Consider the following 115,343-nt stretch of genomic DNA (forward strand, 5'->3'; position numbering starts at 1 on the left):
GTTTTTTAAAGGAAATATCGTTCGATCAATTATTGGGGGCACAATTTATTTAGTGATTTGCCTATATATGGCAACTTGGCTAGCGCCAGTTATTACTGATGTATTCCATTTGGCTAACTATGATGTGGGCACTGCGGGCATTGTCACAGTTATTTTATGTGGTTTATGGCCAGTCACCTTATTTGTGTTGTTATTAAACTATCTTGGTTATATCGGATTGATAGGTTTAGCACTAGTGATTTTATGCTTGCTAATTTATATCAATAAAATCAAAAAAATCGAAATGTACTAAAAGGAACATGATTATGAAAAAATTACTTATTATGTGTGGTGCAGGGCATGCAACATCAACTATTGCTGTTAGTAAAGTGACTAAATGGCTAAATGATGAAAAATTAACAGAAAGTGTCAAAATCTATCAATCAAAAATAGCCGATGAGTTAAATAAAATAGACACATATGATGTAGTTATTAGCACTACCATCGTACCAGAATCAATTAAGGGTAAAGTTATAAATGGTTTAGCTTTGTTGACTGGCGTTGGTTTAAACGAATTTTTTGCTGAACTAAAAAAGCGTTTAGCCATCTAGCATTATCAAATTAAATAAGGTGTATAAAACCAAGCCCCATTTACATTGCTATTTAGCCCAACGGCAAACGAGTAAATGGGGGCATATAAATAAGGAATAATACCAATATGAACATTTATCACCACGCCATAAAAATTGAAACGGTATCTGGCCGGCACTCTTATCATGATATTACTAATGAATTAAACCAGTTTATTGCACAATCAAATATCCAAAATGGTCAACTCACCATCGCTACAACGCATACGACATGTTCACTTTTTTTTGATGAATGTATGCACGACACCAATTTTTTTGGTGATGAATATTTGCATGTTGATATTAATAATGTGTTAGAGCAGATTGTTCCTAAAATGACTAGCGAAAATCAATACAATAGTCCTGGACCAAAGCATATTGAGTTTGGTTTAAGCCTAAATGATCCCAATTATCCTGCTGAAAAATGGGTAATGCTTAATACCGATGCTCATATCAAATCATCGCTATTTGGTAGTTTTTCATTAGTATTAATCATCAAAGATGGCAAGCCACTTATGGGCGAACTAGGGCGAATTTATTTTGTTGACTGGGATGCATTACGAGAACGAATCCGTAATGTTAATTTTATGTTGATGGGCTGCTAATAAAGGTGATAACTATGATTTTGTCTCCATCATTGTTTAATTCAGATCTTTATTTGATCAAAGAAACGTTAAATACGCTTGAATCACTAGGCATCACACAGTTACATATTGATGTAATGGATAATCACTATGTCCCAAATTTAGGTTTTAATGCTGGTTTTGTATCAAATTTGAAATCGCATACCCATTTTATTTTAGATTGCCACCTAATGATTGAAAAACCTGAATTATCAATTTTTGATTTTATTGAAGCTAAACCCGATATTATCACTTTTCACTTTGAAGCAACGGTTCATCATTCGTTTATCATCAATAAAATAAAAAACAATAATATAAAAGTCGGTCTGGCAATCAACCCAAGCACACCGGTTGAACACATTAAAATGCTATTGCCACTTGTTGATCTTGTCCTTGTTATGACCGTTAATCCCGGACAAAAAAACGAAACCTTTTTGCCTTTCACATTACAAAAAATTGAACAACTGAGCTTAGAACGGCAAAAAGGCAATCATCATTATGATATTCAAGTCGACGGAAATATTACTGATAAAACCCTATCACTATGCGTAAAAGCTGGGGCTAATAATATTGTTTCGGGTGGGTTTATCTTTAAAAATAATGATATTGCAAACAATATTGAAAAATTAAAAGTGGCAACTAATTAAGGAAAGTGCAATGAGTATAAAAACAATATTAAGTAATATATTAACTGAAATAGCGGCACAAATAGACACAATCAACGAAGTGCAATTACACGAATTTAAAAATGCGATTATTAGTGCAAACCATCTATTTTTAGCGGGAACAGGGCGTTCGGGATTAATGATAAGTGCGTTTGCCAATCGGTTAATGCATTTAGGTTTAAAGGTCAGCTTAATTACCGAAATTAGTAAACCCAAAGCCAATAAAGGTGATTTGCTGATTTTAGGCTCTAATTCAGGCGAAACCAAAAGCTTAATTGCCTATGCACAGCAGGCAAAAGACTTGGGTGTCAAAGTCATATTATTCACAACAAACGGTACTTCGACCTTGGCAAAATTAGCCGATAATATGGTTATTATTCCCATAAAAGTTGATAAGTTAAACCAACCAATGGGTAGCACATTTGAGCAACTCTCATTACTGACTTATGACAGTCTTATTTATAGTTTAATGGAAAGCTTACAACAGACCCCAGAGGTAATGAAGTGTCGACATGCGAATATTGAGTGATTTTTTTTGCACTTTAAATGTCAATAAAAAATTGAATAAAATCAATACCTTTTCTGACCGATTATTATTGCCTTTTTGTTGTTGGTTTTTGGGCGTTTTTGAATGTGATAGGTTGAACATCATAAATTATTACGCCCAAATATTAAGTGATTTAGCTACCTTTTAATAACGTTGCAATTTCGTTAATATCGTTTGGCGTTGTTTGACAGCAGCCACCAATTAATGTTGCGCCTAGTTTTAACCAGATGGGTAATTGGTTTGTAAAGGTGCAATTGTGGTGATGATTTTTGTGCCATTGTTTGGTGGTTGGATCGTATTGTTCACCAGAGTTGGGATAGACAATCAGCGGTTTTTGCGTAAGTTTTTGTAACGATTCTAACGCTGCAGTGACATTTTCTAGCGCAATGCAGTTAACACCAATACTAACTACTTGTTGACAGTGATTAAGATGCTCAATGACCAAAGATAATGGGGTGCCATCGCTAAGATGATTGGGATCTTTTAATGTTAGCGAAAACCAGCTTGTTACAGTTGGAAATTTTTCGAGAAGCTTTGTGAGTGCTTTGATCTCAGCAAAAGAGGGCAGTGTTTCGCAAGCCAGCAGATCGACTTCTGCGTCAACCAATGCTTTGATGCGGTTATAGTGAAAATCGATAAATTCTGATTCAGAAAGTTGATAATCACCAGTATATTCTGAACCATTTGCAAGATAAGCACCATAAGGACCAACTGAACCAGCAATTAGTAGTGTTTTATTTTGTTTTGTTTCATCTAGGTATTGACTCTTTGCTTGCTTGGCAAGCTCGACGCTGGTTTTTATTAGCTTGATGGATTGCTCTAGTGTAATCCCTTTTTTAGCAAACCCCAATGGTGTAGCTTGATAGCTAGCGGTAATCGCACAATCAGCACCAGCTTTAAAATAGTCATAATGGACTTGGCGGATCAGTTCTGGTCTTTCGATTAACACTTTTGCTGACCATAAACTGTCGTTAAGATCACAGCCACGACGTTGTAACTCGCTGGCTAGTGCACCATCAATAATGATGTGCTTTTTTTGCTTTAACAGTGCACTCATTGGATTGTTATTTTTCATTTTTTGCCACTCTCTTTTGATGGGCTTGGGTAAAGTGGTGGGCAATAAAGCAGACAACCACAAAAGGAATGCCACAATAAAGTGCAATACGTTGTTCTGGATCGAATGCTAGTCCAATACAAGCAATTAAACATAAAATAAAGCCTAAAATAGGTACAAGTGGGTAAAATGGGGCTTTATATTTTAGATTGTTTTGCTCCTCACGAGTTAAACTTTTTCTAAAAAAGAAGTGTGAAGCGCAAATACTTAGCCAAACGGCCACCACGGCAAATCCTGAAATAGCTGTCAAGGCAACAAAAACCGTGTTAGGCGCAATAATGCTTGTGAGTAATGCCAATAAGCCACCTAACATACTGATGGAAATAGCAAAGGCTGGAACGCCTGTCTGATTAAGTTTACTGAAGCATTTGGGTAATGTACCTTGGTTGGAAAGCGACCACAACATGCGTCCAGAAGCATAAAGTCCCGAATTTGCAGCTGACAAAATGGCGGTTAAAATTACAAAATTAAGACAATCGGCAGCATAAGGTAAGCCGATATTTTCAAAAACGGTAACAAAGGGACTTTCGATAACGCCAGCTTGATCCATTGGCAATAAGGCTGCTAAGACAAAAACGGTGCCAATAAAGAAGATGATAAGTCTTAGAATTGTGGTTTTTATTGCTAACGGAATGGTCTTTTCTGGCTCTTTTGTTTCACCAGCGGCAATACCAATAAGTTCCGTGCCTGAAAAGGCAAAATTAACCGATACCATCGTCATAATAATCGGGGTAATGCCATTCGGGAACCAACCATTATCGGTAATATTGTGTAAAAAGGGCGCAGGGATGTCATTTTTCATAGGGACAAAGCCAAAAATAGCCGCAGCACCAGCAATAATAAAGATAATAATGGTGATTACTTTGATAATCGAAAACCAAAATTCACTCTCAGCAAAAAATTGTGCGGTAACGATGTTTAATGCCAAAATCACGGTACAGAAAGCAGAACACCAGACCCAAATAGGTGTATTTGGAAACCAATGCTTCATACAAAATCCTGCTGCGGTAATGCTTGAGCCGAGTGCGACAGTCCATGTTAACCAATATAACCAAGCAACAGTATAACCCGTTGCAGGGCTAATGAACCGCGAGGCATAAGTATGAAAGGCACCTGTTTCTGGTATGGCGACAGCGAGTTCTCCAAGGCATAACATGACTAGGTAGACCACTAATGCACCAATTAGATATGCGATAATTGTGCCAATTGCACCTGCGGTAGCAATAATGTAGCCAGTGTTAAAAAAGAGACCCGTACCAATAACGCCACCAAGTGATAGCATAATAAGATGCCGAGTTTTCATGGTGCGTTTGAATTGGTTTTTGTTTGATGAGATTGATTGTTGTGTATTCATAAGGCGTTTTGTTCTATTCATTGTTATTATGTTTAAATTAATATACCACCAATAAATGAGTGGGCTGCTTTTTTGTTAATTGTTATTAATTATCTCCAAAAACTTTTTGTAAAAAATCCTGTATTGGTAATATTTGTCCATTTAATGTTGCTTCTTGTTTATCTTTGGCATAATCCACCTCAGAATAGACCCCTTCAATGTTATTTTTTTCAAAGGTAAATAGTGGGATTTTGATAAAATTATTTTCCGCTATTGATGATTTTATTGATAAATTTTCTTTTTCAATTTGTTCAGGTGTTAATGCTTCTTCATTTGGGGTTTTGAGCTGTGCTGAGAAATAAGCCAATACGTTAAATGGTGCATCGACGTTTAGTTTAAGGCTATCAATATTGTTAATGTTGATTATAAAACGTTCCAGTCTTGAGCGTATTCCTGATAAAGCTACAAAAGCATTGGCATTAACTTCACCTATGGTGTTTTTAAAATGGAATTTATTTAGTGAAATTTGGGAATTTAATGATGTTTGTTTGTCATCAAAGTCGGTGTAATCAAAATTATTAGATAGCATTGTGACAGGAATATTTTGGTAACTAAGATCTAAACTAACACTGCCTACATTTGGCAAACCGAGTAATACCGATTCTGCATCGGCTTTTAATAAGCCATCAACAGTATTGTTTGTTGGGTTGAAGATGTTTTCTTGATCGACCATTAAGTTGTTAATGATGATCTTTTGATCATCTGGAACGGGTTCTGAAGAGGTATTAAATTCAAGTGTCATTTTTCCCATTTCGGTATGATGATTTGGGATTATAACACCAGTTTTATGAAGGATATCGCCTTGATATTTTAGATTATCAAAAGTAATTCGCGGTTCGATATAGTGATTGTGAGAGCCTAATGCAATCTTATCGGCATTGATATTATAATGTATTCCTGTTTTGTCTGAATTTGGGTAGGCTGATAAATTAAATTTCTGTAGGGTGACTTGTGGTTTTGAGAAATTTTTATAGTTTTTATAAATGAATTTATCTATATTCACTTGGGCATGTAAATCGGAAAGATGTTTATTGACTTCAATATTAATATCACCATCAGACACCTCTAAGGAGCCATCAATAAAACTCAAAATCTCAGAATTATTATTGGAATCTGAATCAACAAGATTAAGCGCTTTGTTGGCTAATTTTATGGTGAGATTTTCTTGGTAGCTCATACCGAGCTTAGCTGTAATAAATGGTTGATTACCAGCTAGTTGCCAAAGTTCTGGCGATAGTGCTTCGCTCATTGCATATTCTATCCATGCCATCTGTGGAGTGAATTTCCCTTCTGAAAGGGCAATGATTGGGAATGGGCCATGGTGGATGGTGATATCGTCATTAAAAAGTGTTTTTGTGTCTTCAATAAGCCAACTAAAATTCTTTGGAATTACCTTTACAGTAAGGTGTAGGTTGGTTGAAAAGATAGATTGTTGATAATCGCTATATTCAATTACAATGCTAAATTCATCTTGGTCGTTGTCAATTTTTTGTGTAATTTGTTCTATTTTTTTGTCAATGTTGTTTTTGATTACGTTCCCTGTATACCAAGACGAGCCAACGTATCCTAATATTGCAATAATGCCTATAGCGATTACACTTTTTTTCATTGTTTCTTCTCTTTTTTATTGGGTATTATTTTAGTAATTTTAATTGATTTGCAGTTTATAGGCGATAATTTTTTGATTATTTTAGTTTCTTTAAGGGTAATAAGTCGGTTTTTATCAATTTATTTTTTTTGAAAAGGGCAGCTGAATAATATCCGCCAGTATGACTGGCGGATCAGATTAGTTAGATAAGTTGACTGATTAGTTATAAATTGTCTAAGAATTCTTCTTTTGACATTGTTTTACCATTCACTTCAACTTCGTCACTATCTTTAGCTAAGTTCACGTCTAAATAAAAGCCATCAGTTTTACCATTGCTTAACATTAAAAAGCTGGATTTAGATTTAAGTAAGTTAGCCGCCAATTGTATCATTTGATTGGCTTTTGTGATTTGTTGTGGTGTTACGTTATTATCGTTAGGGTTTTCTATTTGTGCTGATATATGCGCTAATGCGTCAAATGGTGCTTCGAGCTTGAATTTTATCGCATTAATATTTTCGTAAGGGTCTTGAACAAGAGACATCTCATATATATCAAATACATCTAACATTAAGTTAATATTAATATCACCTGCAGGCGTGTGCCAATTGAATTTATTGAGTGAAAATTTGATATTCTGTTTGGGATTGATATCGTTTAAATTCATATCATTCATATCATTCATATCAAATAGGTTACTGGACCAACCTCTATTCAAACTTTGAAACTCGACATCGGTCTGAATATTGCCTAGATTCTGTTGACCATAAATAATCGAATCAATATTAGCAAAACACGAATTATCAATTATATTAGAAGCCTTATTTAAGACACTTTTTTGCTTCATAGTGATATTATTAAAAACCAATGGCTTGATATTTGGGGTATATAATGATGGGGGGGACTCTAATATCATTTTATCGATACTGCCTTGCGAATCCATATCTTGGGTTTTGTAATTAAATTTACCTGTTGATTTAATGTTATCAATATCCAAACCTGCTATTGAATATGTGCTAAAACTGTATTTTATATTACCGATATTTAATTTGTAATCTACCTCATCTAGTGTGCTAAGTGGTGTTAGTGACAGATTCAAGTCACTAAAGATAACATTAAAGTCGTATGTGTCGTCTGATAGAAAAGGTAATCTATCTAATTGCAAATTAGCCGTCATATCAGTACCATCAATATAGCCACTAAAGGTAAAATAACCTTTGCCAATATCAAAGTCGTTATCCATAAATTTTATCGCTTTGCTTGTCAATTTAGCAGTGACATATTCACCATAACTTATTCCCATATGCCCAGAAATAAATGGCTGATTATCCGCTAATTTCCAAAGTCTTTGGTTAGTTTGTTCTGTCATTTCGTATTCTAACCAAGCTATTTGTGGAACAAATGTACCTTTGGTAAGGGCTGCAATAGGGAAAGGACCATGGTGGATGGTGATATCATCATCAAATAGTTTTTGGGGGGTAGCAATTTCATCCAAAGATTGATTTTGTGACGATGTCACTTTTAGATGGAGTTTAGTTGAGAATATTCCTTTGTCGTAATTGCTCTTTTCAATATTAAAGGTAAATTTGTCTTGAATTTGGTTAACATTGTTGGTGATTAACGCTAATTGGCTATCAATATCTCTTTCAATTATGTTACCGGTGTACCACGCCGTACCAACATAAGAAACTCCTAATACGGCAATTATTCCTATCGCTAGTGTAGTTTTTTTCATTTTTGTTCTCTTAGTTATTTATTATATTTTAAATTATCATTCTTGATGATCTGCAAAATTAGTCAACAAATTTTTAATATATTCAATACGTTCATTGCGTTGTAATTCTGATTTTTGTAATTTTAATCGATTTGAGCTTTCTAGGCGATAATTTTTTGACTTTTTGTAAAGCGCATTTAACACAAGTTTAAATTGATCCCTTACTGTATTATGGTCAATAAATTATCAACCGTTATGCTCGAGTTTAAAATAATCGCTAAGTTAACCAAAATAACCGAAACAATTTATAATTATATGAGTGTTACAAAAACAAATTATAAATTTTTAAAAAAATCTTTTTTATCTAGTAATTTCCCATTTACATTTACGTTTTGACTGCCTTTTGTGTACTGCACATCAGAGTAGAAACCTTCTGTTTGATCTTTATTAAAGGTAAAAAATGGTGATTGACTAAAAAGCTTTTTTGAATTGGTCTTTATTACAAAGTTTTCTTTTGCAATTTGTTCTGCTGTAACATGGCTAGCGTTAGGGTTTTCGATTTGTGCTGACAAACGAGCTAACACGTCAAATGGTGCTTCAAGCTTGAATTTAAATGTGTTGATTTTGTCGTAATTTTTTTCATTAATACTTGCGTTATTAATATCTGATATATTAAACAAAAAGTTAACATTGATATCGCCACCAGCATTGTGCCAATTGAATTTATTTAACGAAAATTCGATATTATGTTTGTCGTTCTTACTTATGTCAGAAGCATGTGTTTTAAATTGATAATTTAAAAATTGTTTATCAACCCCCTTGAAGTTAATATCAAGCGATCCATTGCCCAGATTTTGTTGACCATAAATAATCGAACCAATGCTACTGACAAGCGAACCATCAATCGTATTGTTGGTGTCATTTAAGACATTTTTTTGACTCACCACGATTTTATTAATAATCACCGATACCGATTCGATTTTAGGGGTGTATGATTTCATATTTAATGTGATTTTATCAATACTGCTTTGCTCATCAATATTTTGATTTTTGTAGTTAACCCGACCTTTGGATTTGAAATTGTTGACATCAAAATTCCCTTTTGAGATAAAGCTATCAAAACTGTATTTAATATTGCCAATATTAAATACATAATCGATGTCTTCAGTGGTACTGAGTGGCTTTAATGACAGATTAAAGTCATCAAAGTTAAAATGATGGGTATCGTCAGAAAGAAAAACTAATTTATCCAATTTGATTTCAGCCTTAATGTCAGAACCATTGGTATAGCTACTAAAGGTATAACTGCCGTTACTGATATCTAAGATACAATCATGAATGGACTGGATTTCGTTCTGTGAGGCTTTAATCGCTTTGCTTGCAAGTTTAACGGTGATATATTCGCCATAACTCATACCTGTATGCCCACTAATAAATGGCCGATTGCCGGCTAGTTTCCAAAGCGTTGGATTAGCTTGTTGGCTCATTTCATATTCTAACCAAGCCATTTGTGGGGCAAAAGTCCCTTTGGCAAGCGCAGCAATAGGGAAGGGGCCATGATGGATAGTGACATCGTCATCAAATAAAGTTTTTGGGGTAGCATCTTGGATAGTAGATTCATTTAGTGACGCTGTCACAGTTAGGTGTGCTTTAGTTGAAAAGATACCCTTTTCATAATGACTTTTCGTAACGGAAAATGTGAAAAGGTCTTGAATCTGATTAACTTTATTTGTGACTTGGGCTAATTGGTTGTCGATATGATTTTCAATCATGTTACCGGTGTACCATGATGTACCTACATAAGCCATACCCAATACAGCAATTATTCCTATAGCAAGTGTGTGTTTTTTCATTATAGTTCTCTTAATTATTCATGATATTTTAAATTATTATTCTTGATGTTCTGCAAAATCAATCAATAAATTTTTAATATATTCAATGCGATCAATGCGTTGTAATTCTGATTTTTGTAATTTCAATCTATTTGAACTTTCTAGGCGATAATTTTTTGGTTCTTTTTGAATTATTTGAATTAAATAATCGACTGATACCTTATTATTACTGCCGAATTCTATATAACCACCTTTTTCGCCAAATTCGATTTTGGTAATGCCTAATTGGCTTGCATGATAACGGATTTTAGTGGTTTCTAATAAAAATAGTACTGCATCAGGTAATTTCCCAAAGCGATCTCGCATTTCGACTTGAATGTCGGTTAGCTCGTCTAGGTCATCAATGCTAGCAATGCGTTTATAAAGCGATAGTCGGGTGTTGACATCGGGAATAAAGTCATCAGGAATTAATGTCGGCAATCTTAATTCCACTTCGGTTTGTTGGCTATTAAGTAATGATTCTAGTGTCGGTTCTTTGCCTTCTTTTAATGATTTGACCGCATCATCAAGCAGTTCAAGATAAAGGTTAAAGCCAATAGTTTCAATTTGTCCACTTTGATCACTACCCAATAGCTCGCCTGCACCCCGAATTTCAAGATCGTGTGTGGCTAGGGCAAAGCCGGCTCCTAAATCTTCTAGGGATGCGATCGCATCTAAGCGCTTTTTAGCATCTTTAGTGAGTAATTTAGGATGTGGCGTTAATAAATAAGCATAGGCTTGATGGTAAGAACGCCCAACTCGCCCCCTGAGTTGATGTAACTGAGCTAAACCAAATTTATCGGCACGATCAATAATAATAGTATTGGCGTTGGGAATGTCGATACCGGTTTCAACAATGGTAGTACAAACAAGTATGTTAAAGCGTTGATGATGAAAGTCATTCATCACACGTTCTAAATCGCGCTCATGCATTTGCCCATGTCCAATGGTAATGCGTGCTTCGGGCACCAGTTCTGCCAGTTTTTCGCTGACTTTTTCGATATCAGAGATATCATTGTGTAAATAATAAATCTGACCACCACGTAAAATTTCACGTAAAATGGCTTCTCTAATCACAAGATCATCATATTCTCGAACAAAGGTTTTTACCGCCAGTCGTCGAGCAGGTGGTGTTGCGATAATCGAAAGATCTCGCATACCACTCATTGCCATGTTTAGCGTTCGTGGAATTGGGGTTGCTGTTAGCGTTAAAATATCGATATTTGCTCGCATTGCTTTAATGCGTTCTTTTTGACGAACGCCAAAGCGGTGTTCTTCATCAACAATTAGTAAACCTAAATCTTTCCATTTGATATCTTCTTGTAGCAATTTATGCGTACCAATCACAATATCAATTTTGCCTTCGCCAAGAGCTTCTATAATGGCTTTTTGTTGTTTGGCTGTTTTGAAGCGAGACAGGCTCTCTATACGGATAGGCCAATTGGCGAAACGGTCGCAAAAGCTTTCGTAGTGTTGTTCAGCAAGCAGGGTTGTTGGCACTAAAACCGCTGTTTGTTTATGATTAATCACGGCTAAAAACGCAGCACGAATAGCAACTTCGGTTTTACCAAAACCCACATCACCACAGACTAATCGGTCCATGGCATAAGGCGAGCACATATCGCCAATTACTGCACCAATCGCATTTTGTTGATCATCAGTTTCTTGGTAAGGGAATCCTTGGCAAAATAGTTCATATTGCTCACGGTCTTGTTGAAATTGAAATCCGGGTTTACTTTCACGTTCAGCATAGATATCGAGTAATTCTGCTGCGACATCACGCACTTTTTCGGCCGCTTTTTGCCGAGCCTTACTCCAAGTATCGGTGCCTAATTTATTCAGTGGGGCATTTTCTTCATCGCCACCAGAGTAACGACTTATTAAGTTTAATGACGAAACGGGAACATAAAGCTTGGTATCATTGGCATACAACAAAATTAGATATTCTGCTGTAATACCGCCTGTTTCTAACGTTGTAAGACCTGCATAACGACCCACACCGTGCTCTAAATGTACAACGGGTTTTCCTGGTGTTAATTCAGCTAGGCTACGAATGAGTGAATCGGTATTAATCGCTTGTTTATTTTCTTTTTTACGACGAATAATGCGCCGACCTAATAGTTCGTTTTCGGTAATAAAAGCGTAATTTTTTTGTTGATCAATAAAGCCTTGTTCACTGGTACCAATCATTAAACAAAAACGGTTATCCGTATTGGTTTGTTCATCAAGCTGATTGATGGTGGTTGGATGAATACGAATTCTGCCAAGAATTTCTTGTAACGCTTCCTTGCGTCCTTCAGACTCAACCGAAAAGATGATTTTACCCGAAAAATTATCAGCAAATTGTTGAAATTGCCAATAGGGATCTTTTTGTTGGATCTGAATGGCGATTTCAGGTAATGCAGAATAAGGTAAATTAATATTTCTATTCGATTCTATGATTGTCGCATTTGATATTACTATTCTTGGGTAGTTTTTGAAATGAGCAAAAATTTCATCAGTTTTAGACCAAATAATTGCAGGCTCAAGTAATGGACGCATAGGATCGACTTTGCGACTTTCATAACGCTGAGTAATGTCTTGCCAATACTTATTAGCATATTGCTCAATATTAACAGTATTGATAATTAAGGTATTAGCTAAAAAATAAGAAAATAGTGGTGTTAACGGTTCGTTAAAAAACAGTGCTTGCCAATATTCAATACCCGTTGGCAAAATATTTTTGCTCACTTGTTGATAGATACTTTCTGCATCTAATCTGACTTCAAATTGTTCACGCCATTGACTGCGGAACAGCTCAATCGATGCTTTATCAAATGGAAATTCATGTGCAGGTAGTAGCTGGATTTCTTCAATTTCGTTAAGCGTTCGCTGGTTTTCAACATCAAAGGTGCGTATGCTGTCGATTTCGTTATCAAAAAAGTCGATACGATAAGGCTTATCACTGCCCATTGGATAGATGTCAAACAGTTCGCCGCGAGTAGCATATTCGCCATGCTCCATGACTTGACTGACTGAGCGATAGCCTGCATTTTCAAGTTGTAAACGTAAGTGTTCACGACTAATTTGCTGACCCTTTTTCATTATAAATACATGCCCGCCTAAATAGCTTTGAGGGCAGACTTTTTGCATTAAGGTATTGATGGGTAAAATCAATGCACCTTTGGTTAAATGCCCAAGATGATAAAGGCAGGATAAACGTTCTGATACAATATCTTGATGTGGTGAAAAACTATCATAAGGTAATGTTTCCCAATCGGGAAAAAAGATAGCAGGAAACGGCGAAAATTGCTTAAGCTCTCCATGTATGCGGGCGGTTTGCTGCATATCATCAGTAATAATCACCACTAAACCATCGTGTGCGTCTATTACTTGGGCACAAAATTGTGACAATGATGAACCGATAAGTTGTCCAATTTGCTTTACTTCACCCGATTTTTGAGGAATCAATGTTGAACTAGGTTGTATTTTTGACATGATGAATTTGTTGATATTGCTGAAAAATTATCAACAGATTATAACGTAATTACGTGGTTGTTTTCTATAACTGTTTAATCCTGTATGATAAGCACCTTGCAATTAACTAGCAGAACTTTGTCAAAAAGTTTTAGGTAATATATACGTTTATGTCAAAGATATTTCGTCCATTAGTCTTTTTTATTGGTTTGCGCTATGTGTATGGGCAAAAAACGGATGGGTTTGGTCGCTTTGTGTCATGGTTGTCGATGATTGGGATTATGCTTGGTTCCATTGGCTTGATTGTCGTTTTATCGGTCATGAATGGGCTTGAAGATCAAATGCAAGGTAGTATTTTGAAGTTTCTACCTCAAGCGCAGATCACAACTCCACAGGGGCGTATTGATCCTAATGTTGTTACTCGTGAACAGTTTATCCATATTCAAGGCGTTAATCATATAAGCCCTTTAGTTACTGGTGATGTGGTTTTGCAAAGTGAGCAAAGTATCACTGTGAGCACCTTAATGGGTATTACGCCAGAAGATAATGACCCAATCAATGATTATATTTATAGTGGTTCTGTTTTGGATTTGCAGGCAGGGCAGTATAATGTCATTATTGGGCAAACATTAGCCAATCAATTAGGCGTAACCGTTGGTGACAAAATTCGCTTAATGGTGACAGATGCTAGTCAAATTACGCCTGTTGGACGCATTCCTTCACAGCGCTTATTTAATATTGTTGGGCTATTTTCAGTTAATCATGATATTAATCAATCTCTAATTTATGTTCATCAGTCCGATGCTCGGAATTTGTTACGTTACCCTGCTAATATGATAACAAGTTGGCGTTTATTTTTAGATAAACCGCTTGATATTGCTTCTGTAACAAATACTCCATTACCAGACGGGTTAGTTTTTAATGATTGGCGTGTTAAACGTGGTGAGCTGTTTCAAGCGATTAAAATGGAAAAAAATGTTATGGGCTTATTGATTAGTTTAATTGTCATTGTTGCCGCTTTTAACATTATCACCTCGCTAAGTTTACTCGTTATGGAAAAACAAGGCGAAGTTGCGATTTTGAAGACGCAAGGCTTGTCTCGTTTTAAAATCATGCTGATTTTTATTATTCAAGGAGCAAGTTCAGGGGTAATTGGCACGTTATTAGGTAGTGCATTTGGCCTGTTACTTGCTTGTTATCTAAACGAAATTATGCAAGTGCTTGGTTTATCGTTTGCTGGCATTCAATTGCCATCATTGGTTGAGCCAACACAAGTTGTTTTTATTATTATTGGATTGCTTATGTTATCGCTAATTTCAACTATTTATCCTGCATATCGTGCAGCCAATATACAACCAGCCGAGGCTTTACGTTATGAATAATCCACAAATACTTCTAAGCGCCAAGAACCTTTATAAAACCTATAACGAAGGCAAAATGGTGACCGAGGTGTTAAAAAATGTCTCGTTTGATATTTACCCAAAATCATTACTCGCCATTATTGGTAGTTCAGGATCAGGTAAAAGCACGTTATTACATCTATTAGGTGGGCTTGATAAACCCACTTCGGGCGAAATCATGTTTAAGTCCAAACAACTTAACCAATTATCCGAGGTTGAAAAGGCGCAGCTACGTAATCAAGAAATCGGCTTCGTTTATCAATTCCATCATTTATTGCCCGATTTTACAGCGCTAGAAAATGTCGCGATGCCATTATTAATTGGTGGTGTATCCCCTAATGAAGCAAAAAAACGTGCCATGGCAATGCTTGAATCGGTTAATTTGGCTAAACGAGCCAATCATCGTCCATCTGAGCTATCAGGCGGTGAGCGTCAGCGTGTGGCAATTGGGCGTGCGTTAATTAATAACCCCGCACTAGTTATGGCCGATGAGCCAACAGGAAACCTTGATAAATCAACTGCTGATGCGATTTTTGATTTACTTATTAAACTAAATCGCGAACATGGCACCGCGTTTTTGGTGGTGACGCATGATCTTGAACTCGCTAATAAACTTGATAAACAAATGGTGATGAGAGATGGGCAACTATCTGATAACGCATCATCAAATAATCAATGAATAGGTAATTAGTATGAATTTATCTTTAATTACCGCCATCAAATTCCGTAAAGGTCGCCGTAAAAGTGGTATGGTATCGTTGATTTCGATCATTTCAACACTTAGTATCGCCATTGGCATTGCCGCCTTAATTATAGGGTTAAGTGCCATGAACGGCTTCGAGCGCGAGCTACATAATCGGGTTTTATCTGTGGTGCCACATGGGCAACTATATCCTGAATACGGCAATTTAGATAATTGGCAACATATTCAACAAGAGCTCAAAAATAACAGCCATATTGTATCGGCCTTACCGTTTGTTAATTTTACCGGATTAATCGAAAACGGCAGCAAACTAGCCGCAGTACAAGTACAAGGGCTTGATCCCGAGCAAGAAGTGCAAGTTAGCGCACTGCCTAATTATGTCCTGAATAATAAATGGCAAGATTTTAAGCCCGATAGCCAGCAAGTGATTATTGGAGCTGGGTTAGCTAAGAGCTTGTCGATAAATGAAGGGGGATGGGTTTCTTTATTAATTCCTGTATCGAGTGGGCCAAACCAACTCAAGCCGCCTAAACGGGTTCGTTTGCAAGTGGTGGGCATTTTAGAGTTAAGCGGTAGCTTAAGTAACAATATGGCATTGATCCCCTTAACCGATGCACAAAAACTTCTAAGTATGGGCGATAGCGTTACAGGCATTATGGTCAATGTGAATGATGTTTATCAAGCTAATAACCTTATAGGGCAGGCTGTATTAGCCCTTGATGAAACCCTAACATTTAATAGTTGGGAACAGACCTTTGGCTTTATGTATCGCGATATTCAAATGATCCGGCAAATCATGTATTTAGCCATGATTGTAGTGATTGGCGTGGCTTGTTTTAACATTGTGTCAACGCTTGTCATTGCCGTCAAAGACAAACAGCGAGATATCGCCATATTAAAAACGCTAGGTGCAACTAATCGATTAATTCGGCATATCTTTATTTGGTATGGTGTGATATCAGGATTAATTGGTAGTTTAATGGGTGTTGTTTTAGGTGTGATATTGTCTTGGCAACTGTCGAATATTATGGGGGGAGTTGAGTCATTGCTGGGGCATAAAATCCTAAATAGTAATATCTATTTTATCGACTTTTTACCCTCTGAAATCCATCTATTTGATGTAGTAATAGTGTTTATTACCGCTATGTTACTCAGCTTAATTGCTAGTTACTATCCAGCTAAACGGGCTTGTAAAATCGATCCTGCACGGATTTTAAATAGTTTTTAGTCATATCAAGTTTGCATAAAAAAGGCGCTGATTGATGATAATCTGCGCCTTTTTATTGTTAATAATAGACGTAATAACCACTAGGTAAAGCATAGCGCATATATTGTGCATAGATCCCCAATGCAGTGACAATAAATACAAGGCTAATAATAAGCCAACTTAGCTTACTTGGGTATTTGAATGTTTTAAGGCATAACGAAATCAGCCCACCCAGTACAAACCCAGTGCAAGCGCCACCGATATGTGCCATATTATCGATTGAAGGTAATAAGCCTAATCCTGCAGTTAATACCAAACTAACTAGCATTGCTTTGACTGGCATTTCTTGTATATTGGTTTTAAACACTAAACAATAAGCTAGTAAAGCGGTAATAATCCCTAAAATTGCCCCCGATGCCCCACAGCTAATCACATTGTGATTGATAGTTGCAATATCACTTGATAAGCTTCCAACTAAGCCTGAAAAAAGATAAATACCTAAAAAAGCCATGGTGGGAATGCGCTTTTCTAAAATTGGTCCAGTGCTCCATAATGCCAGCATATTCATGGCTAAATGCGTAAAACTGACATGCATAAATAAATTAGTAAACATCCGCCAATACTGGCCAGAAAAAGTTAGCTCTGCAATATCGGCACCCCAATCAATTAAAAAGCGATTTTCATTTAGTGGCGAAAACCCGCGGCTATCAAGTAGCCGAAATGCAAAAAAACACAGAATGTTGATTACTACTAGCGCCGTGGTGATTTTAGATTGACTGGCGTAATATTTAATATCATTTAAGGTGCTCATTAAAATTCCTTTTGAATAGTTGAATTTATTGGTAATAGGCGGGTTAATCTAATCGTTTACCCAATATTACTAAATCACGCTGAACATTATCCAATTCAGCAATTTTTGGAAGAAGCCCCCATTGTTGGTACTGCATTTTTTTAAATAAATTAACACTGGGTAAATTATGTCGAAACACATAACTAAAAATTGCCTCAATTCCTGCCTGTTTTGCAAATTGTTCAATTTTATCTATCATAAATTGACCAATTTTTTTACCTCGAAAATCCTGATCAAGATATAAGCTAATCTCAACCGTTTTATAAAAAGCAGGGCGCCCATAAAACGAAGATAAACTGATCCAACCACAAGGCTGATTTTGATATTTAATTAACCAAAGCGGACGATTTTGAGGGTTATGCTGGTAAAACCATTCTAATCGACTTTCAACAGAAACAGGTACCGTATCGGCAGTCACTTGACGACTAGCAATTGTTGAATTATAGACATCGACAATAAAGGGTAAATCTTCTAATGTAGCATTGTGGTAAGTGATCATGTTTTTGCTGTAAGTGGTTAAAAAGAAATTATTGTAATTTTATTATTGAATGTAGGCAATAAGGGATATTTTGATTAAAAAATAAATAAAGTTGATGATGATTTTTGTATTCAAAAAAACTTAAATAAAATCAATAACTTTTCTGGCTGTTTTTTATGTAAAAAACACATAAATTACAATCACAAATTACAACCAAACAAAGATATATTTAATTATAAATCTTATTTTTTATTTCCTAAATTTCAAAAAAGTCGTATAAAAATTGGTCAGTAAAGGTATTGATTTTATTAAAGTTTTTATTTGGTCGTTTTTAATCAAAACATACAATCCAAAACCATTTCCCAAAATATACCAACAAAATCTTAACCTCCTGTTCTTAATAAAACTTTACAAATTTTTAACAAAAAAACTAGCGCATTATTAATCAACCGACTATAATTTAAGCGCTTTTAAAGCAAGGGGATGCTCGCTAATTGAGCAGATAATTATAAAAAATCGAAATAAAACAAAAATTTACTTGACAGGACAATCGAAATGCGCTATCATAATCGGCATCTGGCATCTGGCATCTGGCCTGCCAAACCTACGCCCTAAATCTTTTTCAATTTCACCGTAGTCAAAAATCGGTTCAGCTCTCATTTTTATCACTCAACTCCGCGAAAGCGCTGGATTTATTGGCTGAATTATCGTCAAGATTATCGCCAACTTCCAAGTTATTATCCAAACGGTTATCTAACTCGTTAGCGCGGGCTTTTGCGTCACTGTTGTTACTGCTATTGTTATTGCTAACAATCCATCCAGTTTATGCGTTAACGGCAACAACAGTTAGTACGATAAGGGGGCACAAACCCTATTTATTGCTATCAGATGGTGTAACCAAAATAACCAATTTAGACGAGCTACTTGGTTTTAATGCTCCAAGCAGCGATGGTTCTGGTAATCGAGTCCAAATAGATGCCAGCATGGCAGGCTCCGTGATACGCGTGCCGGCAGGCACTAAATACAGTGATTTGGTTGCGTTAATCCCCACTGATGGCAATTTGTATAATGTACAAAATGTTGCAAGCGTGGGGGATGATGATGGTGATGCCGACACTGCTACCAATATAAGCATCACAGGCCAAATGAGGGCGACGTGGTATAACGGAGGCCGGCGCGTGACCGATTTAACACAAAGGCTCTCGTCGTGTGATGGTCCTTACAAATTGAAAATAGAAATCCCAACGGCGGTTAATGCTCACACGCGATATGGTGTACCTAATAGTAGCGATACTTATGGACCTCATAATGGGATAATATATACGGTTTTGCCTGGTATGACTATCTGTTATCTCCAGCCATCTGAGTTATATGTTCCTTTAACAGCAAATAGACGGTTTAAATATAACAGCTCTGTTTTTGTGCTCAAGTCAGAGTCTCACCCTAATCGTTATGAAAATAGAGCTAGTGTTATAGGATTTAAGGCTGATTCTGGATTTCCAACGACAGGTTTTAAAGGGGCGAGATTCAGTTTAATCGGGCCGGGGCAAGACCAGAGCAAGTATCGTTGCAAGTCGCAGGATGATGGTGTCAAGATACACTTATCAAATGATATTGCTAGGGCACGTACTTATTGGGTTGATGTGTTTACCTCTCCTTATCCCGGTAGCGTGGGTAGCAATTGCACGGTGACCTATCTTTCCGAAACTAGAGCATCATTTACCGCAGGGGGAACGCCGAAGATCACGATGGAATACGATACCGGCGGTGGAAATTGGATTGAAATGGATAGTTACCAAATACCGAAACCGAAGAAGTGGGGAATTTTTAAAGGTAGCGGGAGATATGCTGATCGTATTCTGCCTAATCCGACACAATTCCCAGCATTAGATACATGTCGAGGCGTTCCATTAGGAACGACAACCTATCAGGAAGCAAGGAGTTTAGATGCCGCAAGCAAACAATTTAGGCAGAAATATCTATTCCGGCGGGACGAGTTGACGGTGGCGTCTGCATATTTTGGACCTAGCTTCCCAGAGGGGAGTTCTTTTTCTGGGGGGTACGCGTGGCTTAAGTTTTCTATTCGTGATACTGGGACATTTTTTACTGAGTGGGGATTTTTTACTGGTACTCTTTTGACTGCAGAAGTAGCAAGCTCATCTGATATTATGCGCGTGGACGATGGAGGTGTTATCGGTGGTCGAGGTATCGACGAAGGAGGATTCTTCTGCAGAGATGATTAACCATTAATGACGCATAAGGTTGGTTGTTAAATATAGACGTTATCAATCCATCTAACCCAAACAAAAATACTAAACAAGCCGACGATGAAGTCGGCTTTTATAAAGCAGTATCATAATTGAATAAAAACGAAAGCCACGAATTATGAAAATCAACGAAAAAGTTGTTCATTTTAGTATTTGTTGGTTTATTAGAATCCTTGTTTTTACAACTCAATAATAACGCGTCCACGGGTGATGTCGCTGATATTTTTTTGCAGTAATTGCGATTTATCTTGTGTTATGCCTGTTGTGACTTTGACACCTTCAGCATCAAACTCTTGATTTTCAATAATGGCATCAAGCTCCTTTAGCCGATTTTCAATAATTGGCCATTCACTATAATAACAGTGAAATTGCAACGGAATACGGGCAATAAGTTCAATCAGATCAGCTTGTTGCAAGCAGTGGCTAGCCGAACCACCATAAGCACGAATTAACCCGCCAGTACCCAGTTTTATACCGCCAAAGTAGCGAGTTACCACTACAACCACTTGATCGCAATCTTGCCCTTCAATGGCCGAAAGAATAGGGCGACCTGCAGTGCTGGTGGGTTCGCCATCGTCGTTAAATCGATATTGTTGTCCAATTTTCCATGCCCAGCAGTTGTGAGTAGCGTTGGGATCACTGATTTGGTTAATAAAGTCGGTGGCTTGTTCGGCTGTTGTAACTGGCGCAGCATTGACAATAAAGCGGCTTTTTTTTATTTCTTCTGTTAGTTCAACGGGATTTGCTAATGTATATGGCATGCTAATTCTGGTAAAATCAATTTATTGTGGATAATAATACTGAACAGAATCAAAATGTCTATTAATTTAGAACAATTAAGGCAAACACAACAGACATTAGCAAAACAAGTTATATTAACCGATGCGTTTTGTCAGTCGGTTAAATTTATTGGTGGAACCGATGTAGGTTTTGAGGATGATGGTCATGTGACTAGAGCTGCAATTGTTGTTCTTACTTATCCTGATTTTAAGGTTGTTGAGTACCATATTGCTCGAATAAAAACACAGTTTCCTTATATTCCCGGTTATTTATCTTTTCGTGAGTATCCCGCACTGATTGAGGCATGGCAGCAGGTAACTCAGAAACCCGATTTATTGTTCGTTGATGGGCAAGGGGTTGCTCACCCTCGACGTTTAGGTATTGCCAGTCATTTAGGTTTGTTGCTGGATATGCCAACGATTGGAGTGGCTAAAAAAAAGTTGTGCGGTCAGTATAAACCATTGCCAAAACAAGCAGATAGTGTCACGCCTTTGCAAGATAAGCAAGACCAGATTGGTTGGGTACTATGTAGTAAAAATAATTGCAATCCTTTATTTATTTCGGCCGGTCACCGAGTGAGTCAAGATAGCGCTTTAAAATGGGTTAATTTATGCTTGCGTGGCTATCGCTTGCCTGAACCCACTCGCTGGGCTGATGCGATTGCGTCAAATAAACCTTTGTTTAAGAAGTTTAAACATGCACAATAATCCATTACCATTAAAAAAAGGTGGCTTTACCTTTAAACGTTTTTTTGTTGGGCACGACAAAAGCCCAATGAAGGTAACAACCGATAGTTGTTTGTTAGGCGCATGGGCGCCAATTGGTTCTTTTCCGCAAAAAATACTAGATATTGGCTGTGGTTGTGGCGTAATTGCGTTGATGTTAGCCCAGCGATTAGAACATAATCATTGTCAAATTGATGCGATTGATATTGATGTGCAGGCAGTGGCACAATGCCAGCAAAATAGCCAACAAGCTGGGTTTACCTCGGTTAATGCGATTAATATCGATATTAATCAATTTGAGCCAAGTCATGCCGTGGGCTATGATTTGATTGTGACCAATCCCCCTTATTTTGAATCCGCCATTGATTGTCGTAATCCGCAAAGGCAATTAGCACGCTATACCGAAAGTTTAAACTTTCAACAGCTTATTGACACGGTTAAGCGTTTATTAAACCCCGCAGGTCAATTTTGTTTAGTTTTGCCTTATCATTTATCCAATCAGTTTAGGTTATTATGTGAATCTAATCAGTTATATTTACACGAATTGATGAATGTTAGATATAGTGCAGATAAAGACTTTTCGTTGTCGTTGATGGCTTTTTCATTAATTCAGTCTAATAAGGTTAATTCGCAGGAATTGTGTATGCGAGAGGATGATGGGCGTTATTCACAAGGGTTTAGACGGTTGTTAGCTGATTTTTATCTGTTTCGAAAATAACGCTTAGATGCTTATTTATTTTTAATTTCATAGTGAATCTAAGTTATTTAATAGTAAGTAATAAATCTTGATAAAAGAAATTTTCATCCTCAAAAGTTAAAGCATAAAATTAATGTTATATACAAATATAATTTATTATTTAAGTCGCTTGCATTCCTTTTATATATTCGTATTTTTTGCTCATATGAGGCTTTTTGAGAATGTTAAAAGCCTCGACTAAACTATGATCAGATCAAGAAGTATAAAATAGCAATGATAGCTAATAGGATAATTGTAATAGCATACACTTTGTCGTGTAAGTAACTAAATGCTGGTAAAGATCGTTCCTTTCTGGCATAGAGGTAAAAACATAGTCCCACACTATAAAGTATCATGGAAAGTAATAAATAAGTTGTGCCACCAGCATAAATCAACCATACTCCATAAATCGATCCTAAAGCGCCAATCATAATTAAATAGGCCTTGCCTTGTTGAATAGCCAATTTGAAAACAAAAAGCGCCGAAAGCAAGTAAGGGATAAGTACCATTGAGGTTGATAGCTGGATTAAGGTGTTGTAGCCCGATTGATTGAAATGAGCAAGGATAATTAATACCGTTATTAAGCTTGTTGTTAACCATAAAGCGTTGGAAGGTGTGCCTGCTTTGTTGAGTTTACCAAAGCAACTTGGCACCGTATGCTGTTTGCCTTGACCGCTTAAAAATAGCATTTCGGCAGCTAGCATTAGCCACGATAATAATCCGCCACTGACCGACACAATTAAGCCGATGTTGATCAAGGTCGCCCCCCAGCTACCAATGACACGTTCAATGACTAAGGCCATTGATGGATTTTTCATTTGCGCCAGTTCTTGTTGCGGTACAATGCCAAGTGATAACACAGATACGCAAACAAGTAATAAACTGGTAATAGCAAAGCCCAAAAAGGTTGCGCGACTAATACTGATAATATTTTTGGCTCTTTTGGCATAAACCGTTGCGCTTTCAATTCCTAAATAGACCCAAACGGTATAAAGCATGGTGTTTTCAACTTGATCAATAATTGATCCTAATTGCGGTGTTCCCCAAAAGTCGATCTTAAATGTCGAGATTTTAAAGGCGAGACTAACACAAACAATAAATAAACCGATAGGCACAATTTTAGCTAATGTCACTAAACAATTTAATAAAAAGGCGCGATATATTCCTTTCAATACAAAATAATGTACTATCCATAACAATAAAATAGCTGCAATAACCGCCGGTAATGTGGTGCCATGACCAAAGAAGTTTAAGCTATCAAAAGATCCTAATGCGCTAAATAAAATAACTAAGTAGCTAGTACACGACATCCATGCCGATATCCAGTATCCCCATGCTGCATTAAAGCCGATATAATCGCCAAATCCTTCTCGTACATAGCCGTATAATCCATCATTGATTTTGTAAAATCGGATCGATAAATACTGAAATACCCGTGTTAGCATGAACATGCCCAAAAGGGTTATTGTCCATGCAATTAAAATCCCTGCAGTCCCTGACCCTTCGGCCATGTTTTGTGGTAGGCTAAAAACTCCACTTCCTACAATACTGCCAACAACTAATAGGGTAAGGGGAAGTATGCCTAGCTTTTTTTGTATTGGTGTATTCATAGTTCGCTTATTGTTAAGTTGAGTATTAGTAGGTTTTTATTCAATCATTTTAAAATCGTAATGACATGCAACTTACGCCACCATCTATTTTTTGATATTCAGAGGTATCCACTTCGATAACTTGGTAACCAAGCTTTGCGATTTTGCCTTTTGTAATTGGATAGCCTGCTGGCATAATAACGTGGTCGTTAACCCATATGCAGTTAGCCGCATAACTTTCTTGCTCAGGGATTTCAATAATATTAAGGTGTTGAAATTCGGGTTTAGTGATAAATTCGCCTGCTGCTAATAAGTTGTTATTTTCTAAATAAGCAAGACCCGTTTTTAGATGTAACACTTTTTCAAGCTTAACTACTGAGCCAGTTAATCCGTACTTTTCTAAAATAGCTATCATTTGGTTAGCACCAGTTTGGTTGGTTCGAGCCGATAAGCCAATGTAGTAGTGGTTTTCAACCATCATTATATCGCCCGCTTCAACTGTACCAGGTGCGTTAATTCTTTCCACTTTATTTGGATAAAATCTTTCGATGGTGTCAGCGATAATTTCAGTTTCTTCTCTGCGGCTTTCGGCTCCAGGTCTTGTAATAATGGCACAATATGGCGTACAAAGGACTGTATCTTCAACAAATACCGAATCTGGAAAACGTTCGTCAGCGGGTAAAATTGTGATATCGACATCGCACTGTTGTAATGCTCGGATGTAATTGTTGTGCTGATCTAGGGCTTTTTGATAATCTGGTTTGCCCAAGTTGGCTGATGTTAAACCGTTAATTAGTGATTTGGCGGGCATTCTTGCAATAATATGGTTAAATTTTTTCATTTTTTACTTACTCCTGTCTTATAATTATGCTTTATTTTTGAATAATAATTCACTATATTAACTAAATCAAGCTTAAATTTGATTTTTTATGCAATTTGTTTTTGTTGTGTTTAGTACTGAATTTTTACTGATATTGTAAGTGAGTTACGAATGGATAATTGTACAGAAGTATGGATGTCATTGGGGGATTATATAAAAAAGGGTAATATGAATTACCCTTAAAGATGTTTTTAAATCGTTGGATTATTCACCTTCAAAATCTACCAATGTAAAACAATCAATACCCATATTGGTGAGTTTAGTTTTACCCTCTAAACTTGGTAAGTTAATGACAAAAGCTGCATCTTCGGCAATGCCACCTGCTTTTTGAATCAATTTTGCTGTTGCAGCAACAGTACCACCAGTCGCTAATAAGTCGTCGATAATTAATACGCGTTCACCGGGATTGATGGCATCTGAGTGAATTTCGAGCGTATCAGTACCATATTCTAATTGATATTCTTCTTTAAATACGTGACGCGGTAACTTATTTGGTTTTCTAACTGGTACAAAACCTATATTTAATGCTAATGCAATCGGAGCTGCAAAAATAAATCCACGCGCTTCAGTGCCAACCACTTTATCTATTTTTTTATCTTTATAGTGATCGATTAATAGCTCAACAGAAGTTCGAAATGCAATAGGATTTTCAAGCAGGCTAGTAATATCACGAAATAAAATCCCTTTTTTAGGATAATCTGGGATGGTGATAATACTATTTTTGATTAGTGAAAGTTTTTCTTGTAATTGAGTCATATTAAATGTTCTCTATCTCTCTTCTATAAGAATGGACAATTTTTTATTATATACTTTCGCCGTTTGGCATGGCAATAAACAAAAAGTAATATCGCTGGAAAATAGAATCGTTGACTTGTTTTTTTACTTTTTTTTACAAAAAAATACAATATTCACACAGTTTGTTTGAGAGCAAATGCATTTAGTTTTTATTTGAATATTTTTTTTCGTGTTCAATTAACCAACGTTTTCGCTCTAAGCCTCCACCATATCCCATTAATTCGCCATTCGAGCCAATGACTCGGTGACAAGGTATGATAATTGCAACTCGATTAAATCCATTTGCACTTGCCACTGCACGTATAGCTTGTGGATTATTAATTTTTTCTGCTTGTTGTTTATAGGTGGTTAGTTTTCCGTAAGGAATTTGCTTTAAACAATCCCAAACGGCTTTTTGAAAGTCTGTTCCTGGTGTATGTAATTTGACATTAAAATAATGCCTTTTTCCTTGGAAATATTCGTCAATCTCTTTTTTGGCCTGTTTTATATGACTATTATCACCAAAAATAATTTTCATTTTTAATTGTCTTTGTAGTTGTTCGAGTTCAGTTTCTAACATTCTTCTATCTACAAATTCTAATAAGCAGATCCCTTTATTGGTAGAGCATACAAACATGGGGCCTAATGGCGTTGTTAAACGATTAATTAAAATAATGTCTTGATTGATACTTTCTAATGGCGTGTTTTTGATGATCTTTTTATAGGTATACCCAAAACCACTTAAAGATTCATACCCTGTGTTATAAGCGGTATTAATAACATTTCCTTCTACTTTAAGCTCTTGATAGGCTTGATTAATTCGGTACATCCTTTGATAAGTTTGGAAGGTGATTCCATAATGTTTTTTGAACCAGCGTCTGACCATTTCAGGGCTTATTTGATGTTTTTTTAATATGGTATCAGATACTTTTGTTTTAGGATTTTCTGTAATTAATGTGATGGCTTTAGTAACGTCAATAGGTGCTTCATTAGCATTTTCAGTTGGTTTGCAAATTTTACAAGGTCGATATCCTGCATCAAGTGCGGCTTTAAATGTAGTAAAAAATTCAACATTTTCAAATTTTGGTTTTCTTGCTCTGCAAGTCGCAATACAAAATACTGATGTTGTTTTAACTCCTGCATAAAAGATTCCCACATAGTTTTGATCTTTTGTGAGTAAAGCTTGATAATACTCTCTTATTTTGTCCGCATTACTAATAACCATAATTTTTTAAGCCTTAATTTTATTACATCTAATAATTAGTATGCATATTAAATAATATAGTAGCGGCTGCAACCGAAAAAACGACAACTATTTTTTATATTGAAAATTTGCCATAAAGAAAGACTTTAGAATAAAAAAACTTAACCAATTAATGATGTGTTGGTTAAGTTTTTTAGTTAATTTCTGTATAAAGGTGAATTGTTTAATGATTTTGCTACAAAGCTGTTGACTGATAGTGTTTTAAGTTTGGTTTGAATGTCCAATGCTTGCTGTTTTGATTCACACTGTGTAAAAACACAAGCTCCCGTACCTGTTAATCTACTAGGAGCGAATTGTGATAAGTAAGCTATGAGTTTATCAACTTCAGGATAACGCTCACGTACTACATTTTCACAATCGTTTTTAAATTGATCAAACGGTAAAGCAATAAGCTCTTGGATACTGAGCTTGGGTGTATCACGAGATAGGTTTGGTTCGTTAAAGACTTTGGCTGTTGATATTTCAATATTAGGGCAGGCGATTAGATACCAGTGTTCAGGAATGTCGACGCTTTGGAGTTGATCACCAATGCCTTCAGCAAAAGCTGCATGCCCATGAATAAAAATTGGCACATCAGCCCCAATTGTTTGGCCTATTTCGATTAATTCTTCAGTCGATAAGTTAAGTTGCCATAACTGATTTAGTGCGACTAATACAGTGGCAGCATTGGAAGAAGCACCGCCTAGTCCACCACCCATTGGCATTTTTTTATCAATTGTAATATCTACACCAATATTTTTTTTGTTAGCATACGACTTTAATCGTTCTGCGGCGATCGTAATTAAATTCTTATCGTCGGGAATGTTAGCAAATGGTGTTAATAATTTTATGCTGTCATCTTGACGGACTGTAAAGGTCAAAATGTCACAATAATCTACAAATTGGAATAGCGTTTGTAGATTATGATAATTATCAGCACGACGGCCTGTAATATATAAAAATAAATTTAATTTAGCAGGTGATAACCATTGTTTCATAAATATTATCCGTTATCGTAAAACCCAGTTGCTAATTTTTAATCGAACCACTACATCATCATGGGTAAGTTCAATGCTTGCAGGTAAATAAACTTCTTTATTTTTATAGGTATAATTTGTATAACTGGAAATTTTTAATGTCCATTTATTATTGCCTTGCATAAAGACGGTTGATATTAAGCGCCCTGAATTGTCTAATTTGTCAGCATTATTGTTGTCTGAAAATCCTTTTAACCAATTATGTAAAGAATTTAATGGTATATTTACGTTAGAGATTTTTTTCATTAGATTTTCAACGTTGACATCTTGATAACTTTCACCATTTTTATCAAGCAGTTGTGCATAATTAGGCTCGGCTTTTAAGCTTAAAATATTGGTACCAACGGGGGTGGTTAATTTGACTTCGTAATTATCTGTTGACTGTTGGGTAATTAAAAATCGACCATAATTACGAGACTTATTACTCATATAAGCAATACTGCCGTTTACTTGAAACGCATTTATTTGTTGTAGATTCTGTTGGTGAGCTTGCCATTGTTGTTCAACTGAAATGGAATTTTGTGATTTAGTTGATTGGCAAGCGGCGATAAATAAAGATAATACGATAAGAAAAGCATATTTGATTTTAGACATGAAGTAACTCTTAGTTGTTAGTGTTTGTTGTCAACGATGAGTGTATTATAACCGATAATTATCTGAATAAGAAAAAGTAACTATGTAAATTAATCTTTATTCTTTTTTTATGTATAATATAGGTTTAAAGCTCGTTTAATATAAATAAAATAATTATATCAATATATAACCTTCAAAAAAGAAGCGATGCAATGTCCATTACAATTTTTGGTGTTAATCATAAAACTGCGCCAGTCGCTTTAAGGGAAAGGCTTGCTTTTCCTGCTGAGATTGTCGATAAAGCGTTATACAGCTTATACCAACATCCTTTGGTTGAAGGGTGTGTGATTTTGTCTACCTGTAATCGAACAGAAATTTATTTGAGTTATGAGCATCAAACTGACTATCTAAGATTAAAACAGTCGGTAGAAAGTTGGTTAGGGCAATTTCATCATCTTGATATTGAGCTATATAAAGACTCACTTTATTGGTATGACGGCCAACAAGCTATTGAGCATTTGATGTCGGTTGCTAGTGGTTTGGACTCAATGATCATTGGTGAGCCACAAATTTTAGGACAAGTTAAGAAGGCATATAGTTTTGCTCAAAAACAAAACTGCTTATCTGTCCAATTAAAAAAACTATTTCAAACAGTATTTCATGTGGCAAAAATTGTTCGCAGTGAAACCAATATTGGTGCTAATACGGCATCTGTTGCTTATGCCGCTTGTTTAGTTGCTCGCCATCTTTTTGTTGATACTTCTAGTTTAAATATTATGCTTGTTGGAGCAGGGGAAACAATAGAGCTTATCTCACGCTATTTAAAACAGCATGGGTTTAATAAAGTGATTATTGCCAATCGTACCCGTGAAAAGGCATTAAAACTTGCAGTAGGTATCGATGCAGAAATCATTTCATTGCCTGATATCGCTAATCGGCTTAAAGATGTTGATATTGTGATTAGTTCAACAGCGAGCCCTTTACCTATCATAGGTAAAGGCATGGTTGAACGCACTTTACGCGCTAGAAATTATCGCAAAATGCTGTTTATTGATTTAGCTGTGCCTCGCGATGTTGAGGAAGAGGTTAATCAGCTCGATAATGTGCATCTTTACACTATTGATGACTTACAAAAAACGGTTGAAAGTAATTTAGAGCAACGCGCTATTGCCGCGAAAGAAGCGCAATATCTTATTCAAGAACAAGCTGAACAATTTATTGATTGGCTTAAAACTAGGTACGCTGTTGCTTATGTTAAGCAATATCGTAGTAATGCGGAAAGTATTAAGCGTGAGTTACAAATAAAAGCCTTAAACTCGATCAAGCAAGGTGCTAATATTGACGATGTTTTTGCTGAGTTTTCCCATCGTTTAACCAATAAATTAATCCACGCACCGACTCAAACATTACTCCATGCCGCTACACATGATTGTGATGACTGTTTCAAAGTGCTTAGTAAAGGTTTGGGCTTAAAAGAACACTAGTAAATATATCGCTTTGTCTAAAAAACGAGGAATAAATTGGATCAGATTGAATTTTTTGATATCCCAAGCCCTTGTAAACGAGTTTGTGAAACTGATAAACAAGGCTATTGTATTACCTGCTATCGCTCAAGAGAAGAACGATTTAACTGGTTAACCTTGAGTGATAGCCAAAAGCAAGAAGTCTTACGTTTGTGCAAACAACGGGCATTAAGGCGCCATTATCTATTATTACAGCAACAACGACAACAACAATTAAATCCAAACACATCACAATTTGATCTTAATTTCTGAAATCTATTTATCTATTTTTAACTGTATATTGTAATCTTGTTTAACTAAGAGTAGGATTTTTGATACATATAAAGATGGCAATTTTTGAGTCACCTTTTTTAATTTTATTGGAACTTAGAATATGAAAATGTGTATTGCTTGTGGCATGCCAATGACAGCTATTGCTGATTATCCATTGCTTGATATGTCTAAAAGCTATTGTAAACATTGTGCTCATAAGGATGGCACAATGAAAACATTTGATGAAAAATGGCATGAAGTCACATTACAATATGCTAAAAATTACAATATTGATAATGCTATAGCTAAACAAACGGCTTATATAATCCTTAAAAAATTACCTGCATGGAAGCCTAGAAGGTAGCTTGTTTTTTAGACATACAAAGCACTTTATGATAATAGTTGTTGCAGATATTGCAAAGCTAAGTATAATGCTAACGTTTACTTATTTACACTTTTAATGCCAGTGTGGCGAAATTGGTAGACGCAGCGGATTCAAAATCCGCCGCCCTTAAAAGCGTGTCGGTTCGAGTCCGACCACTGGCACCAAGTCCACAAAAAGAACTCCAGTTTATCGTTCAACTTTTTAGTTTCTCTGTACAACAACAGTTAAAGAGAAAACAGTTAGTTGGAATTTCGCCTGAGTATAATAAAGAAAATACTTGGCAAGTTTGCTTTCTTTATCCTTCGACATATAAAACTCTAAAAGACTTAAAGCATTCATTGATTTTTTTGCTAAAAAAATGATCGCATCCTTTTTTTTGTGTATTTGGAAGTTAAAGAAGAGGATTGATTCTGTCTAGGTTATTTTTTGTAAAAAATATTCAGGATTCTATACCGTTTAGTGATTGATTGAGACTTTGCTGTCTCCTCATTGTTAAAAGGTATGATCACTATCGTAGCAATTAAAAATTCAAAAAATTTGCCAGTTGTCAAATGAATGTGTAGCTGAAAGCGTGATTCGTGCTTTAATGCAGATGTAGCATAATCAGTAAATAGTTAGGTTTTTCTACAGCATTTCAAATTTATGGTATTACTACAAATAATATTAAAAATGATAGCTAAAATAGTTGTTTTATTAAATTTATGATAATATTTGGTCCCCTTTAAAACCTTGAAAAGTTAATGCGATGAAAAAAATAAAATATTCTTTGTTGCTAGTTTGCAATATAACATTGGTTGGTTGTTTTGGTTCAGATACCTTTTCGTCTAGCTCAGTTGATCGTATGATTGACAATCCAACTCCGAATGAAATAAAAGTGATTGTTGATGGAAAAGAATTAACCATTCCAGCAAAATCAAGTGTAAATTATACATTTGAGTACGGTAAGCATACATTGTCTTACGGCAATCAATCGTTAAATTTTATCGCTAAGCCTTCAACAACTGATAGTTCTGGATTAATTAATCCTACTCAAAGTAACTATTATTTGTTAACAACTTTCTATACAACTTCGAATGTAAGTGACGAAACTTACGATAAGTTGATAGCTAAACATTTAAATTCAGTTCCTGTAATTATTAACGGTGAACAACAAGAGCTTGAACTGCCGGTTAAAGTTATTAATGATGTTTTTATTGAGCGTCAAAAAGATTTTTGGGATTATTCAGTTGATGAGCCTTATCCAGCTGAAGTTACTTTACGAGGAAAAGGACAGTTCCAATCTCAAAAAATCAAATTATTCCGCGAAGATAGTTTTATTGAATCTTTGAAAGCAGAAGGATTTAATGAGAAAGTAAACTTCATAAATCAGCATCCTACATTTTCTGAGATAAAGAAATATACGATTCCAAATATTCAGTTAGATGCTATTGTTTGTAAGAAAGGGCGTGAATTTGTAGAAACTCAATTAAATGATTGGAATAAGTTTTTTACCTCGACCGGTAAAGACTTAGCATCATTATATAAACAGTTAACATCGAATGAAACTTTTCAGAAAAAACATGCCATTATAAAAGAATGCACATCAGAAGGGGATAAAAATCAAAGTTATCAATCGGCGACAAGACAACTTGAGGAGGCATTCGATGAAACTAAACAAATCAATTTTTTTGTTACTCAGTAAATAAATTAAATACTTTTAGTATCAGCAAAATTGTTATTTAGCTAGCATTTTAGCCGTATAAGTATAAAACGAGTGGTAAACATAAAGGGCTGTGTTTTAGGACATGGCCTTTTTTTCATTATTATAAGGGTTATTTTATTGAAAAACGGGCATAAGCCCGTTTTAGTGAATGGCTAGTTGTAAATAACTATTGTTGTGGGATGATGCTTATCTTTTGTCCACCTTTTGATACAGCTTGAATCTCACGATTATACATTGCTTCTCCAAATGCAGGAGGAATACTGTAAGTTCCTATATTGGTTGCTTTGATCTGATAGGTGAATTCTTGTATTTTATTATTATAAGTTGAACCATAAATAATAACACGATCTTCACGTACATCTGTATATTCAGGATACCAAGTATGTTTTCCTGTTTTTATACCAATTGGTGAAACCCAACCATAATTTTCATCATAATCATCTTCATCATAATCATCTTCTTCATAGTCATCGTATTCTTCATTATCTTGAATATATTCGTCAGAATCTTCTTCCTGAGAATCTATTGGTTGTTGTACTACTTCAAAACCACCTGGTAGTAAATCAACAATGGCAATATTAGTTGCACCTTCATCTGCTAGTGCTCGGATTCTAACTGTTACGTTAATTTTATCGCCAAGTTTGACTTGTTCAACAGGTTTGCCATCAAGATCAGTAAATTCACGATATACTTCAAGCCCCTCTTTAATTGGCTCTTTAGGGATATCTTTGTCATAACCTTGTTCAGAAAACATATACCAAACAGGTAAGCTTGATTTATTAGTTATGTTTAATTGCGTATCTTGAACATTAAACCTACCTTTAGTCAAAATTCCATTTAAACTTGCAATAATTCTTTGTTTTTCTCCATCTTTTGATATTGCATTAATTTGAAGGGTATCTTTAGATAAATTTGATTGTTCAATGCTCTGCGAATAACTACTTAAAGCCAATATTGTCATTGCTGATGATTGAGTAGTATATTTTTGTTCATTCAGCATGATAACCATATTTTCTAATGCTTGCGCAGGAATATCTTTTACTTTTTCAGGAAAATGTTTGCCGATTAAATAGATTTTTCCTGCATTAACGACTAGTGGATCATAATAGTTGTTTAGCCACCAAGCACGATCATATGCAGCTTCTAATTGTTGCCAAACAGGTTTGATTAATTTATTTGCCTCTTTATCCATTTTTAACATTTTATAAGATGAAGCTAAATACATTGCCGTTATATCTTTTTTCCATGAATCTTCTTTTCGATTAAGATCGCTCATGGTAGAGGCTAAATAGCTTGTTGTTACTTTATTTTGCCTTGTTAATAAATAGATAGCATAAGCACGGACTCTTAAACCATAAGTACTATTATCTCTAGATACAGCAATTGTTTGCAGATATTTATTAGCATTATCAAGCATTTTTTTAGGTACTTTATAGCCCATTTCTTTTGCTTCAAGCATAAAGTTTACTGCATATAATGTAATAAAAGGATTAACATTGTAAGTTGAGTACCATAAACCAATTGCACCCTCACTATTTTGACGAGATTGCAACACTTGGAATAGTTCTGATAATGGTGCTATCCCTTCTTTCGAAGCCAGATCAAAATCACGATATTTACTCGCTATTAAAACAGGAATTGCTCGGCTTACAATCTGTTCAGAACAATAGTGTGGGTAGTCTTGTAAATAGGTACTTAGGCCTTTACTTAGTATAAATGGTGAATAAGATGCGGTAGCTTCTCGTTTACTTAAGTTACTATACATGTTTCTAAAATCAGTAAACGTTTGTTTATGATCTTCCATTCTTCCCATTTTTGTGATTAATCTGTATTCAGTTAATGGCCTTATTGAAAGGCTAACATCACGTGTGATTGTAATATCATTATAGTTGGCTGAAAAGTGAAGATCGCTATTACCAAGTTTGTCGGTTGCCTTAAAATTAAATTTTAAAACTCCAGTTTTGCCATTAGCTAATTCAATAGCTTTGTTACTGTCGCCAATAATTGATAGGTTAGGGGATGTTGAAACCTTAATATTGATCGGAACGACTTTATCTCCAATATTTTCAATCAGGTTAGTTACATTTAGTGACACTTCAAACTCATCATCTGGTGCAGCAAAATATGGAGCATTAGTTTGTAAAACAATATCATTATGTACAGTTGTTGACATTTGAGTATGTCCCATTGTTTTATCACCAACCGATACAGCCATGATACGAATTTTGCCATTAAAATAATCAGGCACTTTATATTCAAAAGTTTTATCGCCATCTACATCAATAATACCTGACCAATAGGATACAGGTTCGTCTACTTTGCGTTTAAATGGATTTAAATGATTTGATAAGACATCATCATTATCACCATCACCACCAGGAGCGGATGCTGTCAATAAATGACGAAATTCTGGCAATATAAGATCTAAAATTTGCGAAGTTCTTACTGATAGTGCTTTTTTGCGTAAGAAGTTATTTAATGGATCTTTAAGTTTATAATTTGAGACCTGTAAAATTCCTTCGTCTACCGCAAATACAACCGCTTTTTGTGGTGTATTTGTATGTAAAGTAATTGGCAGTGTATCTCCAGGTTTTATTAGTGATGGTGCTTGTAATACAATTTTATCATTAAATTGCTCATTTGAAATTTTGAATGGTATAACACCGTAACTAAGTGGACTCATAAAAATTTCATCTGAATTTGGATCACGAATAAATTGGACATTAATATAACCATTGCCGCTAATGTCTTTAGGAAGTGTTATTTTTTGTACTGAGCTTGTTGTGTCTGTATGGAACCATTTCCAAGCATACACTTTGTCGCGTTCAATGGTAATAATACCACTACCTACATACGGTGCAGTGATTGAAACTTCGATTTCGTCACCTGGATTATATTGTGCATCTTTAATCTTTAATGTTAATTCTGCATTACGATCTAAATCACGAGTAATATTAGCTGTACCTACAATAGAGTATTTACTTTGGTAAAGTAACTCATCGTTTTTATTTCTAATTTGGATAATATAATTACCTGGATTTTTGCTATCTAATTCGTATGTTGTTTTTTCAGAACTAATCTTAAATGGCTGTTCTAATAGTACTGATTCTTTACGGCGTGATTCGTATTTATAAACCCCCGAAGGCTGTTTGACTAATACTGAAAGATATTTTTCTTCCATTATAACAAGTTTTAGATCAGATAACTCTATTTTTTCTAGGGCAGGATTAATAGCTATAAAATCAATATGACGAACCGAATCTTTATTAATGTATCTTAAAGTACCATCAGCTTTTGCACCAACCAAATAATCATTTGGTGATACAAAGGTGCTTGCTGTTGCAGCAACACTTCGACCGCTATCCGGTTCAAAAACGTCTGTTAACATTCTTAATGTATAGTTGCCTTCAAAGCTTTGCATATTGTCATTAAGATCGATTTTTACTACACCATTTTCATCTGTTGTTTCGTCATCTAATTCAACTTTAAAACTATTTCTTCCCCCTGAAATGTTTTGATAAAAATAGTAGTCCTCATATTTTTTAAAATAAGGGGTTGAAGGTTCAAGAATCAATGTATTTGTTACTCGTCGATTAGCAGCATCTGTACCAAATAAGTTTTTGGCTTTGATTTCAGCCTGAATATCTTCAGGTTTTAACCACCCATCTTTTATCTCTGGTAATAATTTAAGCGATACGGTTGTTTTATCGGGCTCAAATTCACGAACCACAATCGAACTAGAACCTAACAGTACCCGAGACTCTTCATCATCATTTTTTAAATATAAATTAATATACCAATCACCAGTAGGGGACTCATAATTGGTTTTATAGCTAAGCTCATTAAATCCTGATTTATCTAGCACAATTGGTTGTTTTAGTACTAAATTGGATTTTGGATCATAAATTTCTGCTTCTACAGTGATCCCTTCCAAGGAATTTTCCCAATTTTGAGCTCGAACTATGGTGCCAATGTGGAATGTATCACCTGGACGATAAATACCTCTATCTGAAAAAATATGTGAACGTAATTCTCCACCTTCTATGGTTTCACGGATACCACCTATATCAAAACGAGATAAATTTAAATTTCTTTCATAACTTTTGATTGGTAAAAATGATAAATCACGTCCTTTTTCAACAACATATAAAAGTGGTTTAATACCTTGATAATATTCAGATAATGGTGAAAAGTGGACATGACCGTTACTATCAGTTTTTTGTGAAGTAATAGTGATTCCATTCATTCCCAATACTGAAACTTTAGCATTACTAATCGGTTCACCTGAGCTTATCGATTGAATAAATAGATCATTTGATTGATCAAGCGATTTTTTAGCTATAATTCCTAAATCAGTCACAACAATAAAACGAGAAGCCATGAACTCATATTGAGTATCTTTCGTTTTTTTCCCATAAAGTCTTAATAAAAAGACCCCTCGATTTTTATTACCGTTTGTATCGGCTGTTAAGTAACGAGTTAAATCGACATTGGTGTATTTTACTTCCTCTGGAGCTCCTGTAAAATCTTTAGTTATACTGTATTTTTCAACAAAATGATCATTATCAAGTTCACCAAAATCCATATCTTTAAATTCATAGCTTTGATTAAACGCTACTAGATGTTGCAATTGTGAAGGAATAACGCGATCCATTTCTAACTTCATTTGTTCTAAATTACGTGAAACGATTGGTAATTTTTTTTCGCCTGATAAGGATAGTAAAGAACCTGATGCAGCAAAATCAAGATAAGTTGGGTAACTAGGAACTGTCAATATCGTCTGATAATCTTGTTTTAAAAAATACCCATCTTGAGAAGATAAAGGTTGATTAACCTCAATATATAATTTTGAGTTTTGTTCGGTTTTGAATTCAAAGCTAATTTGATTCTGATAAGTAAGTTCAGTATCAATTGGTTTCATTGATATTGGAGTCGATTTTTCGAGTATTTCTGGAGTTACATTATATTTTATTTCGTATCTACCAGAAGTGCTATTGCTATCTTTTTCACTATACGAACCATTTTTATTTTCAGGTAATTGCCAAACTTTGATTGCTTTTGATACATCTTCAGATCTTACAGCATGACTTAATGATAATACTAATACCTGCTGTATTTTTTCGTTGCTTTTTTCGACCAATGTAAGCTCTGTTTTTGTAACGCTTAAATGATATTTATCCGGTACAGTTACATTATTAGTTATATCGTAATTTATTGGGCTACCACCTAAAGCTGACTTAACCCCCTTGTTAATTCTTATTTTTAAATAACCTTCGTTATCAAGTAAGGGAATAGGTGCACTCTTTATATATGCAATTTTGTCATTATCACCATAGGTTATAGTAAAATCGACATGGTTTAAAAATTTATCATAGTTTTTTCCGTAAAAACTGTCATATTTCTTGTCTTTTTCATAAAGTGATAAAACAATATTTTTTTCAAAACTTTGTTTATCAACAGGATGACTAAATTTGATTGTATTTATGACATTCCTAACATTAGTTTCTGTAGGATTGGAATAAAGCTCACCTCGATTTTTGAAATTATATTCGAAATCAGGAGAAATAAAGGATAAGATTTCACTATTTTTTTCTAGTTCGCTATTTTCAGCCAATAATTTTGACTTATCCAATACGACTGTATATTTAATACCAAGTGGCCACTTTCTCTCTTTTGGTATGAATCTTATTATTGAATCATTTGACCATGTCCATTTCCCCTCAATGTTTGGTGAAATGGTAATACCTTCTGTTATTTCATCTTTATTGATTGATTCTAGGGGAATTGGTGGGCGTTTAGCACCGATGAATTGGATATATATTATACCGTCACTTGTACTTGGTGGGGTTAATTCAGCTGAATAGGTATTTATTACTACAGGTGCTGGTTCAATCGGTTTTGGACGATTTAAATACCAATGATAGGCGTAATTACCAGAAAAGTAAGCAATAAATCCCAAAATAATACTTGCACCAATTAAAGTTTTTATTTTTTTTAATGTAGAACCTACTGCATAGTAAAATCTTTTTGCATTAGGTAGCCAATCTGGTGTTGACCATTTTATATCACCGATAATTGGACTAAATAACCAAAAAAATCCTTTTGCTAAAATTAGTAAAAAAAGCAAAAAATAACTGATTATTTCCCAAGCCTTTTGCAAAATATAGAAAGGTAGTTGCAAGATTAATTTCAGTAATCCCATTATTTATTCCTATTCCTTATATAAAATTTAAAAATCAATTTTTTTATTATGTTTTGTATTTCAATACGCACACTTTTCAAAATTTCGACAAGCTTTTTTATCGTTTATTTTTAATAGTGAATATTATTTTAAAAATACTAATTTTTTATAATATAACACTTTACATAATAATGCCACTTACAAATATAAAATGTAGATATTTAAAGGGATCGGATAACCAGTTGAAAAAATAGGCATTTATAATTATCAATTTACTTTATTTTTTAGCAATAAAAACCGCTCGCATTGGAGCTGGGTAGCCTTCAATGGTTTTTGTTGAATCGGTCGGATCTAAAAAGTCCGCAAGAGAATCAGATGTCATCCATTCTGTTTTACGTTGTTCATCCAAACTGGTGAGTGATATATCAACTAGTTTTGCATCAGAAAATCCACATTTTTCTAACCAACTAATCATCGTTGGAACAGATGGAATAAAATAAACATTCCGCATTTGAGCATAGCGTTCACCCGGCATGAGTGCTGTATGTTCAGCACCATCAATGACTAATGTTTCGAGTACTAATTGACCATTTTCAACGAGTTGATCTTTTAATTGAAATAAATGATCAAGTGGCGACCTACGATGATATAAAACGCCCATTGAGAAGACTGTATCAAAAGCACCAAGTTTGGGTAACTGCTCAATACCAAGTGGTAATAAATGCGCTCTTTGATCGTTACCCAATAATTTGCGAATAGCTTCAAATTGGCATAGATAAAGTGCCATAGGATCGATTCCAACAGCAAGTTTTGCTCCAGCGCCAATCATGCGCCATAAATGGTAACCACTATTACAACCCACATCTAAAACAATTTTACCTTCTAAATTATCAATATGATTAATTAAGCGTTCCCACTTCCAATCTGAACGCCATTCTGTATCAACATCAATACCATATAAGTGAAAAGGGCCTTTACGCCATGGCATCATGTTTTTCAGTAGTTGAGTAATTCGTTGCTGTTCACCAATCGAGATAGGTTTTTCACTATTGACAGTTACACTATGCAGTAAATCAATTTGATAAGGGGGGATAGCTGGTAAGTGTTTAATACTATTGAGCCATTGATTAAAACGGTTATCAATATTTTGGTTTTGCCAGTTTGCCAGTTGTGCTGGTAAGACTTCTAGCCAGCGACTTAGTTTATTTTTTGCGATAATCTGGTAAAAATCACCAAAATCAATCATTCTGTTTTCCTTATCAATTAAGCTTAAATCAATCAGTTATTTTATGGCAATGATAGAGCCAAAATTAAAGCATTGAAACCATGTATCAATATGTTTAAAACCAGCTTCAGATAGTCGCTGTTTATGGGTTTTGATTGTATCTGTTAGCATGACGTTTTCTAACATGTTACGTTTTTGGCTGATTTCAAGTTCACTGTAGCCGTTAGCACGTTTAAAATCATGGTGCATATTAAATAACAATTCGTCGATAGTTGAATCACTAAAACTAAATTTTTCAGACAGCACTAAAATACCATTAGGATTTAATGCGCTGTAAATGTTATTTAAAATACGTTGGCGATTTGCTGGCGTCAAAAACTGTAAAGTAAAATTAAGTACTACCATTGACGCGTTTTGCATATTGAGGTTACAAATATCATCACAAATTACATCCACTGGTGTATTTGCTTTATATGATTCAAGGTGCCTTTTACAGCGATCAACCATGGGCTGGGAATTATCTACTGCAACAATATGGCAGTTTTCGTGATTAACATGACGACGAATAGATAATGTGGCAGCACCTAAGGAACAGCCTAAATCATAAATCGTTGAATTAGGCTGTACAAATCTTTCTGCTAACATGCCGATCATTGAGATGATATTAGAATAACCAGGTACGGAACGCTGCACCATATCAGGAAAAACTTCAGCGACTTTTTCATCAAATGTCCAATCGCCTAATTTATCTATTGGTGTCGAGAATAGCTGGTCTTTTTTGGTATCCATAAAACTAATTGGTACTATAGAAATTAATTCTGTTATCATATCATTTTTTTATATTCAATTGCTCGGATAATTATGAGTTTTGTCGATTTTATTACTATTTTTATAGCGATTGTTGTTAGTGTTTTAATAACTTTCTATCTAGGAAAACGATGGCTATTTTGGTTTGATTTTAATTTCATTGGCTGTCATCGATTTATTTATTGGATCGTTGTTTTTATAGCCGGATTATCGCTAATATTTTCTAAAATATTTAATAATATATCAACTTATTGGTTGCCATTATGCTGTAATGTTATTACTGGTTTGATGATCTGCTGCGTTTTTACTTCGCTTACTTTTGACACTGTACGTTGGCTTAGTAAAAAAAAGGTTAAACCCAATTTATGGCTTAAAATTGTTTATATTATTGTCTCCGTAGTATTGTTTTGTTTTGGTCATGAAATGGCAATTAATCCAAAGATCGTTAATTACCAAGTTAAAATAGATAAGCCCGCAAATGTTGAACGTTTACGTATTGTTCAACTTTCTGATATTCATCTTAATGAACTAACGACACATCGATTTATTCAACAAATGGTCGATGAAGTGAATAAGCTTAATGCTGATTTTATTGTGATTACGGGGGATACATTAGATAAACGTTTAAAACCTTTTACACAAAATGGTTTTGATAAGCAATTTCAACAATTAAGATCAAAATATGGTACTTATATTATTTTTGGTAATCATGAATACTTAGCTACTAACCAAGAAAATAACCGAGAAGAAGATATTGCTAATGCTTTTAGGCAAGCAGGTATGAAAGTATTAAAGGATGATATCATTTATTTTGATGATATAGGGATTACATTAGTGGGCCGAGATGATTTTTCTTCATTTCATTATGATGTAAATAGGGCTTCACTGTCAGATCTTATTATGTTTACTAATACTGATTCACCAATTATTTTATTAGATCATCAACCAAAAGACCTTAATGAGCCAGAAAAATTGGGAGTTGATTTGATGATTTCTGGGCACACTCATGCTGGGCAAATATTTCCTATTAATATTATTGAAAAATTAATATATAAAAATACTTATGGATTATATAGAAACGAAGATCATCATTTTAGCAGCATTGTGAGTAGTGGATATGGATTTTGGGGACCACCAATTCGCTTAATGACTCGTTCCGAAATCGTGGTAATGGATATCGTTTTTGATAAAAATACACACAATGAATAAATATATTTGAACAGGAATTTGATTTTGTCTTATCAACTTATTATTAGTAATGATCAGTTAGCTGATTATTGTTCAAAAATCGAAAATAGCTCGGCTTTGGCTTTAGATACTGAATTTGTTAGAACTCGAACCTTTTACCCTCATTTGGGTTTACTGCAGGTATTTAATGGTGAACATGCAGCATTAATTGATCCAATTAATATTACTGATTGGCAGGCTTTTTTGGCTATATTAAATAATCCAACTATTGAAAAATATTTTCATTCGTGTAGTGAAGATATTGAGGTCTTTTCTTATCATTTTGGCTGTGTTCCAACACCGATTGTCGATAGCCAAATATTAGCTTCTTTTCTAGATAATCCATTAAGTAGTGGGTATGCTAGTTTAGTAAAAAAATATTTAGAGGTCGAACTTGATAAGAGTGAAACCCGAACAGATTGGCTAAAACGTCCATTAACTGAAAAACAGTGTAAATATGCTATTAATGATGTGTTATATCTTTTCCCATTAATTAATATTTTAAAATCACAGTTAAGTACTAATCATTATTTACAAGCAGCTTATCAAGAGTGCCAAATGGCGGTTGTCCGTAAATCGGAATTAATGGATCCAAATGATGCTTATCTAAATATTAAAAATAGTTGGCAATTGAAAGGGAAAAATTTAGGACAATTGTATAAATTAGCGAGCTGGCGATATAGATTAGCAAAAGAACAAGATATTGCTATAAATTTTGTAGTACATGAAGAAGTATTATTGAAAATTGCACGCTTTTCACCGACATCATTAGGAGAACTTGATAAGTTAGGTATGAAAGGGAAAGAAATTCGCTTGTATGGTCAAATAATTTTGGATCTTTTATCTACTCCCATACCCGAAATTCAACCAATTCGCCGAGTTAATAGCTATCCAGATTATAAAAAAATTACTAGTGAGTTAAAACAAGCAGCACTGACTATTTCTTCACAAACAGGTCTTAGTGAGGATTTATTGCTTTCACGTCGATTAATTAATCAATACATAAAGTGGAAAATCGATAAAAAGGGAAAGGTACCAGAATTATTAATAGGTTGGCGTAAACCTTTATTTGAGCAGTATTGTCTTTGATTATTGGTTAAGTGTAGGCGTAGTTTGTGCATTTAATGATTTTTTAATCCAACAATAGGTAAAGTCAGGTTACGATAAATAGCTAATAATCGAATAACCAGTGTAACCAAAATACCAATGAATGTTGAATATTCTAAAGGTAGTTTAAATGCATTATAAGCGATAACATGGATTGTTCCGCCGATGACGCAAGCAGTGGCATAGATGTCGGTTTTAAATACCATTGGAATATCTCGAGCAAGTACATCTCGAATAATACCACCACCTACTCCTGTCATCACGCCCATACAAACCGCCACTAAGCTGTTTACGTCAGAATAAATCGCTTTGTTCACGCCAATACCCACAAATACAGCAAGGCCAATTGCATCTAATACAGAAAATAACCATTTAGGGACTGTAATTGATGATGAGTAACGTAATAAGAGCATGGTGACTAACGAGGTTATGATAGCAATATACAGATCAGTGGAATCAGTGATCCAAAAGATCGGACCATGATTTAAAACAATATCGCGGATTGTACCACCACCAATAGCGGTGATGACCGCTAACACTAAGGCCCCGATTGGATCCATTTCTTTTTTAGCTGCTAGTAGTACACCAGAAATAGCAAATACAATGGTACCTAATATGTCAAACCAAAAAAGATAACTCACGCAAGCTCACTTAGCATTGATTCAACAATGAGTGATGATTGTGTTGCAGCTAATTTTAAAAAGGATTGAAAATCAACTGCAGATTCATTATCTCCATTATCCGAGATAGCGCGAACAACCACAAATGGTACTTTAAATAACCAGCAAACATGACCAATAGCTGCGGCTTCCATTTCAACAGCAATAGCATTTGGGAAAGTTTGTTTTATTCTTGCTAAATTGCTTTTACCATTTATGAAAGCATCTCCACTACCAATCGAACCTTCAATCGCATTAACTCCGTGCTTTTTGATACAGATTTTTGCTAATGATTGGTATTTTTGATCAGCATCAAATGCTACAGGACAACCTGACATTTGACCTGGCTTGTAACCAAAAGCAGTCAAATCAACATCGTGGTAAAAAACATCCTTTGAAACAATAATATCACCAATATTAAGGTCGGACGATAACCCACCAGCCGAACCAGTGTTGATAACAGCATCTACTTTATAATTATTTAATAATAAGGTAGTACCTGATGATGCAGCTACTTTACCAATACCAGATTGAAGCAGTACGATTTCACAACCAGCAATTTGACCTAAATGAAAATCACAACCTAAATAACGCTCAACGTGATAATGAGTGATTTTACTTTTTAATATGGCTACTTCTTCTTCCATTGCAGCAATAATAGCAATTTTCATGCGATCCTCTTGGCTTAGTTTGGGTAACTTCAAATTAGATGTGCTATCATAGTTTGAGAAAATAAATTTGACAATATATGAATCAATCGGAGCTGAAATTGCGAACAATATTTATTACAGGCTGCTCAAGTGGAATAGGGCTAATCTCGGCCATTGCTTTAAAAAAACGTGGCTATCGTGTTATTGCTTCGTGTCGCAAATCATTGGACCAACAAAAACTTATCGAGCAAGGATTTGAAACTGTGCTTCTTGATCTTGACAATCCAGACTCAGTCAAGCAAGCCGCTCAAGAAGTTCTCGTTTTGTCTGAAGGCAAATTATATGCGTTATTTAACAATGCAGGTTACGGTGTTTATGGGCGATTAAGCACGATCAGTCGGGATCAGTTAGAATCTCAATTTTCCACCAATTTTTTTGGTGTCCATCAGTTGACGCAATTACTGCTTCCAGCCATGCTAGAACAAAATGAAGGGCGCATTATTCAAACAAGTTCCATTGTTGGTATTGTTGCAACCCCGGGGAGAGGGGCTTATTCAGCCAGCAAATATGCCTTAGAAGCTTGGTCTGATGTGTTAAGGTTGGAATTAGCACAAACCAATATCAAGGTTTGTTTAATTGAACCTGGTCCATTAAAGACATATTTTTCAAACAATGTAAATCAAACAGAGCAAAAGAATATGGTAAAAAATCCACCTATAGCTCAACGATTTACTTTACCACCCGAGGCTGTTTTGCCTTACTTATTCCATGCCCTTGAACACGGCAAACCCAAAATACGTTACAGGGTAACAAAAATAACAAAAATAGCAGCTATTGCTAAACGTTTGCTTCCTGATAGATTAATGGATAAAATTTTAAAGAATAAATAATAAATAATAAATCATTATACCCTAGGACATAATATGCAAAATCAATTTATTTTTGATGTTAGTGAGCAAAATATTCAAGATGTGATTGAAAGATCATCGACATCCCCAGTGTTATTTTATTTTTGGTCAGCTAGAAGTCCAAATTATGAGGTAATGACTCAAACATTAACTAAATTGGCTAATGAACATCATGGGCAATTTATTTTAGCCAGTATTAATTGTGATGAACAACAAATGTTAGCTGCTCAATTTGGTTTACGGGCTATCCCAACGGTTTATTTATTTCAAAATGGTCAACCTGTAGATGGTTTTCAAGGACCTCAATCTGAAGAAACCATCAAAAATTTTTTAGAAAAAGTGTTACCAAATGAAGATGAGCTTAAATTAATTGAAGCACAAAATTTATTTCATGAAGCCAAATATGAAGAAGCATTACCACTGTTACGGCAAACTTGGAAATCACTTACTGATCATTTGGGTAAACCAAGAACAGATATTGCATTAATGCTAATAAAATCACAAATTGAACTTAAACAGCTAAATGAAGCAAAAGAAGTGCTTGCAACTATTCCTCTACAAGATCAAGATTCAAGTTATCATGGATTACAAGCCGAAATAGAACTACTTGAACAAGCCGCTAATTCTCCTGAATTACAGCAATTACAAGCAGAATTTGCTCAACACCCTGATAACGTTGAATTAATGATTCAATTGTCTTCTCAATTAATGCATGTAGGGCGTCATGAGGAAGCATTAGAGTTGTTATTTAAACCGCTGACAAAAGATCTTAATGTTGGTGATGGACAAGTGAAGAAAACATTACTTGATTTACTAGCAGCATTAGGAACAAGTAACCCGTTAGCTAGTAGTTATCGACGTAAATTGTATACTTTATTATATTAAGATTTTATGAAATTTAAACTGGAACGAATTTTTAAGCATTTACTTATAGGTTTATTATTTTTGCTAAGTGTAAACAGTAGGTTTGCTATTCTATGTGCTTCTTATGTTCGTTCTCTAAAAAAAGATATACATAGAAGTAAAATCGATGAACTAAATAAAAAATTAGCACAAAAAAATTCGAATATAAAAATTATAGATAGAAATTTATAAGTGAAAAGATTCAACAATAAACTATTGTTGAATCTTTTTATTTAGTGTTCAATAATGCGAGGAAAATCTTCATTACTACGTAATGTTAAGACTTCAACACCATTTTCAGTAACCAAGATAGTGTGTTCATACTGAGCCGAAAGCCCATGATCTTTGGTTTTGACTGTCCAGCCATCTTTCATGGTACGGGTACGCCAATCGCCTGTATTTATCATAGGTTCAATAGTAAAAGTCATGCCTGGTTTTAAAATTACACCGCCGTCATCAGCGTCATAATGTAAAACTTGAGGTTCGTCATGATAGACTTCACCAATACCATGGCCACAATATTCCCGAACTGAAGAAAAACCAAATTTATCGACATATTTTTGAATCGTTTTACCAATTTCCTTTAAACGTATACCGGGTTTGATAATTTTAATCGCCTCGTAAAGGCTTTCTTGTGTAACTTGGCATAATTTTTCACCTGCGATAGTTGGCTTGCCAGCAATGTACATTCTAGAAGTATCACCATGATAACCATCTTTGATAACTGTTACATCAATATTTAAAATATCACCATCTTTTAGCTTTTTGTCAAAACTTGGAATACCATGGCAAACCACATCATTAATTGAAATGCAACTAGTGTGTTGATAGCCACTATAGCCAATATTAGCTGGAATAGCTTTTTGAACATTAACAATATGTTCATAACAAATTTTGTCTAGTTCACCAGTACTAATGCCCGGTTTAACATAAGGTTCAATCATTTCTAATACTTCAGCTGCAAGTTTTCCAGCTATTCGCATTTTTTCAATTTCGGCGGGGGTTTTTAACTTTATAGACATTAAATTTTTCCTGTAATATTAATGACAATATCCTATCATACCCCGTTATTTCGTCAAATCATACCGGATGATTAATTATGCATTTTGCTTATATTCTTATAAAATTTTGTAAAAAAGTTTCAGGAAAGTATATGTTTTAGTATAAAATAAAAAATTATACTTATTTTAATACGGTTTTATATATAATAACTTATTATAAAAAAGGGTTTTATCGCAATGCAATGTCGTTTTTATCAGCAGAAAAAATGTTTATCTTGTCAGTGGATGGATAAACCCTATCATGCACAACTAGCAGAAAAACAAAATAATCTGTTACAACAATTAACTCAATTTAAACCTAATGACGTTTTAGAACCTTTTGCTAGTAATGAATTCGCTTTCCGTAATAAAGCAAAAATGGCGGTGTTAGGTACTGTTGAAAGACCTATTTTAGGGATACAAACCGATAATGAGATGGTCGATTTATGTGATTGTCCTCTTTACTCAAATAGTATGCAAAACATCCTAAAACTTGTTCGAACTTTCATCCGTAAACAGGGACTTGTACCTTATAATATTAATAAGCGAAAAGGAGAGTTGAAATTTGTTATAGTTACTGAAAGTAAAGAGAATAATACAAGCTTTTTTATGCTGCGATTTGTTTTAAAATCGCACAAATTTGTCGAAAAAATAAATAATTCTTTTAAACAATTACAAGATAAAATACAAAATTTAAAGGTAATTTCAATAAATATCCAACCTAATCATGCAGCTATTTTAGAAGGGAAAGAAGAGTTAGTTTTAACCGACACCTCATTTTTACCAATAATATTAAATGGAGTTCCTCTTTTCATTAAGCCTAAAAGTTTTTTTCAAACAAACAGTGTTGTTGCCAGCAATCTTTATAAAACTGCAAGTGACTGGGTCACAAATTTATCTATTCACTCAATTTGGGATTTGTTTTGTGGTGTAGGTGGTTTTGGCTTAAGTTGTGTTAGTCTTGCTATTGAAAATCAAATCCAGCTGACAGGAATTGAAATTAGTCCAGATGCGATTGAATGTGCAACAAAATCAGCTAACAAGTTAGGTTTTAAGCGGTTAACGTTTAAATCACTTGATGCTACCCAATACGCTATTGCTGAACAATACATTCCAGATCTAGTGCTGCTTAATCCACCAAGACGAGGGGTTGGTAAAGTGCTTATGCAGTATTTAGAAAATGTACAACCAAGCTATATTTTATATTCAAGTTGCAACTTAACCTCGTTAGTCGAAGATTTGATGTTGTTATCCAACTATCAAATCATGAAAGTGCAACTGTTTGATATGTTTCCCCATACTTCACATATGGAAGTCTTGGTTTTATTACAAAGAAAAGATAGATAATTTAATTATCAAACCCTAATATTATCTTCAATCTATGAGGTAGTTGTTATATTTAAAAATCTGCTAATATTCAATTATCTGTGATAAAAATAGTGAATTGTATTTTCTAATCATTAAATTACAAATTATATTTAGTTTTTATTTTAAAGGTTGTTATAAATTAGACCATTGTTAATATCAAATTATGTTAATATAAAAAAATAAATAATTTCATTTAAGGAAGGCAAAATATGATTCCTGATGTTTCTAAAGCGCTTAACTGGTTAGAAAAACACTACACCATTTTACAAGGTATTCAACGCGGTGTTGAACGTGAAACTTTACGCATTTTGCCTGACGGGACATTGTCGAAAACTTCATTCCCCGCAAAAATTGGCGCAGCGTTGACTCATCCTTGGATAACAACTGATTTTGCTGAATCAATGTTAGAATTTATTACACCGGTTAATACCAATATCGATTATATGCTAACGTTTTTACGCGATCTGCATCGTTATGCTAGTGTAAATATTGATGACGAAATGATGTGGCCATTAAGTATGCCATGTTTTGTTGCCAATGAAGAAGATATTATTTTAGCTCAATATGGTTCATCAAATGAAGGGCGTTTTAAAACGGTTTATCGAGAAGGTCTAAAAAACCGTTATGGTGCAATGATGCAAACCATATCTGGCGTTCATTATAATTTTTCATTACCCATGGCATTTTGGCAAGCAAGAGATGGTGTGAAAAATACAGAAGAGGGTAAAGCTGTTATTTCTGAAGGCTACTTTACATTGATTCGTAACTATTATCGCTTTGGTTGGGTTATTCCTTATTTGTTTGGGTCATCACCATCGATGTGCTCCTCATTTATTCAAGATCCACAAAAAGCAAAAGCCTTTATTGAACAAACAAATGGTAATTGTTATTTGCCTTACGCAACCTCTTTAAGGTTAAGCGATATTGGGTATACTAATAATGCACAAAAGCAACTAGGCATTACTTTTAATCATTTAGATACTTATGTTGAAGGATTAAAACGAGCAACGCATACAAAATCAGCGGAATTTGCTAAACTGGGCATCAAAGTTGATGGTCATTATCGTCAATTAAACGATAATGTATTGCAAATTGAAAATGAATTTTACGGGCCAATTCGACCTAAAAGAGTTGCAATGACTGGGGAGTCGCCGTCGGATGCACTTTTACGTGGCGGTATTGAATATATTGAAGTACGCGCATTAGATGTTAATCCATTTTCACCGGTGGGGATTACTGAAGAACAGATACGATTTATCGATCTATTTTTAATTTGGTGTGCACTAGCACCAGCGCCTGAAATGAGCAGTCAAGAACTTGAGTGTGCCAAATTAAATTGGAATAGGGTAATAATGGAAGGACGAAAACCAGGGCTTGAGATTGGTATTGGTTGCAATAGCTATCGAGAACCTTTGTCCAAAGTTGGACACCAATTATTCAAAGATTTATTACGTGTTGCTGATGTTTTAGATCATCAAGATGACAAGCAGGGTTATCGTAATGTTTGTGAGCGTTTAGATTTGATGTTTGATCAACCTGAATTAACTTTATCAGCAAGAACACTACAAGCAATAAGCGATTTAGGTACAGCAAAATTTGGTTTAGCTTTAGCAAGCCAATATAAAAAACAGCTTATGGCAGAACCTTTAACATTATTAACTGAAAGTGATTTTGTTCAACAATGCAATTTATCTATTGAAAAACAGAGGAAGAAAGAGCAGAGTGATACTTTAACTTTTGATCAATATTTACAGAAAAAATTGAACGATAAAAATGTTTAAAAATCGATGTTATACTTTACGTTATCAGGCAAGCAACGAAGTTGAGTTGCTATTGCCTAATCAACAAATTACAGTTAATAAACCGTTAATCGATCAAACATCATTTACTGTTTTAGTTTGGAATATTTTTAAACAAAAGAAATCTGATTGTATCACTGTACTCAAACAATATGCTGATAAAGCTAAACTAATCTTATTACAAGAAGCACAAACAACATTACCTTTACTTCATTTTATTTCACAGCATAATAAAATTGCCGATCATGTCCCTGCATATTGTTTTAACAATATTTATGCTGGGGTCATGACAATCTCTGACTCGTTACCAACTTCACTTTTCTCTTTTAGAGAGAAAGAACCATTAATTCGTGTTCCTAAATCTGCTTTAATTACTATTTATCCGATTAGAGATTCTAAGCAACAATTATTAGTTGCTAATATTCATGCTGTAAATTTTAGTATTGGTGTAAAAGTATACCGTCAACAAATACGCATGTTATTAACCCGAATAAAAGAACATAATGGTCCAGTTATTTTGGCTGGGGATTTTAATGCATGGAGTAAACGGCGACTTGATTTGTTGTATAACCTTGTTCGTTCAATTGAACTTAAGCCTGTTGATTTCTCTATTGATATTAGAAAAAAATTTATGGGTAGACCACTTGATTTCGTTTTTTACCGAGGATTACGACTTGATACAGCGGAAATTATTAGCACAACTACATCAGATCATAATCCTATATTAGTAAATTTTAGATTGGATTTGCATCCACAATATTAATCGTCAAAATATCGCCTTCTTGGACACGAGCGTTTTTCAGATTATTCCATTGAAGTATATCCGTTATTTTAACTCTATAATTTTGTGCAATAGAATATAAATTATCTCCAACTTTAACCTGATAAGTTATCTGCTTTTTACCATTAGAACTTGCATTAGCAGTAAAAATAGAATTCGTTTTTCTATTATCAATTGCATTATATTTAATGGTTGTCGTTGATTTAACTTCAAATGGCATATTGGTATGCGGTACATCTTGTAAAAGCTCAGTAACTTGATTTACTACTAAGTTTTCTGCTTTCAGTTTTTTAAATAACTCTTGAGCATGAACATATGGTACTAGCAAATGAAACGGACCATTGACTTTTTGCTGCACATAACCAGCGTTATATGTCATTAAATCATTCAATGGTAGGCCCGTATATTTAGCAACCTTAGCTAATGAAATATTTTTAGACATATCAATACGAACAAGCGAGTTTTCATAATTACAATCAGGCAATTTAATACCATATCGTTTGTTGTTTTTTACAATATCAATAATGGCTAAAATTTTAGGCACATAATGCATTGTTTCAGTTGGTAAATCAAGAGACCAATAATTGGTGGGTAAACCATTTGCCTGGTTTTTTTCGATAGCTTTTCTTATTCGACCTTCGCCGGCGTTGTAAGCGGCTAATGTTAATAGCCAATCACCATTAAAACGATTATTTAAGTTTTGCAATAACGAAATAGCTGAATTTGTTGAAGCAATAAGATCTCGTCGTCCGTCAAAATAACTATTTTGTTTAATGCCATATTCTTTGGCGGTAATTGGCACAAATTGCCATAAACCAGCCGCTTGCGCAGGCGAAGTTGCCAATGGATCGTAAGCACTTTCAATCAATGGAATTAAGGCTAACTCAACAGGTAGATCGTTTTTTCTTAGTTGATTAATAATGTAATAAACATAAGGTTCCGAGCGTAATGCAACAGTTTCAAATCCTTGCGGGTTACGTAACAAACGCTCTCTTTCTGCTTTGATGCGGTTATTTTCAGGTACTTTCACATTGATCTGAGTTAGCATAAATTGCCAAGGATTTTGCGTGACAGATGTGCGACTAATGCCGCCACTCTTAATGCTACTAGTAACTATTGATTTTGAGTTAGATTTTTTATAGACGCTATTATTGTATTGAGAACCATGGTTCTGACAAGCACTCAAAGATAAACATAACATTGTAAATATTAATAACTTTTTCATTAGTTTGTGACTTTTACTCAAATTAAGTTTGGCATTATACCTAAAAAATGTCTTTTTGGCTCCTAAAAAAAAATAAACAAATATAATTAATTGTTAAATTTAAATTTATTTTTTAGTTAATGCTTATGCATCGTAAAAATAAGTTTATTTATTTTTCTTTAGACAAAATAGACGGTAATGTTACTGATTTTGTTGAAATCACATTTAAATAGTCTTTAATATTTTTATCATCGGGTAGCATTGTGAGTCACAAATGCTAAATTTAATAAGATATTTTCATGACCTGTGTAAATTAAAATATTGCAAAAAAATAAGCATTATTAAAAGAGTTATGCCTAGGTACTGCTATTACATCAAAGCTAAAATCATCAATATAGATTTTAGCTTGATTAATAAGATAATTAATCAATAAATCGATTTCATTAGGGGCAAAAACATCAATGTTTTGATATTGTGCTTTTAATTCGTACTCACCCCATCAGTGTGATCAATATGGTGATGATAAGTAAAATTGCAAGAGGAAATATTTTATATTTGTTAATATAATTAATTTCAGCTCTGGCCTCTTAAGAGTCAATAATATTAACTGAGTTGATTAAAATTCAAATATAGTTATCTTTAAGCCTAGAATGCAATATAATACATATTATTATGTTTTAGCATTATTTAGGAATAACCTATTTAAAAGTAGACAAAATTATATAAGTTACATAAAAAGTATTTTTATTTCACTAGTTAATCCTGTATGGATTGTTCAAATACAGTGTCTTGCAAAGTAGGGGATTGAGCTTGTGTTTTAGCTATAATATCACAACGTTCATTTTCAATATGGCCAGCATGACCTTTAACCCAAATCCACTGAATTTTGTGAATCTGTACTAATTCATCAAGTCTTTTCCATAAGTCGACATTTTTTACTGGTTGTTTGCTAGCTGTTTTCCAACCATTTTTTTTCCAACCGTGTATCCAATTGATAATTCCATTTCGTAAATACTGACTATCGGAATAGAATTCAATTTGACAAGGTTGCTTTAATTGTTCTAAAGCAACAATCGCAGCTAATAATTCCATACGGTTATTTGTTGTTTTAAAAAAACCTTCCGATAATACTTTTTCGGTTTGCTTATATTTTAATATAGCAGCATAACCACCAGGGCCGGGATTACCAAGACATGAACCATCAGTATATATTTCGATTTTTTTTAGCATATTTTTTATTTCTTTTATAACTATGTAAATTAAATTTCTTATTTAAATTAAATTTCAATTAAACGGCAAGTTAGTAGCCTCTAATTAATTTATAATTACTCTATAAATTAATTGAATTGGCTGCTACTTTCATTTATGTAGGTATCAACATTAAAAGTTTTTAGTGCTAAACTATACCATTAAAAACATTTTTCCCCAATTGTTGATATAAAAAGAGAAGAAAGTGATACATAATTCTGCGCGACAAATTGTCTTAGATACTGAAACAACAGGTATGAACCAAGGTGGCAATAATCACTATGAAGGACATAAGATTATTGAAATTGGTGCCGTTGAAGTCATTAATCGTCGTTTAACGGGTAACCATTTTCATGTCTACATTAATCCAGAACGCTTAATTGATGAAGGTGCATTTAAAGTTCACGGTATCAGTGATGAATTTGTTAAGGATAAGCCAATATTCAAGAATATAGCACATGATTTTATCAAATTTATTGACGGTGCTGAATTAATTATTCACAACGCCTCGTTTGATGTGGGTTTTATTGATTATGAGTTTCGTCTTTGTGGGTTGGATTTTAAAACTTCCGATCATTGTCTTGTTACTGATACCTTAGCTATGGCAAGGCGTCTGTTTCCAGGAAAACGTAATAACTTAGATGTATTATGTGAACGCTACCAGATTGATAACTCTCACCGAACATTGCATGGTGCATTATTAGATGCCGAAATTTTAGCCGAAGTTTATTTAGCAATGACTGGTGGGCAGACAACTTTATCTTTTAGTTCAGAGGATAATAACTCATCTACATCCGAATTTAATGTAATAAAAAGAGTTGAACGCAATGGTGTGCCTTTAAAAGTAATTAAGGCAACAGAATATGAACTTTCTGAACATGAATCGGTTTTAAAAAAAATTGATAAAAAATGTGGTGGAGCATTGTGGAATTTGAATTAATGATTGTTTTATATTCAGTTGAACATTTATTTATAGAATTTTATTGACGTGAATAAAAATAATCTTTAATATCATGCCTACTTTAATGCTCTAACATTAAAGCTATCAAAAAAGCGGAGCGGTAGTTCAGTTGGTTAGAATACCTGCCTGTCACGCAGGGGGTCGCGGGTTCGAGCCCCGTCCGTTCCGCCAATTTCAATAGATTAAAGCACTTCATGAAAGTGCTTTTTTATTGCAATACTTTTTGTATCAAGTTTGTGGTGTTTTCTGATAATGCATTTCCTATACTAGTAAGAATTTGAGTGTTCTTTATTTCTATGCTACTAAGCAAATATGAGTATTGGTTATAATTTTATTGCTATTGGTATTTTGATTTTATTCATTTATTATTAAATTTTATTGTTAAACTACTCTTGATTTTTTAAATAAAAAAACAGGGCATAGTACCCTGTACTGGAAATGCTTATCAAATTAAAGGTTCTTTTTGATTTCTATCGCAAGGAGCGGATTCCACATAGCACCAGTTGCACTCATAACCGCATCAGCACCACTTTTTATAAATTGATGATAATGTTCACTAGAACTAACACCACCAACGCCTACAATAGCAAATTTTAGATCCATTTGTTTACGATACTTAGCTAAACGGCTCACCATATCTAAACCCGCCCAACGGATTGCATCACCACAAACTCCGCCTTCTTTTCTATTTTCGCCTAATGCAGGATGGCCATGAGCATCAACAGGTTTTGCAGATAACGTGTTAATAGTACTTAAACCATCAATAATGGATCCTACTCGATTGAGTAATGATATAATTTTTTCATCATCAGCAAAATAAGCTAGTTTTAAAATAAGTGGACGATCGGGAACAGCAGTTTTAATTTCATTAACAATTCGTTCAACTTTATCAATATCAAAGCAAAGTAATTTGCTAGCACCTTCATTTGGGCAACTTAGGTTTGCTTCAAGAATTGGAGCATTTGTTTCTCGAACTAATTTTGCCGCTAAAGCATAATCTTTTGCAATTTCACCGTTACCTTGTGTACCTTGAAAACTACCAATAACACATTGACCATGTCCTGCTGATTTGACGGCATCAGCCATATCAGGTTGCCAGACATCTGGAGCAAAAGAAGGAACGCCAAAAGAGTTAGTTATTGATAATGGTTGGCTGTAATTGGTATCAGCTAATACCGTATCTAAATTACATGATAATTTACCGTTAGGATGAACTGATAAAACATTAGGTAATGGATGGCATTTATGTAGCTTAGTTCTTACTGTTTTATATACACATAAGTCAAATCCATAAGCAAAAGCAGCTTTGATATAGTTTGCATTTAATAGTGGACCTGCAGGTTGACCAAATGGTAAATTAACCTCAACATTTAAAAATTTTGAAGGTTTTATTGATACTTGTTGTGCTTTATCTAATTGTCTAAAAAGTCCAAATGGTCCTTGAGCATAATTTTCTTCGTAGCTTATACTTGGATCATAAAAAGGTGTTAAAGATTTCATACTGCCTCCTAATTATACGTGTTATCAACGTAGAATTTATTATTAACCTTGCAATGAGAAATAAAAGAAACGATTTTTAAACCAAAAAAAATCCTCCATGAAGGAGGATTAAAAAATAGAATAAATAGAAAATCGAAAGTTGATTTTAATCTGTTAGTTGGTATTACAAACATTCCGATGTTCTCTTTGCGTTATATTTCAAAGCATTCTATCTCAACAAATTTAAAGTTCAACATAAAAAACACAAAAAATATATAACTAAATGAAAAAGTTACAGTGTTTTTTTTTAGATTTTTAATGACATATCCGATACTTTAAAAACGATAAGATATCAAAAATCGGTAAAATCTTATTTTATTAATATCGATAATTTTCTAATTGATTAATAAAGCTAAAAAAATTTCTGTCGCAAAAATGATACTTATCATTGTTCAATACTAATGAAACTAATGTAAGTGGAGAATGATTATTGGTAATGTTATTATCGTTGATAACTATAAAGATTAAATGATAATGGTTAGATATAAAAAATGAGAAATGAAAATATTTTTAAGTCATTCACTTTGCCTAATGGTGTTGAACTAAAAAATCGCATAATGATGGCACCAATGACAACTTGTTCTGGTTTTTATGATGGTTCTGTTACGCATGACTTGATTGAATATTATCGAGCAAGATCAGGATCAATTGGCACCATTATTGTCGAATGTGGATTTGTTGATAATAAAGGATTGGCTTTTCCTGGAGCTATTGGTTTAGATAGTGATGATAAGATTGAAGGGTTAGCAAAAATAGCGCAAGCCATCAAAGAAAAAGGTTCGAAAGCGGTTATTCAAGTTTATCATGGTGGAAGAATGGTGGAGCCTAAACTTATCGGAGGTCAATTGCCAGTAGGACCTAGTGCTATTGCAGCCCCTCGCCCAAATTCGCCCACTCCAATTGAATTAACGGCAGAAGAGGTAGAAGAAACAATTGATAAGTTTGGTCAAGCTGTACGTCGAGCGATTCAAGCTGGCTTTGATGGTGTAGAGATTCATGGTGCTAATACTTATTTAATTCAGCAATTTTATTCACCTAATTCAAATCAAAGAAACGATAAATGGGGTGGGAACCGTGATAATCGTACGCGATTCGCGCTTGCTGTTTTAGATATTACCCATAATATGGTTAAGCAATATGCAATATCTAAATTTATTGTTGGATACCGTTTTTCTCCTGAAGAGTTAGAAGTTCCGGGAATTCGTTTTGATGACTCAATGTATTTGCTTGAAAAATTGGCTGAAAAAGGACTTGATTATATCCATTTTTCAATGGGCGATACGCTTAGACCATCAATTGTTGATACACAAGATCCGACTCCATTAATTAAAAAATATGTGACAATGCGTTCTGCAACATTAGCAAAAATTCCCGTTGTAGGCGTCGGTAATATAGTTAATCAAAGTGATGCGGATGATGCGATTGAGCATGGTTATGATTTAGTTGCTGTAGGACGTGCTTGTATAGCTTATCCTGATTGGGTTGACCGTATTGAAAAAGGTGAGAAATTAGAATTATTTATTAATAGTGATAAGCGTGAAACGCTTAATATTCCAGAACCTTTATGGCGCTTTTCTCTTGTCGAGAGTTTGATTCGTGATGTGAATCTTAATGTAAAAAAATTCAAACCAGGTCATTATCAAGAAAAAGTTAATGATGAGTCTTACGAGTTTTTAATTAACGTTGAGCTGGGTAAAGATTTTATAAAAGATATGCAATTAATTAATGCCCAAAATTTTGATAATGAAGTTTTGGATAATTTTGCTGAAATTAAACATAGGATTATTGACTCAAATAGCTCACATGTTGATGCAATTTCTGGCGCAACAACACAATGTGAAGCGTTTAAAAAAGCCGTAACCAAAGCGATGGCAAAATCTAATAAAGAGGCGATTATTGCCGAAGGTGGTGATCCTAATGATCGAGCTTTTGATGTTGTGGTTGTTGGTAGTGGTGGAGCAGGGCTTACTGCTGCGATTCAAGCTCATGATCTTGGTGCAAGTGTCGTTATTGTTGAACAAATGTCTGTAATAGGTGGTAATACCAATAAAGCTTCAGCGGGTATGAATGCGGCTGAAACCAAATTCCAAAAACAAAAAGGGATTGTTGATAGTAAAGATCTATTTTATCAAGAAACCATGACCGGAGGTAAAAACAAAAATAATCCTGATTTACTTCGTTATTTTGTTGAAAATGCACCAGATGCAATTAATTGGTTAGATGATAATTACATTAAACTTAGTGGGATTACTACAACGGGGGGAATGAGCATTGATCGGACTCATCGACCAGAAAGTGGTGCTGCTGTTGGTGGTTTTTTAATTAGTGGTCTAGTTAAAAATATTAATAAACGAGGTATTGAAGTTATACTTGATACTGCTGTGACTGAAATTGTCACTGAACATCATAAAGTGACAGGTGTTAAAGTTTCAGAAGAAGACGGTTCGATCCATTTTATAAAAGCTAAGGCAGTTATTATTGCAACTGGTGGATTTAGTGCCAATACCGCAATGGTTGAAAAATATCGTCCTGACCTTAAAGGATTTGTGACCACTAATCATAAGGGTGCAACTGGTTCTGGAATTGAGATATTAGAAAAATTGGGCGCTGGAACTGTCGATATGGGTGAAATTCAAATCCATCCAACGGTTGAACAGACAACGTCTTATTTAATTTCTGAATCCATCCGTGGTGGTGGAGCGATTCTGGTATCGAAAAAAGGTCAACGATTTGTTAATGAACTTGATACAAGGGATAAAGTATCAGCTGAAATTATTAAATTACCTGAACATTATGCTTATATTTTGTTTGATCAGCAAGTTCGTGATGAAAACAGAGCCGTTGAAGAGTATGTTGCAAACGAGCTTGTTATTCAAGCAAATACTCTTGAAGAATTAGCACAAAAGTTATCGATTGATGGCGACGCATTAGTTAAAACAATTGAACGTTACAATCAGTTTACGTCAACTAAGCATGACCAAGACTTTGGCAGAATAACAGGCATGCGCCATCCGATCAAAAAAGGGCCTTTTTATGCAATAAAAATTGCACCAGGTGTGCACCACACGATGGGAGGGGTCACTATTAATACCCAAACACAAGTGTTGAATACCGATAAACATGTGATTCAAGGTGTATTTGCTGCTGGCGAAGTCGTAGGTGGTGTTCATGGAGCTAATCGTATTGGTGGCAATGCTGTCGCCGATATCATTATCTTTGGTATGCAAGCAGGTAAAAAAGCGGCTGATTATATTAAACACTAATTTGTTACAACTATTTTGAGTTTGTTTAGCATGGTAAATGTAAACTATGAATACACTCAACATTTGATGGGAACAACGGTTTCATTAATGCTTTTTGAGCCTAATGAAACCGCAGTGCAAGCTGTTTTTCAAACCATAAAAATGCTTGAGGATAAACTGACCGTTAACAGGTCATCATCAGAAGTTATGTCTATTAATTTAGCTGCAGGACACCATCCCGTTATAGTGAGCCGTTCTGTTTTTTCTTTGATTGAACAAGCGCAAAAAATAAGTCTATATTTTAATAGTTGCTTTAATTTTGCTATTGGTCCCTTAGTTAAACTTTGGAAAATTGGTTTCAATGGTTATCAAGTTCCATCTGCTAAGTTAATTAGAGAAAAACTGTTGTTAATTGATCCTAAAAATATTGAACTTGATGCAAACACATATTCTGTTTTTTTAAAAAAACCAGGAATGGAAATTGATTTAGGTGCAATTGCTAAAGGATATATTGCTGATGTTGTCAAATCAATTTTACACCAACATCAAGTGTACAAAGGTATCATTAACTTAGGTGGTAATGTATTAACATTAGACTCATCTTTAACAGATGGTAACGGCTATTGGCATATAGGATTAAGAAAACCCTTTTCCACTAATGGAAAACTATCTGGAATTATAAAAGTTAAAGATAAATCAGTTGTCACATCCGGCATTTATGAGCGTTTTTTTATACAAAATGATCGTCTTTATCATCACCTATTAAACCCTCAAACAGGTTACCCATTAAATAATGAATTAGAAAGCGTAACTATCATTTCAGATTCTTCATTAGAGGGTGATATTTACTCAACCGTCTTTTATGGATGGGGAGTTGATAAAAGCAGACAATACTTGCAAAAGCATCAAAACTTGTCGGCTATCTTTTTGTTAAAAAATAAAACAGCCATATTAGTAAACCCCGATAATTTTATTTTTCAACAAATTGATACTCAATATCAAATAAAGACTGATTAGAATTAAATTTTTGATTCAAAATATTTCAAAAAAGATACTGATTTTATTGATTTTTTTCTTGGATTTGTTTGATGTATTTTAATTCAAAGGTAAACTAATTTCAATAAAAAGTTGTCAGAAAAGGTATTGATTTTATTGAAGTTTTTATACTGATGTTAGTGCGATAAATTTGGCCAATAATAGTATGAGTAGTAGCATAATTGTAACAGAATTAAATCTTAACTTATTAAAATATTTAAATTTAAAAGGAAAATACTATGAATTTAGCAAAGAAACCTCCAGTGAAATGGCCTGCGCTCATCATTATTGCGGCAATTTCCGCGTTACTTTGGTTATATGTCTCACTACCGGAAGGTATTAGCCAAGAAGGTTGGCAAACGAGTATTATTTTTGTTGCCACCATAGCTTGCATTGTGGCTGAAATAATGCCAATTGGGGCAATTGGTTTATTAGCAATTACCGTTTTTGCCGTATTAAAACCATCTGGTGCAACCTCCGCAACTGAATCGATAAAAATTTCGTTAAGCGAATTAAATAGTAGTCTTATTTGGCTGATTGTTATTGCTTTCATGATCGCTCGTGGTTTTATCAAAACTGGTTTAAGTAAACGCATTGCATATTATCTTGTTAAAATGTTAGGTAAAAATACATTGGGGCTTGCTTATGGTTTATCTGTCACTGATATTGCATTGGCACCCGCTATTCCAAGTACCACGGCTCGTGCTGGTGGTGTAATATATCCAATAGCAGAGGCTTTAGCCATTAACTTTAATTCAAATCCTAAAGATGAATCAAGAAATCGCATTGGTACCTTTTTAATGTTAACAATTAGCCATATGAATGATATCACCTCGGCAATGTTCTTAACGGCATTTACTGGCAACTTATTAGCTGCTAAATTAGTCACCACATCGCTAGGTATTACACTCGGGTGGGGGCAATGGTTTGTAGCAGCCATTGTGCCATGTTTAGTTTCATTTGTTGTGATTCCTTTGGTAATTTATTTTCTAATTAACCCAGAACTCAAAAGAACCCCAGAAGCACCAAAATTAGCTGCTGAAGAATTAAAAAAAATGGGGTCAATTACAGTTAAAGAAATTATTATGGGGAGCACTGTTCTTTTATTATTAGTGCTTTGGATTTTTGGCAAAAATGTTGGTATTGATTCAACAACTACAGCCTTTATTGGTTTGACTATTTTGATCTTAACTGGAGTATTAAGTTGGGATGATGTAAAAGGTGAAAAAGCGGCTTGGGACACATTAATTTGGTTTGCGGCATTACTTATGATGGCAGACCAAGTAAATAAATTGGGTGTAACTAAATGGCTTGGTGACACAATAGGTAGTGCTGTAAAAGGTCATCTAGGTGAAAGTAGTTGGGTGTTGGTCTTAATTATTTTATGTGTTGCTTATGTTTATTTACACTACTTTTTTGCGAGTGGGAATGCTCATATTGCCGCATTATTTCCCGTATTTTTATCTGTCTCCATTGCCCTTGGTGTGCCACAACTCATAGCTATTTTTGCATTAGTTATTTGTACTAATTACTTTGGTTCAATTACTCAATTTGCAAATGCGAGAAATCCATTATTATTTGCAGAAGGCTTTGTGCCAGTAAAAACATGGTGGAAAGTGGGGTTTATTTGTAGTGTTGTGAATCTAATAATTGTCTTTACTGTCGGTATTTTGTGGTGGAAGATCATTGGTCTTGGTTAATAACAAGTAGATAATTCTATTCTTAATATTGTAATACCGCCACCCTAGTTGGCGGTATTTTTATGTATTTTCATTGTTAACTAATTACAATCGATAGTTTCCAATCATTAACTGTTTTCCAATATTTTTGTTCTTGTTCCAAATCAAGCAATATTAATTTGTTATTTTCAACAAAATTTTGATTAATTTCTAAAGTCACATTAGTGAGTTTATTTTTTAATAATTTTAATTGAAATGCCTGTAAATCAATCTCAGGATTTCTTTGATTATTGATTAGTATAGACAATCTTAAAATCTGCATTAACGATATGATATGTTTGTATTCAAATAAACTAAAATAAGGTATTGCATCAATATTGATCGACTTTCTATGGTAACGGACAAGAGTAGATAACAGTAACTGCTGTTCTTCATTAAATCCAGGTAAATTACTGTTTTGTAAGATATAACTTGAATGCTTATGGATAGAAGAAAAGTTGATTTTTAATCCAACTTCATGCAACTGAGCAGCCCAATATAAAATAGATTCAAGATTAGGAGGAATAGTCATTGATGCTTGTTGTTGCCATTGTGAAAAGAAATATTTTGCAGTTTTAACCACTTGCTTGGCATGACGTTTATCTATGTTGTAATGCTCAGAAAGTGATTGTGCGGTGTTTTGCCTAATATCTTGGTAATTAGGACCGTCGATTAATTCATAAAATACGCCTTCTCGTAATGCACATGGGCTAAATTGTAAAGCCTCTAATCCAAGCGCATTAAAAACACCACTAAATATAGCCAGTCCGCTAACAAATACGTTTTTTCTTTCTTTGGAAAGTGAAGGATAGTCAATATCATAAAAAGAATCGAATTCTAAAACATAACTAATTAAATCATCCAACCTTTTAGGCGTAATAATGCCATCACTAACACCAAGATCTAATAATATCTGATAAATCGATTTTATGGTTCCCGATGTGCCAAATGCGGCAGTAATATTCAATTTTTTTATTGCATTAATCATACCTTCAATTTGTTGTTCGGCAGCAAGTTTTGCCTGTTGAAAAGAAGCAGAATTAATTTTTTGTTCATGAAAAAAACGTTTCGCGTAAGTAACACAACCCATCGGGCGGCTAGCAACGATCACGGGGTTTAAATCATTTCCTTTTCCTATTGCAATTTCAGTCGATCCACCGCCAATATCAATGACAAATTTTGTATCAGTTGACGATGTTGATTCAGCAGTCATTGTACCTAAATAAACAAGACGAGCTTCTTCCTGACCTGAAATAATTTCAACAGGAAAAGGGAATACCTTAGCTGCAGCTGTTAAAAATTCATGTCTATTTTTTGCAACTCGTAATGTATGAGTTGCAACAACCCGAACATGCTCAGGAGGGAATCCATTTAATCGCTCTGCAAATAATGCAAGACATTCCACACCTCGCATTATGCTTGATTCACTCAGTTTATTATTAGCATTAAGCCCCGTTGCTAAGTGTATATTTTTTTTATTTTTATAAATAATCTGTATTGCACCATTAATGATCCGGGCAATTACCATATGGAAGCTATTTGAACCAAGATCGACTACCGCATATTCATTGAATTTATTCATTTTAAAGTCCTTATGCAAATGATTCCAACTGCTTCAAATAATCATAAATGGCATATTGGGCTCTGATCTTTTTCTTATTTCCTCTTTGCACATAATTGTTTGTTGCGTCTTTATCAATAATGCGAGCTTTGACATTATCATTGCACTGTATGTCAAAAATACTATGAATAGTTGATTTTATTATTGAGTCAAAGATTTTTACTCCCACTTCAATACGATTATCGATATTACGAGGCATCCAATCTGCAGAGGAGATGTAAGTGTCTTTTTTCCCTTCATTTTCAAAGATATACACACGAGCATGTTCTAAAAATTGATCCACAATACTGGTAACATAAATATTTTCGCTTAAATTAGGTATTTGTGGCACTAATACACAAGTACCTCGCACAATCATTCTAATTTTCACACCAGCACACGATGCACGGTAAAGTTCGTCGATCATTTCTTTATCGGTAAGTGCGTTAAGTTTTAGATAAATTCCTGACTTTTTACCTGCTTTGGCATTGCTTATTTCGCGTTCTATAAATTCATTGAATCGTAATCGCGTATTTTGTGGTGAAACAAGTAAATGATTGAAAGCGACTGGTTTAAATGGATTTTCAATAAAATTAAAGACTTTTTTGACTTCTTCGGTAATAGCAGGATCTGCCGTTAACAGTGAAAAGTCTGTATAAATTCGTGCAGTTCTTTCATTAAAGTTACCTGAACCAATATGAGCATAGCGAACAATTTCATCGTTTTCTTTACGATCGATCAAAAATAATTTCGCGTGAATCTTGAGTTTTGGTTGTGAATAAATAACTTTAATACCACTGCTAATTAGTCGTTTTGCCCATTTTATATTGGCTTCTTCGTCAAACCGTGCTTGTAATTCGACAACTACGGTAACTTTTTTACCATTATTGGCCGCATTAATTGCAGCGTGAATAAAGCGCGAGTCTTTGGCTACTCGATAAATGTTCATTCGAATATGTGTAACTGAAGGATCAAACGAGGCTTGTCGCATGATTTCTAGAACATGGCCAAAAGAGTAGTAAGGATAATAGAGCAATACATCTCGATCTTTAATCGCATCAAATGCATTACGAAATTGTTTAAATCGATTATAACTTAAGTTTGGAATTTTTTTATTTAATAGGCTCTTTTGTCCAAAATCAGGGAATTTAACAAGATCTTTAAAATTAGGATAACGGCCTCCAGGCATTGCATCTTGTTCAGTTAATCGTAATTTATTGATCAATAATTCAAACAACGCTTTGGGCATGTCTTTTTGATAAGTAAAACGTACTGGCTGTGCGGTTAAGCGTTGTTTTAGGCCTTGGGACATCAGTTCAAGTAAACTGTCTAACTCTGTATTTAATTCGTATTCAGCATCTCTATTGATGTTAATTGAATAAGCATTTAATTCTTTGGCATCAAAAAACACTTTAAAAATATCGGATAAACAGTAGCGCAATATGTTGTCAAGAAAGATGATGGACTTATTTTTAGTTGATACTTCTGACGGTAATAATACAAAACGAGGAATATTATCTGTCGGTAGTTCAAGTAGTGCATAACTGATGCTATCCTCACAAATAATTTCTACAGCTAAATAGGCATGATCATCTTTTAAAAATTGAATAAGTTCAGTGTGACTATCAAGTAAAATAGGGGTAATGTATTGTCTAAGATTTTGTTTATAATAATTTTTTATCCAATTTTCTTGGTATGATGAAAGCTGCCTTTCGTTAATCAAAAAGATTTGATTTCTAGCCATTTCCAATAACAAATCATTATAGAGTTGGTCAAACTGTAATTCTAATTGTATAACTTTTTGATTGACTTGGCGTAATAAGTTTTTAGCATTAGACGAAGAATGAGCTTGCTCTTGTTCTATAAGTACATATTTTTTTAAGTTAGCAAACTGTACTTTATAAAATTCATCAAGGTTACTTGAGTATATGCCTAAAAAATGTATTCTCTCAATAAGAGGATTACTTTTATCTGCAGCTTCTTGTAAAACTCGCTGATTGAAAGATAACCAGCTAAGTTCTTTAGGTAAATAGACTTTTTCTTCAATCATGTTAGTTTTTTAAACGTTATTAATAATATTTTATACAGAATAACTTATGTGAAAAAAAAAGCTAGCAGATAGCTAGCTTTTATTTTATATAGATTGGAAATTTAATGTTTAGATACGGTGAACTGATGTTGTGTTAGTGGTTCCACTCGGTACTAGCGCACCAGAAACCATCACAATGATATCGCCCTGTTTTAAGCCACACACTTTTAAAGCCATCTCTTTACCTAAACGATAAAAATCGTCCGTTGAGTTAATTGAATCAATCAAAATAGGTTCCACGCCTTTAGTAACGGCTAATTGATTTACCGTTTTTTGACTTGATGAAAGCGCTAAAATGCGAGCTCTTGGGAAGTAATGACGAACTTCACGAGCTGATTTACCACTACGAGTTGCAACAACAATTAATGGCGCATTTAAGCGCTCAGCAATTTCGACAGCACCACAACATACAGCGGCTGTTATGCTTAATTTTTCTTCTTTGGATGTTAATTCTAATGAGGCAGGAATTGTTTTATCAGTGCGTTTGCAGATAGTTGCCATAACATTGACTGTTTCAAGTGGATATTTACCTTTAGCACTTTCACCAGATAACATCACCGCATCAGTACCATCAATAATTGCATTAGCCACATCGCCAGCTTCAGCACGAGTTGGACGTGGATTTTTGATCATTGAATCAAGCATTTGTGTTGCAGTAATGACTGGTTTAGAGGCTTTATTACATTTTTTGATCATCATTTTTTGAGCAAAAATAACTTCTTCAACTGCAATTTCAACACCTAGATCGCCACGAGCAACCATTATACCATCAGAAGCTTCAAGAATTTCATCAAAATTATCTAAACCTTCTTGGTTTTCGATTTTAGAGATGATTTTAATGTCTTCCCCGCCATGAGCTTTTAAGTGGGCACGAATATCTTCAACATCAGAACGTTTACGAATAAATGATGCAGCAATAAAGTCAACGCCTTGTTCACAACCAAAAATAAGGTCGTTTTTATCTTTTTCTGCAAGTGCTGGTAACTTAATTGAAACACCCGGTAGATTGATACCTTTATTTTCACCAAGATCACCATTATTTAAAACTGTACAGATAACTTCATTACCTATGATTTCTTTAACATCCATGGCAATTAAGCCATCATCGACAAGTACACGATTACCAGGTTTAAGGTCATGAGCAAATCCATCATAAGTCACAGCTACTCGTTGGGCATTTCCAACAACTGTTTTATCTGTTGTAAAGGTAAATGTTTGACCTGCGACAAGTGATACATCATTACCACCTTCTAGTTTAATAGTACGGATTTCAGGCCCTTTGGTATCTAGCATGATGGCCGCTTTTAAACCTGTTTCTTGCATTACTTCGCGTAAGTTTTTAATACGGTTGCCATGCTCTTCATAATCACCATGTGAAAAGTTTAAACGCATAACATTCATGCCTGCATTTAATAATTTTGCTAACATTTCTTTTGATTCAGATTTTGGCCCGATGGTACAAACAATTTTTGTCTTTTTCATAATAGTATCTACTTAGTAATTTATTTAATGTTAAAGTTTTTAATCAATTTAAAAATTCGATAAACCAGTATTACGCAAAAAAAAACCAATGACAAAGCATTGGTAAAATATTATTGGTAAAAGAGTGTTTTGTAGCTTTAAACAGCTACCAAAGTTGCACAAGTTATTTGAAGAATATAATAATTTCATCAATAAGTTAAATCCTTTAAAAATTGTTCTTATTATATTCTTAACGGTATTTTAAATAAAGGTTTTTATCTTAAATTTATTTTATTGTTTGTTAAAATAATTGAATTATAGCAACTTAGCAAAACGATTTGTGTCAAATGTTTCAAAAAACGAAACATTTGAGTTACATAAGATCCTTAAGTTGATAGATTAGCTCGTTTTCGTGGTTCTTTAAGATCAATTGATTATTGGTTAAATTGATTTCAGCACCATTAGTAATTAATTGTTCAATAATGTAATCTAATTGATTTAATTGATCATCATTACAAAGCATTTTGGTCATTGCAACTGTGCCTTTAATGTTGTTTTTATCTAAAATAACTTGACCTGAAAACTGGTTACACATTTTGCCTGTGATAGTCATTTTTTCACTGAATATAAGCTCGGCTTGATCATCTAATGGAATGTGCTGACCATTTGCACTAATTAATACAAAACGGTGATGCATAAGATCAGTATCTTGTATCTTACTCGATTTATGGCATCCAGACATAACTAAAGCAACAGTAAATAGAGAAATTAGCAATAATGTTTTTTTCATATGAACTCCTAATGATAGGTTAAATTTGCTATAATTAAATCTAATTATGATGTTAATTAAAAATATCTGACTCTCTATGTTATCTCAAAAACAATTAAAAAACCTTGATTCAATGACTTTCTTAGATAAGCACAAAATAATAAAATTTGCCCAGAAAAGTCAAACTATAACTAATATAGATTCAGCCATACAAAATGCTAAGTTACATTACCAAGCTAGAATAGATTCATTACCAAAGAGCATTGATTTTCCTGATAATTTACCTGTCGTTGAAAAAAAACAAACAATTTATGACGCAATTAAGCATCATCAAGTGGTCATAATCGCAGGTGAAACAGGTTCAGGAAAAACCACGCAAATTCCTAAAATCTGTCTAGAGTTGGGCTTAGGCGTAAAGGGATTTATAGGTCATACCCAACCAAGGCGGTTAGCCGCGCGTTCAGTGGCTAATCGTATTGCTGATGAGTTGAAAACAGAAATAGGGCAATTAGTTGGTTTCAAAGTCAGATTTTCTGATCATGTTAGTGAAACAACACTGATTAAATTAATGACTGACGGTATATTGCTTGCTGAAATTCAAAAAGATAAACTTTTATTACAATACGATACTATTATTATTGACGAAGCTCATGAACGTAGCTTAAACATTGATTTTATTTTAGGATACCTTAAACAATTATTACCTAAACGTCCAGACTTGAAGGTTATAATAACATCGGCAACGATTGATGTGGAGCGTTTTTCTAAACATTTCAATCAAGCACCGATTATTGAAGTATCTGGTCGCACCTATCCTGTTGAAGTTAGATATCGTCCTTCAATATTAGGTGACGATGATAATTGCAACGATAAAAATAGTGATTTTCAATCCATCATAGATGCGATTGATGAACTTTCAGCAGAAAGCCATGGTGATATACTTATTTTTCTAACTGGTGAAAGAGAAATTAGAGATCTTGCCGATACACTTAATAAATTGGATCTTCGTCATACTGATATCTTACCATTATATGCAAAGCTATCAGCATCAGAACAAAATCGGATTTTCCAGTCGCATACTAAAAGGCGAATAATTCTAGCAACAAATGTGGCAGAAACATCGTTGACGGTGCCTGGAATTAAATATGTTATCGATACGGGTTTAGCTAGGATTAGTCGCTATAGTTATCGCACTAAAGTTCAACGTTTACCGATTGAACCGATATCTCAAGCCTCAGCCAACCAACGAAAAGGGCGCTGTGGACGAACCTCAGATGGAATCTGCATCCGGTTATATGATGAACAAGATTTTTTATCTCGTCCTGAATTTACCGATCCTGAAATTTTACGTACAAATTTAGCATCGGTGATATTACAGATGACCTCGTTAGGTTTAGGTGACATTGCAGCATTTCCTTTTGTTGAAGCACCTGATGCAAAATATATTCGTGATGGCATTCGATTGTTAGAAGAACTTGGTGCAATATTTATTAAACATTATCGATATCATTTAACTGAAATAGGACGAATTTTAGCGCAATTACCCATCGATCCAAGATTGGCCAGAATGCTGGTTGAAGCAAGGCGATTGGGTTGTACTAAAGAAGTGATGATAATTACTGCAGCTTTGTCTATCCAAGATCCTAGAGAAAGACCTTTTGATAAACAGCAAATCTCTGATGAAAAACATCGTCGTTTTGTTGATAAGGAATCTGACTTTATATCTTTAATTAATTTATGGAATTATATTAAAGAACAACAAAATATATTATCCGTAAATCAATTTAGACGATTGTGTCAAAAAGAATTTTTAAACTACCTTCGGATTCGAGAATGGCAAGATGTTTATACACAAATTAGACAAACCATTAAACAATTAGCGTTCCCTATAAATAGTAAAGCAGCAGATTATAATTCATTACATGTTTCATTACTAAGCGGTTTATTATCCCATATTGGAATGAAAGAACTTGAAAAGCATGAGTATATTGGGGCACGAAATATTAAGTTTGCAATTTTTCCTAATTCGGCACTTTTCAAAAATCAACCTAAATGGTGTATCGCTAGTGAATTAATTGAAACTAGCCGGCTATGGGGAAGAACAGCAGCTAAAATTGAAGCTGAATGGATTGAGCCTATAGCAAAACATTTGGTGAAATATAGTTATAACGAACCAAGGTGGTCCAAAAAACAGGGTACAACTATTGCAAACGAAAAAGTGACATTATTTGGTTTACCTATTGTTGCTAGCCGAATAGTGAATTATAGTAAAATCGACCCTATATTAAGTCGTTCTCTATTTATTCGTCACGCTTTGGTTGAAGGTGATTGGTTTACCAATCATCAGTTTTATAAAAAAAATAAAAAATTGATTAATGAGGTTGAAGATCTTGAGCATAAATCTCGTCGGCAAGATATTTTAATAGATGATGATGAACTTTTTGATTTTTATGATAAGCGAATAGATAAATCAGTCGTGTCATCTAAACATTTTGATGCTTGGTGGAAACAAAAACAGAAATCAGAGCCTGACTTTCTTAATGTTGAGAAAGAGATGTTGATCAAACAATCGGCACAACTAGTTAATTTAAATGACTTTCCTGATTTTTGGAATCAAGATAATTTGAAATTAGCACTGAATTATCAATTTGATATCGGACACAAACGTGACGGCGTCACGATAAAAATACCTCTTAATCTATTAAACCAAATTAAAAATAGGGGATTTGATTGGCTGGTACCCGGTTTTAGAAAAGATTTAATTATTGCATTAATTAAATCATTACCTAAATCATTGCGCCGAAATTTTGTTCCAGCGCCAAATTATGCTGATGCATTTTTGAGTAGAGGTATTTCAACGGATCAACCTTTACTTGAAAGCTTAGAAACCGAATTTCACAAAATGACAGGTGTAAAAGTTTCCCCAGAAGATTGGCAATTGGAGCAAATTCCTGACTATTTGAAGATGACTTTTAGCATTGTTGATCGTAACAATAAAGAAATTGCTGCAAGTAAAGATCTGGTTTTACTAAAAGCACAACTCAAAAATGAACTTCAACAAGCATTGTCATCTTTAACAATTAAGAAAAAGGTTCAAATTGAACAAAATAATTTAACTGAGTGGAATTTCGGCTCTTTGCCTAGTACCTATGAAGAAAATCATAAAAATTATACGATTAAAGCTTATCCAGCAATCATTGACAATCAACATTCTGTAAGCATTAAGTTAATCGATAATCAAGATGAGCAGCAAAGACTTACAAAACTAGGGTTAAGACGCTTGCTTATACTCAATATACCATCACCAATCAAGTATTTACATGAAAAATTACCAAATAAATCTAAATTAGGCTTATACTTCAATGCTTTTGGTACGGTACTGAGTTTAATTGATGACTGCATTGCTTGTGGTGTTGACTATTTGATTGAAAAAAATGGTAAGGTCACTCAAAGCCAAGATGATTATGAGGCATTATTGGATTATACCAAAAGTCATATTAATGATGTTGTGGTTAATATTGCCAAAGAAGTTGAGTCCATTTTGACTTTATTTTACAACATCAGTAAAAAGTTAAAGGGACGCATTGATATATCATTAGCTTTTGCTTTATCTGATATAAAAAAGCAAATAGATCATCTTATCTATAAAGGTTTTGTTGCAAAATCGGGTTATAAACGACTGCCAGATATCAATCGTTATTTATTGGCGATTGAAAAAAGAATTGAAAAACTAATGTTGAATTCCATTAAAGATAGACAATCGATGAATATAATTGAAGAGGTTGAAATTCAATATAAAAAATGGGTGAATAGCTTATCGGAAAACTCAAAATTACAAGAAAAAGTAATAAATATCCGTTGGATGATTGAAGAACTTAGAGTAAATCTATTTGCACAGCAGTTAGGTACTGCATATCCAATTTCAGCAAAACGTATTAAGCAACAAATCGACAAAGTAAAATCTGAGTTGTAACAGTTAATTGAATGAAGATATTTGTTTGATAAAAAAAATAGGGCGCTTGTGCGCCCAATTATCTATATAAATTTATCGATAAAGATCGACAAAAACAGTTATATTCGGACCATTTGAATCATGAGCTACTCTAGCAATATGATAATACTTGGCACCAGCATCAATAGCTCGTTTACCTGCCTGATAAGAAATTTCCTGATCGGTAACATAATAACCTCTGAATTTAATTGTATCAAACGCCACCATTTTAGCTGCAGTTGCATCATTCAATTCTTGAATTTTTCGTCCATCAGAAAGAGTGACAGTGTAACGAGAAGCACGTTGAGGCTCTGTAGCGGAAGTTGTTTCAGATGAAGATGTATTTGTCGTTAAAACAGATGTCGTTTTACTACTAGATTGATCAATAACTTTTACTTTATTATTAAATTTATCCGCATAAAACTTTTCATTAAAAGCTGAAGGAGAGTAGTAACCAGGTTTTTCAACTTGCATTGCTGCTTCACCACCTTGAGCAAGAGCTTGTTGTCCAGCTTCTGAATCATATGGGATAGCATCTTCTGGTTGAAGTTTACGTTCTGGAGCATCTTTCTTAAACAAATAAGCAGCAATTTGTATATTACTACCTAATTCAGACCGAGAATCAATATAATAGGCATAAGCACCTTTTGATGAAGCCTCTTTAGCAATGGCCTGATTTATATCATATTCATTAGGAAAATATCCACGAATACGCACAATATCAAAAGGTTCTAAACGAATTGCTTTAGATTTTGGATATTCATATACACCTTCAAATTTGCGCAAATTTTCAGTTTGTTCTTCAGTCTTAGGTGCATCAGCTTTATATAATTTAGCATAAACAATACGTAAAGTATCATTAGAAGGGCTAATATTGGTGGTAGTTATGAAAAAAGAAACTGCACCTTCTTTATCTGCCGCTTTTGACATAGCTAAAACATAATCATTATCGGTATAAAATGCTCCACGAATAGTTATACTTTTAAATGACTGCAAGTTTTTAGCTTGCTCCTCAGTTAATTGTTGAGCAGCAAATGAGGAAAGAGGGAATAGAGCCATTGTTACTGCAATAAATGTCGTTTTTAAACTTGTCATATATTAAGACCTTACAATAAATTATTGTGATTATTTTAACATAAATAAATTTAATTGCCTAAATCTATCAAAGCATTTAAGTTTTTAATAAATATATATTTTCCTCTAACTGATAAAATATTTTGTTCTTGAAACTTTGATAAGTTTCTACTAATAGTTTCGATTTTTAAGCCTAAATAGTTAGCAATATCAGCTCGACTCATCATAAGTTTGATATTTAATGAGGAATGACCTCGTTGTTCATAATGTCGATAAAGAGAATATATAAAAGTGGCTAGTCTTTCATCTGCTTTTTTCTGTGAATAGCATAATACTAATTTTTGATAATTATCAATACTGGAACTTAGCAAATTAAATACCATGTCTCTAACATTTTTTTGAGTATCAACTAGTGACATAAGTTCGTCATAATAAAGTTCACAAACAAGTGTATTAGTAAGTGATTGAATATTATTGTTATATATTTTAGTTGAAATAGAATCTAAACCAACAATATCGCCAGGTAAATAAAAACCATTAATTTGTTGATTATTATCTGGAGTTGTCACAAAAGTCTTTAATGCTCCCGAATGAATAATATAGAATTTTGTAAAAGGAGTGTTTGCTTTAACTATAATTTCATCTTTGGCATAAGATATTTTTCGGTCTAATATGTTGCCTAACTTATTGTTGTATAATATAGGAATACAAAGAGATCCGATACTACATAATTCACATGGAACGGAATAACTTTTTGAACGTAATAATGTCTTAAAAATGTTTTGCATATTAATGGAAAAAAATGATCATAGTTTATTAATTGATTAGGTTATCATATTTTATAAATAAAACAAAAATTACTCATAATTATTTATTTCATCAGAAATATATCCAAACATATTATTTAACATAATATACATTATGCGCATCACGATAAACGTACGTGAATTCTGTAGATACAAACCATAAAGTCATGCCGTCAATTTAAATTAAGCTACCAAACCCACTAACCCTATAATTAATCTGAAAATTAATAATATATTAACAATAAAATTAATGTATTATAATAATGTATATTATGTTAAATAATATGTTTGGATATATTTTGATTTTATAGCTATAATTTCATTCGGTATTCTAATTTTTTTCCATAAAAATAACATCGCTACCAGGAAGTGGCATTTTTAGAATGTGTTTTTTGATTTGACCCCAAACTTGCATTTCACAAGCTTTACAATTAAACTTTAAAAGTAATTCTTCATTATTTTGAATCAATTTCATTGGTGTAACTTTGGTTTTAACTCCCTGAATCCCTTTTGCTTGTTTTGGACACAAATTAAATGCAAATCGTAAGCAATGTTTCGTTATCATTAATGGTGCATCATCTTTAACTTCATGAGCTTCATAGGCACTTTCGATTAATTCAACTCCATGTTGTGTATAAAATTCTCTTGCTTTATGATTATAAACGTTGGCTAAAAAGCTTAAATGATTTTCAGGATAAATTGGAGCTGGCTTCTGTTCAGGTTTACGTTTTTGGGGATGATAATTCGCTAATCTTGTGGCAGTCAATTTATCAATAGCATCCCGTCTAAATTGGTTTAATTGGCTACTTGGAATGAAATAAATTTTCGATAGATTTACATCAAAATCAGTTAAATAATATATAGATTGACCTAGTTTAGATAAATTATCTCTAATATTTAATAATGATTTATCTGGTTGTTCTGCAAGATCGAATGAGCCCGTTAGTTTTAATTTAACACAAATTCCCTCTTCGCTTTTTGCTTTTAGCTCAATACCATTTTCGATATCATATAGTTCAAATGACACACCAATTCTGCGGTTACTTGATTCTTTTAATAAATTTTGTTGCCACATGTGATCGAGATTTCGATTAACCACATAAGGTAATTTAACTGAAAAAAGTGGTTTAGGGATTTCATTTGGATAAATTCGGTATTGATTGACCGAAAGCTTTTCTACTTTATTGGCTCTGAATCCAAAAATCTCTCGTTTTATCAGTACATTTAAACCATCTCCGTTAGTTAACATTTTCTCGGATTTAATATCGATGGTTTTAGGAGTAATTTTGGTTATCTCTCCAATTTGCAAGCCGATAAATTTAGGTGAATTAAAAGCGCCTATATTCGGTTTTCTTCCGTGCAGAAAATAATCTGTACTTCCTCGATGAAATGTTCGGTTAGGATCTGGTGTAAAAAAGTGTTCTGTTCTACCACTTGATGCTGGTTGTAGATCCGGAGATTGGGTTAAAATATTATCTAATTTTTGACGATAAAAAGCGGTAATATTTTTGACATAACTTAAATCTTTGTAACGTCCTTCTATTTTGAAAGATCTCACACCGGCTTGAATTAAATCACTCAAATTATCTGATTGATTATTATCTTTCATTGATAATAAATGTTTATCGTAAGCAACAATACGACCTTGATCGTCTTTTAAGGTGAAAGGAAGCCGACAAGCTTGTGAACAATCTCCCCGATTCGCACTACGCCCTGTTTGTGCATGAGAGATATAACACTGTCCTGAAAAAGCCACACAAAGCGCACCATGTATAAAAAACTCTATTTTTGCATCAATCTGCTCATTAATTTTGGTTATCTCAGCTAAATTAAGTTCACGAGCCAATACTATTTGTGAAAAACCAACATCAGACAAGAATTTGGCTTTTTCAGGTGTTCTAATATCCATTTGAGTGCTAGCATGCAAATCTATCGGGGGAATATCCAGATTTAAAATACCCATATCTTGCACAATTAACGCATCAATACCCACATCATAAAACTGCCATATTAGTTGTCTTGCTGGTTCAAGTTCATTATCGTGAAGTATGGTGTTTAAGGTCACAAAAACTTTCGCATAATAACGATGAGCAAACTCAACTAATTGGGCAATATCACTTACCGAATTTCCGGCATTATGCCTAGCACCAAAGTTTGGTCCACCAATGTATACAGCATCAGCACCATGTAATATCGCCTGCTTTGCAATTTCGATATTTTTGGCTGGGCTAAGTAATTCTAATTTATTATTGGAGCAATTGTATGGTGGCATTATAAACTCTTTTAAGATATAACTAATTGATAGTTTGATCTTTATTTGACAATTATTATTGTTAATTGAATAATAATTGTCAAAATTTTCAGGAAAACAATACGTTTTATTCTAAAATATATATTAGTTTTGGTAAGTTCTATTTCGTAACGCTTCTATACGTTTTTCTAATGGTGGATGAGACATAAATAATTCGGAAAATTTCGCTTTTTTTGCACCATTAATACAGAATGCTAAGATGGAAGCATCTTCATGAGGTTCATAGCTGGTTTTTAGTTTTTCTAAAGCTGCAATCATTTTTGTACTACCAACTAATTTAGCAGAACCAGCATCTGCGTGAAATTCTCGATAACGAGAGAACCACATAGCTATAAGGCTTGCTAAAATACCAAATACTGTTTCAAAAACCATAACTATCAAGAAATATGCTAATTGTGATAAACCGCGATTACGATCATCCAATGCTTGGGCTACAACAGATGCTAAAATTCGAGAAATAAAAATAACGAAAGTATTAAGCACACCTTGTAATAAGGTCATTGTAACCATATCACCATTAGCAATATGGCTCATTTCATGACCAATTACCGCTTCAGCTTCATCTTGAGTCATAGTATTTAATAAACCAGAACTCACAGCAACAAGTGACCTATTTTTAGTAGCGCCAGTTGCAAAAGCATTAACGTCTTGAGCATCATAAATAGCAACATCAGGCATTTTTATATTAAGATCCGCCGACAACCGACGAACTACATCAAATAGCCATTGTTCTTGGTTATTACTAGGTTGAGTAATAATTTGTCCACCTACTGATCTTAAAGCCATTCTCTTAGATAAAAGAAGAGATATAAACGATCCTCCAAAACCAAATATTGCCGCAAAAATAAGTAAACCTATCGTACTATGTGAATCAACACCTAAAATACTTAGGATAATTCCAAATACAAACATAACTGCTAAGTTAGTTAGAATAAACAACCCTACTCGCATCATAATTTTTCTCTCTTTCGGTATATATCAATTTTTGAATAATTAAATGAAATCATAATATTTCGATTAAAAGTACACAATGTATATAATCGCAAAAATAAATCATAGATACAACTATAAATATAAGTATATTTTAAGATTAAATGACACTTGTTGATTTATTAAACACAATCGAAATAATATTTAGATAATCACTGAAAGGCTTGGAGGAGACTCTATCAGCCACATCCCACACACATACTTTTCACTTTGGCTGCTTCCTTCCGGACCTGACCTGATGAGCAAAAAAATGTTGCAAGAGGACCCATAGAGACTCCATTGAGGAGGAGATATTATGCTTTATTTAAGGAATTAACACAACTATTTTTTTAAAAGGAACTTAGCCTTTCTAGTATCACCAATAAAAGAAAGGCTATTACATTGAGTAATGTGCAATATAACCTTAGTAATTTAGATAACTAAGTTCTTTTCTACACGTTCTCTAAATTTTATTCCAGGTCTAAATGTAACAACGCGACGAGCTGAAATATCTACACTTTCACCTGTTTTTGGATTACGCCCAGGACGTGAGTTTTTATCACGCACTGCAAAATTACCAAATCCAGATAGCTTTACTGGCTCCCCTTTTTCTAAAGCCACACGAATCTCTTCAAAAAAGAGTTCAACAAGGACTTTAGCTTCTTGACGATCAATGTTAAATTTTTCGGCAAGACGATCTGCAATATCTGCTTTAGTTAATGTCATATTATTATTCTCTTAATAGGGCTTTAAAACGATTTTGTAAAGCAATGACGCACTTGCTTACAATGTTTGTTATATCTTCTTCTTCAAGTGTACGCGATTTATCTTGCAAAATCAAACTGATAGCAAGACTTTTTTGATCTTCTTTGATATTTTCACCTGTATAAACATCAAAAAGATTAACCTTTATAAGTTGCTCACCACCTGCTTTTCTACACTCTGATATAATATCTGCTGCAGGTGTTGTCTTTGAAACAATAATAGCAATATCTCGTTTATTAGACGGATATTTCGATAATTCATGAGCAACTGGTACTCTTTTTTGACTAATTTTAGCTAAATTTATTTCAAAAACAAGCGTTTTACTATTTAAAGATAATTTTTTTTCAATTTCTGGATGTAAGACTCCCAAATAGCCTATTAGCTCTTCATTTAAACAAATCGCTGCACTTTGTCCTGGATGCAAGGCCGAGAGCTTGGATCTTTTAAACTGCACTTGCTCGGTACACCCTAAAAGAGAAAAAATTGTCTCAAGGTCACCTTTAATATCGTAAAAATCCACATTATTTTTGGGAAGCTGCCAATGTTCTTCATATAAGCTACCTGAAACAACACCCGACAACATTAGTTCTTGTCGTACACCAAATTCACAGTTTTCATCAGGTATGAAACGCAAACCAGTTTCAAATAATCGGATACGTGTTTGTTGACGATTTTGATTATATAAAACAGCATCTAATAACCCTGACCATAGTGATAAACGCATAGCTGACATTTCACTTGAAATCGGATTAGGTAGCTTGATTCCAAGCTGTTCAGGATGAAGGATTTGCTGAACTTTTGGATCAACAAAGCTATATGTAACGGCTTCTTGATACCCTTTATCAACCAATAAGTCTTTTACTCTTCGTAATGATATTTGACTTTCTGGTTTTGGTTTCATCACTGATTCAATTTTCAGGTTAGCATTTGGGATATTGTTGTATCCGTAAATTCGAGCTACTTCTTCAACTAGATCTTCTTCAATTTGTAAATCAAAACGCCAACTTGGTGATTTTACAACCCACACATTGTCTTTGTATTCAACTTCACAACCGAGTCTAACTAAAATATCAGTGATCTTTTGTGTTTCGATTGCATAACCAATAATACGATCAATTTTATTGCGACGTAACTGGATAGTTGCTTGTACAGGAAGTTCTTCTTTATGTGTTACATCAATAATTGGACCAGCTTTACCACCACAGATATCAATTAATAATTTGCTAGCTCGTTCCATTGCTACAAATTGCAGAGATGGGTCAACTCCACGCTCATAGCGGTGTGATGCTTCTGTATGTAAACCATATTCACGAGCTTTACCTGTTATTGCTAATGGATTAAAAAACGCAGATTCAAGAAACACATCTTTAGTAGATTGCGTTACACCTGATTTTTCACCACCCATAATTCCTGCTAATGCTAAGATTTTTTGGTGATCGGCAATAACTAAGGTTTTATCATTAAGTTTAACTTCATTACCATTAAGTAAAACAAGTTTCTCCTCTTTTTGGGCATAACGAACAATAATACCCTTCTCTATTTCAGCCAAATCGAACGCATGCATTGGATGACCAAGTTCTAATAATACATAGTTGGTAATATCAACGATTGCATCAATAGAGCGGATTCCACCACGGCGTAGTTTTTCTTTCATCCATAATGGCGTTGCGGCATTAACGTTGATGTCTTTAATTACACGACCTAAATAACGTGGTGCTGCTTTCGGTTCATCTACCTGGATTGGTAATGTATCATTAATTGTTGCAGACACACTGTCAACTTTTAGTTCTTTCATAGTAATATTGTTAACTGCAGAAATATCTCTGGCAATGCCAACAGTTCCAAAACAATCCGCTCGATTTGGTGTAACACTAATATCTATTATAACGTCATTAAGATTTAAATATTCACGAATATCCATGCCTAAAGGTGCATCATCTGGTAACTCAATGATCCCATTATGATCATCTGAAATTCCCAATTCAGAATAAGAACAAAGCATTCCTTCTGAAAGTTCGCCTCGTAATTTAGCCGCTTTAATTTTAAAATCGCCAGGTAATACTGCCCCCACTGTTGCACAAGCAACAGTTAAACCTTGACGGCAATTTGGCGCACCACAAACAATATCAAGTAATTCGGCTTTACCTATATCAACTTTTGTTACGCGAAGTTTATCTGCATTCGGATGTTGCATACATTCAACAATTTTACCAACAACTACTCCAGTAAAATCGCCCGCTACTTTTTCGACATCCTCGACTTCTAAACCAGCCATTGTCAATTGATTGGCAAGCGTTTCGCTACTAATTTCTGGATTGATCCATTCACGTAGCCAATTTTCACTAAATTTCATGTTTTGATCTCCAGAATTAATTAAATTGCTTTAAGAAACGTAAGTCATTTTCAAAAAAAGAACGCAAATCAGTGACGCCGTAACGTAGCATGGTTAATCGCTCTATACCCATACCAAAAGCAAAACCACTATAGATTTCAGGATCAATGCCCACATTACGTAATACATTAGGATGTACCATTCCGCAACCTAACACTTCTAACCATTTACCGTTTTTAGCTTTAATATCAACTTCAGCTGAAGGTTCTGTAAATGGGAAATAGGCTGGTCTAAAACGAATTTCCATATTATCTTCAAAAAAACAATGAAGAAAATCGTGTAATAACCCTTTTAAATGTGTAAAGCTGATATCCTTATCAACCAGTAAACCTTCCATTTGGTGGAACATAGGCGTATGAGTCTGATCATAATCATTGCGATAAGTTCTACCTGGTGCAATGATTCGGATTGGCGGTTTTTGGTTTTCCATGGTGCGAATTTGCACAGTTGACGTCTGTGTTCTTAATAATCGTTTTGCATCAAACCAAAATGTATCGTGATCAGCACGTGCAGGATGATGAGCCGGAATATTCAGTGCATCAAAATTATGGTAGTCATCTTCAATTTCTGGACCAGTTTCAACAACAAAACCTAACTCACCAAAAAAATCGACTAATCGATTGATTGTTTTGGTTACTGGGTGTAATCCACCTAATTCGAGTGTTTTACCTGGCAAAGTGATATCTATTGTTTCGTTTGCCAGCTTTACATCAAGAGCCTGACGCTCTAAAAGATTGCGCCTTTGATTTAATATTTCAATGACATCTTGTTTTGCATCATTGATTTTTTGACCGACAGCTGGACGTTCATCGGCAGGAACATCACGTAATGAAGCCATTTGCACTGTAAAATAGCCTTTTTTACCAAAATATTCCACACGAATTTGTTCGATCGTATTAATGTCATTAGCACTTTCAATAGCGGATTTGGCATTATTAACCAGTTCAACTAATTGAGACATACAGTTCTCCTGCTTATTGTTCATTGCATAAAAAAAGCCTCTTTTGAGGCTTTTATAATCATTTTTCGTTTTTTCTTTGCCTCACGAATTTGTATTGCAACAGAAACCAAAAAAGAAACGAAAAATAGCTATGTTCATAATTAAAATTTACTCTCTAAAAATATCAAAATTAGAATGATAAAAGCCGAGGTAACTCGGCTTTTATCAAGTTATTATAGTGCTGCTTTTGCTTTTTCAACTAATGCAGCAAATGCATTTTTGTCAAATACAGCAATGTCAGCAAGGATCTTACGATCAATTTCAATTGATGCTTTCTTTAAACCATTGATAAAACGGCTATAAGAAAGACCACATTGACGAGCTGCAGCATTAATACGAACAATCCATAATTGACGGAATTGGCGTTTACGTTGACGACGGTCACGGTAAGCATATTGTCCAGCTTTAATTACAGCTTGGAAAGCAACACGATATACACGTGAACGAGCTCCATAATAACCTTTTGCTTGTTTTAAAATTTTCTTGTGACGTGCACGAGCAATAACACCACGTTTAACACGAGCCATAAACTATATCCTCTAAATAATTAACCATGAATTAAGCGTATGGAACACACGCAGTAACTAAACCTAAATCGCCTTTTGACACAGTTGTCAAACCACGTAAATGACGTTTACGTTTAGTTGATTTTTTAGTTAGGATATGACTCTTGTTAGCTTGCTTATGCTTAAAGCCACCAGAAGCTGTTTTTTTAAAGCGCTTTGCTGCGCCTCTTACAGTTTTAATTTTAGGCATTTTATTAATTTCCACTTCGCATTGTTAATAACAACAAAATAATGGTGTAATTTTCAATAAATCAAAAACTAGCTTGTAAAACCATTATTTCTTCTTCGGCGCAAGCACCATAATCATTTGCCGACCTTCAATCTTAGTTGGATAAGACTCAATGATCGCCAAATCAGCTAAGTCTTCTTTAATACGATCAAGCATTTCAGAACCTAACTGTTGGTGAGCCATTTCACGACCACGAAAACGTAATGTGACTTTAGCTTTATCGCCATCTTCAAGAAAGCGAATCAGGCTGCGGAGTTTTACCTGATAGTCGCCTTCGTCTGTACCAGGTCGGAACTTAATTTCCTTAACCTGAACAACCTTTTGCTTTTTCTTCTGCTCTTTTGTTGCTTTACTCTTTTCATAGAGGAACTTGCCATAATCCATAATTCGACAAACAGGTGGCTCTGCATTAGGGCTTATTTCAACTAAATCTAACGTTGCTTCTTCCGCTTGTTTTAAAGCTTCATCTAAGCTTACTATACCGAGCTGTTCACCATCGACGCCGGTTAATCTCACCTCACGAGCAGTAATTTCATCGTTGATCTTATGTGCTCGTGTTGACTGAATTCGTTTACTGACTTTAATATCTCATTCCTCCAAATTAATTTATCATTAATTCATTTGTTCTAATGAACGACTATGAATTTCGTTAAGCAACAATTCTATAACATGTTTCACTTCAAAGCTACCAAGATCTTTACCTTGGCGAGTTCGAACTGAAATTGTTCCTGATTCCATTTCTTTGTCTCCACAAACAAACATATAAGGAACACGTTTAAGAGTATGCTCGCGAATTTTAAACCCTATTTTCTCATTTCTCAAGTCCGCTTTTGCTCTAATGCCAACTTTTTGTAGTTGCGCGGTTAATTGTTTTGCATATTCAGCTTGATTATCGGTAATATTAATTACTGCAACTTGCAATGGAGCAAGCCATGTAGGGAAAAATCCTGCGCAGTTTTCTGTTAAGATTCCCATAAAGCGCTCCATTGAACCTAAAATGGCTCTATGAATCATAACAGGAACATGACGTTCGTTGTCTTCACCAACATAAGTTGCATCTAAACGTTCTGGTAGCATAAAGTCTAGTTGAACAGTACCACATTGCCATGCACGTCCTAAACAGTCATGTAGAGTAAACTCGATTTTTGGTCCATAAAAGGCACCCTCACCTGGTAGGTATTCAAAATCAATACCATTTTCAGTTAAACATTCGGCCAAATCTTTTTCAGCAAGATCCCATGTTTCATCTTTACCGATTCGTTTTTCTGGACGAGTGGATAACTTAACAGTAATATCTGTAAAACCGAAAGTGCTATAAGTATCATAAACCATTTTGATACAGCTATTAACTTCACTGCGAATTTGACTTTCAGTACAAAAAATATGTGCATCATCTTGGGTAAAACCTCGAACACGCATCAATCCGTGTAAAGATCCAGATGGCTCGTTTCGATGACAACTACCAAATTCCGCCATACGTAATGGTAAATCACGATAAGATTTTAAACCTTGATTAAAAATCTGTACGTGCCCTGGACAGTTCATTGGCTTAATACAATATTCACGATTTTCAGATGAAGTGACAAACATTAACTCTTTATAATTACCCCAATGCCCTGTTTTTTCCCACAAAACACGATCCATCATAAACGGACCTTTTACTTCTTGATAATCGTACTCTTTTAATTTAGTGCGAACAAAAACCTCAAGTTCACGGAAGATAATCCATCCATCATTATGCCAAAACACCATACCGGGGGCTTCTTCTTGCATATGATAAAGATCAAGCTGTTTACCTATTTTACGGTGATCACGTTTAGCCGCTTCTTCTAAAAATTGTAAATAGCTATCAAGTTGTTTTTTATGTGCCCATGCTGTTCCATAAATACGTTGTAACATTTTATTATCACTGTTACCACGCCAATAAGCACCTGCAACTTTTTGCAACTTAAAATGGTGGCAAAAACGCATATTAGGTACATGCGGTCCACGACACATATCAATATATTCTTCGTGGTGATAAAGTGCTGGTTTTGAATCTTTAGGGATATTCTCATCCAAAATCGCAATTTTATATGGTTCACGTCGCTCCCAAAATATTTCTCTAGCTCGTTCCCAACTAACGACTTCTTTTTTTACTTCATAATCTTTTTTAGCCAATTCATGCATGCGTTTTTCTAATGCATCAAGATCTTCCTGCGTTAATGAGTGATCTAAATCAACGTCATAATAAAAGCCATTATCAATGGTTGGACCGATTGCCATTTGTGTATCAGGCCATAATTGCTTAATCGCATGACCTAATAAATGCGCGCAAGAATGACGTATAATTTCAAGTCCATCTTCGTCTTTAGTAGTAATGATGGCTAATGTTGCATCTTGCTCAATGATATCAGAGGCATCTTTACGCTCACCATTTACACGTCCAGCTATACAAGCTTTTGCAAGTCCTGCTCCTATACTTTGTGCAACTTCTAAAACGGTAACGGGTTTATCAAATTGGCGTTGATTTCCATCAGGAAGAGTAATAATTGGCATAATAAATCCTTATAACAGTGGTGCGCCACACGAAAGCGCACTTGCGTCGTATATAAAAAATAGACCAAATATACTACCACTTATCATCAGAATTTTGAATAGAAAAAATAACTATCATATTACTCTAAATAAATTTAGAAAATAAATTAAAAGGCATATTCACCTCAAACATCTTACAAAATAAATAGTTGCTTTTTAAAATAATAGTTATAATTATTATTTATTAATAATATAACTGTCATGGATATTTGGATTGATGCTGATGCATGCCCTTCTCCAATTAAAGAAATTTTATATCGTGTGGCTAATCGCAAAGCAATTAATACAATATTAGTTGCTAACCAACGATTAACAATTCCTTTATCTCCTTATATTAAACTTTTACAAGTCGAAAAAGGATTTGATGTTGCAGACAATAAAATTATTGAGTTAGTCAAAACAAATGATTTAGTTATTACGTCTGACATTCCTCTTGCATCAGAGGTTTTAAATAAAGGAGCTTTAGTCCTCACGCCACGAGGAGAACAATACACACTTGATACAATTAAAGAACGATTAACTATGCGAGATTTTATGGAAACGATGCGAGCTAGCGGAATACAGTCTAAAGGCCCAACTACGTTTTCCAGCAAAGACCGAGAAAAATTTGCTAATCAACTTGATATGTTACTTAATCAATCATCAAAAAAAATTTGATAATCTGTTACAACCAAGACACAAAATTAGCAAAACTAAATTTTTAAAAATAGTTCTCTGCTTTTAAATGGTTTTGATCCTATATAAGGTTTTAACGCCATTCTGGTAAATCGTTTAGCTGCTTTTAATGTATTGTCATTATCAAATTGACGTTTTCCTAAAGCTAAAACTTGCTCACCTGTAAAACTAGTACTATTTTGCAATAAACTACTCATAAACCCTTTTTCTGATTGATATTGATAATACATAGATTCAACAACATCATTACCAGTAACATAACAATGAAAAAAATCAATGTGATAACCTAAATTTTCTAATAACGATAATTCAAATGTACGCAATACATTTTCAGCAGGTAATTGTTGAGCTAATTGTTGTAAACTTTTTAAATAGTCATCAAAAAGAGTTGGTATTTCAGTTTCTGCAACTAAAACTCGATGCAATAGTTCATTTAAATAAAATGCGCTATATAAGAAAACAGATACCAACGGTAATGTAAGTGACATAGCCTCAACTTGCCGCAATATTTTTATTTCACTTTGACCCGAGTATTGTACAATGAGTGGAGTAAATGGTTGTAACATGCCTTTCAATGCTGAACCCTTTCTTTTAGCCCCTTTGGCTAATACTGTTATCTTTCCGACATTTTCAACAAAAAGATCGGCTAATAAACTGCTTTCTGTATAAGATCTGGTATGTAGTATAAATGCTCTTTGCCAATTTTCCATTCAAAATGCCTTTTAATTACATCATTATTTTTTGATTAATAATTGCATTTGACCAAAATTTAAATAATTCTATGAAATTTTCACCTGAAATTTAACTAAAGATCCGATATAATCAATGCAAACAATAGGATTATAGGATAAATAAAAGACAAGCTATGGAACTTTTTTCAATAATTTTACTTCTAGTGTTAATTGTATCACTTTCTGGTGTCGTTGTTAAAATGTTACCAATTCAAATTCCACTACCTCTAATGCAAATATTATTAGGTTGCATATTGGCGGCATTTAATGTTTATGTAGAATTTGATCCAAAGCTATTTCTTGTTTTATTTATTCCTCCTTTACTTTTTGCTGATGGACGCAAAACATCAGTAAAAGACTTTATATACAATGGTAGAGAAATTGTCGGATTGGCTTTAGTTTTAGTTGTTATCTCTATTATAGCATTAGGTTATATTCTACATTGGATATTACCAAATGTTGAATTAGCTGCAGGTTTAGCTTTAGCTGCAGTATTATCTCCAACCGATGCGGTTGCATTAAGTGGAATTGTTGGTAAAGGCCGTATCGAAAAAGAAAAAATGGAAATCATTGAAGGTGAAGCATTAATGAATGATGCTTCAGGTTTGGTGTCTTTGAATTTTGCTATTGCTATTGCAGTTGGTGATGCAGTATTTAACATCTTTGATATTAGCGTACAATTTTTTATAGTTGCTATTGGTGGCTTGGCTATTGGCGTTTTATTTACTTGGTTATATGCACGTATTTTGCGTAAAATAAATCAGCTGACTCACAATGACCCTGCAATCCAAATCGTATTATTATTCTTACTTCCGTTTGCTGCTTATATTATTGCTGAGGAATGTCATTGTTCTGGTATTTTGGCTGCAGTAAGTGCAGGTATGACGGTCAATCATTCTGGTATGATGCGAAATGCTCCTTTAACTGCGCGTTTACAATCAGATAGCACATGGTCAATGTTAACGTTTGTCTTTAATGGTTTTGTATTCGTTTTATTAGGTATTCAGTTACCAAGTATTCTTAACAATACTTTTGCTGAAAACCAGATCGACACCTCGATTGAAGTATGGCAATTATGTTTAATTGTTCTATTCGTTTTTGCTGTATTGATGGGAACTCGATTTGCTTGGTTATGGGCGATGAAACATATGCCTACAATGCCATTTGGAACCAAAAGACCTCTTGCATTCAGATCCTATTCAAACCGAGACCTACTTATTTCAACATTTGCAGGAGTTCGAGGTGCCATCACTTTAGCTGGTGTATTGTCTATTCCAATGACAATTAGTGGTCGTTATCAACTTGTTTTTATTGCTGCAGGTATTATTTTAATTTCATTGATTGTTGCAGTGATCATATTACCTATCTTATTACGAGGTAGTGTTATTTTAGATAATTCAGAACAAACAAATGAAATTTTAACTGTAAAAGGTCATATGGCTGAAGAGGCAATTGTAAGCCTGGAAAAAATGCAAAATAATTTGTTGCAAGAAACAGCTGAAGACCGAGTAGATCAAGAAATTATTCATGAAGTCGGCTCACGTGTTATCGGTTCGCTAAGACGTAGAACCGGCCTTAAAGATTTAGAACAAAAAGCTCTTGAAGCAGAAAATCTAGAAAGACGTATGCGTTTAGTTGCTATAGGTGCAGAACGTACTGCTCTTTTACAAATGAAAGTTCGTAATGAGGTTAGTGAAGAGGTTTTTGAGCATTTGAATACTGACTTAGATATTTATGAAAAAATGATTTCTGGGGATGCATAAATGATTGGAGCAAAAAGCCAAATTTTAAACAAGATTCATTCACAGTTTGTCAATAATGCGCCCCATGTTTTGGGGCTTACCTTACGATGCATTCCTTTTAGTATCAAAAAACAAGCCATAGAACAATTATTACAGCTACAATTTGAACATTCTCTAGAGGATGGTGATCTTGATTTTTTAGAAAATCGTTGGCTTAAAATTGAAGTTACTGATCTAGGGCTTATCTGGTTTGTAAGTTTGATTGAAAATAAATTAGTTGTTAGCCGGGAAGAAATTGCTGATGTGAGCTTTATCGGTAATGCTAATGATTTAATTATGATAGCAACTAGACGTCAAGATCCCGATACCTTATTTTTTCAACGCCGCTTAATTGTTGAAGGAGATACTGAGTTGGGCCTTTATGTTAAAAACCTTATGGACTCAATCGAATTAGAAACCATGCCCAAATTTTTGAGACTAACACTTGAAAAACTGGCCAATATTATCGAAAGCGCACCTACCAACTAATAAAAAATAAATAAAGTAAGGTCTTCTAGAGTCCAATATTCAGGTAAAATCTTCTCAGTACCATATCTGTGTTCAAGAATAAACATAACAGCGTCGGGAATAGAATAAAACAATACGAGCAAAATGACACAATGAAAAACGATCAAGAACAACAGACTTTTTACTTCCATGATTATGAAACTTTTGGCGTTAACCCTTCTTTAGATAGGCCTGCACAGTTCGCTGGAGTTCGAACTGATAAAGATTTTAATATTATTGAAGAACCACTAGTTATATATTGTTCACAAGCTCAAGATTATTTACCTAGTCCAGAAGCCGTACTAATTACAGGAATTACCCCGCAAGAAGCCAATAAAAAGGGTGTTTGTGAAGCAGAATTTACTCGCCTAATTCATCAAGCTTTTAGCGAACCAAATACATGTATTCTTGGCTATAACAATATTCGTTTTGATGATGAAGTTACTCGTAATATTTTATATCGTAATTTTTATGATCCTTACGCCTATAGCTGGAAAAATGGAAATTCCAGATGGGATCTTCTTGATGTAGTTCGAGCTTGTTATGCACTAAGACCAGAAGGAATTAATTGGCCAATCAATGATGAAAATCTACCCAGCTTTCGTTTAGAACATTTATCAAAAGAAAATAATATTGAGCACGAACATGCGCATGACGCGATGTCTGATGTTTATGCAACTATTGCAATAGCCAAATTAATAAAAGAAAAACAACCTAAACTTTTTAATTATTTTTTTACATTACGCAATAAAAATAAAGTAGCAGAACTTATTGATACCCTTAATATGACACCCATTGTTCACGTATCGGGTATGCTTGGTAGCTATCGTGGTAATATGTCATTAGTTTGCCCTATTGCTTGGCATCCATTACAAAATAATGCCGTAATTGTTTGTGATTTAACTGGTGATATCAATTCTATTATTGATTTGCCTGTAGAAAGAATTAAAGAAAAGCTTTATACCAAAACAGAAGATCTTGAGCTGAATGAATCACGAATTCCTTTAAAACTAATTCATATTAATAAATGCCCTATTGTTGCCCCAATAAAAACACTATTACCTGAAAATGCCAAAAGGTTTAATATTGATATAAGCCACTGCTTAATCAAGCAACAAAAATTATTGCAGAATCAAAAAATATTACAAAATAAAATGAGAGAATTATTCACAATAGATGATAATTACTCGCCTCATCCCGATGTTGATGCTCAAATATATGCTGGATTTTTAAACAAACAAGATAATTTACGTTGTGAAACAATCCGAACAACACCTGTTAATTTATTAGATACTTTATCACTAACGTTTGATGATCCTCGTTTAGCAAACCTATTTTTTAGATACAAAGCACGGAATTACCCACAAACATTAACAGAGCAAGAACAAATAATCTGGTTAGATTATTGTCGTGACAAACTTAATACATCAAAAGTACAAGATTACTTATTAACATTAGAAAAACTTGCCGAAACTTATATTCAACACCCAAAAAAATTAGCAATAATTAAAGAACTTTATAACTATTGCCATTATTTAGTTGGATAATTAATTTTAGCGGGCGTATTATATGGGCAAATTTAGTTTACCCTAACGTAAGCATAATAATCATAATTAAAGATTAAGATAATTAGCATTTACATAATGAAACATTTTTTAGCTAAGCACGCTACAATCAAACATCGACTTTATTCTTTCTACTATACTGCTTTTAGTTATGGTCGAGGTTTGCTCGTTTTAACTCTCTGTTTATGGGCGGGTAATATAATTTCTAAATTATTACCGATAATGATTCCTGGTAGTATTATTGGACTACTAATTCTATTTTTTTTACTGGCTTTTCAGTTAATACCCACTTGTTGGATTAAAAATAGTTGTAATCTTTTTATGCGCTATATGACATTGCTTTTTGTCCCTGCTGCAATGGGTATTATGGATAATTATTCACTTTTATTGCAAAATTGGATTCCAATTATATTTGGCTGTGTTGTAGGTACTCTTATCGTATTGCTTTTTACTGCTTTTTTAACAGAACATTTTCATAAAACAGTCCCACAAAATTCAATTGAATCACAAAAAAATGAGGATAATCAGCCATGATATGGATGCTACCATTAACGCTTTGTGTTTTTCTCATTGTTCGAAGAATGTCGTTTAAAATAAAAAATCCGCTATTTAATCCCTTAGTGATTACGGTTATTGTTTTAATCCCAATTTTGCTAATAACCAAAACAAATTACACAAAATACGTCCATAACGTTCAAATTATTAATGAGTTATTACCTTATTCTGTTGTTGCCTTAGCCTACCCTCTATATGAACTTATTCCACAAATTAAAGCGCGATGGAAATCAATAATGATTATTACGTTTACCGCTTCACTTGCATCAATGATAACTGGTGTTTGTATTGTATTTTGGTTAGGGGGAAATAACGAAATTGCTGCATCAGTATTACCAAAATCAGTTACTACAGCCATTGCGGTCACAATTGCAGGTAGCCAAGGTGGTGTCCCATCAATAGCTGCATTATGTGTAATATTTGTTGGTACACTAGGTGGTATATTTGGGCACCAAATATTAAATTTAGTAAAAATAAAGTCAGCACCTGCAAGAGGATTATCTATTGGCGCTGTATCACATGCAGTCGGTACTGCTCGTTGTATTGAGGTGGATTATAATGAAGGTGCGTATAGTTCGTTATCATTAGTTTTATGTGGCATCATGACATCATTGACAGCTCCATTTTTATTTCCAATAATGGTATTTATTTTTAACTGGTTTTAGCATGAAATTAAAAAAGCTTATTGCTTGCATTGCTACTTTTGGCTTGATTTCAATGATTGCAATTGTCAGTTTGGATTATTGGATTAGTTATAAAACTGCGCCTTATATTTACCATGATGAAAACAAACTCCCCTATCGAGCAATTGGTGTTGTACTTGGTACATCAAAATATGTTCGAGGTGGTGGTTTAAATGATTTTTATCGTAATCGCATTGATGGGGCAATTAATCTTTATTGGCAAAATAAAGTTGATTATCTATTATTAAGTGGCGATAACGCTCTTTTAAGTTACAACGAACCCATCACCATGAAAAAGGACTTAGTCAAAGCAGGCATTCCTAGTGACTCAATTGTTTTAGATTATGCAGGGTTCCGTACTTTTGATTCAGTTATTCGAGCCAATAAAGTTTTTGATGCAAATAATTTTACCATCATCACTCAAGAATTTCATTGTGAACGAGCCATTTTTATAGCCCTTGCACAAGGCATACAAGCACAATGTTTCGCCGTACCTTCTCCTAAAAGCATGAAGCTAGTTCGCATTCGTGAAATGTTTGCTCGTGTTGGTGCTTTTATTGATCTTTACGTTCTAAAAAAAGAACCGAAATACCTTGGCCCTGTAATTCCTATTCTTTCTACTGCTCAATAAATATTTTTAAGAAAGTTGCATTTAAGTATAAAAACAAAGCAAAAAAGTTGATAGTCTAAGAAATTAGATTGCATTTTTATGCAAAAAAAAGTAATATTTAATCAATTTTAGAGTCACAGAAAAATTGATAACTAACAATGAATATTGAATTAAACCATATTAACTGTTTTTATGGTAAACATCAGGCCTTAAATGATGTTTCTCTCTGCTATTCACTTGGTGAGACTATTGTATTACTTGGTCAGAGTGGTGCTGGAAAAAGCTCTTTATTAAAAGTTTTTAATTTACTTGAAATACCGACATCAGGACAGATGACTATCGCCAATTCACATTTTGATTTTTCTAAAAAAATCAGTGAATCAACAATTCGTCATCTTCGTAAAAATGTAGGAATGGTATTTCAAAATTACAATTTATGGCCACATTTGACTGTGCTAGAAAACTTGATCGAAGCGCCTTGCCAAGTATTAAAGCTATCTAAAAAAGAAGCTAGCGATAAAGCAATGGCTATTTTAAACAGATTACAAATTGATGATATGGCAAAGCGTTATCCTCTTCATCTTTCAGGCGGTCAACAGCAACGTGTCGCTATTGCTAGAGCATTAATGATGGAACCTCAAATATTATTATTTGATGAGCCAACAGCAGCATTAGATCCTGCGATCACATCACAAATTGCTGAAATTATTAATGAACTTTCTGAAACGGGAATTACACAAATTATTGTTACACATGAAGTCGATTTTGCTCGTAAAGTTGCTTCACAAGTCATTTATATGGAGCACGGTAAAATTATTGAGCAAGGACAACTGGAGTGTTTTACTCATCCTCAAACTGAAGAGTTTAAAGCTTATTTGTCACATTAATTAATTAAAATAAAATTAGGTGGATATATGAAAAAAACGTTACTAGCCATTTTTCTTGCAGGAACAGCGTTTGTAGCTCAAGCAACAGACACTTTAACAATCGGCACAGAAGCAACTTATGCGCCTTTTGAATTTACTAATGAAAAAAATGAAATTATTGGCTTTGATATTGATGTGATTAATAAAATTTGTGATGAGATAAAAGTCTCATGCAAAATTGTCAATCAATCATTTGATGGCTTAATTCCTAGTTTAAAAACTCGTCGAATTGATGCAGCTATAGCTGGAATTGATATTACGCCAGAACGTCAAAAGCAAGTTGATTTTACCAAAATTTATTATGATGATAGCTCAATTCAATTCATTACATTAAAAGATACATTGACTGACCTTGAACAATTAAAAGGTAAAACTGTAGGTGTTCAAAAAGGGACAACTTATCCAAAATATCTAAATGAAAAATTCCCTGATATTAAACAAGTTAGTTACGATAGTTATCAATTTGCTTTTTTAGATTTAAAAGCAAAACGAATTGATGCAATCGTATCAAGTTCAATTGTCGCTGGTGAATGGCTAGGTAAAGATTCTAATATTGTACCATTAAGTGATAAAATCACTGATCATGAATTTTTTGGTGAAGGTTTAGGTATTGCAGTTCGTAAAGGCAATGATCAATTGCTAAATCAATTTAACCAAGCTCTGGATAAACTCAAAGCAAATGGTGAATTAGATGCTATTTATAAAAAATGGTTTAATAAATAATTATTAAACAGTAAAACTCGACTTCGTTATGATCTCGCCGCATGCTTTGCGGCGAGTTTATTTTTTAATTTAACAACGGTTTTTTTATGTCAGACTTTCTAACAAATGGAACAAACTGGATTCTATCTTTGATGGATGGATATATCTTGCCACTAATGCAAGCTACATTAATTACATTATCATTAGCTTTGGTATCGTTAGTTGTAGGAATGTTTTTTGCCTTTATTTTTACTCTATTAGAATCGGCTCCATTCAAACCAGTTGCATGGTTAATGTCTCTGTTTAATTTAACGATTCGAGCTTTACCTGAACTATTAATTGTCGTCGCCATTTATAATGGATTACCCTTATTGCTCATATTATTAAATGATGGATTTACAATTAATTTTTACTTCGCCTTATTCACAATACAACTCGATATTCAAAATTTTAATATTAACCCTTTTTTATGTGGTGTCGCTGCACTTTCACTATTATATGCAGTCTATGCGTCACAAACGCTTCGCGGTGCATTCAAGGCAATTCCCAACGGACAAAGACAAGCTGCCCAAGTACTTGGGCTTAGTAAATCACGCACATTCTTCCGTATTATAATGCCACAAATGTGGCGTCATGCCTTACCTGGATTAAGTAATCAGTGGTTAATTTTGTTAAAAGATACCGCACTGGTTTCGACCATCGCAATTAATGATTTAATGATGCAAACTAAAACCATTATTGCTCGAACAAACCAACCTTTTTTATGGTATATCATCGCAATGATTATTTATCTCATCATCTCTATTTTAAGCAAAAAATTAATATCACGAATTGAAAAACGTTCAACTTATTTTGAACAGCCAACATCAGCAAAAAGTTAATAAGGTCGTATTATGTCTGATAATTTTATTTATTACCTTAAAATCATACTACAAGGTCTACCTAATACTTTAAGCTTAGGTATTTTGGGAATTCTATCGGCTGGATTACTGGCAATCGTCTTAGCATGTTTATTATCATTAAATTCAAATGTATTAACTAAAGTTATTCGTACTTATATTATTCTATTTACGGGTTCACCACTACTTGTCCAACTATTTTTAATTTATTACGGACCTTCGCAATTTAGTGATACGTTGAGTAAAATACCTGCCCTTTATGAACTTATTTCGTCATCTTGGTTTTGTGCATACTTAGCCTTAACACTCAATAGTGCAGCTTATACAACACAAATTTTTTATGGTGCACTAAAATCTTTACCTCAAGGACAATGGCAAGCTTGTCAAGCGCTTGGTATGAATAAAAAACAAACATTAAAAGTTGTCGTGCCATATGCATTAAAGCGAGCTCTTTCAACTTATTCAAATGAAGTCGTTTTCGTGATTAAAGGCACGGCCTTAGTATCAATGATTCAAGTGATGGATATTATGGGGTATAGCAATCAATTAAATGGTGATTACTATGATTTTTCTATTTTTGTGGTTGCAGGGCTAATATACCTCTTGATAAATGGCTTACTGAGCACCATTATGAGAGTTATAGAGAAAAAAGCCCTCACATTCGAAAACTAATATGAACCAATTTGATTCAACATCCTTTTTGAAAACAGTCCCACATAAACCGGGTATTTATCAGATGTTTAATGATAAAGAGACGATTATTTATGTGGGCAAAGCCAAAGATCTCAATAATCGCTTAAAAAGCTATTTTAATAGCAGTAAAAAAACACTAAAAACAGATATGCTTGTTAGCCATATCCATCGTGTTGAATTTACGATTACCAATACTGAAACTGAAGCCCTACTACTTGAACAAACATACATCAAAAAACATCAGCCACGATATAATGTGCTTTTAAAAGATGATAAAAGCTATCCGTTTATAAAACTAAGCAAAGAAAGGCATCCTCAACTATCCCTTTATCGTGGAGCAATTAATCGTAAAAAAGATGAATTTTTTGGTCCCTACCCTAGTGGTTATGCAGTTAAACAGATATTAACACTATTGCAAAAAACGTTTCCAATAAGACAGTGTTTAAATACAACCTATCGAAATCGAACTCGTCCCTGTCTGCAATATCAAATTAAACGTTGCTTAGGTCCTTGTGTGCCAGGTTTAGTCAGTGATGAAGATTATCTAGAGCAAGTTAACTATGTTAGGTTATTTTTATCCGGTCAATCAGATCAAATACTACAAAAAATAACCGAAGATATGCAAAAAGCCAGTAAAGAGCTCAATTTTGAAAAGGCTGCGGTTTTGCGTGATCAACTACAAGCAATAAAACATATTAATGAAAAGCAAGCTATATATAATAATAATGATAATCTTGATGTCATTGGTTTCCATTATGAATCAGGCTTGGCTTGTATATATGTCTTATTTATTCGAAATGGCCAAACCTTTGGACATCGCTCTTATTTTCCTAAAGTGCCATCAAATACCGAACTAGAAGAAGTTATTGAAACCTTTTTGGGACAATTTTATTTGCAAGGCAATCAAAATAGAAATATCCCTAAAAAGATTTTACTTAATTTTTCGTTGTCTGATAAACAACCAATGGAAGAGACACTGTCACTTATTGCTGATCATCAAGTTAAACTGGTTGATGAACCCAAAGGTGATAATCTTAAATTACTCAATATCGCAACCGTGAATGCTCAAACTGGGGTTAAAAATAAACTACTAGCAAACTCAACTATTAAACAACGTTACGATGCATTGAAAGCCTTTTTGGGGATTGACAAAATTAATCGAATGGAATGTTTTGATATCAGCCATTTTATGGGTAAAAATACCATTGCATCTTGTGTCGTTTTTGATGATAAGGGACCGGTTAAATCTGAGTTTCGACGCTACAATATTACCGGTATTACACCTGGTGACGATTATGCAGCAATGGAACAAGTATTAACTCGCCGTTACAGTAAAAAAGAGCTACCAACTGAAAAAGTGCCTGATATTATTTTTATAGATGGCGGTAAAGGACAACTTAACCAAGCTCTACAAGTATTTGAACAATTGGATGTCAATTGGAACAAAAATCACCCTATTTTAATTGGTGTAGCTAAAGGCGCTGAGCGTAAAGAAGGATTAGAAACACTATTTTTTGAAGCTCATGGCACGGGATATTACCTTGATGACCATTCCCCTGCACTATTGCTTATTCAACAAATTAGAAATGCATCACATGATCATGCTATCGTAGGTCAGCGTAAAAAAGGGACAAAGCAACTTACTGACAGTGCATTAGAGCATATTGAAGGCATTGGTGCCAAAAGACGTCAAGCGCTACTCAAACATTTTGGCGGATTAAGAGAGTTAAAAAGTGCCAGTATTGACGAAATAGCTCAAGTCCAAGGTATATCAAAATCATTAGCTGAAAAAATTTATCTAAATTTACAACAATAACACATTGAAAAAATAACATATTTCAGGCAACATAACCATTAAGAAAAGACTGTTTTTTATCAATCTCTAATGCATTGATTAATAAAATAAAAAAAAGAGTTTATGTCACATGAAAATTAATTTTCCAACAGCCTTAACACTATTTCGAGTTATTTTAATCCCTTTTTTTGTGTTGGCATTTTATTTGTTTCCCTATAAATGGTCTGGTTTTTTTTCTGCATTGATTTTTTTAATTGCTGCCGTGACTGATGTATTAGATGGTTATCTTGCCCGTCGCTTAGGTCAAACAACTAAGTTTGGCGCATTTTTAGATCCAGTCGCCGACAAAATCATGGTAACAATTGCACTAGTTTTAATTACCCAATATTACCAAGCATGGTGGATCTCAATTCCAGCAATTATTATCGTTTCGCGCGAAATTATAGTATCGGCCTTACGCGAATGGATGGCTGAAATCGGCAAACGCAACAATGTAGCCGTTTCGTCAATTGGTAAAATCAAAACGATAGCACAAATGACAGCGCTAACTTGGCTACTTTGGCGCCCTTGTGACATTGTTATTTACGCAGGTCTTGCAGCGTTGTTTATTGCAACAGTATTAACGCTATTATCAATGTTACAATATTTATGGATAGCACATAGCGATTTATTAGAAGAAGAATAACATTTGGTTAATATTTCCATCTTAACATCTTTTTATATGAGTAGTTTTGTTCAAAAAGTTCGTATAAACAAAATTACTCATCCCCTTTCAAATTAAAAATAACTTTATTGAAACCGTCAATCAGTCAAACATTGAACAGTTAAACGATTAATTTAAAATTTTTATTGACTGAAATCATAAGATCGGTAAAATGCACTGCATTCAAAACGAATTACTTCTTAGTAATCAGCTTTGAGCCCGGGTGGTGAAATCGGTAGACACAAGGGATTTAAAATCCCTCGGCCTTTTTGGCCGTGCGAGTTCAAGTCTCGCCCCGGGCACCACTTCTTACCTATGCGGGAATAGCTCAGTTGGTAGAGCACGACCTTGCCAAGGTCGGGGTCGCGAGTTCGAACCTCGTTTCCCGCTCCAATTCAAAAGTAATAATTAAGACAAGAAGTTAGTGGCAGTCATTTTATTTTTAAATTAGTTATTAGAGGCTATTTTCGATGTCATTAATATTCACCAAAATATTTGTTAAAATCTAGAGAACATCGTTTTTGAGCGATTTTTAGTGTCATCTTCGAATAATTAATATTTTATTATGGAATGATTTTATGCCTTAAACTGATTCCTTTATTAAAAATAGCACAAGTAAGTGCTTTGTCCGCTGTCCGGCTATTTTGGGAAAATAAGATTGAAATGTTTATTTTCAACTCCATGTGTTTACATAATATCATATTCTCCAGTTATTATATTATTCATATGTTTTTCAATATTATTAATGAATTCTTTCCAAGTACATACTTTAGAAAATATTTTATGTTCAGGATCTATGTAACAAATTGCTTTTTCTCTTGGAGACCACACTATATATAGCTCATAATTTTCTACTTCTTCTATTAAGGAAAGTAGTTTTTTCCCTTCCCATTTCATCTCCTGTAAATCCATAAATTTATAAAAAATAATATACTTTGTATAACTATCCTTTCCTAAAAAAGTAATTTTATTTGGAGATTTTTTAAGATATTCCAACATATCAGTTGGAATTTTATAGTTTTTGATAAGTTTCAACTTTTCTTGCTCATCATGCCATTGAAACGGTTCTAGCGGCTTGAGCAATTGCATCAATTTGGTATTTTTATTTTTTGAAGCAATAGAATATGGGCGATCGCCATATTTGTCTGTAATTGTAATATCACTACCATATTTTATAAGATATTCAGCAAGTTCTGTATGATCATGTCTTACCGCCTCAATAAGAGGAGTTGAAGCATATGAATATACCATATCAGGTTCATGATAATTTATATCAGCTCCCATCGCTAACCACATCTTTGCTTCTTCTATGTTTCCATTTGATGCGCTTGATCTCAAAGCTGCTCCACCATATTTTTTTACAGTTATTCCATACTTCTCAAATAATTCTATATTTTCAAATTGTTGCCCATAATGAATTCGTATAAATATTTCTGTATATTTCTTTAATGGAAGAAAATCAAGCGCATTATTTTTTAACAACGTATCGACAATTTTATTTTCGCTATGTTGTGCTGCCTGTTCAATAATAGTGAAACTACCTACATCTAAAGAAACTTTATTTTTCAATAACCATTTTAAAACAATAAAATTATTCGTTACGGTAGCAATTTCTAAAGGTGTTATCTTTGTATGTTTCCCTAGACTTATTTTTTGATTTATATCCCATCCCGCCTCAAATAAAGCCTGCATATTTTCGATATTTGCTTCATATATGGCAACTGCAGGTTCTGGCATACTCTGAAAGTTACCAATGTATCCTATATTATACATTTATAAACCTATTTATTTTTAAAAAATACTTTTATAGAATAATGTATATTATATTGTAAATATAACGTAATTTGAACAAACAAACGTCTGGTTAAAGTTGAAAAATCTATTGAAGATAAATTAAGACGGCAAGCTAAACGCTATAACAAAACCTATCCAGGTGAAATGCTACACGTTGATACCAAACGTTTACCTTTACTTAAAAATGAAACGCAACAGCAAACTAGAGAATATTTGTGTAAATACCCCAAACTTAGTACAAGATTCAAGTAGAAAATCATGCTGCTTGTTTTAGTGTTTTATACTCAATCGGCGCCATATTATTTAGTGCTTCATGAGGTCTTTCGGTGTTATAAACTGTTAGCCATTCTTCAGTTATCTTTCTTACTTGTTCTAGATTATTAAATAGATATAAATCTAATACTTCTGTGCGATAGGTGCGATTAAATCGTTCAATATACCCGTTTTGATATGGGCTGCCGAGCTCAATATAATCTATGGTTATACCATGTGACTTTGCCCAGTTAATAAACGTATTTTCGGTGAATTCCGGTCCATTATCTACTCGTATTTTGAGTGGATAACCATAATATTCAGCCAGTTTATCCAGATAACGAGTAATTCTGCCAGCCGGCAAACTGACCGCAATATCAATGCCTAGCGCCTCACGATTAAAGTCATCTATCACATTGAATATCCTATACCGGCGTTGATTGCAACTGCTGTCACTCATAAAATCCATTGACCGACATTCACCTTGTGTACTAGGTGCTGATAGTTTTTCTGGGCTTCGCGGAGCAATACGTTGTTTACACTTTACCCTGAGTAAGCTTTAATTGGCAATACACCCGTTTATGGTTCCATGTATAGCCGAGCTTTTTGATGCGATTAAAGCATTTAGGAAAGCCCCAGCGTAAATGCTTGTCAGTTATCGCACTGAGTACCAATATAATCGCCGAATCATCCGATAACTTAGGTTGATAATAGTAAGCACAGCGACTTAAGCCAACAATTGTGCAGCTCATGGCAATAGTAACAGAATGACTTTCTTGCAATTGCACTGCCCAAGCTTTACGTGCCTTGGTAGGACTAGAGCTTTTTTATGATTTTCTCCTGAAGCTGAGTTTTTAAACTGAGCTGGGCAAACATCTGTTTAAGCTTACGATTTTCAGCTTCCAATTCCTTTAAACGTTTAATATCAGAGGTTTCCATACCACCGTATTTATCTCGCCATTTATAAAAAGTTGAATTACCCATGCCCTATTTACGGCAGAGTTCCTTGACAGGAATACCGGCTTCTGCTTCTTTTAAAATAGATACAATCTGATGTTCAGTCATTTTTTTCATAATTAAATCCCCTTTACTTTTATCATAGAGAATTTTCTACTTTTTTGCTGTACTATTTTAGGGGATAGTTACAGGTGATTGTTTCGGTGTTGAATGCTATCACAGACCGGCATTTACGCTGGGGCTTTCCTAAATGCTTTAATCGTATCAGAAAGCTTGGCTATAAATGGAACCATAAACGAGTGTATCGGGTGTATTGTGAATTAAAGCTTAATCTCAGGGTAAAGCGTAAAAAACGCATTCCTCCACGATGCCCGGAAAGGTTATTAGTACCCAATAAACAAGGTGAATGTTGGTCAATGGATTTTATGAGTGACAGAAGTCGCAATCAACGTCGCTTTAGGACCTTCAATGTCATCGATGACTTTAATCGTGAGGCGCTAGGCATTGATATTGCAGTAAGCTTACCGGCAGGGAGAATTACCCGTTATTTAGATAAACTGGCCGAATATCATGGGTATCCACTCAAAATACGGGTCGATAATGGGCCAGAATTTACAGGAAAAACCTTTATAAACTGGGCTATTGATTATATCCAGCCCGGTAGTCCTTATTAAAATGGCTATATTGAACGATTTAATCGTACCTATCGTACTGAAGTACTCGATTTATATCTTTTTAACAACTTAGCACAAGCAAGGAGAATAACCGAAGAATGGTTAACGATTTATAATACCGAAAGACCGCATGAGGCATTAAATAACATGACACCGATTGAGTATAAAACACTAAAACAAGCAGCATGATTTTCTACGTGAGTTGTGTACTAAGTTTGGGATATTTACAATGGTATTTTGATGAGTTTTGGGCATCAATGTATTTGTTTAGAGCCTGAATATGTTCGTAAAGAAATGATTGAAAGAACGAAAAAGCTAATTAACTCTTATAAAAAAAACGACAATTTATTTCTTTCAAATTATTATCTTAAATAATTTGCTATGTTCTTAGTGCTATCAATAGTACTTAAAGTGTTCATTTATGATTTTACTAATAAAATCAGTTGATAACATTGGTGTTTTATACAATCATCCCCCACTATTACAAAAAAACCAATAAAATCAATACCTTTTCTGACCGATTTTTTATAAGAAATAAGGCAGTATTTTGTTATAACAATAGGATAGGTTTATTCTGAGGTTGTATTGCAATTAAGGGAAAGTCGCTTACAAGAAATGTGTAATAAGTAATAAAATGCCCTCATTTAAAACTAAACGAGGGCATCAATACCTAGTTTTTATTTATTAAGCAACACCAGGAATGGTGAAATCCATAATAAGTAATAAAGTTGGTAAAATAAAGATAGATAGGACCGTTGATGCAAAGAAAATGCTTGATGCTTGTTCTTGCTCAACATTCCAATTATAAGCCAAAATAACTGCTGTTGATGCCGTTGGCATTGCCAATAGGAATACGAGCTCTTCAGCCTCCATCCCTGTGATACCAAATAAATATACGGCAATAAGTGCAACAATTGGCGTAATAAAACTTTTCAATACAATATTGACCATTAATGGTTTAGATAATTTCAATTTAACCCCATGAATACCAACACCGACCGCAATAAGCGAAATAAAGTTACAGGCATTTGACATAATATCAAAAGTGTTAAATACAAAATGAGGTAACCATTGGGTTCCATCGGTGACACTAACAATTAGCCCTAAAATCACGGCTAAAAACATCGGTTTCATGAGCGAGTTTTTTACTGCACTAAAGATCATATCCCCGGTGACTTTACCGCCAGATAATTTAGTATCACAGAGTTCTAATAAGAAGATCGTCATTGGAATCAATGACAATGCGACAACAAAATTAGCAATCGCCACCGAAATGGTAGATGCTGCCCCAAGCATCAACGTTAAAAAAGGCACCCCCATTCCACCCATATTGGGAAAGCAGCAAAGCATTGCATTCATTGCTGTTGATTTTAACTCTTTATGCAAAATGTATTTATTGGTTAAAAAGCAAATTATCCATAAAAATGACATAGTGCAGAAAAAGGCAATCATCCAAATACCATTAAATATTTGTGATGGTTTAGCATGAGATGTATGCACAAAAAGCAATGCAGGAAAAACAAAGTTTGATACAAGTCCTGATAATAATTTTTTAGAGTCTTTTGAAAAAATTCCTTGTTGTACACATAACCAACCAAGAAAAATTAACAAAAAGACCGGAAGACAAGAACTAACAACTTGTCCAACTGCTGACCAGATTAAATTCATTTTTTAAAACTCCTAAAATAATATTACTTGAAATACAAATTCGGTAATGGGTCGGTAACTTTGGACTAGATTTTTTATTTATGACCGAGCAAAAATAAGGGATAACAAAATCGAATATACACTATTAACTACAAAACTATATTTGCAAAACTACATTCCACCTTGTTTGAAACTTGATATAACTTAACGCTATTTTACTTTTAGCGTATTGAAATAAAGACACTATTAATATAACAGCTCTTGGTATATTTAAACGTTAAATATCGTAACTTGGAAAGTATTATACTTATTCTTCTCAACCTTGTGTAAATCAAGAAAGGCCAACTAACTTAAAAAACCCAAAAACATTAAAATTTTTTTTGATAAAAATCAATAAATATAAATTTTATTTATAAAAAACAAATGTAATTTAAACAAAGAAAGCAATTGTTAAATTATGGTAAAAATTAATATGCGATCGAATTAACCTAAATTGTAATTTTTTTATGCGATATTTCCGGTCATAAAAACATCATCAATATAGATAATAAATTGACTAATCTATATATTTAGTTTACTACTTAAAAATCATATTACTAGCGACTATATATATGGCAGTGAATAAATAATTCAAGATACTGTGAAATATGTTTTAAATTGATTAATAAAAGTTTAATACAATGTAAATCATTTATATAGCATTGTAAAATCGGTAATACAAATTGTATCAATTTAATTAGGAGATACTATTTTATTAATCACCAAAATATAAAATATGCAACTCAACTATCAGTCTAAATATATCAATAATGATTGCATATCTAATAATTACAATAAAGGGACGCAATGATTTTTGCTCTATTTCTATTTTTTTACACTGATTTTTATTGAATCAAGAATTCTATACTGTGTATTTATACACACCTCCGCATTTCATCACGAATTTTGTAACGTGGCGTAAATTTGCACGTTGTTTTTTAGGAGAATTTTCTTGAGTAAATATTGTATTGTACTTAGTATCGCTGATGCTACTATCAAAAATTACTTATCTTTGGTCGATATTCCAGTCAGAGCAGGATTCCCCTCATCAGCCGATGATTATTTAGAAACGAAACTTGATTTAACCGAACATTTAGTAAAACAGCCTAGCGCAACATATTATATTAAAGTGGCAGGCGACTCTATGATTGGCTATGGTATTTTTAATGGTGATCTGTTAATTGTTGACCGAGCTTTAGAACCGAAAATTGATGATATTGTGATCGCAGCTGTTGATGGTGAACTTACTTGTAAATGTTTGGGAACAATTGAAGATCAACCTTATTTATTGTCGGGTAATGAGCTTTTTCAGCCTATATCTTTGACTGGAAAAGAGGTACATATTTGGGGTATTGTAATACACACCATTCATTACGAAAACGAGCGCATGTATGATTGGGTTGATTGATTGTAATAATTTTTATGTTTCATGCGAACGCGTGTTTAATCCTAAATTAGAAGGAAAACCAATCGGTATCTTATCAAATAATGATGGTTGTGTTATTGCTCGTTCCCATGAATTAAAGCAACTTGTTCCTATGGGAATGCCTGCTTATCAAATTCCCTCTAAAATTCGTCAGCAAATTACTCTACTAAGCTCCAATTACGAACTTTATGGCGATATGAGCCAGCGTGTCTTTGATACTGTACGAAATTATACGTCAAATATTGAACTCTATTCTATTGATGAAGCATTTATTCAATTAAATGGATTTACCGATGTAATATCTTATTGCCTAAAATTAAAAGGGATCATAAAGCGTGATACAGGGATACCTGTCAGTATTGGCATCGCACCGACTCGAACTTTAGCAAAGTTAGCTAATCACATAGCCAAAAAGCAAGCTATTTATCAAAATGTTTATTGTTTACCCACAGAGCAAAAATCGCTCACAAAAATATTAAAAACATTTGCTATCCATGATATTTGGGGCATAGGTCGACATACTGCTAAAAAATTACAAAATTTAGGAATTTATACAGCCTGGGATTTAAAACAAGCAAATCTAACACAGATTAAACAAAAATTTTCGGTAGTATTAGAACGAACCGTGTTGGAATTACAAGGCACTAGCTGTATTGAATTAGATGATCTATCTTTCCCTAAAAAGAACATTATGATCTCGCGTAGTTTTGGCAAACTAACCAGTGAATTATTTGATTTGCAAGAAGCAATCCGCATAAATGCAAGTCGTGCAGCCGAAAAACTAAGGCAACAACAATCAGTAACTAATGCTGTTCTTGTTTTTTTAAAAACAAATCAATTTTGTACAAACACATCACAATATCATCCCTCCATTGTGATACCCCTTGCTTTTCCAACAAACGATTCGCGATTAATTATTCAAGCTGCGCAAAAGGGTTTACAGGTAATTTATCGGCAAGATTTTTCATTTATAAAATCAGGCGTTATGTTACTGGATTTAAAAGCTAAAAATAGTTATTCCCAACCTGACTTTTTCATTACTGAACCAGCACATTTATTGCAGCGTAAAAGTGACATGTTGATGAAGACAATTGATTCAATTAATCAAAAAATGGGAAAAAACACAATTCAGTTAGGAGGAATCCAAAAATCAGCACCATGGCAAATAAAGCGAGAGTTACTAAGCCAGCGATATACCACTCGTTGGGATGAATTGCCATTGGTTAAATAGCTGATTTACTTTACCGATTATAAAAACTAAATCCAGTTCAACAAAATTATCAGCTTGAGCAAAAAATATTGCATATATTTAAAAGTACAATAAATAGTAACTGTGACTAAAAATATAATAGTACTAATTTTGCAATAAAATATGGGATATTATGATCCCATATTCACAATTGAACTACGAAACCGCCTTAAAGCAATTAAAAAGAACACGGTACCAATTGCCAATAACCATGCGAACGAAGTCCAAACCATACTTAAGCCAGCACCTCGATACAATATTGCCTGCCCTAATTCAACAAAATGGGTTGTTGGAGCAAACATCATAATATTTTGCACAATTTCTGGCATGCTTTCGCGCGGAGTACTTCCCCCAGATAGCATTTGTAACGGTAACAAAATTAAAATAAGTAACATTGCGAATTGCGCAGTAGATTTTGCTACTGTTGCCATAAAGATGCCAAGTGACGTTGTCACAAAAAGATGTAGCGCTGCACCAATTAAAAATAAAGTTACCGAACCTGCAATTGGGACATTTAGCCAACTATGAACAACAAGTAACAACGCTACCCAAGTTGATATTAATACCACAAGCCCCATTGACCATACTTTGGATATCATAATTTCCAAAGGGGTAACAGGCATGGCAAGAAGATGGTCAATCGTACCATGTTCGCGCTCTTTCATTAAGGCAGCACCCGTTAATATAATAGATAATGTTGTCACAATATTGATAATTTCCATGACCGAACCAAACCAAGATCGCGTTAAATTAGGGTTAAAAGCAGTATGCACTTGTATATTAACAGGCAAATTTGTTACCTTACTGTAACGGTTGACATATTCAGTCACTTCACCAGTAATAATTTGCGTTATGTAGCCATTTCCGACAAACGCTTGCCCCATTCTGGTTGCATCAATATTGAGTTGAATTTCTGGACTTTGATTATTTAGCACATCACGCTGAAAATTAGGCGGAATATTTAAAGCAAACGTATAATTATCCGTATCCATACCATGATCGACATCATTCATTGAATATAATTTAACAGGAGTATTAAACATTGGCGGATAAAAGGCTGTAATAATTTGTCTTGATAAGGGGGAGTTATCTTCGTCAACAACTGCAATCGAGGCATGATGTAACGAGTCAGAAGTGGCCGTTGCAGCAATATAAATATCAAAGGTAAAGCAATAGGCAATTAATAGCAACATGATAGGATCACGCAATAACCCCCATAACTCTTTAATCCCTAAGCGATAAATATTAATTAAACTTTGCATAATATCTATCCTTCTTGCTTTTTAAGAAAAAAAATACTGGCACCCAACACAATAGGGATTGTGACCAATAAAGCAAATATTGAATTATGCAGATCGATAAAATCAAGCGCTTTATTAAACACACCACGAGCAATAATTAGCATATGCGTTGTTGGATACACCTCGCCAATATAACGGCCACCGCCTTCTAGAGATGCGACAGGGTTGAGCAATCCTGAAAATTGAATTGCTGGTAACATTGTCCCTACGCAAGTTAAAAAGATAACGGCAATTTGGCTACGGGTGACAGTCGAAGCCAACAAACCAAAACCAGTTGAAATAATACAGTAAGCAAATGCAGCTAGGCACAAAGTAAACAAGCTTCCTTTTACAGGCACACCAAAAATGGTGATTGCCATAAATAACAATAATAAAAAGCTAAACATAGAAATAATGATATAAGGCACTTGTTTGCCTAGCAAAAATTCAGCTTTAGTTACTGGTGTTACATATAAATTGATAATCGAACCCATCTCTTTTTCACGCACGACCGATAAAGCTGCCAGCATTGATGGAATCATTAATAATAAAATAGGTATTACCGCCGGTACCATGGAAGGTAAGCTTTTGATATCAGGATTATAACGGTATCTTGTTTCTATATTTGCCAAGCTAGTTGAGGATTTTCCTGTTACTTCTTTTACTTTTTCACTTAACCAAGCAAGATGCATGCCTTGCACATAGCCTTTGATTGTTTCGGCACGTAACGGCATTGCCCCATCAATCCAAATGGCAATATCAACGGGATCGCCTCGTTGTATGTCACGACCAAAATTTAGTGGAATTTCAATCGCTAAAGCAATGTCATTACTGCGTAACCGCGCATCCATATCGTTATAATCAGAGATAGGTGCCCTTTCAATAAAATAACGTTTAGAGCCCGACAAATTTAGAGTATAATTTTGGCTGATTACACTTTGATCGCGATCAAGCACAGCAAAACGCAGATCCTCAACATCCATCGTAATGCCATATCCCATAACCAACATTAAAATTGCTGAGCCTAATAACGCTAATAATGCTCGCAAAGGATCGCGAGATAATTCAAGAGTCTCACGCCATAGACAACCTATCATACGGGTAAGGCTAAATCCTTGAAGGTGATGGTTTGGTAATGTTTTTGTTGCTTGATTGAGTATTTCTTTTGGTGGTTCAACAGAATGTTCTTCTGCATTACTATCATCAGCCCCTGCATCAACAAGATAGTTAATAAAAGCCTCTTCTAGTGTTTTAGCATTTTTGGAGCTGATAATGTTATCTGGCGTATCGCTTGCTAATACTTTACCCGCATGCATTAATGAAATTCTATCGCATCTTGCGGCCTCATTCATAAAGTGAGTTGTGATAAACACCGTTACTTTATCTTTTCTAGAAAGTTCGATAATTAAACGCCAAAAATCATCACGAGCAATGGGGTCAACACCTGATGTTGGTTCATCAAGGATAAGAATTTGCGGATTATGCACAACGGCAACTGACAATGAAAGCCGTTGCTTTACCCCTAAAGGTAAACTATCGGGCAGATTTTCTGCGTCTTGTTCTAAACCAAAACGTTTCAGTAATTCTTCAACACGAGAGGAAATTTTACTTTCTTCAATACCAAACAGACGCGCATGTAGAACTAGATTTTGTTTGACCGTTAACTCACTATATAAAGAAAATGCTTGAGACATATATCCTAAATGACGCCTAACATTAATATCACTGGCATCAACCGGCTTACCAAATAACCACGCCTCACCTGATGAAATCGGTAATAAACCCGTTAACATTTTCATGGTGGTTGATTTACCACAGCCATTTGAGCCTAAAAAGCCAAATATTTCACCTTGTTTAATTGAAAAATTAACATGATCAACTGCAATAAAATTACCGAATTGTTTCGTTAAACCTTTTGCTTCTATAGCTATTTGCAAATCTTTATTAAGATCTAAAGGTGGAATTTCGACAGTTTGATAACCTTGTCTAGCGCTTTCTGGCATGAGCTGAATAAATGCATCATCTAAATTATCTTTTGCTGTCTTAGCTAGTAAGGATTTTGGTGTGCCAGTTTCAAGAATTTTACCGCCATACATCGCAACTAACCAATCAAAGTTTTGGGCTTCATCCATATAGGCGGTTGCCACAATCACACTCATTTGCGGTCTTTGTTTACGAATTTTGTTAATTAACTGCCAAAATTGGGCTCTGGAAAGTGGATCGACCCCCGTTGTGGGTTCATCAAGAATTAACAAGTCCGGATCATGAATTAACGCCGAACATAAGCTAACCTTTTGCTTCATACCACCAGATAGTCGCCCTGCTGGTCTTGATAAAAATGGATATAATCCAGTACTACGCGTTAATTCATCAATACGGCGACGACGCTCAGCCGCATCATTACCAAACAAACGAGCAAAAAATTGCAAATTTTCTTCAACCGATAAAGTCGGATAAAGGTTTTTGCCCAATCCTTGTGGCATATAGGCAATACGTGTACAAACATTTTTACGGTGCGACTTATCTTTCATATCACCATCTAAAACATACACTAAGCCTTCTTGAATAACATGCGCACCAGCGATCAGCGATAATAAACTCGATTTACCCACGCCATCAGGCCCAATAAAACCCACCATGCATCGCGGTGGAATGGCTAAATTAATATTATTGAGCGCACAATTTTTTTTGTAATGCAGTGTGACATTGCTTACTTTTACCACTGCATCATCAATGGATTTAGCTTCGTTTAATAAAACCAAATTCTTATTGTCTGAATCTGACATTTGCTATCTCCAATTATTCGGTTGGACATTTTGCAATATCAGATAAACCAGCAGGCCATGGCGTTTTAGGGTCAAGTTTAACCCAAGCCACACCTGGTAAACCAGTTTTAACTTGAGTAATATAGCATTTTAATAATTCAGGGCTTAATTGTGCTTTAACTCTAAACATCAATTTTTGACGTTCATCTTTTGTTTCAACGGTTTTTGGCGTAAATTGGGCAACGCTTGAAACAAACGAAATTTTAGCTGAAATCGCTTTATCTGGTAACGCATCTAAAATAAGCCTGACTTCATCACCAATAGCCACCTTACCCGCAACAGTTTCAGGTAAAAAGAAAGTTAAATAAACATCATATAAATTAACTAAATTTAGTACTTTACCACCCGATGGTAAAACTTCACCTAACTGAGCAATGCGATATTGAATACGACCATCAACAGGCGCTATTAAAGTACTATCATCAATATCAGCTTGAATTTGTCTTATATTAGCGCTGGCAACATTAATAGCGGCTTTAGCACTATCAACACCGGCCTTAGCAACAGCAATAGCAGCATCTGCCGCTGTAACTTGAGATTTTGCTGAATCTAACGCTGCTTTAGCACTATTAAATTTAGCGGTATCATCATCAAATTGTTGGATGGACAATGCACCTTTTTGATAAAGCGCAGTAGTTCTCTGTAAATGTTTAGATGCAATATCTAAGTCACTTTCACGTTGACTTACACCGGCTTGAGCGGCGACTTTATCGCTCATTTTTAATTCAACTTGTGATTGAGCACTAGCCTCATTACTGATTGCTTGCCCATATTGCGCTTGTGCTTCGTTTAATTGTGCCTGTAAAGTGTCAGTCTGCATAACGACTAGTGGTTGGCCAGCTTTAACAAAATCGCCTTCATCAACATTAATTTTTTCAATTCTACCAGCTAATTTAGCTGAAATATTAATTTCGGTTGCTTCAATGCGTCCATTACCACTGGCAAAATTCGAACCATATCCATCTGTCTTCAATTGTTGCCATAAAATAAAAATAATTGCAACAATGACAACTGCAATAACAATCCACTTCCTGCTTATATTTTTCATATAATACCTTATTTTTTAAAACGATTTATAGAAAATCTTAACGAAATAACAAATCGTTAAAGGTTATTTGGCTATATTGATTAGATAGTATCAAATGTTTATGGCAAATAAAATCTGTTCATAAAACAATCGCAATAAAAGCTAAAAAAGGATAGTTTTATATTTTATTAATAGATCTGGAATTAGTAACATCACTACGTGACACAATAATGGTGATATACCTGTTGCTAATTGATAAGCTACTTATAATAACAGACTTATCATTTTATATTTTCAAATAATTTATTAACAATATGGTGATGTAATCAACAAATTTAGTAATCAATTTAAGTCATAATCAGCTAACTATGAATTAGTTAATGTACATATTGAATACTATCAAAACATAAAACATTAATTGAAAGCACATGGTTAGTTGTATGCAAAAAATAATGTAAATGGTATGCTTATAACATTATTAAAAGTATATCTTTGATTTGTCATTTAAAGGTGAATTTATGACACTACCATCTTTTTTAACACTATATAATGAATTAATTTCAACACCAACAATTAGTAACGTTACTAACGAGCAATTAGATTATTCTAACAAACCACTTATCGATAAGTTAGCAAGTTGGTTCGAAGATTTAGGTTTTGTTATTGATATCCAACCCGTTCCAAATACTCGTCATAAATATAATATGTTAGCTACTTATTCAAACAGCGAAAATAAAACACAAGGCGGGTTATTGTTAAGTGGACACAGTGACACTGTTCCGTTTGATGATGGGCTGTGGACTAGAGATCCTTTTAAACTAACCGAAGAAAATAATAAGCTGTATGGGCTTGGTACCGCTGATATGAAAGGATTTTTTGCCTTTATTTTAGATACTCTGCGTGATATTGATCTTAAAAAGTTAACTAAACCCATTTATATCCTTGCTACTGCCGATGAAGAAACATCAATGGCTGGTGCGGCATTTTTTGCCAAGAATACCAAACTACAACCTGACTGCACTATCATTGGTGAACCAACATCGTTAATCCCAATTCGCGCACATAAAGGGTTTATCTCTAATTCTATTAAAGTGATTGGTAAATCAGGACATTCAAGCGATCCCGATAAAGGCATTAACGCTATCGAAGTGATGAATTTAGTCATTGAACGCTTGTTAGTGCTAAAACAGAAATTTAAAGAACAATACCATAATGACGGGTTCAGCGTACCTTACCCTACCCTAAATTTAGGTGTTATTCATGGTGGCGATGCGGCCAACCGTATTTGTGGTTGTTGTGAGCTTGTGATTGATATTCGTGTGTTGCCCGATAACAATGTTGATTCACTTTATCATGCACTTTGCGAAGCACTACAACCCGTTATGGATAAATACCCAAATCGAATTGAGATACAGTATGAGGTTGCGCCAATTCCGGGGTATGAATGTAAAAAAGATCATCCAGCATTACAGCATATTGAAAAATTAGTTGGTCATAGTGCCGAAACGGTTAACTATAGCACCGAAGCACCATACTTAAATCAAAACTCGCCGACAATTGTATTAGGACCTGGCTCAATCGAACAAGCACATCAACCGGATGAGTTTATTTCAATGGACTTTTTAAAACCAACCAAAGTAACTATAGAAAGGCTAATTAAGGATTTTTGTCTTTAATCAATTATCTCAATTCGCCGATAATCTCGGCGAAGTTTAATAAAAGAAATTTGATTAATTAAACGTGAAAGGTTGCAAAATCGGTAGCAATTTCAGTATTAACAAAGACACTTTTTGCTTCATCAACTAACTTTTTATTATCATTCAAACTGTATCTGGGGCTTATATGGGTCATAATAAGTCTTTTTGCATTAGCTTGTTTGGCAATAGTTGCAGCATGAACTGTGGTAGAATGACCTCTCTCAATCGCCTTTTCGGCTAAAGCATGTTCTTGTGTAGCTTCATGAACAAGTAAATCAACGTCATTAGCAAGATCAACTGAAGTTTGGCAAGGGGTAGTGTCGCCTAATATCGCTATTTTTTTACCTTTCCTAATTTTATTTTGATAATTATTACCATGAATGATTCGACCATCCGCTAAGGTTACTGTTTTACCATTTTTTAGATCATTATAAAAAGAACCAATCTGAATATTATCTTGTTCTAATTTATCGATATTAAGCGTTGCAGGCAGATCTTTTTCAATAATACGATAACCAAAACATGGTACACGGTGTTGTAATAATTTTGCTTCAACTTGAAACTTATTATCTTCAAAAACGATGCCGTCTTCTTCAAGTTCAATGATATTAAGGGAGTAGGTTAACCAAGAAGAGCTGATATCAATAATCGTTTCGATAAGTTGTTTAATTCCTTTAGGAGCAATCAATGTTAAAGGTGATTGATTTTGCATCAAAGAACGAGACGTTAAAACTCCCGGTAGTCCAAATACATGATCACCATGTAAATGCGTTAAAAAAATGATCTCAAGTTTAGCAAGGCTAAATTTGGCTTTTTGCATTTGCATCTGAGTTGTCTCACCACAATCAAAAAGCCATAACTTACCCCTCTCTTGTCTAAGATCAAGCACCATACTACTTACATTGCGCTCTGCTGTTGGGGAACCAGCACTTGTCCCTAAAAAAGTTAAATTCATAAAGGTTTAGATATTTTTACGCTCAATAGTTTGCTCACCCCAAAATAACTTATCAGCTTTGGTTTTAGAAAACGCAAGTTTCAACACTTCATCACTACCTTCAGACCAAATTTGTTCGGCAAGTTTTTCATCATAGTGAGCTAGCTCAAAAATCGCCTCAGCAATTTCAATCGAGGTTTCACGAACAGAAGCCCAAGATTTAATATCATGTATTTCTTTTTTATCGATGTTCATTTTGCTACTCCTTTGAGTTGAATTAGAGGTAAAATAAACCTATTTCCTGCAAAACACAATAGGCCAAATACATATGATAACAATTATTTCACCGGCGAAAACTTTGGATTACCAATCACCATTATTAACCCCAACTTACACACTTCCTCAATTTATTAACTCAACTAAAACACTCATTCAAGATTGTCAAAAATTAAGTGTTGAAAATTTGTCTAAATTAATGTCTATTAGTGAAAAATTAGCAGAACTCAATTATGAGCGATTCAAAAATTGGCATAGTGATTTTGATCTTGAAAATGCAAGACAAGCTATACTTGCTTTTAAAGGTGATGTTTACGAAGGATTACATGTTGAAGATTTTACTGATAAAGATCTAAAGTTTGCACAATCTCATTTAAGAATATTATCAGGTCTTTATGGTATTTTAAGACCACTTGACCTAATTCAACCTTACCGGTTAGAAATGGGTATCCGCTTAAAAAATGGCGATAACACTAATCTTTATCAATTTTGGGGCGATAAATTAACTCAACATCTTAATAGCGAACTAGCCAAATCATCACATAGCACATTAATAAATTTAGCCTCAAACGAATATTTCAAAGCGATCAAACCAAAAAAATTAAACGCAACTATTATTCAACCCATCTTTTTAGATCAAAACAAAGATACCTATAAAGTTATCAGTTTTTATGCTAAAAAAGCACGTGGACTGATGAGCCGATATATTATAAAAAATTGCATTGAAAAAAGTGAAGATATTAAAAGTTTTAATCTAGAGGGCTATCAATTTGATTCAAAACGCTCAACTGACTTAGAATGGTACTTCATACGCAATCATCAATAAAGTAATAACGATGGAATTTCTGACTACATTATGGGCGCAGTTTTTATCTACCCTGCCCCTTTTTATGTTAATTTTATTAGGTTTTCTAGCAGTTAAACTAGGTCGTTGGCAAAAAACAGTCACCGATAGCTTAACCAAATTTACCTTTTATATTGCATTTCCCATCATGTTATTTCAGATCATGAGCCATTTTTCTGAACATTCGCAAATTGATATAAAACTGTTATTCGTCTTTTTTGGTGGATCATTTATCGTCTTTGCGATTGGCTGCTTAATTGCATCTAAATTACTTAAGTTAAATGGTTCAGAAAGTACAATGTTTGCTATGGGTAGCATCTACACCAATACCGTGTTTGTTGGTATTCCTATTATCAAAATGTTATTAGGCGATAGTGCTATCCCTATTGTTGCCATTATCGTTATCTTTAATGCGTTAATTTTATGGACCCTTGCAACGGTTTCTATTGAATTTGTGCAAATGGGAAAATTTTCAACTAAAGGGATTGTTAAAGCCTTTAAAAATGTATCAAAAAATCCCATTATTATTGGAATTTTTACAGGCATTTTAGTAAATTTTATTGGTTTACCGTTACCTAACTTTATCGATAAATCAACAAAAATGGTGAGTGAGATGACAGCACCTCTTTCATTAATTGTTTTAGGAATGGGGCTGGCTGAATATAAAATTCGAGATAAACTTTTAATTACAACAGCTATCTGCACATTAAAATTGA

At 34.1% G+C, this 115,343-nt stretch carries 96 protein-coding genes, 4 tRNA genes, 1 other RNA gene and 2 pseudogenes (2 of these 103 cut by a window edge); 52 read left to right on the forward strand and 51 right to left on the reverse strand.

The window, feature by feature from the left end; genetic code table 11:
- From ACYIAJ_RS00265 to hxlB, 5 genes are all read left to right on the forward strand, one after another.
- A protein-coding gene (locus ACYIAJ_RS00265; protein WP_483558327.1) for a PTS galactitol transporter subunit IIC crosses the window boundary here: on the forward strand, positions 1-292 show its final stretch. It extends 1,046 nt beyond the left edge of the window; 292 of the gene's 1,338 nt are visible here — the last part of the coding sequence; its start codon lies off the left edge, out of view; its stop codon occupies positions 290-292.
- A 13-nt stretch (positions 293-305) separates the two neighbouring features.
- Positions 306-590, forward strand: coding sequence for a PTS sugar transporter subunit IIB (locus tag ACYIAJ_RS00270; protein ID WP_091347103.1), 285 nt, complete (start codon positions 306-308; stop codon positions 588-590).
- A gap of 107 nt (positions 591-697) precedes the next feature.
- The gene (locus ACYIAJ_RS00275; RefSeq protein WP_483558325.1) at positions 698-1,213 is read left to right on the forward strand and encodes a YjbQ family protein; all 516 of its coding nucleotides are present in this window, start codon (positions 698-700) and stop codon (positions 1,211-1,213) included.
- Between the two features lie 14 nt (positions 1,214-1,227).
- Complete coding sequence (locus ACYIAJ_RS00280; RefSeq protein WP_483558323.1) at positions 1,228-1,878, forward strand: ribulose-phosphate 3-epimerase; 651 nt, start codon at positions 1,228-1,230, stop codon at positions 1,876-1,878.
- Between the two features lie 10 nt (positions 1,879-1,888).
- Positions 1,889-2,425, forward strand: coding sequence for a 6-phospho-3-hexuloisomerase (hxlB, locus tag ACYIAJ_RS00285; protein WP_483558322.1), 537 nt, complete (start codon positions 1,889-1,891; stop codon positions 2,423-2,425).
- 151 nt (positions 2,426-2,576) lie between these two features.
- On the opposite strand, the gene mmuM is transcribed toward hxlB, so the two are convergent.
- From mmuM to mfd, 6 genes are all read right to left on the reverse strand, one after another.
- A complete protein-coding gene (gene mmuM, locus ACYIAJ_RS00290; RefSeq protein WP_483558321.1) occupies positions 2,577-3,518 on the reverse strand; it encodes a homocysteine S-methyltransferase in 942 nt (313 codons plus the stop codon).
- Entirely contained in the window at positions 3,508-4,911 is a 1,404-nt protein-coding gene (gene mmuP, locus ACYIAJ_RS00295; protein ID WP_483558319.1) for an S-methylmethionine permease, read from the reverse strand. Before mmuP ends, mmuM begins: the two co-directional genes overlap by 11 nt.
- A gap of 85 nt (positions 4,912-4,996) precedes the next feature.
- Positions 4,997-6,559 (reverse strand): DUF945 family protein, encoded by a 1,563-nt coding sequence (locus ACYIAJ_RS00300; RefSeq protein ID WP_483558317.1) that lies wholly within the window; start codon positions 6,557-6,559, stop codon positions 4,997-4,999.
- A 202-nt stretch (positions 6,560-6,761) separates the two neighbouring features.
- Positions 6,762-8,270, reverse strand: a complete 1,509-nt coding sequence (locus tag ACYIAJ_RS00305; protein WP_483558315.1) for a DUF945 family protein — start codon at positions 8,268-8,270, stop codon at positions 6,762-6,764.
- Positions 8,271-8,584: 314 nt separating this feature from the next.
- Complete coding sequence (locus tag ACYIAJ_RS00310; protein WP_483558313.1) at positions 8,585-10,102, reverse strand: YdgA family protein; 1,518 nt, start codon at positions 10,100-10,102, stop codon at positions 8,585-8,587.
- A 36-nt stretch (positions 10,103-10,138) separates the two neighbouring features.
- On the reverse strand, positions 10,139-13,597 hold the full coding sequence (gene mfd / locus ACYIAJ_RS00315) for a transcription-repair coupling factor (protein ID WP_483564141.1): 3,459 nt from the start codon (positions 13,595-13,597) through the stop codon (positions 10,139-10,141).
- 158 nt (positions 13,598-13,755) lie between these two features.
- Between mfd and lolC the strand changes: the two genes are divergently transcribed.
- From lolC to lolE, 3 genes are read left to right on the forward strand one after another with little or no spacing between them, the layout of a single operon-like run.
- Positions 13,756-14,958: a lipoprotein-releasing ABC transporter permease subunit LolC gene (gene lolC / locus ACYIAJ_RS00320; RefSeq protein ID WP_091347251.1), complete on the forward strand. Its 1,203-nt coding sequence runs from the start codon at positions 13,756-13,758 to the stop codon at positions 14,956-14,958.
- Complete coding sequence (lolD, locus tag ACYIAJ_RS00325; protein WP_483558309.1) at positions 14,951-15,655, forward strand: lipoprotein-releasing ABC transporter ATP-binding protein LolD; 705 nt, start codon at positions 14,951-14,953, stop codon at positions 15,653-15,655. The genes lolC and lolD overlap by 8 nt, the downstream gene beginning before the upstream one ends.
- Before the next feature lie 13 nt (positions 15,656-15,668).
- Positions 15,669-16,907 carry a lipoprotein-releasing ABC transporter permease subunit LolE gene (gene lolE, locus ACYIAJ_RS00330; RefSeq protein ID WP_483564142.1) on the forward strand — a complete coding sequence of 413 codons (1,239 nt, stop codon included), beginning with the start codon at positions 15,669-15,671 and terminating at the stop codon, positions 16,905-16,907.
- 58 nt (positions 16,908-16,965) lie between these two features.
- Here the strand turns inward: lolE and ACYIAJ_RS00335 are convergent, their stop codons facing one another.
- Positions 16,966-17,697: a rhomboid family intramembrane serine protease gene (locus ACYIAJ_RS00335; protein WP_483564143.1), complete on the reverse strand. Its 732-nt coding sequence runs from the start codon at positions 17,695-17,697 to the stop codon at positions 16,966-16,968.
- 43 nt (positions 17,698-17,740) lie between these two features.
- On the reverse strand, positions 17,741-18,235 hold the full coding sequence (locus ACYIAJ_RS00340) for an N-acetyltransferase family protein (protein WP_483564144.1): 495 nt from the start codon (positions 18,233-18,235) through the stop codon (positions 17,741-17,743).
- A 674-nt stretch (positions 18,236-18,909) separates the two neighbouring features.
- On the opposite strand from ACYIAJ_RS00340, the gene ACYIAJ_RS00345 reads away from it, so the two are divergent.
- On the forward strand, positions 18,910-20,457 hold the full coding sequence (locus tag ACYIAJ_RS00345) for a hypothetical protein (RefSeq protein ID WP_483564145.1): 1,548 nt from the start codon (positions 18,910-18,912) through the stop codon (positions 20,455-20,457).
- Between the two features lie 203 nt (positions 20,458-20,660).
- On the opposite strand, the gene ACYIAJ_RS00350 is transcribed toward ACYIAJ_RS00345, so the two are convergent.
- Positions 20,661-21,242 (reverse strand): IMPACT family protein, encoded by a 582-nt coding sequence (locus ACYIAJ_RS00350; protein WP_483564146.1) that lies wholly within the window; start codon positions 21,240-21,242, stop codon positions 20,661-20,663.
- 60 nt (positions 21,243-21,302) lie between these two features.
- Here ACYIAJ_RS00350 and nfi point away from each other — a divergent pair, with 60 nt between their 5' ends.
- On the forward strand, positions 21,303-21,968 hold the full coding sequence (gene nfi, locus ACYIAJ_RS00355; protein ID WP_483564292.1) for a deoxyribonuclease V: 666 nt from the start codon (positions 21,303-21,305) through the stop codon (positions 21,966-21,968).
- Complete coding sequence (locus ACYIAJ_RS00360; RefSeq protein WP_483564147.1) at positions 21,958-22,704, forward strand: tRNA1(Val) (adenine(37)-N6)-methyltransferase; 747 nt, start codon at positions 21,958-21,960, stop codon at positions 22,702-22,704. Before nfi ends, ACYIAJ_RS00360 begins: the two co-directional genes overlap by 11 nt.
- 227 nt (positions 22,705-22,931) lie before the next feature.
- Here the strand turns inward: ACYIAJ_RS00360 and ACYIAJ_RS00365 are convergent, their stop codons facing one another.
- From ACYIAJ_RS00365 to lolB, 6 genes are all read right to left on the reverse strand, one after another.
- Positions 22,932-24,332 (reverse strand): basic amino acid/polyamine antiporter, encoded by a 1,401-nt coding sequence (locus ACYIAJ_RS00365; RefSeq protein WP_483564148.1) that lies wholly within the window; start codon positions 24,330-24,332, stop codon positions 22,932-22,934.
- A 49-nt stretch (positions 24,333-24,381) separates the two neighbouring features.
- The gene (ddaH, locus tag ACYIAJ_RS00370) at positions 24,382-25,152 is read right to left on the reverse strand and encodes a dimethylargininase (protein WP_483558298.1); all 771 of its coding nucleotides are present in this window, start codon (positions 25,150-25,152) and stop codon (positions 24,382-24,384) included.
- 243 nt (positions 25,153-25,395) lie between these two features.
- Positions 25,396-25,947 (reverse strand): adenine phosphoribosyltransferase, encoded by a 552-nt coding sequence (gene apt / locus ACYIAJ_RS00375; RefSeq protein ID WP_483558296.1) that lies wholly within the window; start codon positions 25,945-25,947, stop codon positions 25,396-25,398.
- A 181-nt stretch (positions 25,948-26,128) separates the two neighbouring features.
- Complete coding sequence (locus ACYIAJ_RS00380) at positions 26,129-27,190, reverse strand: bifunctional transcriptional activator/DNA repair enzyme AdaA (protein ID WP_483564149.1); 1,062 nt, start codon at positions 27,188-27,190, stop codon at positions 26,129-26,131.
- Between the two features lie 176 nt (positions 27,191-27,366).
- Entirely contained in the window at positions 27,367-28,206 is an 840-nt protein-coding gene (ispE, locus tag ACYIAJ_RS00385; RefSeq protein ID WP_483558293.1) for a 4-(cytidine 5'-diphospho)-2-C-methyl-D-erythritol kinase, read from the reverse strand.
- A gap of 12 nt (positions 28,207-28,218) precedes the next feature.
- The gene (lolB, locus tag ACYIAJ_RS00390; RefSeq protein ID WP_483558291.1) at positions 28,219-28,839 is read right to left on the reverse strand and encodes a lipoprotein insertase outer membrane protein LolB; all 621 of its coding nucleotides are present in this window, start codon (positions 28,837-28,839) and stop codon (positions 28,219-28,221) included.
- 191 nt (positions 28,840-29,030) lie between these two features.
- Here lolB and hemA point away from each other — a divergent pair, with 191 nt between their 5' ends.
- From hemA to ACYIAJ_RS00415, 5 genes are all read left to right on the forward strand, one after another.
- The gene (gene hemA, locus ACYIAJ_RS00395; RefSeq protein ID WP_483558289.1) at positions 29,031-30,302 is read left to right on the forward strand and encodes a glutamyl-tRNA reductase; all 1,272 of its coding nucleotides are present in this window, start codon (positions 29,031-29,033) and stop codon (positions 30,300-30,302) included.
- 36 nt (positions 30,303-30,338) lie between these two features.
- Positions 30,339-30,593, forward strand: coding sequence for a DUF1289 domain-containing protein (locus ACYIAJ_RS00400; protein ID WP_483558288.1), 255 nt, complete (start codon positions 30,339-30,341; stop codon positions 30,591-30,593).
- A 121-nt stretch (positions 30,594-30,714) separates the two neighbouring features.
- Entirely contained in the window at positions 30,715-30,957 is a 243-nt protein-coding gene (locus ACYIAJ_RS00405) for a zinc ribbon domain-containing protein (protein WP_483558286.1), read from the forward strand.
- Positions 30,958-31,055: 98 nt separating this feature from the next.
- Positions 31,056-31,142: transfer RNA gene (locus ACYIAJ_RS00410), tRNA-Leu, on the forward strand.
- 581 nt (positions 31,143-31,723) lie between these two features.
- Positions 31,724-32,659: a hypothetical protein gene (locus ACYIAJ_RS00415; RefSeq protein ID WP_483558285.1), complete on the forward strand. Its 936-nt coding sequence runs from the start codon at positions 31,724-31,726 to the stop codon at positions 32,657-32,659.
- Between the two features lie 187 nt (positions 32,660-32,846).
- Here the strand turns inward: ACYIAJ_RS00415 and ACYIAJ_RS00420 are convergent, their stop codons facing one another.
- The 3 genes from ACYIAJ_RS00420 to cmoA form a co-directional block, all read right to left on the reverse strand.
- Positions 32,847-38,882, reverse strand: coding sequence for an alpha-2-macroglobulin family protein (locus ACYIAJ_RS00420; protein ID WP_483558284.1), 6,036 nt, complete (start codon positions 38,880-38,882; stop codon positions 32,847-32,849).
- A 256-nt stretch (positions 38,883-39,138) separates the two neighbouring features.
- Positions 39,139-40,107: a tRNA 5-methoxyuridine(34)/uridine 5-oxyacetic acid(34) synthase CmoB gene (cmoB, locus tag ACYIAJ_RS00425; protein ID WP_483558282.1), complete on the reverse strand. Its 969-nt coding sequence runs from the start codon at positions 40,105-40,107 to the stop codon at positions 39,139-39,141.
- 36 nt (positions 40,108-40,143) lie between these two features.
- Positions 40,144-40,914, reverse strand: a complete 771-nt coding sequence (cmoA, locus tag ACYIAJ_RS00430) for a carboxy-S-adenosyl-L-methionine synthase CmoA (RefSeq protein ID WP_483558280.1) — start codon at positions 40,912-40,914, stop codon at positions 40,144-40,146.
- Positions 40,915-40,947: 33 nt separating this feature from the next.
- Between cmoA and ACYIAJ_RS00435 the strand changes: the two genes are divergently transcribed.
- Both ACYIAJ_RS00435 and rnd read left to right on the forward strand, forming a co-directional pair.
- Complete coding sequence (locus ACYIAJ_RS00435; RefSeq protein WP_483558279.1) at positions 40,948-42,102, forward strand: metallophosphoesterase; 1,155 nt, start codon at positions 40,948-40,950, stop codon at positions 42,100-42,102.
- A gap of 24 nt (positions 42,103-42,126) precedes the next feature.
- Entirely contained in the window at positions 42,127-43,209 is a 1,083-nt protein-coding gene (gene rnd / locus ACYIAJ_RS00440; RefSeq protein WP_483558277.1) for a ribonuclease D, read from the forward strand.
- Between the two features lie 32 nt (positions 43,210-43,241).
- Here rnd and ACYIAJ_RS00445 read toward each other — a convergent pair whose 3' ends face one another.
- Both ACYIAJ_RS00445 and mtnN read right to left on the reverse strand, forming a co-directional pair.
- Positions 43,242-43,868 (reverse strand): TRIC cation channel family protein, encoded by a 627-nt coding sequence (locus ACYIAJ_RS00445; RefSeq protein ID WP_483558276.1) that lies wholly within the window; start codon positions 43,866-43,868, stop codon positions 43,242-43,244.
- Complete coding sequence (gene mtnN / locus ACYIAJ_RS00450) at positions 43,865-44,557, reverse strand: 5'-methylthioadenosine/S-adenosylhomocysteine nucleosidase (RefSeq protein WP_174797809.1); 693 nt, start codon at positions 44,555-44,557, stop codon at positions 43,865-43,867. The genes ACYIAJ_RS00445 and mtnN overlap by 4 nt, the downstream gene beginning before the upstream one ends.
- 77 nt (positions 44,558-44,634) lie before the next feature.
- Between mtnN and ACYIAJ_RS00455 the strand changes: the two genes are divergently transcribed.
- Complete coding sequence (locus ACYIAJ_RS00455; protein WP_483558274.1) at positions 44,635-45,426, forward strand: SDR family oxidoreductase; 792 nt, start codon at positions 44,635-44,637, stop codon at positions 45,424-45,426.
- A gap of 33 nt (positions 45,427-45,459) precedes the next feature.
- Entirely contained in the window at positions 45,460-46,329 is an 870-nt protein-coding gene (locus tag ACYIAJ_RS00460; protein ID WP_483558272.1) for a co-chaperone YbbN, read from the forward strand.
- Positions 46,330-46,580: 251 nt separating this feature from the next.
- Here ACYIAJ_RS00460 and map read toward each other — a convergent pair whose 3' ends face one another.
- On the reverse strand, positions 46,581-47,369 hold the full coding sequence (gene map, locus ACYIAJ_RS00465; protein ID WP_483558270.1) for a type I methionyl aminopeptidase: 789 nt from the start codon (positions 47,367-47,369) through the stop codon (positions 46,581-46,583).
- Between the two features lie 216 nt (positions 47,370-47,585).
- Here map and rlmC point away from each other — a divergent pair, with 216 nt between their 5' ends.
- The 3 genes from rlmC to ACYIAJ_RS00480 all read left to right on the forward strand — a co-directional run bounded on the left by rlmC (position 47,586) and on the right by ACYIAJ_RS00480 (position 51,317).
- A complete protein-coding gene (rlmC, locus tag ACYIAJ_RS00470) occupies positions 47,586-48,734 on the forward strand; it encodes a 23S rRNA (uracil(747)-C(5))-methyltransferase RlmC (protein WP_483558268.1) in 1,149 nt (382 codons plus the stop codon).
- A 230-nt stretch (positions 48,735-48,964) separates the two neighbouring features.
- Positions 48,965-50,536: a glutamate--cysteine ligase gene (gshA, locus tag ACYIAJ_RS00475; protein WP_483558266.1), complete on the forward strand. Its 1,572-nt coding sequence runs from the start codon at positions 48,965-48,967 to the stop codon at positions 50,534-50,536.
- Complete coding sequence (locus tag ACYIAJ_RS00480; RefSeq protein ID WP_483558264.1) at positions 50,529-51,317, forward strand: endonuclease/exonuclease/phosphatase family protein; 789 nt, start codon at positions 50,529-50,531, stop codon at positions 51,315-51,317. The genes gshA and ACYIAJ_RS00480 overlap by 8 nt, the downstream gene beginning before the upstream one ends.
- Here ACYIAJ_RS00480 and ACYIAJ_RS00485 read toward each other — a convergent pair.
- Together ACYIAJ_RS00485 and rnhA are read right to left on the reverse strand one after the other, a co-directional pair.
- Positions 51,289-52,560: a transglycosylase SLT domain-containing protein gene (locus tag ACYIAJ_RS00485; RefSeq protein ID WP_483558262.1), complete on the reverse strand. Its 1,272-nt coding sequence runs from the start codon at positions 52,558-52,560 to the stop codon at positions 51,289-51,291. The two genes, ACYIAJ_RS00480 and ACYIAJ_RS00485, sit on opposite strands and share 29 nt — an antisense overlap.
- Positions 52,561-53,295: 735 nt before the next feature.
- Complete coding sequence (gene rnhA / locus ACYIAJ_RS00490) at positions 53,296-53,769, reverse strand: ribonuclease HI (protein WP_483558260.1); 474 nt, start codon at positions 53,767-53,769, stop codon at positions 53,296-53,298.
- A 223-nt stretch (positions 53,770-53,992) separates the two neighbouring features.
- Here rnhA and dnaQ point away from each other — a divergent pair, with 223 nt between their 5' ends.
- Positions 53,993-54,727 (forward strand): DNA polymerase III subunit epsilon, encoded by a 735-nt coding sequence (gene dnaQ / locus ACYIAJ_RS00495; RefSeq protein WP_483558258.1) that lies wholly within the window; start codon positions 53,993-53,995, stop codon positions 54,725-54,727.
- 115 nt (positions 54,728-54,842) lie between these two features.
- Positions 54,843-54,919, forward strand: a tRNA-Asp gene (locus ACYIAJ_RS00500).
- Positions 54,920-55,198: 279 nt separating this feature from the next.
- On the opposite strand, the gene ACYIAJ_RS00505 is transcribed toward ACYIAJ_RS00500, so the two are convergent.
- Entirely contained in the window at positions 55,199-56,248 is a 1,050-nt protein-coding gene (locus ACYIAJ_RS00505; RefSeq protein ID WP_483558257.1) for a dihydroorotate oxidase, read from the reverse strand.
- A 530-nt stretch (positions 56,249-56,778) separates the two neighbouring features.
- Between ACYIAJ_RS00505 and ACYIAJ_RS00510 the strand changes: the two genes are divergently transcribed.
- From ACYIAJ_RS00510 to ACYIAJ_RS00520, 3 genes are all read left to right on the forward strand, one after another.
- Positions 56,779-59,550, forward strand: coding sequence for a flavocytochrome c (locus ACYIAJ_RS00510; protein ID WP_483558255.1), 2,772 nt, complete (start codon positions 56,779-56,781; stop codon positions 59,548-59,550).
- A 30-nt stretch (positions 59,551-59,580) separates the two neighbouring features.
- A complete protein-coding gene (locus ACYIAJ_RS00515) occupies positions 59,581-60,546 on the forward strand; it encodes an FAD:protein FMN transferase (protein WP_483558253.1) in 966 nt (321 codons plus the stop codon).
- Positions 60,547-60,803: 257 nt separating this feature from the next.
- Positions 60,804-62,264 carry a DASS family sodium-coupled anion symporter gene (locus tag ACYIAJ_RS00520; RefSeq protein WP_483558251.1) on the forward strand — a complete coding sequence of 487 codons (1,461 nt, stop codon included), beginning with the start codon at positions 60,804-60,806 and terminating at the stop codon, positions 62,262-62,264.
- A 76-nt stretch (positions 62,265-62,340) separates the two neighbouring features.
- Here the strand turns inward: ACYIAJ_RS00520 and ACYIAJ_RS00525 are convergent, their stop codons facing one another.
- The 4 genes from ACYIAJ_RS00525 to ACYIAJ_RS00540 form a co-directional block, all read right to left on the reverse strand.
- Positions 62,341-63,864: a Ppx/GppA phosphatase family protein gene (locus ACYIAJ_RS00525; protein WP_483558249.1), complete on the reverse strand. Its 1,524-nt coding sequence runs from the start codon at positions 63,862-63,864 to the stop codon at positions 62,341-62,343.
- Between the two features lie 10 nt (positions 63,865-63,874).
- Positions 63,875-65,932 carry a polyphosphate kinase 1 gene (gene ppk1 / locus ACYIAJ_RS00530; protein ID WP_483558247.1) on the reverse strand — a complete coding sequence of 686 codons (2,058 nt, stop codon included), beginning with the start codon at positions 65,930-65,932 and terminating at the stop codon, positions 63,875-63,877.
- Between the two features lie 108 nt (positions 65,933-66,040).
- Positions 66,041-67,453: a pyruvate kinase PykF gene (pykF, locus tag ACYIAJ_RS00535; RefSeq protein WP_483558245.1), complete on the reverse strand. Its 1,413-nt coding sequence runs from the start codon at positions 67,451-67,453 to the stop codon at positions 66,041-66,043.
- Between the two features lie 352 nt (positions 67,454-67,805).
- Positions 67,806-68,222, reverse strand: coding sequence for an META domain-containing protein (locus tag ACYIAJ_RS00540; protein ID WP_483558243.1), 417 nt, complete (start codon positions 68,220-68,222; stop codon positions 67,806-67,808).
- A 76-nt stretch (positions 68,223-68,298) separates the two neighbouring features.
- Between ACYIAJ_RS00540 and hrpA the strand changes: the two genes are divergently transcribed.
- The gene (gene hrpA, locus ACYIAJ_RS00545) at positions 68,299-72,174 is read left to right on the forward strand and encodes an ATP-dependent RNA helicase HrpA (protein WP_483558241.1); all 3,876 of its coding nucleotides are present in this window, start codon (positions 68,299-68,301) and stop codon (positions 72,172-72,174) included.
- Positions 72,175-72,246: 72 nt separating this feature from the next.
- Here the strand turns inward: hrpA and ACYIAJ_RS00550 are convergent, their stop codons facing one another.
- The 12 genes from ACYIAJ_RS00550 to thrS form a co-directional block, all read right to left on the reverse strand.
- Entirely contained in the window at positions 72,247-73,287 is a 1,041-nt protein-coding gene (locus ACYIAJ_RS00550) for a YdgH/BhsA/McbA-like domain containing protein (protein ID WP_483558239.1), read from the reverse strand.
- Positions 73,288-73,337: 50 nt separating this feature from the next.
- Positions 73,338-74,054: a helix-turn-helix domain-containing protein gene (locus tag ACYIAJ_RS00555; protein WP_483558237.1), complete on the reverse strand. Its 717-nt coding sequence runs from the start codon at positions 74,052-74,054 to the stop codon at positions 73,338-73,340.
- A 349-nt stretch (positions 74,055-74,403) separates the two neighbouring features.
- Positions 74,404-76,344, reverse strand: coding sequence for a peptidase U32 family protein (locus tag ACYIAJ_RS00560; RefSeq protein ID WP_483558236.1), 1,941 nt, complete (start codon positions 76,342-76,344; stop codon positions 74,404-74,406).
- Between the two features lie 123 nt (positions 76,345-76,467).
- On the reverse strand, positions 76,468-77,337 hold the full coding sequence (gene htpX, locus ACYIAJ_RS00565) for a protease HtpX (RefSeq protein ID WP_483558234.1): 870 nt from the start codon (positions 77,335-77,337) through the stop codon (positions 76,468-76,470).
- 210 nt (positions 77,338-77,547) lie between these two features.
- An RNA gene (ffs, locus tag ACYIAJ_RS00570) (signal recognition particle sRNA small type) lies at positions 77,548-77,643 on the reverse strand.
- Positions 77,644-77,784: 141 nt separating this feature from the next.
- On the reverse strand, positions 77,785-78,078 hold the full coding sequence (locus ACYIAJ_RS00575; RefSeq protein WP_065637551.1) for an integration host factor subunit alpha: 294 nt from the start codon (positions 78,076-78,078) through the stop codon (positions 77,785-77,787).
- Between the two features lie 4 nt (positions 78,079-78,082).
- A complete protein-coding gene (gene pheT, locus ACYIAJ_RS00580; protein WP_483558232.1) occupies positions 78,083-80,470 on the reverse strand; it encodes a phenylalanine--tRNA ligase subunit beta in 2,388 nt (795 codons plus the stop codon).
- 16 nt (positions 80,471-80,486) lie between these two features.
- A complete protein-coding gene (gene pheS / locus ACYIAJ_RS00585; protein WP_483558230.1) occupies positions 80,487-81,470 on the reverse strand; it encodes a phenylalanine--tRNA ligase subunit alpha in 984 nt (327 codons plus the stop codon).
- Between the two features lie 212 nt (positions 81,471-81,682).
- The gene (gene rplT, locus ACYIAJ_RS00590) at positions 81,683-82,036 is read right to left on the reverse strand and encodes a 50S ribosomal protein L20 (RefSeq protein ID WP_024496189.1); all 354 of its coding nucleotides are present in this window, start codon (positions 82,034-82,036) and stop codon (positions 81,683-81,685) included.
- 31 nt (positions 82,037-82,067) lie between these two features.
- Positions 82,068-82,265, reverse strand: coding sequence for a 50S ribosomal protein L35 (rpmI, locus tag ACYIAJ_RS00595; protein WP_025315575.1), 198 nt, complete (start codon positions 82,263-82,265; stop codon positions 82,068-82,070).
- Positions 82,266-82,349: 84 nt separating this feature from the next.
- Positions 82,350-82,889 (reverse strand): translation initiation factor IF-3, encoded by a 540-nt coding sequence (gene infC, locus ACYIAJ_RS00600; RefSeq protein ID WP_065587350.1) that lies wholly within the window; start codon positions 82,887-82,889, stop codon positions 82,350-82,352.
- Between the two features lie 27 nt (positions 82,890-82,916).
- Positions 82,917-84,842: a threonine--tRNA ligase gene (gene thrS, locus ACYIAJ_RS00605; protein ID WP_483558226.1), complete on the reverse strand. Its 1,926-nt coding sequence runs from the start codon at positions 84,840-84,842 to the stop codon at positions 82,917-82,919.
- A 240-nt stretch (positions 84,843-85,082) separates the two neighbouring features.
- Between thrS and ACYIAJ_RS00610 the strand changes: the two genes are divergently transcribed.
- Positions 85,083-85,538 carry a YaiI/YqxD family protein gene (locus ACYIAJ_RS00610; protein WP_483558225.1) on the forward strand — a complete coding sequence of 152 codons (456 nt, stop codon included), beginning with the start codon at positions 85,083-85,085 and terminating at the stop codon, positions 85,536-85,538.
- Between the two features lie 35 nt (positions 85,539-85,573).
- On the opposite strand, the gene recO is transcribed toward ACYIAJ_RS00610, so the two are convergent.
- Positions 85,574-86,266 (reverse strand): DNA repair protein RecO, encoded by a 693-nt coding sequence (gene recO / locus ACYIAJ_RS00615; RefSeq protein WP_483558223.1) that lies wholly within the window; start codon positions 86,264-86,266, stop codon positions 85,574-85,576.
- A gap of 155 nt (positions 86,267-86,421) precedes the next feature.
- On the opposite strand from recO, the gene ACYIAJ_RS00620 reads away from it, so the two are divergent.
- The 14 genes from ACYIAJ_RS00620 to ACYIAJ_RS00685 all read left to right on the forward strand — a co-directional run bounded on the left by ACYIAJ_RS00620 (position 86,422) and on the right by ACYIAJ_RS00685 (position 98,099).
- Positions 86,422-88,050, forward strand: a complete 1,629-nt coding sequence (locus tag ACYIAJ_RS00620) for a Na+/H+ antiporter (protein ID WP_483558221.1) — start codon at positions 86,422-86,424, stop codon at positions 88,048-88,050.
- Positions 88,051-88,071: 21 nt separating this feature from the next.
- Positions 88,072-88,557 carry a ubiquinone anaerobic biosynthesis accessory factor UbiT gene (ubiT, locus tag ACYIAJ_RS00625; RefSeq protein ID WP_483558416.1) on the forward strand — a complete coding sequence of 162 codons (486 nt, stop codon included), beginning with the start codon at positions 88,072-88,074 and terminating at the stop codon, positions 88,555-88,557.
- Between the two features lie 131 nt (positions 88,558-88,688).
- Complete coding sequence (sbcB, locus tag ACYIAJ_RS00630; RefSeq protein WP_483558219.1) at positions 88,689-90,122, forward strand: exodeoxyribonuclease I; 1,434 nt, start codon at positions 88,689-88,691, stop codon at positions 90,120-90,122.
- A 96-nt stretch (positions 90,123-90,218) separates the two neighbouring features.
- Positions 90,219-90,674 (forward strand): CidA/LrgA family protein, encoded by a 456-nt coding sequence (locus ACYIAJ_RS00635; RefSeq protein WP_483558217.1) that lies wholly within the window; start codon positions 90,219-90,221, stop codon positions 90,672-90,674.
- The gene (locus tag ACYIAJ_RS00640; protein WP_483558215.1) at positions 90,671-91,360 is read left to right on the forward strand and encodes a CidB/LrgB family autolysis modulator; all 690 of its coding nucleotides are present in this window, start codon (positions 90,671-90,673) and stop codon (positions 91,358-91,360) included. Before ACYIAJ_RS00635 ends, ACYIAJ_RS00640 begins: the two co-directional genes overlap by 4 nt.
- Before the next feature lies 1 nt (position 91,361).
- The gene (locus ACYIAJ_RS00645; protein ID WP_483558214.1) at positions 91,362-92,009 is read left to right on the forward strand and encodes an ElyC/SanA/YdcF family protein; all 648 of its coding nucleotides are present in this window, start codon (positions 91,362-91,364) and stop codon (positions 92,007-92,009) included.
- Positions 92,010-92,146: 137 nt separating this feature from the next.
- The gene (gene artP, locus ACYIAJ_RS00650) at positions 92,147-92,875 is read left to right on the forward strand and encodes an arginine ABC transporter ATP-binding protein ArtP (protein WP_483564150.1); all 729 of its coding nucleotides are present in this window, start codon (positions 92,147-92,149) and stop codon (positions 92,873-92,875) included.
- A 27-nt stretch (positions 92,876-92,902) separates the two neighbouring features.
- Positions 92,903-93,637: a transporter substrate-binding domain-containing protein gene (locus ACYIAJ_RS00655; protein WP_483558211.1), complete on the forward strand. Its 735-nt coding sequence runs from the start codon at positions 92,903-92,905 to the stop codon at positions 93,635-93,637.
- A gap of 131 nt (positions 93,638-93,768) precedes the next feature.
- Positions 93,769-94,497 (forward strand): arginine ABC transporter permease ArtQ, encoded by a 729-nt coding sequence (gene artQ, locus ACYIAJ_RS00660; RefSeq protein WP_483564293.1) that lies wholly within the window; start codon positions 93,769-93,771, stop codon positions 94,495-94,497.
- A gap of 12 nt (positions 94,498-94,509) precedes the next feature.
- Positions 94,510-95,187, forward strand: a complete 678-nt coding sequence (artM, locus tag ACYIAJ_RS00665) for an arginine ABC transporter permease ArtM (protein WP_483564151.1) — start codon at positions 94,510-94,512, stop codon at positions 95,185-95,187.
- Between the two features lies 1 nt (position 95,188).
- A complete protein-coding gene (gene uvrC, locus ACYIAJ_RS00670; protein ID WP_174797423.1) occupies positions 95,189-97,024 on the forward strand; it encodes an excinuclease ABC subunit UvrC in 1,836 nt (611 codons plus the stop codon).
- A 109-nt stretch (positions 97,025-97,133) separates the two neighbouring features.
- Positions 97,134-97,688 carry a CDP-diacylglycerol--glycerol-3-phosphate 3-phosphatidyltransferase gene (pgsA, locus tag ACYIAJ_RS00675; protein ID WP_174786729.1) on the forward strand — a complete coding sequence of 185 codons (555 nt, stop codon included), beginning with the start codon at positions 97,134-97,136 and terminating at the stop codon, positions 97,686-97,688.
- Between the two features lie 235 nt (positions 97,689-97,923).
- Positions 97,924-98,011: transfer RNA gene (locus tag ACYIAJ_RS00680), tRNA-Leu, on the forward strand.
- A gap of 12 nt (positions 98,012-98,023) precedes the next feature.
- Positions 98,024-98,099, forward strand: a tRNA-Gly gene (locus ACYIAJ_RS00685).
- A gap of 294 nt (positions 98,100-98,393) precedes the next feature.
- On the opposite strand, the gene ACYIAJ_RS00690 is transcribed toward ACYIAJ_RS00685, so the two are convergent.
- Entirely contained in the window at positions 98,394-99,479 is a 1,086-nt protein-coding gene (locus tag ACYIAJ_RS00690; RefSeq protein WP_483564152.1) for an ankyrin repeat domain-containing protein, read from the reverse strand.
- A gap of 81 nt (positions 99,480-99,560) precedes the next feature.
- Between ACYIAJ_RS00690 and ACYIAJ_RS00695 the strand changes: the two are divergent.
- Positions 99,561-99,716, forward strand: a pseudogene (locus tag ACYIAJ_RS00695) (IS481 family transposase); the annotation flags it as partial.
- A 40-nt stretch (positions 99,717-99,756) separates the two neighbouring features.
- Here the strand turns inward: ACYIAJ_RS00695 and ACYIAJ_RS00700 are convergent.
- The 3 genes from ACYIAJ_RS00700 to ACYIAJ_RS00710 are packed head-to-tail and all read right to left on the reverse strand — an operon-like array spanning position 99,757 to position 100,736.
- Positions 99,757-100,281, reverse strand: a complete 525-nt coding sequence (locus ACYIAJ_RS00700) for an integrase core domain-containing protein (protein ID WP_483564294.1) — start codon at positions 100,279-100,281, stop codon at positions 99,757-99,759.
- Between the two features lie 7 nt (positions 100,282-100,288).
- On the reverse strand, positions 100,289-100,540 hold the full coding sequence (locus ACYIAJ_RS00705; protein WP_483564153.1) for a hypothetical protein: 252 nt from the start codon (positions 100,538-100,540) through the stop codon (positions 100,289-100,291).
- A 28-nt stretch (positions 100,541-100,568) separates the two neighbouring features.
- Positions 100,569-100,736 carry a transposase gene (locus tag ACYIAJ_RS00710; protein ID WP_483564154.1) on the reverse strand — a complete coding sequence of 56 codons (168 nt, stop codon included), beginning with the start codon at positions 100,734-100,736 and terminating at the stop codon, positions 100,569-100,571.
- A gap of 176 nt (positions 100,737-100,912) precedes the next feature.
- On the opposite strand from ACYIAJ_RS00710, the gene ACYIAJ_RS00715 reads away from it, so the two are divergent.
- Both ACYIAJ_RS00715 and ACYIAJ_RS00720 read left to right on the forward strand, forming a co-directional pair.
- Positions 100,913-101,383 (forward strand): DDE-type integrase/transposase/recombinase, encoded by a 471-nt coding sequence (locus ACYIAJ_RS00715; RefSeq protein ID WP_483564155.1) that lies wholly within the window; start codon positions 100,913-100,915, stop codon positions 101,381-101,383.
- A gap of 12 nt (positions 101,384-101,395) precedes the next feature.
- A pseudogene (locus tag ACYIAJ_RS00720) lies at positions 101,396-101,572 on the forward strand (integrase core domain-containing protein); the annotation flags it as partial.
- Between the two features lie 495 nt (positions 101,573-102,067).
- Here the strand turns inward: ACYIAJ_RS00720 and ACYIAJ_RS00725 are convergent.
- Entirely contained in the window at positions 102,068-103,051 is a 984-nt protein-coding gene (locus tag ACYIAJ_RS00725) for an AEC family transporter (RefSeq protein ID WP_160430812.1), read from the reverse strand.
- 970 nt (positions 103,052-104,021) lie between these two features.
- Between ACYIAJ_RS00725 and ACYIAJ_RS00730 the strand changes: the two genes are divergently transcribed.
- Together ACYIAJ_RS00730 and ACYIAJ_RS00735 are read left to right on the forward strand one after the other, a co-directional pair.
- Positions 104,022-104,477 (forward strand): LexA family protein, encoded by a 456-nt coding sequence (locus ACYIAJ_RS00730; RefSeq protein WP_483564156.1) that lies wholly within the window; start codon positions 104,022-104,024, stop codon positions 104,475-104,477.
- A complete protein-coding gene (locus ACYIAJ_RS00735) occupies positions 104,461-105,726 on the forward strand; it encodes a Y-family DNA polymerase (RefSeq protein ID WP_483564157.1) in 1,266 nt (421 codons plus the stop codon). The genes ACYIAJ_RS00730 and ACYIAJ_RS00735 overlap by 17 nt, the downstream gene beginning before the upstream one ends.
- 149 nt (positions 105,727-105,875) lie before the next feature.
- On the opposite strand, the gene ACYIAJ_RS00740 is transcribed toward ACYIAJ_RS00735, so the two are convergent.
- Genes ACYIAJ_RS00740 through ACYIAJ_RS00750 form a run of 3 tightly spaced genes read right to left on the reverse strand, consistent with a single transcriptional unit; the run spans position 105,876 to position 110,897 of the window.
- The gene (locus ACYIAJ_RS00740; protein ID WP_483564158.1) at positions 105,876-107,006 is read right to left on the reverse strand and encodes an ABC transporter permease; all 1,131 of its coding nucleotides are present in this window, start codon (positions 107,004-107,006) and stop codon (positions 105,876-105,878) included.
- 5 nt (positions 107,007-107,011) lie between these two features.
- A complete protein-coding gene (gene rbbA / locus ACYIAJ_RS00745) occupies positions 107,012-109,810 on the reverse strand; it encodes a ribosome-associated ATPase/putative transporter RbbA (protein ID WP_483564159.1) in 2,799 nt (932 codons plus the stop codon).
- A 13-nt stretch (positions 109,811-109,823) separates the two neighbouring features.
- Positions 109,824-110,897, reverse strand: a complete 1,074-nt coding sequence (locus tag ACYIAJ_RS00750) for an HlyD family secretion protein (RefSeq protein ID WP_483564160.1) — start codon at positions 110,895-110,897, stop codon at positions 109,824-109,826.
- Positions 110,898-111,394: 497 nt separating this feature from the next.
- Between ACYIAJ_RS00750 and argE the strand changes: the two genes are divergently transcribed.
- Positions 111,395-112,552, forward strand: coding sequence for an acetylornithine deacetylase (argE, locus tag ACYIAJ_RS00755; protein WP_483564161.1), 1,158 nt, complete (start codon positions 111,395-111,397; stop codon positions 112,550-112,552).
- A 58-nt stretch (positions 112,553-112,610) separates the two neighbouring features.
- On the opposite strand, the gene rnz is transcribed toward argE, so the two are convergent.
- The gene (rnz, locus tag ACYIAJ_RS00760) at positions 112,611-113,528 is read right to left on the reverse strand and encodes a ribonuclease Z (protein ID WP_483558188.1); all 918 of its coding nucleotides are present in this window, start codon (positions 113,526-113,528) and stop codon (positions 112,611-112,613) included.
- A 6-nt stretch (positions 113,529-113,534) separates the two neighbouring features.
- Positions 113,535-113,762, reverse strand: coding sequence for a YccJ family protein (locus ACYIAJ_RS00765; protein WP_483564162.1), 228 nt, complete (start codon positions 113,760-113,762; stop codon positions 113,535-113,537).
- A 73-nt stretch (positions 113,763-113,835) separates the two neighbouring features.
- Between ACYIAJ_RS00765 and yaaA the strand changes: the two genes are divergently transcribed.
- Positions 113,836-114,609 carry a peroxide stress protein YaaA gene (gene yaaA, locus ACYIAJ_RS00770; protein WP_483564163.1) on the forward strand — a complete coding sequence of 258 codons (774 nt, stop codon included), beginning with the start codon at positions 113,836-113,838 and terminating at the stop codon, positions 114,607-114,609.
- A gap of 10 nt (positions 114,610-114,619) precedes the next feature.
- Positions 114,620-115,343: the 5' portion of an AEC family transporter gene (locus tag ACYIAJ_RS00775; RefSeq protein ID WP_483564164.1), read on the forward strand. The gene runs 236 nt beyond the window's last position; only the first 724 of its 960 coding nucleotides appear in the window; it begins with the start codon at positions 114,620-114,622; the stop codon falls past the right edge of the window.

The sequence above is a fragment of the Gilliamella sp. X-46 genome (genome assembly GCF_057063525.1).

Coding starts and splice junctions, on each gene's coding strand:
- cmoB (WP_483558282.1), bottom strand. CDS start 40,107: ATGATTGATTTTGGTGATTTTTACCAGATTATCGCAAAAAATAAACTA.
- ACYIAJ_RS00300 (WP_483558317.1), bottom strand. CDS start 6,559: ATGAAAAAAAGTGTAATCGCTATAGGCATTATTGCAATATTAGGATAC.
- rnz (WP_483558188.1), bottom strand. CDS start 113,528: ATGAATTTAACTTTTTTAGGGACAAGTGCTGGTTCCCCAACAGCAGAG.
- ACYIAJ_RS00610 (WP_483558225.1), top strand. CDS start 85,083: ATGGATATTTGGATTGATGCTGATGCATGCCCTTCTCCAATTAAAGAA.
- mmuP (WP_483558319.1), bottom strand. CDS start 4,911: ATGAATACACAACAATCAATCTCATCAAACAAAAACCAATTCAAACGC.
- htpX (WP_483558234.1), bottom strand. CDS start 77,337: ATGATGCGAGTAGGGTTGTTTATTCTAACTAACTTAGCAGTTATGTTT.
- ddaH (WP_483558298.1), bottom strand. CDS start 25,152: ATGAAAAAATTTAACCATATTATTGCAAGAATGCCCGCCAAATCACTA.
- ppk1 (WP_483558247.1), bottom strand. CDS start 65,932: ATGATTGAAGAAAAAGTCTATTTACCTAAAGAACTTAGCTGGTTATCT.
- yaaA (WP_483564163.1), top strand. CDS start 113,836: ATGATAACAATTATTTCACCGGCGAAAACTTTGGATTACCAATCACCA.
- pheS (WP_483558230.1), bottom strand. CDS start 81,470: ATGTCTCAATTAGTTGAACTGGTTAATAATGCCAAATCCGCTATTGAA.
- ACYIAJ_RS00335 (WP_483564143.1), bottom strand. CDS start 17,697: ATGAGCACCTTAAATGATATTAAATATTACGCCAGTCAATCTAAAATC.
- ACYIAJ_RS00510 (WP_483558255.1), top strand. CDS start 56,779: ATGAGAAATGAAAATATTTTTAAGTCATTCACTTTGCCTAATGGTGTT.
- rpmI (WP_025315575.1), bottom strand. CDS start 82,265: ATGCCTAAAATTAAAACTGTAAGAGGCGCAGCAAAGCGCTTTAAAAAA.
- ACYIAJ_RS00420 (WP_483558284.1), bottom strand. CDS start 38,882: ATGGGATTACTGAAATTAATCTTGCAACTACCTTTCTATATTTTGCAA.
- rplT (WP_024496189.1), bottom strand. CDS start 82,036: ATGGCTCGTGTTAAACGTGGTGTTATTGCTCGTGCACGTCACAAGAAA.
- lolB (WP_483558291.1), bottom strand. CDS start 28,839: ATGTCTAAAATCAAATATGCTTTTCTTATCGTATTATCTTTATTTATC.
- thrS (WP_483558226.1), bottom strand. CDS start 84,842: ATGCCAATTATTACTCTTCCTGATGGAAATCAACGCCAATTTGATAAA.
- ACYIAJ_RS00620 (WP_483558221.1), top strand. CDS start 86,422: ATGGAACTTTTTTCAATAATTTTACTTCTAGTGTTAATTGTATCACTT.
- ACYIAJ_RS00305 (WP_483558315.1), bottom strand. CDS start 8,270: ATGAAAAAAACTACACTAGCGATAGGAATAATTGCCGTATTAGGAGTT.
- gshA (WP_483558266.1), top strand. CDS start 48,965: ATGATTCCTGATGTTTCTAAAGCGCTTAACTGGTTAGAAAAACACTAC.
- mtnN (WP_174797809.1), bottom strand. CDS start 44,557: ATGAAAATTGCTATTATTGCTGCAATGGAAGAAGAAGTAGCCATATTA.
- ACYIAJ_RS00350 (WP_483564146.1), bottom strand. CDS start 21,242: ATGCCATATACATTAGCAAATCCCGTTGAACTAACAGAAGAAATAAAA.
- cmoA (WP_483558280.1), bottom strand. CDS start 40,914: ATGATAACAGAATTAATTTCTATAGTACCAATTAGTTTTATGGATACC.
- ACYIAJ_RS00405 (WP_483558286.1), top strand. CDS start 30,715: ATGAAAATGTGTATTGCTTGTGGCATGCCAATGACAGCTATTGCTGAT.
- mmuM (WP_483558321.1), bottom strand. CDS start 3,518: ATGAAAAATAACAATCCAATGAGTGCACTGTTAAAGCAAAAAAAGCAC.
- recO (WP_483558223.1), bottom strand. CDS start 86,266: ATGGAAAATTGGCAAAGAGCATTTATACTACATACCAGATCTTATACA.
- hemA (WP_483558289.1), top strand. CDS start 29,031: ATGTCCATTACAATTTTTGGTGTTAATCATAAAACTGCGCCAGTCGCT.
- artQ (WP_483564293.1), top strand. CDS start 93,769: ATGGATGGATATATCTTGCCACTAATGCAAGCTACATTAATTACATTA.
- mfd (WP_483564141.1), bottom strand. CDS start 13,597: ATGTCAAAAATACAACCTAGTTCAACATTGATTCCTCAAAAATCGGGT.
- ACYIAJ_RS00280 (WP_483558323.1), top strand. CDS start 1,228: ATGATTTTGTCTCCATCATTGTTTAATTCAGATCTTTATTTGATCAAA.
- ACYIAJ_RS00525 (WP_483558249.1), bottom strand. CDS start 63,864: ATGAATAAATTCAATGAATATGCGGTAGTCGATCTTGGTTCAAATAGC.
- ACYIAJ_RS00555 (WP_483558237.1), bottom strand. CDS start 74,054: ATGCAAAACATTTTTAAGACATTATTACGTTCAAAAAGTTATTCCGTT.
- ACYIAJ_RS00365 (WP_483564148.1), bottom strand. CDS start 24,332: ATGAATACACCAATACAAAAAAAGCTAGGCATACTTCCCCTTACCCTA.
- ACYIAJ_RS00740 (WP_483564158.1), bottom strand. CDS start 107,006: ATGCAAAGTTTAATTAATATTTATCGCTTAGGGATTAAAGAGTTATGG.
- ACYIAJ_RS00340 (WP_483564144.1), bottom strand. CDS start 18,235: ATGATCACTTACCACAATGCTACATTAGAAGATTTACCCTTTATTGTC.
- ACYIAJ_RS00310 (WP_483558313.1), bottom strand. CDS start 10,102: ATGAAAAAACACACACTTGCTATAGGAATAATTGCTGTATTGGGTATG.
- artP (WP_483564150.1), top strand. CDS start 92,147: ATGAATATTGAATTAAACCATATTAACTGTTTTTATGGTAAACATCAG.
- ACYIAJ_RS00690 (WP_483564152.1), bottom strand. CDS start 99,479: ATGTATAATATAGGATACATTGGTAACTTTCAGAGTATGCCAGAACCT.
- hxlB (WP_483558322.1), top strand. CDS start 1,889: ATGAGTATAAAAACAATATTAAGTAATATATTAACTGAAATAGCGGCA.
- artM (WP_483564151.1), top strand. CDS start 94,510: ATGTCTGATAATTTTATTTATTACCTTAAAATCATACTACAAGGTCTA.
- ACYIAJ_RS00380 (WP_483564149.1), bottom strand. CDS start 27,190: ATGGTTATTAGTAATGCGGACAAAATAAGAGAGTATTATCAAGCTTTA.
- ACYIAJ_RS00725 (WP_160430812.1), bottom strand. CDS start 103,051: ATGAATTTAATCTGGTCAGCAGTTGGACAAGTTGTTAGTTCTTGTCTT.
- rlmC (WP_483558268.1), top strand. CDS start 47,586: ATGCAATGTCGTTTTTATCAGCAGAAAAAATGTTTATCTTGTCAGTGG.
- ACYIAJ_RS00710 (WP_483564154.1), bottom strand. CDS start 100,736: ATGGGTAATTCAACTTTTTATAAATGGCGAGATAAATACGGTGGTATG.
- rbbA (WP_483564159.1), bottom strand. CDS start 109,810: ATGTCAGATTCAGACAATAAGAATTTGGTTTTATTAAACGAAGCTAAA.
- ispE (WP_483558293.1), bottom strand. CDS start 28,206: ATGAAACAATGGTTATCACCTGCTAAATTAAATTTATTTTTATATATT.
- ACYIAJ_RS00520 (WP_483558251.1), top strand. CDS start 60,804: ATGAATTTAGCAAAGAAACCTCCAGTGAAATGGCCTGCGCTCATCATT.
- ACYIAJ_RS00540 (WP_483558243.1), bottom strand. CDS start 68,222: ATGAAAAAAACATTATTGCTAATTTCTCTATTTACTGTTGCTTTAGTT.
- argE (WP_483564161.1), top strand. CDS start 111,395: ATGACACTACCATCTTTTTTAACACTATATAATGAATTAATTTCAACA.
- ACYIAJ_RS00560 (WP_483558236.1), bottom strand. CDS start 76,344: ATGCCACCATACAATTGCTCCAATAATAAATTAGAATTACTTAGCCCA.
- ACYIAJ_RS00645 (WP_483558214.1), top strand. CDS start 91,362: ATGAAATTAAAAAAGCTTATTGCTTGCATTGCTACTTTTGGCTTGATT.
- sbcB (WP_483558219.1), top strand. CDS start 88,689: ATGAAAAACGATCAAGAACAACAGACTTTTTACTTCCATGATTATGAA.
- ACYIAJ_RS00275 (WP_483558325.1), top strand. CDS start 698: ATGAACATTTATCACCACGCCATAAAAATTGAAACGGTATCTGGCCGG.
- lolE (WP_483564142.1), top strand. CDS start 15,669: ATGAATTTATCTTTAATTACCGCCATCAAATTCCGTAAAGGTCGCCGT.
- ACYIAJ_RS00460 (WP_483558272.1), top strand. CDS start 45,460: ATGCAAAATCAATTTATTTTTGATGTTAGTGAGCAAAATATTCAAGAT.
- ACYIAJ_RS00480 (WP_483558264.1), top strand. CDS start 50,529: ATGTTTAAAAATCGATGTTATACTTTACGTTATCAGGCAAGCAACGAA.
- apt (WP_483558296.1), bottom strand. CDS start 25,947: ATGACTCAATTACAAGAAAAACTTTCACTAATCAAAAATAGTATTATC.
- ACYIAJ_RS00550 (WP_483558239.1), bottom strand. CDS start 73,287: ATGACAAGTTTAAAAACGACATTTATTGCAGTAACAATGGCTCTATTC.
- ACYIAJ_RS00515 (WP_483558253.1), top strand. CDS start 59,581: ATGGTAAATGTAAACTATGAATACACTCAACATTTGATGGGAACAACG.
- ACYIAJ_RS00765 (WP_483564162.1), bottom strand. CDS start 113,762: ATGAACATCGATAAAAAAGAAATACATGATATTAAATCTTGGGCTTCT.
- ACYIAJ_RS00270 (WP_091347103.1), top strand. CDS start 306: ATGAAAAAATTACTTATTATGTGTGGTGCAGGGCATGCAACATCAACT.
- ACYIAJ_RS00485 (WP_483558262.1), bottom strand. CDS start 52,560: ATGAAAAAGTTATTAATATTTACAATGTTATGTTTATCTTTGAGTGCT.
- lolD (WP_483558309.1), top strand. CDS start 14,951: ATGAATAATCCACAAATACTTCTAAGCGCCAAGAACCTTTATAAAACC.
- ACYIAJ_RS00750 (WP_483564160.1), bottom strand. CDS start 110,897: ATGAAAAATATAAGCAGGAAGTGGATTGTTATTGCAGTTGTCATTGTT.
- hrpA (WP_483558241.1), top strand. CDS start 68,299: ATGTTATCTCAAAAACAATTAAAAAACCTTGATTCAATGACTTTCTTA.
- ACYIAJ_RS00435 (WP_483558279.1), top strand. CDS start 40,948: ATGAGTTTTGTCGATTTTATTACTATTTTTATAGCGATTGTTGTTAGT.
- pykF (WP_483558245.1), bottom strand. CDS start 67,453: ATGAAAAAGACAAAAATTGTTTGTACCATCGGGCCAAAATCTGAATCA.
- ACYIAJ_RS00455 (WP_483558274.1), top strand. CDS start 44,635: ATGAATCAATCGGAGCTGAAATTGCGAACAATATTTATTACAGGCTGC.
- ACYIAJ_RS00505 (WP_483558257.1), bottom strand. CDS start 56,248: ATGAAATCTTTAACACCTTTTTATGATCCAAGTATAAGCTACGAAGAA.
- ACYIAJ_RS00360 (WP_483564147.1), top strand. CDS start 21,958: ATGCACAATAATCCATTACCATTAAAAAAAGGTGGCTTTACCTTTAAA.
- ACYIAJ_RS00635 (WP_483558217.1), top strand. CDS start 90,219: ATGAAACATTTTTTAGCTAAGCACGCTACAATCAAACATCGACTTTAT.
- ACYIAJ_RS00735 (WP_483564157.1), top strand. CDS start 104,461: ATGATTGGGTTGATTGATTGTAATAATTTTTATGTTTCATGCGAACGC.
- ACYIAJ_RS00415 (WP_483558285.1), top strand. CDS start 31,724: ATGAAAAAAATAAAATATTCTTTGTTGCTAGTTTGCAATATAACATTG.
- pheT (WP_483558232.1), bottom strand. CDS start 80,470: ATGAAATTTAGTGAAAATTGGCTACGTGAATGGATCAATCCAGAAATT.
- rnhA (WP_483558260.1), bottom strand. CDS start 53,769: ATGCTAAAAAAAATCGAAATATATACTGATGGTTCATGTCTTGGTAAT.
- pgsA (WP_174786729.1), top strand. CDS start 97,134: ATGAAAATTAATTTTCCAACAGCCTTAACACTATTTCGAGTTATTTTA.
- uvrC (WP_174797423.1), top strand. CDS start 95,189: ATGAACCAATTTGATTCAACATCCTTTTTGAAAACAGTCCCACATAAA.
- map (WP_483558270.1), bottom strand. CDS start 47,369: ATGTCTATAAAGTTAAAAACCCCCGCCGAAATTGAAAAAATGCGAATA.
- ACYIAJ_RS00575 (WP_065637551.1), bottom strand. CDS start 78,078: ATGACATTAACTAAAGCAGATATTGCAGATCGTCTTGCCGAAAAATTT.
- ACYIAJ_RS00655 (WP_483558211.1), top strand. CDS start 92,903: ATGAAAAAAACGTTACTAGCCATTTTTCTTGCAGGAACAGCGTTTGTA.
- ACYIAJ_RS00640 (WP_483558215.1), top strand. CDS start 90,671: ATGATATGGATGCTACCATTAACGCTTTGTGTTTTTCTCATTGTTCGA.